Below are 113,571 nucleotides of genomic sequence, written 5' to 3' on the forward strand. Positions count from 1 at the left end.
CCGCTGTGCCCCAGCCGATGAGGCAGGCCGCGGCGGCACTGCGCCGGGAGACGGGCCGGTCGGCGCCGGCGCGCAGATCGGCGAGAGCCGGTACGTACCAGACACATCCGGAGGCGGTGGTGACTGCGACTCCCATGGCGAGGACGGCTTGTGGCATGGCCTACCTCGCCGCCTCGAAAGCGGCGATCTCCGGGTGGTTCAAGTCGAACGCCGGGGACTCGCTGCGAATCTGCGGAAGCCGGACGAAGTTGTGGCGCGGCGGCGGGCAGGAGGTCGCCCACTCAAGGGAACGGCCGTAGCCCCACGGGTCGTCGACGTCGACCTTCTTGCCGTACTTGGCGGTCTTCCAGACGTTGTAGAAGAACGGCAGGATCGACAGGCCCAGCACGAACGAGCTGATCGTGGAGATGGTGTTCAGGGCGGTGAACCCGTCGGCCGCGAGGTAGTCCGCGTAACGGCGCGGCATGCCCTCGGCCCCCAGCCAGTGCTGGACCAGGAACGTGCCGTGGAATCCTACGGTGAGCGTCCAGAAGGTGATCTTGCCGAGGCGTTCGTCGAGCATCTTGCCCGTCATCTTCGGCCACCAGAAGTGGAAGCCGGCGAACATCGCGTACACGACCGTACCGAAGACCGTGTAGTGGAAGTGGGCGACGACGAAGTACGAGTCGGAGAGGTGGAAGTCCAGCGGCGGTGACGCCAGGATCACGCCCGTCAGACCACCGAAGAGGAAGGTGATCAGGAAGCCCGTGGTCCACAGCATCGGTGTCTCGAAGGACAGCGAGCCCTTCCACATGGTGCCGATCCAGTTGAAGAACTTCACCCCGGTCGGCACCGCGATCAGGAACGTCATGAAGGAGAAGAACGGCAGCAGCACCCCGCCCGTGACATACATGTGGTGGGCCCACACCGTCACCGAGAGACCCGCGATCGCGATCGTCGCGGCGATCAGTCCCAGGTAGCCGAACATCGGCTTGCGGGAGAAGACCGGGATGACCTCGGAGACGATGCCGAAGAACGGCAACGCCAGGATGTACACCTCTGGATGGCCGAAGAACCAGAAGAGGTGTTGCCACAGCAGTGCCCCGCCATTGGCCGCGTCGAAGATGTGACTGCCGAACTTGCGGTCGCACTCCAGCGCGAACAGCGCCGCGGCCAGCACCGGGAACACGATCAGGATCAGCAGCGCGGTCAGCAGCACGTTCCACACGAAGATCGGCATACGGAACATCGTCATGCCGGGTGCGCGCATGCAGATGATCGTGGTGATGAAGTTGACCGCACCGAGGATCGATCCGAACCCGGACAGCGCGACGCCCATGATCCACAGATCCGCGCCGAGGCCCGGCGAGTGCACCGCGTCCGACAGCGGCGCGTACAGGAACCACCCGAAGTCGGCCGCTCCGCCCGGGGTGAGGAAGCCGAACGCCGCGATCGACGAGCCGAACAGGAAGAGCCAGTAGGCGAGCATGTTCAGACGCGGGAAGGCAACGTCCGGGGCGCCGATCTGGAGCGGCATCATCCAGTTCGCGAAGCCGGTGAACAGCGGCATCGCGAACATCAGCAGCATGATCGAGCCGTGCATGGTGAACGCCTGGTTGAACTGCTCGTTCGTCATCACCTGCAGGCCGGGCCGGGCCAGCTCGGCGCGCATCAGCAGTGCCATCACACCGCCGACGATGAAGAACGCGAAGGCGGTCACCAGGTACATCGACCCGATCTTCTTGTGGTCGGTGGTCGTCAGCCACTCCGCCCACGTCGACCGCCGGCCGGCCGTCTGCTCCGTGTCCCCGGATATGACTCCGGCCGTGGAGACCGCAGCGGCCGCGGGCCGCAATGTCTCCAACTGCTGTTCCTGCATCTCGCCCACCGGACGGTGCCCTCCTCGTGTCATGTGAAGGCGACCGGGAAGTGCCACAGTGCGGGTGGGTACCGGGCCTTCCCGGCCGCCGCCTCATGATCGTCGGAGGGGTGCCGGGGCCGGATAGGGCCGAACAGTCCCAGAACCGCCGGCGACTAGGGCCAGGTGGCCCACTTCTGGAGAACGGAGAGGCGACCTACCAACTTTTACGACGTTTTCGGTTCGCTGCCCGATTCGCGGGACTCCGTCCTGAGTTGTCGACCGCCGGTTGAGCGGAGCCCGCTCCTGCTCTCGCACAGATGACCGCCGGTGCCGGACGACACCGGCGGCCATGGTGTGCCGGTCAGTGCACCTGGCCGACCTGGTAGTCACCGGCGGGCTGCTGGGTGATGACGTTGCCGCGGTTGAAGGCGTTGATGAGGGCGATCTGGGTCACCAGGGCGGCGAGCTGCTCCTCGTCGTAATGCTTGGCGGCGTTCTCCCAGGCCTCGTCGGTGACGCCACCGGCCGCGTCGGCGATGCGGGTGCCCTGCTCGGCCAGCTCCAGGGCGGCGCGTTCGGCCTCGGTGAACACCGTGGCCTCCCGCCAGGCCGCGACCAGGTGGAGACGCACTGCCGTCTCCCCCGCGTGCGCGGCTTCCTTGGTGTGCATGTCGATGCATCCGGCGCAGCCGTTGATCTGGCTCGCGCGGAGCGAGACCAGTTCACGCGTCGAGGCGGGCAGCGTCGACTCCGCGAGGGCCTTGCTCGCGGCGATGATGTGCTTGAAGGCCTTGGCCGCGGCGGGGCTGGCCATGACGTTCAGACGAGCTTCCATGGTTCACTCCTGTGTCGTCGTTGGTGGCTACACCCCTTTGACCGAACAGCTCCCCCAGTTGTGACACACACAGATGTGACCTGCGTCTCCCCTCGGCGCCGGGCCGGCAATGCGCCTCCGTGCGCCGCTCCTACCGGGTGACTGTGGCCCAAACACCCCTGGTCCTACCGGAATCCGGTCACCGCGCTGGTCATGATGCCGGGGTGACCCCTCCAACGCCCCCCACCATGCACCGGCACCGGGCCCTTCTCCCCGTCGGGCTGGGCACGGTCGCCCTGGCCGCGCTCCTTGCCCCGCTGTCGGCCGCTCCCGCCGCCGCCCGGCCCACCACCGCACGCGTCGACCTTCCGCCTCCGCCGCGGCCGGTGACGGTCGGCGAGTTCCGCACCGACGCCTATCTGCGCTCCATCGACGGCAACCCCGGCCTGCAGCGGGACTTCTTCCGGCACCTGCCCAAGGGCGCGGACCTGCACAACCACCTCTCCGGCGCGGTGGCGACCGAGTACCTCCTCCAGCTCGCCGCCGAGGACGGCCTGTGCATCGACACGGCCACGACGACCGCCGTCCAGCCGCCCTGCGGACCGGGCACCCGGCCTGCCGCGGACACCCGCACCGACCCCGCCTTCCGTCAGACAGTGATCAGGGCGTGGTCCATGCAGGACTTCCCGCCCGACCAGAGCGGCCACGACCACTTCTTCGCCACGTTCGGCAAGTTCGGCGCGGTCACCGCGAACCATCGGGGCAAGCAGCTCGCCCAGGTCGCCGAGGGCATCGTGGGTCAGAACCAGTTCTATCTGGAGACCATGGTCACCCCCGCCTCGGACGGCGCCCGCCGGCTCGCCGCCGAGGTCGGCTGGGACAGCGACCTCGCCCGCCTGCACGGCAAGCTCGTCGCGGGCGGCAAGCTCGACAAGGTGGTCGCCGACGCGCGCAAGGAGGCCGACGACGCCGACGCCGAGTTCCGCGCCGAGGAGCGGTGCGGCACCGATCACCCGCGGCCCGGCTGCCGTCTGACGGTGCGGTGGATCTCGCAGGTCTCGCGCGGCACCGCGCCCGAGCGCGTCTTCACCCAGATCGCCCTGGGTATGCGCCTGGCCGAGCGCGACGGACGGTTCGTCGCCATCAACCTGGTCCAGCCCGAGGACGGGGAGATCGCGCTGCGCGACTACAGCCTCCAGATGCGCATGATCGCCTATCTCCGCACCCAGTACCCGCACGCCCATGTCACCCTGCACGCCGGTGAGTTGCGGCCCGGCCTGGTCAAACCGGAAGACCTCACCTTCCATATCAACGAGGCCGTGAACGTCGCCCACGCCGAGCGCATCGGGCACGGCGTCGACTTCGTCCACGAGAACGACTGGCAGGCGCTCGCCCGCACCATGGCCGCTCGCCAGGTGGCCGTCGAGGTGCCCTTCTCCAGCAACGCCCAGATCCTCGGCATCAAGGGCGCCGAGCACCCCTTCCAGACGTATCGCGCCTACGGTGTCCCCCTCGTCCTGGCCACCGACGACCCCGGCGTCTCCCGCATCGACATCAGCCACGAGTACCAGTACGCCCACGACACCTACGCGCTGTCCTACCCCCAGCTCAAGGACCTGGCCCGCGCCTCCATCCAGTACGCCTTCCTGCGCGGCGCCGGCCTGTGGCGGGGCAACCCGACGGCCATCGGCTACCACCCCGTCGCCGCCTGCGAGGGGGACGTGCTCGGCACGCCCGTGCCCAGCCGGCGCTGCCGTGACCTGCTCGCGTCCAGCCCCAAGGCGGCAGTGGAGTGGCGCCAGGAGGCGGCCTTCGGGTCCTTCGAACGCGCATTCCGCCGCAGCGGCGCCTGACGCCCACCCACACGGGTGCAGGCCCACCCCACACGGGTGCACGCCGACGGGCGTGCACCCGGCCCACCCCTACCCTGTCACCAGCACCGCTTCACTAGCACTGCGGACGGCGCCCGTGGTTCGCGGCGTGCTTACGGCGGGACTTTTTCTTCCGGCGTCGCTTCGAGGACATGGCCACCTCCGACGGATACGGCGCAGCAGAAAGCATCCTGCGTTCCGACCACCCACGATTCCACAGAGCCCAAGGTGACGCGATTCGGCGCAGGTCACCCGACCACCTCCGCGGGTTCCGTGACGGGAGCCGCGGGAAGGTCGTCGAGGAAGGTGACCGTGGGCACGTGGAACAGGCATCCGGTGACCGCGGTCGAGTAGTCGAGGATGCGGTCGTACTTGGCTCCGCCGTCGCCGAGGAACATGTGCCTGAGCATCTCTTCGGTCACGTCGGGCGTACGGGCATAGCCGATGAAGTACGTGCCGAACTCACCCTCTGCGATGCTGCCGAACGGCATGTTCTCGCGAATGATCTTGCGCTCGTTGCCGTCCTCGTCGGTGATGGTGTTGAGCGCCACGTGCGAGTCGGCGGGCTTGATGTCGTCGGGCAGTTCGACGTTGGTCAGCTTGGTCCGTCCGATGACCTTGTCCTGCGCCTCCGTCGACAGGGCGTTCCACGCGGTCATGTCGTGCAGGTACTTCTGCACGATCACATAGCTGCCACCCCTGAAGTCGGGGTCCTCGTCGCCGATGAGCGCGGCATCGGCCGCGACCCGGCCGCCGGGGTTCTCGCTGCCGTCGACGAAGCCGAGCAGGTCGCGCTCGTCGAAGTACTTGAAGCCATGCACTTCGTCGACCACCGTGACCGCACCGCTCAGCCGCTCCGCGATCAGCCGGGCCAGTTCGAAACAGAGGTCCGTACGGCGGCCGCGCACATGGAACAGCAGGTCTCCCGGCGTTGCCGGGGCCCGGTGGCGCTCACCGGCCAGTTCCACGAACGGGTGCAGCTCCCGTGGGCGCGGCCCGCTGAACAGCCGGTCCCAGGCCCCCGATCCGATGCCGACGACGCAGCTGAGTTCGTCGTCGGGCGCGCGGAAGGCGACCGAGCGGCACAGGCCCGAGACATCCTCCAGCAGGTCCCGGACGGTCTCCTCGCGGCCGGGCGTGATGGTGGCCACGAGGAACAGGGCGGCTTGGGCAGGCGGAACGATCACGGGCTGCAACTCAAGCACGAGCCCGCCTCCTCACGGGGTGCGAAGGAAACCTGTCGTCGTCGGAACGAAATGTCCCGCACTTCATGCTGTTCGTTTTCCATCCTGCTGCGACTCGGGTGAGTCGGCGCGCGTACGCCCTCACCCACTGACGATTCCCACCACGAGGTTGATGGCGGTGGCGAGGATGCTGGTGCCGAAGACGTACGAGATCAGGGTGTGCCGCAGCACGATCGCACGGATGGCCGAACTCGACACGTTGTTGTCGGACACCTGGTACGTCATGCCGAGGTTGTAGCTGAAGTAGAAGAAGTCCCGGTACGCGGGTGGGCGGTCCGAGTTGAAGTCGATCCCGCCGGCCGTCTCGTAGTACACGGCGGCATAACGCGTGGCGTACATCAGATGCAGCGCGGCCCATGCCATGAAGACGCCGCCGAGCGCGGTCGCGGCTGCGGCGTGGCCGGTCTCGGACCGGCTGCGCACGAGCATCAGCACGATGGCGATCAGTCCGCACAGGGCCACCGCGACGATCACGGATTCCTCGGCGAGGGGCCGGAAGTCCTCGCGCCGGGCATTGCGGTGGGTGTCGGTCGCGTCCATCGGCCACAGCACCAGCCAGCCTGCCAGGACGAAGATCAGCCCTGTTGCGGCGATGCCCGCGAGGACCCCCAGCACCGGATCGATCGGCAGTCCGACGGCCGCGCCCACGACGGCTCCGAAGACGACCGCGCCGACGAGGCGGGGTACGGCGTCCAGGGGCAACCAGGTCCTCACGGACCACCACGGTAGTCCCAGCGGCTGGATGCCGCCGCCGCCATGGCGAGTTAGCGTGAGGCGGTGCGCCATGAGGTGACCGAGGCCGACACCGCGGTGGCCATGGGCAGTGGGGACGTGCCCGTACTGGCCACTCCGCGGCTGATCGCGTGGATGGAGGCGGCGACGATGCGGGCCGCCGCGCCGTTCGTCGGGACGGGTCGGACAACGGTGGGTACGGCGCTGCGTGTCGAGCATGTGCGGGCCACACGGGTCGGCGAGTGCGTGGATGTCTTCGCCGAACCTCCGGCCGCCGCGGGCCGGCGCCTCACGTTCCGGGTGCGGGCCGTCGACGGTTCGGGGAGGTTGGTCGCGGAGGGCGAGATCGACAGGGCGGTCGTCGACCGGGAGCGGTTCTTGTCGAACGGCCGCTGAGCGCCGCCGCACCTCGGGCGCCGGGCGACCGGCGTTCCGGCACACCGACGGCGCGGTCACCGGCCCCAGATCCGTCGGTAGCCCTCCTGGTAGCCCGCCGGGTCCCAGGTCGTGGCGCCGCTGCTGTTGGCGGCCGTGGCCAGGTGGACGGGGGCGACATAGCCGCTGGCGGGCCGGCCGGAGTAGGCGCGGTTGAACTCGTCGATGATCTGCCAGCCCTGCAGGGACAGCGGCTCGGGGACGGTGGCGGTCTGGTACTGCCCGCTTTCGATGCGCTGGAAGGCGGACGGGTCGCCGTCGCCCGCGCCGATGTTGAAGGGCGGGCCGGAGCCCTGCTTCCCGGCGGCGCGGAAGGCGGGGGCGGCGTCCGCGAAGTACAGGTCGTTGATGGCGACGGAGTGGGTCCACTTGCCCGGGAAGCGGGACAGGAGCGAGGAGACCTCCCGGGGTGTGCGGCTGCTCGCGTCCGCGATCGGGATGTTCTCGTACGCGAGGAGCTTCACCCCCGGACAGGTGGCGAGGTGGGTCGGCCGTGGCCCAGCGCCCCCACGTACGGAGCGCCTCGAACAGTGCGTCGAACTCCTGCCGGGAGACGGCGGGCCCGTTGCCGGGAGCAGCCGGCGCGGGCCGCGGACCGTCGGCGAAGCCGGAGCTCATCTGTACCCACCACTCCCGGTCACGGAGTCGCTGTGATGACTGTGATGATCAGAACTCCAGCGTCGCACACACCCGCCTCACAGGTCTCGGGGCAGGTGGCGCCTCACCCGGAGGCCCACTGCCGCAACCAGCACGACGGCACACCCCGCGAACACCAGACCGGCGTTGCGCACCCCCAGCGCCTCCGTCAGGGCACCCACCCCGACGACCGGCAGGGAGATCCCCACGTACGCGACGACGAAGAACGCGGAGATGGTGGCGCCCCGCTGCGCCTCGGGCGCCGCGGAACTCACCGCCGTCAGGCCAGCGCGGAATGCCATGCCCTGCCCCACGCCGCCGGTCACCGCGCCCAGCAGCAACACCGGGAAGGACGTCACGAGCAACGAGACCGCGATGACGAGAAGACCCGTGACGAGCACCAGGCACCCCCAGGGCAGAGCCCTGCGCGCCCCGACGCGACCCATGAGCACCTGGCCACAGGTAGAGGCACCGAACACGCAGAAGACGACGGCACCGACCACCGCCAGGTTGTGTTCGCCGAGCGTCTGGGCGAGGAAGGCCGGGGCCACCGCCGTGAACAGGCCGAGCAGGGAAAAGCCCGCGAACGCCGCCAGGGCGCAGGGCGCGAACACGCCGCGCACCTCGGGTGGGACGGTCATTCCCTGCGGCCGCACCGGGGGCCGGGGCCCGGCGTGGTGCACGGTCTCGGGCAGGAGGCAGGTGACCGCGACGGCGACCGCCACGAGCACCAGATGCACGACGAAGGGCAGCTTGAGCGGCCAGGGCGCGTACTCGGCCAGGAACCCGGACACGAGAGGTCCAAGTCCCAGGCCCCCCATGTTGGCCGCGGTCGCCGCCAGCGCGGCACGTGCACGCCGCCCGGCCGGTGCCAGATCGAGGACGGTCGCGGTGCCCGTTCCGCTGAGCAGCCCCGCCGAGAAGCCCGACAGCACCCGGCCCACGTACAGCAGCGGCAGTCCGCCCTCGGACAGGAAGCACAGCGCGCTGAGCGCGGCCAGGGCGAGCGCGCCCAGCAGCACCGGACGCCGCCCCAGCACGTCGGAGAAGCCACCGGCGATCAGCAGAGCGGTGATGACACCCACCGCGTAGACGGCGAACACCACGGTGACGGTGAGCTCGGAGAACCCGATCTGCTGCCGGTACAACCCGTACAGCGGCGTCGGCAGGGTGGTCCCGATCATGCCGACGGCGAAGACCCCGGCCGCGGCCTTGTACCCGGGCCGGTGGCCCTGCCGACGGCGGACGGTGTCACTGGTGATCACACCCCACCATAGGCATCCGTATGGGACAAGGTGGCCATCGTGACGGCGGCCGCATCGATGTGACGGCCAAGGCGCCGCCGTACGACCGGACCGGCCCCGTCAACGAGGGTCCGGTGCCTCGGACGCGGTCCGGCGGTGGCCGGTGACCTTGGAGGCGGGGAGGCGGCCGGCCTTCGAGGTCCCCGTCAGGGTGTCACCGACGACGGTCACGGTGAACGTCAGGTTCAGGCGCATCGGCCGGGTGACGGACTGTTTCCAGGTCAGCGTCCGGCCCTCGACGCCGATGTCCACGAGGGGGACCTGCTCGCCGGCCCCGTGAGCTGTCCCGGTCAGCCGCCCGGCTTCACGGCGCAGTTCGATGACGGGCTTGATCCGCCCGATGGCGGTGGCGATGGTCAGGTCCCAGGTGCCTTCGACGGTCATGCGGTGGTGGTTCCTCACGGTCTCGGTGCGGGTGGCGGACATCGGACATCAGAAGGCGGTGGGGACGGGGCCGTGGGTGCGCCAGACGGTGCCGCGGCGCTCATGGGCGAACAGCTCCTCGACCGCGTGGGCGATCCGCGGGCCGACCTCGCGCTCCAGCAGGTACAGGCCCAGGTCCAGGCCCGAGGTGACGCCGGCTCCGGTGACCAGGTCACCGTCGTCGACCACCCGGGCGCGCACGGCATGGACGCCGGTGGCATCCAGCATGTCCATGCCCATGTGGTGGGTCGTGGCGTTGCGTCCCTCGATCAGACCGGCCATCGCCAGCACCAGGGAGCCGCCGCAGACCGCCGTCATGGTGATCCGCGGGTTGTCGATGGCCGCCTTGAGCAGTCGGGGCAGTTCGGTGGTCAGCGTGCGGCCCAGCAGCACGGGGATGAACTCGTCCTGCTGCCCGTGTGACTCCGCGCCGGCGTCCTGGTCGGGCGTCTCACCCGGCTCGCCGACCCGGCCCGAGGCGCCGGGGACCAGGACCAGACCGGGGCGGTCCGGATCCAGGGCGGAGGTGGCGCGCAGCGCCAGACCTCCGGTACCGCTGACCACCTCCCGGGGGCCCTCGGCGGAGACCAGTTCCACCGTCACCGCGCCGCCCGAGGCGCTCCCGCCGGCGTGGAGGACTTCGTAGGGGGCGATCACGTCGAGCGGGTCGAACCCGTCGAACAGAACGATCTGCACGTGCATGTGTATGTCTTTCGACTCGGTGTGAGTTGTCTCTGAGGGGCGTGGTCATGGTCGTGGTCATGGTCGTGCTCGTGGTCGAGCCAAGGCCGGCCGGCCGCGCTCGCCACGCTAGGCCCGGGGACTGCTCGCCCCCAGGGGCGTTCGTGACACCCTTCGACGGGATCTCGCCGACCCTTGTGCAGGTGACCTTCGGGAGCGGGCCCCTGTAGCGTGTCCGGGTGGTGACGAGCGACGCGTACCAGGAGCTGGGAGAGGCTGCCTGGTCATGGGTGTTGAAGCAGGTCCTCGATGACAAGGGCCCTTGGCTGCCGGAGACGGTGTCCGATTCGGCACCGGAGGAAGGCCAGGAGCCGGCACCGCCGAAGGACCGGGACTCGCTGTACGCGGGGATTGCCGGTCTCGCCCCGGTGCTGGCGGAGATCGAGCAGTACAGGGCATGGAGCGACGGCGAGCGGACACTGGCGGCGGGGATCGTGACCAGGCTGTCGCAGGAGGCCGCGGGCAGAACCGAACCATCGCTGTACGACGGCCTGGCAGGCGAAACCATGGCGCTGAAGCTGCTCGCCCCGGGCAGGGAGTCGATCCCGCTGCGGCGCCTGGCCGACCTGGCCACCCCCGAAGGCTGGAAGACCACCCTCGAATTCGAACCGGGTTCCGACGCACCCCTCAACGACATCATCATGGGGTCCGCCGGTGTGGTGATGACCGCCGTCTGGGCGGGCGGTGAGTTCGCGGAGGCCATCGCGACAACAGGCGGTGAGGCGCTGCTGCGCACGGCGGACCGGACGGAAGCGGGACTGGACTGGGGGATGGCGCCGGGCACGGTGTCGCGGGCACCGAACTACTCGCACGGCACCTCCGGAGTGGCCGCCGCGCTGGCCGTGGCCGGTGCGGCGCTGCATCGGGAGGACTTCATCGAGGCCGCGGTGCGAGGAGCCCAACACGTGCTGTCCGTAGGCTCGTTGGAGGACGGCGGCTTCATCGTGCCGCACACGATCCCGCCGTCGAAACGGGAGGTGGAGCCGGTGACGTACACCTGGTGCCACGGTCCGGCGGGCACCTCCCATCTGTTCTCGGCGCTGTCGCACGCGGGCGTGGCCGAGGTGGCGGGCCTCGACGTCGGCGAACTCCGGCAGCGCTGCCTGACCTCGATCCTCGCCTCGGGAGTCCCGGAACGCCTGCGGCCGGGCTTCTGGGACAACGACGGCCGCTGCTGCGGAACGGCGGGCGTGGGGGACGTACTGCTGGACGCGGCACAGGACGGCGCGGGCACGCCACGAGCCGAAACCCTCCTTCAGGCGGCGCGCACGATGGGCGACGCGTTGGTGGAGCGGGCGATCAGGGACGAGGCGGGCGCCCGCTGGCGCTTCCTGGAACACCGCAAGGACCCACCGCTCCTGCCGCCGGGCACGACGTGGATGCAGGGCGCGGCGGGCATCGCGGCGTACCTTCTCCGCCTTGCCCGGTTCCTCGAAACCGGCCCGGAGGCGGTGGTGGTGGACCGCCCGGACCAGTGGTGGGCAGTGCCGCCACGGCTGCGCGCTACGGCCTTGTGAGAGGAGCGGCGGCTCGTCCCGTGCCGGCGGGGGCAGGACTCCGCGCCGACGCGCCGGTGCGGTGATCCGATCGCCTGCCCGCCCGCTGCTGCCACCATGAGCCCATGGCGGTGATTCCGGGCTGGGTGTGGGAGAGGAAGCCGGTCGGCAGGGCGCTCAGCGTCGGAGTCCCCACCGGCCTCTTCGCCGGTGCGTTCGCACTCATCGAGTCGGGCGCCTGGCCGATCGCCGCGGTGGTGTTCCTCGTACTGGCCGTGTTCTACGGCCCCATGACGGCCCGTCGCATAAGCCGGGCCTGGCCCGGCGCAGAGGAACTGAGCCGGGCCGAGCGAGCGGCGGTCGTACGCTCCACCCGGCGCGGTGAGGACATCGGCGACGCCCGTCTGGCTCCCGCCGTCGTCGCCTATGCGGACGGGCTGCGCCAGACCCGGGAACGCGGTGGATGGGTGCGGTGGGTGGTGCTGTTCGCTGCCGTGGTGTCGCTGTTCGTCGCGCTGAACGACACCTTCCATGGCTCGACCGGGGAGGCCGTGTCCTCCTGGGTGGTGGTGGCGCTGTTCATCGCCGACCTGACATGGCGTCCGCGGAGAGAGGCCCGGCTGCTGGCGCAGGCCGATCAGGCGGAGAGGTGGGCGCGCCGACGGATGCCGGGCCGGCAGCCCGGCGACGGCTGAGGCACTGACGGGCCCCAGGCGCCCTCCCCATCACCGGCTCAGTGGTGACCGGCACGACTCACGCCTGCTCGAAGGCGAGGTCGCTGGCCAGCACCGCGGCGCCGGTCACACCGGCGCGCGGCCCCAGCTCGGACAGCACAACGGGCAGGTTCCTGGTCGCGAGCGGCAGCGACCGGTGGTACACAACGCTGCGGATCTCGGCGAGCAGGATGTGTCCGAGCTGGGCGAGCCCGCCACCGATCACGATCATCGAGGGGTTGGCGAAGCTGACCAAGCCGGCAAGTACGCTGCCGACGTGGTGCCCACCGTCGCGGATGAGCCGGATGCACGTCACGTCGCCCTCGGACGCGCCTTCGGCCACATCCTTCGCGCTGACCGCGTCGGAGGCGGCGAGCCGCTCGGCCAGTGCCGGGGACCTGTGCGAGCGCGCCGCCGCGGTCGCCTCGCGGGCGAGTGCGGCGCCGCTGAACAGAGCTTCGAGGCAGCCGACGTTGCCGCAGGAACAGACCGGCCCGTGCGCGTCGACCTGGATGTGCCCGATGTCGCCGGCGCAGCCGTCGGTCCCGCGGTAGACGTTTCCGTCCTGGAAGATGCCGCACCCGACTCCGGTTCCGATCTTGATGAACAGGAAGTCGTCGACCGAGTGCGCGGCGCCGCCATAGCGCTCGCCGATCGCCATGATGTTCACGTCGTTGTCGACGACCGCGGGGCAGCTGTGCTTACGGGTGAGGTACTCGCGCACGGGGAACCGGTCCCAGCCCGGCATGATCGGCGGCGACACCGGCACACCGTCGCGGAAGCTCACCGGGCCGGGCACTCCGATGCCGACCGCGGTCAGCCGCTCGTACGCCCCCTCCGTGCGGGCTTTTGCGAGCAACTCGTCGGCCCGGTGGAGGATCGCCTTCGGCCCCGAGCGGAGGTCGGCGGACTCCTGGTACGCCGCGACCTGTTCCAGCCGGCCGTTGGTCACCTCGACGTCGATCGAGGTGGCGCCCAGGTCGATGGAGGCGAAGCGCAGATCCGGGTTCAGTTCGACGAGCGTCGACCGACGACCGCCTCTGGACGTGGCGGGCCCGGCCTCGGCGGCGTAGCCCGCCGCGATCAGACGCTCCAGTTCGACGAGCAGCCGCCGCCGGGGTACCTCAAGGCGGTCGGCCAGCTCGGCACGCGACAACGCGCCTTCATCGCGTAGCAGCCGGAGCAGCTCGGCATGCAGCGGTTGTGGGCTTCGCACCGGGGTCACCTCTGACGCGTTCATATCAGCGCAACATGCTGTGCCATGGCTTCCACGATAATGACTTTCGCCGAGAGTGGTCCATACCTTTGAGAGTTACTCATGGAACTTTTGTTCTTTCTTGCAAAAGTCCGGGGCGGCGCGGCGGCCAGCGCCCCGCCCGTGCCGCGGCGGCCACCGCGGCACGGGACGGGAAGCGGCCGGGTGTCAGCCGCGCAGTGCCGCCATACCCGCCGCACTGATCCTGGAGAACCGCAGGGACTGGCCCGGGTCCGAGTTGCCGCCCGGGGCGTTGTCCTGCTCGTAGTTCGCGTTGTAGTGCCCCTTGGCGCCGATGCCCCCGTAGAAGGTGGTGTAGTCGATGTCGCTGCGGGGGTCGCCGAACGGGATGAAGTTGTAGCCGTTGCCGACGCCGGGCGCCTCGCCGGTGGCGTCGCCGTCCTTGGCGTGGAACAGCTGGTAGCGCTGCGGCTGCTGGGCGACCTGCGCGGCCGGGTCGAAGATGTCCTCGACGCGGTTGCCCTCCCAGTCGTAGCGCCAGCGCCACTGGTGCTGGGCGACGTGCGCCCAGTACACGTCCATCTCGATGACGCACAGGGCCGGGTCGGTGACGTCGAGGTAGTGCTGCATGAGGCGCTTGCCCGACTCTCCCCGCACCTGGGTGGGCGCGATCGGCTTGCCGGTCACGCGGTCCTGGGTCACGGTGACCATGGGGCCGTCCTGCAGGAAGTTGTACGCCGGCGAGTGGTTGTGGGTGTAGAGATGGATGCCCCACTGCTGGCTGATCGTGTTCAGTGCCTCCCATTTCTCGCCGGCGACGGTCCACGGCTCGATGTTGCGGTTGCCCGCGTTCGTCGGGTCGCTGCCGGTGCCCATGAACGGTGTGCCCAGGATCGCCGCGAACTCGAGTTCGGTCTGCAGCCGCTCGTAGTCCTGTGCGGCCATGGTGCCGCCGGCGCTGTTCGGGCCGTTCCACGTGTTGGGGATGAACCCGTGGTTGCCGATCGCCTCCAGGCCGTAGGCGTCGAGGAAGCCGCGCAGGGTGCGTGCGTACGCCAGGTACGCCGCCCGCGACTGCGGTGTGGTGACGCCGCCGGGCGCGGGGTTGGGCACGTCGCCGCCGGGGTTCGCGGCGTTCTGGCCGTAGCCGGCGAACTCGATCTGCTTGAAGCCGCAGTTCGCCAGGAACTCGAACAGCTCCACCCAGCCGCCGGGCAGCGGCACCAGCGGGCCGAGGTCGGTGGGGTCCTGCGGGAAGTTGGGGCCGCCCAGGTAGCCCATGGTGGGTGAGACGCCGCTCGCTCTGCTCGCCGCGATGCCGACCCGGGTGGGCACGTCGCGCTGGCTGTAGGTGATCGTGCCCAGCTTGCCGGCGGGGATGAGCCGCCCGTTGGCCGCACTCGCCTGGGCCGGGGTGAACACGGATGCGGGGCCTATCGGGCTGAACGCCGCGGCTACCGCCGCGCCCGTGCCGGCCATGAACCGGCGTCGGCTGAACTTGCTGTTGAAGGCCATCGTGGTCCCTCTTTTCGAAGTGGCTGTACCGGATCAGGGCCGGGGGCACCGCAGTGAGCGTGCGGCGCCCCCGGCCGCGGGGTGGTGCTAGGAAGCGCTCACTCCTTGTCCGCCGAACTCGGCCCAGTTGAGGTTGAACAGGTTGGCGCCGGTCTGGCCGCCCGTGACCGACCGGAACACGAGGTAGATCTTGTGCTTGCCGCCCGGGTCGGTGATCGGGAACTTCTGGCTCTCCCAGGCCGACGTGGCACCGGTCGACGTGAGGTTGGCCGTGGTGAGAACCGGCCCGCTCACCGAGTCGAGGCGGACTTCGACGGCGGCCATCGGGCTACCCGCCGGCACCGCGGTCGACGTACTCGCCACCCGGAAGGTCAGCGAGTCGATGCTGTGCAGGTCGAACGGTCCGTTCAGGCCGATCCAGTCGCCGCTGCCGAGGCTGCCGCGGTGCTGGCTGCCGCCGGCCGGGTCGTTCGTCGTGGCGACGTTGGTACCGGACTCCTCCAGGGCGACCTCGGCCTCCTGGCGCTTCTGCCGGATCTGGTTCTGAGCGACTGTCGTCAGCGCCGGAACGCCGCCGGCTCCGCCCTTGTCGGTGTACGAGGCGCTGATGACACCGAACACGTTGCCCCCGTGGGACACATCGTCGGCATCGGTCGCCAGCACACCCGTGCAGCCGTGGGCGCTCTGCTCGGCGTGGCCGTGGGTGTCGTGGCCGAGGACGAACGTCACCTCGACCTTGCTGCAGTCGATCGTCCCGTCCTCGGGATCGGTGACCGTCACCGAGAACGGGATGCTCTCGCCGAAGGAGAACAGGCCGCCGTCGACCGGCGTGTTGACGGTCACGGTGGGCGCGGTGTTGCCGACCGTGATGGTCGTGTTCGCCGAGGCGGACTTGCCGCTGGAGTCGAGCACCGTCAGCTTCGCGGTGTACTGTCCCGGCGTCGTGTAGGTGTGGTTCGGGTCGGGGTCGATCGAGTCGACGGTTCCGTCACCGTTGAAGTCCCACTCGAACCGGATCGAGTCGCCCGCGTCGGGATCCCGTGAACCAGCGCTGGAGAACTGCACGTTCAGCGGTGCGGAGCCGTTCGTCGGCGTCGCCGCGAGCACCGGGATCGGTGCGCGCTTGCCCTTGACGTAGTCCCACCGGTACAGGCCGGCGTCGGGGTTGCTGTTGAAGAAGCCGTCGCCGTAGCCGAGCAGGTAGAAGTGACCCTTCCCGTCGAACTGCATGTCCATCGGGTTGTCACACTCGAACGGCTTGTTCGTGTCCGGGACCCGCTTGGTGTTCAGACCGGCGCAGTCGAGCAGGTCGTTGATCTTGAACACCCTGCCCTTCGAGTCCAGGCGGACCTCCTTGAGGGTGTCCCGGGTGAACTCGCCCAGGAAGACCGCGTTGTCGTAGTACGGCGGCAGCTTCGTCTGATCCGGGTTGTCCGGGTCGAAGTGGTACTTGGCCGCGCCCTGCGGGCCGACACCGCCGGTGCCCAGCTCGGGGAACAGCCGCGGGCAGCTGGTGGCACCCGAGCCGTTGTAGTAGGCGAGGCACGGCGTACCGATCGGGTTGTCCGCCCGGTTCTCGGGTGTGTACGAGTACCAGATGTCCGGGTTGGTGATCGGCGGAACGTACTCGAGGCCGGGCTCGACGGTGGGTCCGCCGATGAGGTTCCACCGGGAGTTGTTCTGCGGGCCGTGCTCGGGGTTGTCGCACTCGAACGGCTGCGCAGGACTGTCCAGCGGCGTGGAGGTGTTGAAGTTCCAGCGGTAGTACGGCAGATCCTGCTTCACGCACAGCGGCCAGCCGTAGTTCGCCGGCTTGCGCACGATCTCCACTCGGCCGGTACCGGCCGGCCCGCGGAAGTTCTGCGGGGTCTGCGAGTCGGGCGAGTAGTCGGTGATGTAGGCGACGTCGTTCTCGTCGACCTGGACCCGGAACGGGTTGCGGAAGCCCATCGCGTAGATCTCCGGACGGGTCTTGTCCTTGCCGACCGGGAAGAGGTTGCCCGAGGGGGCCGTGTAGGCGCCACCGAACTTGTTCTGGTCGCCGGCGGCGATGTCGCCGTCCTTGACCGTGATGCGCAGGAGCTTGCCGCGCAGGTCATTGGTGTTCAGCGCCGAGCGGCGGGCGTCGACGAACGGGGCGTTGTACTGCCCGCTCGTGGTCATCATGTCGTTGAAGGGAGCGAAGCCCCCGGAGTTGCCACTGCCGGCCGGGGTGTCGTCGCCGGTGACCATCCACAGGTTGTTGTGCTTGTCGAAGTCGATGTCGCCCGCGACGTGGCAGCAGGCGCCGCGGTTGACCGGAACCCGCATGATCTCCTGCTCGGACCCGACATCCAGGTGCGCCGGTGTGTCCCCGGCGGCGTCGACGAACTTGAAGCGGGAGAGCTGGAAGTACCCGACCCAGGGATCCCAGACCGACGGTGAGGCCCCGGTGGTCGGTGCGTCCGCCGTCGGAGTCGTCTGGGTGACGACCTCACCCGTCGACAGCTTCACGTCCTTCACGGTGGGAGGCGCGTAGTAGAGGTAGACCCAGTGGTTGGTCTTGAAGTCGTTGTCGATTCCCGGCCCGTACATGCCGTCTTCGCTGTTCTGGTAGACCGGGATCTGGGCCAGCACGGTGGTCTTGTTCGACTCGGGGTCGTGCAGCCGGACGCTGCCGCGGCGGTCGGTCTGAAGGGTCCGGCCGTCGGGAAGGACGTCGAAGCCGATCGGCTCGCCCAGGTTCGGCGGGGCTGCTACGGCCGTCTGCTGGTAGTTGGACAGCACCGTCGCGCCGCAGTCGGAGTAGACCGGGTCGGCCTGCCCGGCCGCCCACTTGATCGCGCCACCGAGGTGCGAGCGCATGTCGCCCTCGCGGAAGCTGTCTGCGGTGTTGCCGAGCGCGGTGTAGAAGGAGCGGCCGCCCTCGAAGTCCTTGCACCAGGTGACCGGGTGGTCGGCCCCCATCGTGCCGCCCTTGATGCCGGTGAGCGTCTCACCCGACGGCTGCTGCTTGAAGGTGTCCTCGACGACGGTGGCAAGGACATGGCTCTTGCCGCGCACATTGGACTTGAAGTTGTACCAGGCGTCGGAACGGGTCCAGTACTCCGGCAGGTTCTTGGACGCCTCGTGGACGCGGTCCGCGACCTTGATGGTGCCGGGCTGCACGTCGGTCCGGCCGGATGCCCGGGTGCCGAGGACGTCGGACAGGAATTTCCAGTCGGGCTGGGCTTCGATCGCCGAGCCGATGGCGACGAGGCCGCCGCCCGCGCGGTAGTACGCCTCGAAGGCGTCCTGCTGGGCGGTGGTGAGCACGTCGCCGTTGGTGTTGAGGAAGACGACGGCGCGGTACTGCTTGAGGTGCTCCACGTCGAACTTGCGGGCGTCGTCGGTCACTTGAACCGCGAACCGGAGCTGATCGCCCAGCTGTCTTATGGCGTCCACACCGGCGTTGGTCACCGACGGGTGTGCCTCCGTGGATTTCGTGAAGACCAGGACTCTGTACTCATTGCCGGAGCTCTCCGGCGCCGCAGCGTCCGGTGGGGACGCCGCGGCCGGGACGGACGCCGATGCCAAACCGATCAGCATGCTGCCCAGGAGTGCGAGCAGCGCGCCGAACACGGTGAGGCGGCGGCGGAAGGCAATGCGCATGGAACCTCCTCAGGGGTACGCCAGACCAACGGGCCGTCGTGCGAAGACGGCCCGGCCGGGAAGGGGTGCGGGGGGTATGCGCCGGAATGTTCAGAAAGAGGCGGACAGGTGACCGATCGCAGCGGTGCGAGCGGGACGGGGACGGCTTGGCGGCAGGTGCGTGTACTACGTCGAGCTGCGCATCAGTGCCCACCGGGATCGCTGGTGAGCGACTGGCTCGGTCTCCGAGTTCTAGCGCGGATCGTATAGCCGCTAATGCGCCAAAGATAGACTCTGTTACGCGAAAGTTTCAGGCACAGGGTCTGAACTTTTGCTCAGACAACTCAAAGTCCGCTGACGAAGAGAAGAACGCCAAATCCAGCACTAGTGAGCGAGCTCGATGAGGTGAGGTACCACTCGGGTGAGCCGGACGACGCCCCACACGATCAGCAGGGCGCCCGCTGCCTCCGGCAGAATCCACCAGCCCGTGCGGATGTGCTCATTGAAGAGGATCACGCCCAGGACGAGGCTCATCGTCGCGTCTCCGATGGTCAGCGCGGGCTGCGAGGCGGCCAGTGAACCGGCTTGCAGGGAGTTCTCCAGGAGCAGGACCGCACAGATGCCGACGAGGGCGAAGCCGTACGTCTGCCAGGTGGCGAGGAACGCGGGGAGACCGGCGTCGGCAAGCCGCCCCGTGGCCGACTTCATGAGTGCGGCGGTCAGGGCGTTGCCGATCGCGGCGGCCGTGGCGAGGGAGGCCGCGCGAAAGAGCGGCGAGCGTGCCGGTCGGGCCAGGACGACGGCCGCCGCCATCGCTCCCAGCAGCAGCGCCAGCACCGGCACCCAGCGCACCATGGCCGCCTGGTTCCGCGTGCCCGCCGGCGCAGCCGCGGCCAGGACCAGGGCCAGTCCGGTCACCACTGCCCCGACCGCCCACCAGCCTTTCGCGGGCAGCCTGCGGTGCATCAGCGGAGCGGCCACCAGCAGGGCGAACGGCAGCTCCAGGATGAAGAGCGGCTGGACCAGGGCCATGGGCCCGTTCACCAGGGCCAGGGCCTGGAACAGGGCGGCGCCCATGACGCCGGCGATACCGATCACCCAGGCAGGGCGCCGTACGAGGGCGGCCAGCAGACGAAAGCCGCCGCCCCGGGACACCGATGAGGCGGCCTTCCGCTGGAACGCCGTTCCCACCGCATTGCTGGCGGCCCCCATCACAGCGCAGACGACAGCGAGCACGATCACACACCCACCATGCCGCGCGCGCCACGCTTCCTCCCACCACCGACCGGCACGCATCGCCTGTGTCGCCCCGCATACCCTGTCCCCGTGCCAGTCTCCCGGCTTCGTCGCGTCGCCGTCCTCGTGCTCGAAGGGGCGAAGCCGCTCGACGTCGGCATTCCCGCGCAGGTGTTCACGACCCGGGCGAGCATGCCGTACGAGGTGCGGGTGTGCGGCGCCGCACCCGGCCTGGTGACCGGCGGTGACGGCCTGTCGTACCACGTCGCCCACGGCCTCGACGCGCTCGCGTGGGCGGACATCGTCTTCATTCCCGGCTACCGGTTTCCGGACCGGGACGATCCGCCACAGGCCGTGGTCGACGCACTGATCGCCGCCCACGACCGGGGCGCGCGGCTCGCCGCCATCTCGACGGGTGCCTTCGCGCTGGCCGCCACGGGTCTGCTCGACGGCAAGCGGGCCACCACGCACTGGCACTACGCGCGGGCACTCGCGGCGAAGCATCCGCTGGTCCGGGTGGACGAGAACGTGCTGTTCGTCGACGAGGGCAGCGTGCTGACGTCGGCCGGCGCCGCCTCGGGCATCGACCTGTGCCTGCACATTCTGCGCGGCGACCGCGGGGTGGCCGCGTCGAACCACGCGGCCCGGCGGCTGGTCGCGGCCCCCTACCGCAGCGGCGGTCAGGCGCAGTATGTGCCGCGCAGCGTGCCCGAGCCGCTGGGCGAGCGGTTCGCCGCCACCCGCGAGTGGGCACTGCACCGGCTGGACGAGCCCCTCACCCTCACGGTGCTCGCCCGGCACGCGGCCGTCTCGCCCCGTACCTTCTCGCGCCGCTTCGCCGAGGACACCGGATACACGCCGATGCAGTGGGTCATGCGCGCCCGCATCGACATGGCCCGTGAGCTGCTGGAGCGCTCTGAGCGCGGCGTCGAGCAGATCGCCACCGATGTCGGACTGGGCACCGGTGCGAATCTGCGGCTGCACTTCCAGCGCATCCTCGGCACCACCCCGAGCGAGTACCGGCGCACCTTCACCCGCGGCGAGTAGCACGGCGAGTGCCGCGGCGAACAGCACGCCGCCGCGTGGCGCCGCGTGGCGCGATCCTTTTGAACCATGGCGATCGCGCCGCTGTCACCGGCAACTGGCGCACACGACGCTGGTGTCGAACCGAAGGGACGCCACTTATGACTCGCATCGCCATCAATGGATTCGGCCGCATCGGACGCAATGTGCTGCGCGCGCTGCTGGAGCGCGACAGCGGCCTGGAGATCGTCGCCGTCAACGACCTCACGGAGCCCGCCACCCTCGCGCGGCTGCTCGCCTACGACACGACGGCCGGCCGGCTCGGCCGCCCGGTGTCCGTCGACGGCAACGTCCTCGTCGTGGACGGCCGTCGTATCACGGTGCTCGCCGAGCGCGAACCGGCGCAGCTGCCGTGGGCCGAACTCGGCGTGGACATCGTGCTGGAGGCGACCGGCCGCTTCACGTCGGCCAAGGCCGCCCGCGCCCACCTCGACGCGGGCGCGAAGAAGGTGCTCGTCAGTGCGCCGTCGGACGGCGCCGATGTCACGCTCGCGTACGGGGTCAACACCGACGCGTACGACCCGGACCTGCACACGATCGTCTCCAACGCCTCGTGCACGACCAACGCGCTCGCGCCGCTGGCCGCGGTGCTCGACGAACTCGCGGGCATCGAGCACGGCTTCATGACGACGGTGCACGCCTACACGCAGGAGCAGAACCTGCAGGACGGTCCGCACCGCGACGCCCGCCGCGCCCGCGCCGCCGCCGTGAACATCGTGCCGACCACGACGGGCGCCGCCAAGGCGATCGGCCTCGTGCTGCCGAACCTCGACGGCAAGCTGTCGGGCGACTCGATCCGTGTGCCGGTTCCGGTGGGCTCGATCGTCGAGCTCAACACGACCGTCGCCCGCGACGTGACGCGCGACGACGTGCTGGCGGCGTACCGCGCCGCGGCGGAGGGGCCGCTCGCCGGCGTCCTGGAGTACTCGGACGACGCCCTCGTCTCCTCCGACATCACGGGCAACCCGGCCTCGTCGATCTTCGACTCGGCCCTCACCCGCGTCGACGGCCGCCATGTCAAGGTGGTCGCCTGGTACGACAACGAGTGGGGTTTCTCGAACCGCGTGATCGACACGCTGGAACTGCTCGCCGCTCGCTGACTGGTCAGGTGCCGGGAGGCGCGTCGGTGACCGCCTCCTCGTCATCTTGTCCTTCTCCTTCGGCAGTGTTGTCCGCGTCGGCCTCAGGAACCGCCTCTGGAGCTTTCGGAGCCTCCTGGGCATCGGCCCGTGGCCGACACGGGCGCCGACGGTAGGAGGAATAGTCCGTCCCGTCGGCCCAATCGGCGATGTCGGCGGAGACCAGGACATCGGCGCGGGCGGGAAGATCCTCGCCGGCCTCAGGCTTGTCGGTCACTGTGGATCAGCCCCTCCATGAGTCGCTTCCTGCTGTTGCGGCAGTACACGGTTTCCGTGACGTCGAATCGGCCGGTCTCGAAGTATTTGTTCGACGGCTGGCCGCCGAGGCAGTAGGCGAAGTGATCGCAGGCACGGCGGCATTCGGCGAAGCCGCGTAGCGCCTCCGCCACCCACGTCGCCTCCGAGGCTCGCCGTACCAGTTCCGCGAGTTCGGTCTCGCCGACGTTCCCCACGCTCAGCGCCCCGAGGCGTGGGGAGTCACACCCTGTCAGGTCCGGACCCAGTACCGTCACCTCGCCGTCCCACCCGATCATCGGCATGGGGTCGTAGGCTGCCGCGGTTCGTTGCGCCAGCTGATCCGTGCGCACCGCGGCCAGATAGCGGACGGCGTGGTCGAACTCCCTTATGCGCAGCCGCCGGTCGTCGTCTCTCCACCCGGCTGCCAGGGCGGCCCAGAAGGCGGTGACACGGTCGTCGTCGACCGTGGCCGCGGTGCGTGTGCCCTTGCGTTCCACGATGTTGATGCCGAGCACCTGGCACCCCAGCTGCGCGAACCAGTCGTACACCTCGATGGCGAGCTGCGGATCCGGCTCCTCGACCACCGCGATGGCCCCGAACGGGATCCGATGTCCGCGCAGCAGGGCGATGCCGCGAAGAGCGGCGTCGAAGCTCTCCCCTCCGCCCCGCGTGAGGCGGGCACGGTTAAGGCGTCGTGGGCCGTCCAGGCTGACCGTCACATTGATCCGGTGCCGGAGGAACAGCTCGCACCAGGCCTCGTCGATGAGCGTGGCGTTGGTCTGCACGGCATGTCCGCCGCGGTGCCGGCGCTCGGTGAAGCGGCCGAGCAGTTCCGTGAATCCCCCGAGACCGAGTGCGAGTGGTTCTCCCCCGTGCCACACCACGCGCACGGGGTGCAGGTCGGACCATGACTCCACCGTTCGCGCCACGGCATCGGCCACGTCCACGGACATGCGTCTGTGCACCGCGCGTTGGGGGAGGTAGCAGTACGAGCAGTCGAGGTTGCACAGTGTCACGGGTTGGAGGTACACGACGGTTGCCGTCCGGGCCAGCTCAACCATGTGCGGCTTCCTGGCTCCGGGGGCCGCGCGCGTCGCGGCCGGCGCCCTCGATGCGTCGCAGCGCGGCCTGCGCCGCGTCCTCCGCGTCGGCCTCCCGGTACAGCCGGACCGCATCCCCCCAGGCACGCAGCGCGTCGTCGGACCGGCCCAGGGCCAGTGCCGCGACGGCATACAGGTCGAGTGACCGGGCTTGCCCATGGGGATCCGAGAAGACATCGCGGTGCAGCGTCAAGGCGCTCCGATGGCACTCGGCGGCTTCCTCGTGGCGCCCCGCCCGGCGGAGGGTCACCCCGAGGTCGTTGAGGATGATCGCCTCACGGTACTGCGCTCGTTGCTCGCGCACGGCCCGCAGTGCCTCGGCATGCTCCACAAGGGCCTGCTGCAGCCTGCCCATGGCGCGGAGGGTCAGTGCGTGGTCGTTCCGGGCGATGGCCGCGCGTTGGTCGTGGCCCACGGCCTGGAAGAGTTCCATGGCGCGGGCATGGTCCAGACGTGACTCGTCCAGGTGCCCGAGTCCCCTCCTCGCACGCCCGAGGTTGTTGGTGGTGACGGCTTCGAGGTACATGTCCCCGATGGACCTGAACAGATCGCGGGCAGGGTTCAGACAGTCAAGTGCCTTGTGGAAATGCCCGGTCTTGAGGTGGACGGTGGCCCGTCCGTTCTGGGCCAGGGCCGCGGTGTACTGCGCTCCCGACTCGTTCAAGAGCCCGTCGGCTTCCTCGAACGCCTCCAGCGCCTGGTCATGGTGGTGGGCTTCTTGGAGCGCGCTGCCCAGGTTGTACCAGGCCCTGCCCTGACCGAGAGGGGAGTCCAGTTCCGCGAACAGCTCCAGGGCGCGCCGGTGCGCCGCCATGGCCTCGTCGAGGAGCCGCAGGTGACGCAGGGCGATGCCGAGGTTGTCGTGGGCCATTCCCTCGTAGTACGGATCCTGCAGCAGGCGTGCGCCGTCCAGCACGTGCCGGTACACGACTGCGGCGTCGGCGAAGTGATTTCGCCAGCCCAGGTAGTGGCACAGGCTCAGGGCGAAGCGCACTCCGGGCTCGGCAAGTGCGGGATCGGCGGCCCACTGGGCGGCGGCGACGAGTCCGACGCGTTCCGTGTCGAGCCACCGCAGTGCCTGTTCCCGGTCGCGGAAGCCTCCGTCCCGAGTGTGCCCGGACATCGGTTTGAGGTAGACGTGGCTGTCGAGGACGCGCTCGTGGTACTGGTCGAGCAGCCGCGCACGTGCTGCCTGCCCCTCGTCTGTGAACTCGGCGTTCTCCCGTGTCTTCGCCATGCCGTAGACGCGTACGAGGTCGTGCATGCGCCAGCGGCCGCGGCTGAGGCCAGGTTCGATCAAGTGGGCCCTGACCAGGGTGTCGAGGGCACGCGGTGCGGGTGTGGAACCGCCGAGTGCCGTGAGGGCTTCCATGCCGACCTCGGGGCCCGGGGCCAGGGCGAGCAGCCGGAACAGGCGCGCGGATCCGTCGTCCAGTCGCCGGTACGACATGTCGAAGGCCGCCCTGATGGCCCGTTCTCCGTCGTCGAGTTGGTCGATGCGGGTCGCCGCGTCGGCGAGTTCGTCCGCGAGTTCGGCCACCGGTTTGCCCGGGTCGTTGACGAGGAGGGCGGCGGCGATGTGCAGCGCGAGGGGCAGGTGTCCGCACAGGGCGCTCAACCGCTGTGCCTCGTTCTCCTCCCGGTCGACACGGGAGTCACGGGGATCCGCCGTGCGCAGAGCCGTGTTCAGGGCCTCCACCGCGACCTGTGCGGGCAGTACGCCGAGATGGAGCAGCTGGGCGCCGAGCTGGGAGAGGGTGTCGCGGGAGGTGACCAGGACCCGGTGCCGCGGATGCCCGGGCAGCAGGGGCCGTACCTGCGACGGGCGCGAGGCGTTGTCCGCGACGATCAGCAGGGCGCCCCGGTCCTCGGCGATCTCCGTCAGGACGGAACGGTACAGACCGGCACGTGCGTCGGCGCTTGCGGGCATGTGCTCGCCCGGGACGCCGAAGGCCGTGAGCAGTTGCTCCAACGCCTCTCCCGGCGTGACGGGAGTCTCGTCGTATCCATGGAGGTCGAGGAAGACGACTCCGGCCGGGAACAGTCCCCGGTCCTTCGCGATGTGCGCGGCCCGTACGGCCAGTGCCGTCTTGCCGACGCCACCGAGTCCGGCGACCGCGGAGATGACCACGGTGCCGTGGCTCGAAGCCGCGGGGTCCAGGCTCTGGAGCAACGCGTGCAATTCGTCGTGGCGCCCGACGAACCCCCGGGCGGCCGCGGGAAGCGACTGCAGAGCGTCGGTGGCCGGTGCCGTGTAGTGGTGGTGCTCCACCTTCTTCGCGACGACGTCTCCGTGGAAGCGGCCGCCGCGGAAGTCGACCAGGTCCGCTCCGACGGTCACGGCGCCGGCGCGTCGGCTCCCCGGATCGGCTCGTTCGCCCACGACCGGTTCCACATCGTCCCGCATGGCTCCATCATGGAGTCCATTGTCCTGCGGGTGTACCCGATGTCTCCAAGTGACCAACGCGCGTTGCCGGTTGACGCCTCAATCCGGCAGCGTACGCGTCTGGAGGGGCACGGCATTTCCGGCGCCGTGAGCGGACCTGCCCATGTGGGTGCCCCGTCGGTGGCGGTGGGTCTCGGGCGTGCGGCAGAGCGCGATGATCGCGGCGTCGTCCTCCAGGCGTCCGCCGACGTGGTCGAGGAGGTCACGGCGGACATGGTGCAGGAGCTCTTCGGGAGCGCTGCCGGCCCACTGCGCGGCCCGTTCCGCGAGCGGGTAGAAGACGCCGTCGGGATCGCGGGCCTCGATGACACCGTCGGTGTACAGCAGGAGGGTGTCCTCGGGCTCGAAGGAGAACACGTCGAGGGTGTACTCGGTGGGTGTCGGCGCGCCGATGCCCAGCGGGGGCGCCGGGTGCACCGGAACGGTGACGGTTCCGGCGGGGCTCAGCAGCAGGGGCGGGGGGTGGCCGCAGCTGAGGATCCGCGTGAGACGGTCCTCGTCCGGCATCTCCACCAGCAGCACGGTGGCGAACCGCTCCCCCGTCTCCTCCTCGGGCACGAGGTCGGGCAGGTTCCGGGCCACGCTGCGTTCCAGCGCGGCGGCCAGTTCGGGCAGCGAGGTGTGCTCGTGGGCGGCCTCACGGAAGGCCCCGATGATGAGGGCGGCCTCGCCGATGGCGGACAGGCCCTTGCCCCGTACGTCGCCGATCACGACCCGTACGCCGGTGTCGGTCGCGGTCGCGGCGTACAGATCACCGCCGATCTGGGCCTCGTCCTCGGCGGCCAGGTACAGGCAGGCGATCGTCAGCGGACCGATCCGCTCGGGCAGCGGCCACAGCAGGACGTGCTGCGCGGCCTCGGCGACGGCGCGCACCTGTGCCAGTTGGCGCAGTCGTCGCTCACGTACGACGCAGTAGAACACCGTCAGCGCCGACAGCACCGCCAGGGCGAGGATCTGCACCAGGACGTTGCGTGAGAACAGCACGCCGAAGTGCCAGCCGATGTACGCCTGCGCCGTCACGGCCAGGAACCCGATGAGCCCGGTCACCCAGGGACCCGCGAAGGAAACGGTGATCGCGGGGGCGATGACCAGGAGCGGGCCGAGATGGATGTCGGCCGGGACCAGCTGGTCCACCATCGTGATCACCAGGATGAGGGCGATCGGGATCAGCAGCAGCGCATGACTCGACTGCCACGGCTGCCGCAGGCCGGCCATGCCTTGCCGGACATCCACATCTTCCAGATTGCACCGTCCCGGGCAGGGCCGCCCGCGGGGTGCTGTCGGCCGGCATCGCGCGGCTCGGCGCAGGTCAGTGGCCAGCTGTGTGCCAGGGGGCGTCGGGGCGGGTGAGGCGTGCGCCGGCGGCCAGCCGGAGGGCGTACACCGGGTGGTCGCCCGGGACGGGGCCGAGGTAGTCGTGGCCGGTCATATGGCACCAGGCGGGCAGGTCGAGGGGGGCGGCCGGGTCGGTGGCGATGACGTGTACGACGGTGCCGGGCGGTGCGCCGTCGATGGCGGCGCGGAGCTTGAGCAGCAGGGTGACGCAGAGCAGGCCGGTGCCGTCGACGGTGAGGTCGGGTGCGGGGGCGGGGTGGAGGGTCATCGGCTGCTCGCGGAGGCGGCGATGGCGGGCAGGACGGCCAGGGCGAGGATGCCGCCGGTGAGGGCGAGGACCGGGTAGCTCGCGGCGTCGACGACGATGCCGGAGGCGAGGCCGCCGGTGGTGCCGGCGATGGCGATCGAGACATCGACCAGGCCCTGCGTCCTGGCGCGGGCGGCGAGGGGCACGGCGTCGGTGATGATCGCGGTGCCGGAGATCAGTCCGAGGTTCCAGCCGATTCCGAGCAGGGCAAGCGCGAGGGCCAGCAGCGCGACGGAGTCCCCGGGCGCGGCGGCGGCAAGGATGCCGGCGGCGAGGAGCGTGATGCCGGATCCGGCGGCGACCGGGATGCGGCCATGGCGGTCGACGAGCCGTCCGGTGAGCGGTGAGGGGAGGTACATCGCACCGACGTGGATGGCGATGACGAGTCCGGAGGCGGCGGTGCCGTGTCCGTGGTCGTGCATATGGACGGGCGTCATCGTCATGATCGCGACCATCACCACCTGGCTCAGGACCATGATCAGTGCGCCCAGTACGACTCCGGGGCGGCGCCGTTCGGCCGTCGACGCGGCTCGCTGTGTCCTGTCGGTCGCCGTGGCCCGTTGCCGGTCGAGGGTGCGGGCGAGCAGGAGGGGGTCGGGGCGCAGCCAAACGGCCAGGACGAGGGCTGCCAGCGCATAGGCGGCGCCTGCCAGCAGGAAGGGTCCGGCCAGGCGGGGAATGCCGAGGACGTGTGCGAGGTCGCCGGTGGGTGAGGCGAGGTTGGGGCCGACGACGCCCCCGAGCGTGGTCGCGACCAGGACGGTGGAGACGGCACGGGCGCGGTGGGCGGGGTCGGCGAGGTCCGCTCCGGCGTAGCGGGCCTGGAGGTTGGTGGCGGTGCCGGCGCCGTAGACGAACAGGGCGAGGAACAGCAGAGCGGAGTTGTCGAGGACGGCGGCGGTGATGACGCCGGCGCTGCCGATGGCTCCGGTGAGGTATCCGGTGGCCAGGCCGGGGCGGCGGCCGCGGGCCTGGGAGATACGGCCGACGGCGACGGCGGCGAGCGCGGACCCGGCGGTGAACAGGGCACTGGGCAGCCCGGCAAGGCTGGTGGTCCCGAGCATGTCCTGCGCCAGCAGGGCACCGACGGTGACACCGGCGGCGAGCCCGGCACCGCTGAGCATCTGAGTGGCGACCAGCACGCGCAGGATGCGCCGCTGGGCTGGAACGACATCCGATATGGAGGAGGGGCCGGCCGATTGCGTACTCGTCATGCCAAGTCCGTCGCCTCGACGGGCAGTTCGGCCAGACGCCACTCCAGCATGCCGTCGTTCAGGCGGATCGCCCGCCGTCCGTGGTCGGTCAGCAGCCGTACCGCGTCGTAGGCGAGTACGCAGTACTCGCCCCGGCAGTACACGACGATGTCGGTGTCCTCGGGCAGCTCGTTGATCCGGTCGGCCAGTTCGTCGACCGGGATGGAGCGTGCGCCGGGGATGTGTCCGGCCCGGTACTCCTCCATCGGCCGCACGTCGAGCACCAGTACGTCTCCGGCGGCCGCGCGGGCGCGCAGCTCTTCGTGGGTGACCTCGGCCGCGCCGTCCTCGCCGAGGTAGGCGTCCCGGGCGCCGGACACGGTGGCCTGGTGGCGTTCGGCGACCTTGCGCAGCAGCGCGAACAGCTGGGCGACGTCGTCGCCCGCGAGCCGGTAGTGGATGCGGACGCCCTCGCGGCGGGTGGCGACGAACCCGGCCTGCTTGAGCGTCTGCAGATGTGCCGAGGCCGTCGTCAGATTAAGTCCCGCCGCCTTGGCGAGAGCGTCGACCGTGCGCTCGCCCTGGGCGAGCAGGTCTAGCAGTTCCAGGCGCTTTCCGCTGGCCAGCGCCTTGCCGCTGGCTGCGAACGCGTCGTACAGCTGCGCCTTCGTACCGGTCGGGTTGCTTCCCGCCATGGCATCCTCCATAAATCCATGGAATAGTGTAGATGAAAGAGGGTGCTGTGACCACACGCCGCCTCGCATCCGAACCGTGGAGGACCTGATGGGGTTTGCCGACGACCACCTCATACCCCTGGTCGACGCCGGACTCGGCAACAGCGCCTACCTCGTCGACCTCGGAGACGGGCGCGCCCTGGCCGTGGACGCCGCCCGTGACCTGCGCGCCCTGCGGAGGGCCGCGGACCGGCGCGGCCTGACCGTCGCGTTCGCGGCCGACACGCATCTGCACGCGGACTTCCTCTCCGGCGCGGTCCAGCTGGCCCACGACGACGGCGCGCGCGTGCTGGCGTCCGCCGCCGGCCGGCGGGTCTTCCCCCACACGCCGCTGGGCGACGGCGACGAGACGGACCTCGGCGGCCTGACCCTGCGCGCCCTGGCCACGCCCGGCCACACCGACGAGCACCTGTCGTTCCTGCTGCTGGACGGTGACCACGAACTGGGGGTGTTCACCGGCGGCTCGATGATCGTGGACTCCGCCGCCCGCACCGACCTCCTCGGAGCCGACCGCACCGAGGAACTGGCCCGCGCCCAGTACCGCTCACTGCGGCGGCTGGCCGCACTGCCGGACGCGACCCGGGTGTGGCCCACCCACGGAGCCGGCTCCTTCTGCTCGGCGCCGCCGGGCAACGAGCGCACCTCCACCATCGGCGCGCAGAAGCGGAGCAACCCGCTCCTGACCGCCCCGGACGAGGACACCTTCGTACGACGGCTGCTGAGCGGTCTGGGCAGCTACCCGGCGTACTTCGACCGGCTCGCCGAGGCCAACCGCAAGGGCCCGGGCATCCTGACCGGCACTCCGGCGCTGCCCGACCTGACCGCCGGGCAGGTGGCCGACCTGCTCGCGCAGGGCGGTCAGGTGGTCGACGTCCGGCCGGCCGCGGACTTCGCCGCCGGACACATCCCCGGTGCGCTCTCGATCCCGCTGCGCGACCAGTTCGCCACCTGGCTGGGCTGGCTGCTGCCCGAGGCCGTCCCGCTCGCGTTCGTCACCGCCGAGGAACAGGAGCCGGCCGAGGTCGTCTGGCAGGCGTACAAGATCGGCTACGAGAGGTTGTCCGGACGCCTTGCCGGGGGCATGCGGGCCTGGCTCGCGGCCGGCAACCCGCAGGCCACCACCGCGTTCATCACGGCCGACCGCACCGCGGACCGGCCCTATGTCGATGTCCGTCAGAGCTCCGAGTTCTCGGCCGGGCATGTCCCGGGCGCCGTGCACATCGAGCTCGCGAGCCTCTGCGCCCGCGCCGTCGACGCCCCCGAGGGCGCGGTCGTGGCCTGCGGCCACGGCGAGCGGGCCATGACCGCCGCAAGTCTGCTGGAACGCGCGGGCCACTTTGACGTGGCGGTCCTCGACGGCGGGCCCGCCGACTACGCCGCCGCCCATGGTCAGCGGCTCACCGAGGGCAAGGAGGGCGTTCAGTCGTGAGCACCTCCCACCACCCGGCCCCCACGACCACTCCCGACCCGCCGATCCGGCTGGGCCTGCGGGAGAACTGGCCGCAGTTCACCCTGCTCGTCGTCGTCAACGTCTGCGTCGGCGGCCTGGTCGGCCTGGAACGCACCACGGTCCCGCTGATCGGCGCCGAAGTCTTCCATCTGACCAGCGACCTGGCCGTCTTCTCCTTCATCATCGCCTTCGGTGTCACCAAGGCGCTGACCAACCTCGCCGCCGGGGCGCTGACCGCCCGCTTCCGCCGCAAACAGCTCCTGGTTACCGGCTGGCTGATCGGTGTGCCCGTGCCCTTCGCGCTCGCCTGGGCGCCGTCCTGGGGCTGGATCGTCGCCGCGAACGTCCTGCTCGGCATCAACCAGGGTCTGACCTGGTCGATGACCGTCAACATGAAGATCGACCTCGTCGGTCCCGCACGGCGCGGACTGGCCACCGGCGCCAACGAGGCCGCCGGCTACACCGCCGTCGGGGTCACCGCACTGCTCACCGGCTACCTCGCCACCGCCTATGGCCTGCGCCCCGCCCCCGAACTCATCGGCGTCGTCTTCGTCGCCGCCGGGCTCGGTCTGTCCGTGATCGTCCGTGACACCGCCGCGCACGTCGCCCTCGAACTCGCCCAGCACGCCAAGCCCCTGCCGACCGGTGAGGACACCACACTGGCCGCCGTCTTCGCCCGCACCTCCTGGCGCAACCGCTCCCTGCGCGGCGCCAGCCAGGCCGGCCTGGTCAACAATCTGAACGACGGTCTGACCTGGGGCGTCTTCCCGCTGCTCTTCACCGAACACGGCCTCGGCTTCGCCGCCATCGGTCTGATCAAGGGCCTCTACCCCATCCTGTGGGGCATCGGCCAGATCCCCACCGGCCACCTCGCCGACCGCATCGGCCGCAAGCCCCTCATCGTCACGGGCATGCTCGTCCAGGCCGGCGGATTCGTCCTCGCCCTGGCACTGCTCGACCGGCCACTGCTGGCCGGTGTCCTGTCCGCCGCCGCCCTCGGTCTGGGCACCGCCATGGTCTACCCGGCCCTGATCGCCGCGGTCTCCGACCATGCCCACCCCGCCTGGCGTGCCAACGCACTCGGGACCTACCGCTTCTGGCGCGACATCGGCTACGCCGTCGGCGCCCTGGTGGCCGGCCTCCTCGCGGACGCCTTCGGGCTCAACGCGACCGTCATCGCCGCCGCTGTCCTCACCGCGGGTTCCGGGCTGCTCGCCGCCCGCTGGATCAGCGAACACCGGCCCGGCACGCACTGATCCGGCCCCCGGCGGGCGCAGGGGTGCCGAGTGGTCCGGGGCGGGGCCGAACGGCCCTTGGCAGTGTCCCCGGGGTGGCCGCACAGTAGAACTCAGAAGAAGCCTCCCGAAGGAGGTGACCTGCAGTGATGTACTGGGACGGCGGTAGTGGCTGGGCCTGGATGGCCTTCATGCCGCTGCTGTGGATCGCACTGATCGGGCTGGTGGTGTGGGCGGTTGCCCGCCTCACCCAGCACCCCACGTCCCGCCGGGACGACACGGACCGGTGGCCGGCACCGAGGGAGACACCGGAGGATGTCCTCGACCACCGCTTCGCCGCCGGCGAGATCGACCCCGAAACCTACGCCGAGATGCGCAAGCAACTGGCGGCTCACCGGCCGCGGCCCAGGTGACCGGGGGCCGCGTGTCCGACGGCTGCCGCTGACCGGTAGTCCATTCGACTGAGTCACCGGCGCCCCAGGGTGAACGGGGCGTCGCGGTGCCTCGCGCCGACAGCGGCCCGCCGCCCGTGGCCGTTAGCGTCCACCCTTGTGTTGTTCAGCTATGCCTTTGTGAACCTGAAACCGGGTGTGGGAAAGACGACCAGCGCGGTCTGGCTGGCCCACGCACTGCACGAGTCGGGCATGCCACCACTGCTGGTGGACAGTGACCCGGCCTCGTCCGCGCTGCGCTGGAGCGAATTGGCGGGCGGGTTTCCGTTTCCGGTGATCGCCCTTCCGGTGGGTGATGTGCACCGGCGCGTGAACGACTTCCTCGGCAACCGGCAGGCCGTGGTGTTCGACGCCCCGCAGATGGAGGACCACGCCCACATCACCCGGAGCATCATGAGGTACGCGAGTGAGTGGATCGTGCCGGTGACCCCGGCCCCCATCGAGCTGGATCGCATGGCACCCATCGGCGGCGAGATGGGCGACATGCAGTCCTTGCGCGCCCAGCCGGCCCGCGCCGCCGTCCTGCTGAACCGCACCAACCGTCCGGACGCCACCCGCACCGGTCCCGACGCCGACGCCCGCGAGGCACTCACCGAGCGTGGCTTCGACGTGTTGTCCACCCACATTCCGCGGCTCGACCTGTACGCCCAGTCGTTCGGCAGCCCGATCCAGGTCAAGGGCTCGGCCTACATGGAACTCGCGGACGAGCTCATCAAGCGTCAGGACAAGGCGTGAACCAGCGCAAGGACACCTACCGAGCCGCGCTGCAGCGCGGACCCTACCCAGCCGCATCCCGACCCGCCAAAGTCACCCACCTGCACACCCGTTACGTCAGGGTGACCATCGAACTCGACCCCAAGTTGCCGGGCGATCTGAGCCGTTGGGTGGGGACACCGGTGTCCGCGCTCGCGCACGCCGGCGAGTCCGTGCTGCGGCCCGTGACGAGTTGGTGCGTGGCAGCCGGTACGACGGCGACCGTGGAGGCGTCGTCATTGGTGGCCGGGATCGCCCGGCTCTGGCGATCCCGCTGAACCCGGGCTCGAAGGCCGCACGCCCTAAGGCTCGAAGGCCGCACGCCCTAAGGGGTGTCGCCGGCCTCCGCGGCAGGCACCGGGAGCAGCATGCAGCTGCTGGTGGCGTGGGCCAGCAGGCGGTCCTTCGCGTCGACCAGCCTGGCCTCGGCGAGCGCGGTCTGACGGCCCCGGTTCACCACCGTGCCGATGGCCCGCACCCGGCCCGTGTCCACCGTGATCCGCCTCAGGAACTTCACCGTCAGGTCGAGCGAGGTGTAGCCCATGCCCGGCGGAAGCGTCGAGTGGACGGCGCAGCCCGCCGCCGAGTCGAGGAGGGTGGCGTAGACGCCGCCGTGCACGCTGCCGATCGGGTTGTAGTGCTCCTCGCCCGGCAGCAGGGAGAAGACCACCCGGCCCTCGTCCGCCTCGTCCAGCGTGAAGTCCACGGTGGCCAGGATGGGCGGCCCGGGAAGCCGGCCGGTCTGCATCTCACGCAGGAAGTCCAGGCCGGAGGTACGTCCGACGGCGGCCGCCGTGACCGCGGGGTCTTCCCATTCGTACGTCCGTGTACGTCCCATGTCTTCGGCGCCTCCCAGCTGACTTCGTCGATCGAAGCTAGCTGTCCGGTCAGCTGACTGTCAATGCCGAAGTCAGACCTCTACCATGGCTGGATGGAGTGGCTTGAGGTCAGTACCGAGAACTGCACCGTCCAGCGGACGCTCGACGTGGTCGGGGAGAAGTGGACACTGCTGATCGTGCGCGACGCCGCCAACGGCGTACGACGGTTCGACGACTTCCGGCGCCACATCGGTCTGTCGGAAGCGGTCCTGAGCGACCGGCTCAGGAAGCTGACCGCGGCCGGCATCCTCAGCGCCGTTCCCTACCGGGAGCCGGGCAGCCGCTCCCGCAACGAGTACCGGCTGACCCGCAAGGGGTGGGACCTCTGGCCCGTCCTCGTCGCCCTGCGCCAGTGGGGCGAGACATACGCCCCCGATCCCCAGGGTCCCGTGCTGGACCTGCGGCACACCGAGTGCGGGGCACCGGTGCGGGTGGTCGTCGAGTGCACCGACGACCATGCCGCCCTGACTCCGAAGGACGTCACCGCACGCCCGGGACCCGGCGCCCGGCGCCTGGCCTGACGACGTACGCCATCCGCACGGGCCCGGACGGGCACGGCTCAAGTCTCGGCGCGGACGCCCACGCGATATTCTGGGGTACGCCACCCGTCCGGAGCAGGTGACCCGGATCGCACTGCTCATGACCAGGTCCAGGCCGTGATCGTCGCCCACGACACCGGACTCGTACGACCCGCATGAGGCACCCCCCACCCCTCGCATACGAGCCGTACGAGCCGTACGCGCCATGCGTGGGGGCCGGTCGACGGAGACAGGACACCACCATGGGACCGTTGGCACGAACCGGTCTGGCCCGGGCCCTGGCATGCGGCGTACTGGTCACGGCCGTCGGCATCGGACCGAACCTGACCGACGGGGGCGGCGAGGGCGGGCGTCCGACCAAGGCGTCCTACGTCGCGCTCGGTGACTCCTTCACCTCCGGCCCCCGGATTCCCGACCAGACGGGAAAGCCGGCCGGCTGCGAACGCTCCTCCCACAACTACCCCGCACTCGTGGCGAAGCAACTGGGCATCGGGGCGGCCGACTACCGCGACGTCAGCTGTAGCGCCGCCACGATCGGCAACCTCAGCACGCCCCAGTCCACGAACGACGGCACCAACCCCGCGCAGTTCTCGGCGCTGACGGCCGCGACCGCCCTGGTCACCCTAGGGATCGGCGCAAACGACATCGGCTTCAGCATCATGGTGGCCAAGTGCGTCACCACCGGCGCGCTCTACAAAGCGGCGGCCGAAGTCACTGACATCAACGGCCAGGCACCCTGCAAGGAGCGATACGCCCCCGGCGACGCCGCCGAAGTCGCCCGGAAGATCCGCACCGCGGGTGACCATCTCGCCCGCGCCCTGGACGACGTCAAGCACCGGGCGCCCAAGGCCCGCGTCTACCTCGTCGGTTACCCTGCGATCCTGCCCGCAAAGGGCACCGGCTGCGGTTCGGACATGCCCCTCGCGCCCGGCGACCTGACCTTCCTTCGCGAGACGGAACGGCAGCTCAACACCATGCTCAGGGAACGCGCCGAAGCCGCCAGGGCGACCTATGTCGACACGTTCACCCCGTCCGTCGGCCACGACACCTGCTCCACGGCGGCCACCCGCTGGATCGAACCCCTCAGACCGAGCAGCCCGGCAGCCGCCGTCCACCCCAACGCACGCGGCGAGCGCGGCATGGCAGCCGCCGTTCTCCGTGCGGTCGGCCCTTGACCGAGTCCGCGCCGGCGCTCGCGCCGGGTACGGGTCGCGCGGCGCGACGACTCCGTTCAGCCCCACGCGTACTGTCTAGCCGCGCAGGGCCGCGAGATTGCGGTAGCCGATCGCCGCGTGTTCCAGTGACTGGGCGGGGTTGGTGGTGCTCGGCGCGTTGTCCTGCTCGACCATCGGGTTGTGCTGGTTGCGGTGGCCGACGCGTGAGAAGAACGTCGTGTAGTCGATGACGCCCGTGCCGAACGGGACCATGTCGTAGCCCATCCCGTTGGTGGTGTTGACGACGCCGTCCTTGGCGTGGAACAGCGGGTATCGCTTGTTGTGGCGGCTCACCAGGCCGGCCGGGTCGAAGACGTTCGTCTGTGTGGAGCCGTCGTGAGCGGTGTAGGTACGGAACTTGTACTGGGCCACGTGCGCCCAGAAGATGTCCATCTCCAGCCACACCAGCTCGGGGTCGGTGATCGACAGGAAGTACTCCAGCTTGCGGATGCCGGAGCTGCGGGTCGGCTGGCCCTGTGCGTCGAGCGGGCCACCGTCGAGCAGGAAGCCGTACGCCGCGTCGTGGTTGTGGGTGTACACCTTGAGGCCGGCGCCGCGCGCGATCCGGCCGAGGGCGTGCCATTTGTCGGCGGCCACGTCCCAGTCGGCCTTGTAGGAGCTGCTGGTGGGGTCGCCACCGGTGCCCATGTGGGCCATGCCGAGGATGTTCGCGATCTCCAGGTGCTTCTTGAAGGTGTCCAGGTCCGTGCTGGTCAGGGGCCAGGAGCCGGGGATGAAGCCGTGGTTGCCCTGGGCGCGCAGCCCATTGTCGTCCAGCCAGCCGCGCAGCAGCTTGGCGCCCTCGACGGACTCCAGGCTCGCGCCGCCGGGGGCGTTGGCGTGCTGGCCGTAGCCGGCGAACTCGACCTGGCGGTAGCCGAAGCGCGCGAGCTGCTCGAAGACGGCGCGGAAGCCGGACGGGAGGGTGGTGGAGAGCGGGTCGCGGCCGATGGCGTCGCGGACCGTGTAGAGGATGATGCCGCGCCTGTCCTCGGGGACGAGGACCTGACCTCGGCCGGTGCTCCCGGTCTGCGCCGCTGACTGCGGTGCTGCCTGGACGGGGCCCGCGCCGAGGACGGGCGCGGCGATCGCGCCGGCCGCGACGGCGGTGCACGTGCTCAGGAAGCCGCGGCGACCGATGCCGAGGCTACGGCGGAGCTGGTCGTCGTTGCCATGCGTGGCGTTCACGGGTGCCTTCCTTCGGACGGGTTGTCGGTGTCGAGCCCGGCGAGGTGGAGCAGGAGTGCCTTCACGTCGGTGGCCGCGATGCGGTCGCCGACGGCGCGGGAAGTGGAGCACAGCAGCAGCGGACCGTCCTCGTCGCTCGTGGGCAGGCGGCCGTGGCTGCCGCGGATCGGGGTGGGGTCGAGGGGGACGACCGCCATGCGGTAGCGCAGCCCGAGCTTCTTGCGGGCGAGCGCGGTGGCGGCCTTGACCTTCACGTAGGGGTCGAGTGGGTCCATGAAGAGTTCGACCGGGTCGTAGCCGGGTTTGCGGTGGATCTCGACCAGCTGCGCGAAGTCGGGCGCGCGGGCGTCGTCGAGCCAGTAGTAGTACGTGAACCAGGCGTCCGATTCCGCGACCGCGACGAGTTCGCCGGAGCGCGGATGGTCCAGATGCTGGGCCTTCTTGCCCTCGTCGTCGAGGAGTTGCTCGATGCCGGGCAGTCCGTCGAGTGCCGCCCGGGTGGCGGCGAGGTCCTCGGGGCGGCGGACATAGACGTGGGCGATCTGGTGGTCGGCGACGGCGAAGGCGCGCGAGGCCATCGGATCCAGGTACTCCATGCCGTCCTGCGTGTGCACCTCCAGCAGACCGGCGCGGCGCAGGGCGCGGTTGATGTCGACGGGCCGGCTCACGCGGGTGATGCCGTACTCGGACAGCGCGACGACCGTACGGCCCTCCGCGCGGGCTTCGTCCAGCAGCGGGGCCATGGCCGCGTCGAGGTCGGCTGCCGCCTGCAGCGAGCGGGGGTCGTCGGGGCCGTAACGCTGCAAGTCGTAGTCGAGGTGCGGGAGATAACAGAGGGCCAGGTCAGGTTGGCGGGTGCGGAGGATGTGGCGGGTGGCGTCGATGATCCACTGGCTGGAGACGAGGTCGGCGCCCGGGCCCCAGAAACGGAACAGCGGGAACGTGCCGAATTTCTCGGTGAGTTCGTCGTGCAGGGCGGGCGGCCGGGTGTAGCAGTCGGGTTCCTTGCGGCCGTCGGCGTAGTAGACGGGGCGCGGGGTGACGGTGATGTCGGTGTCGGCGCCCATGGCGTACCACCAGCAGATGTTGGCGACCGTGTACCCGGGGTGGGCGCGGCGGGCGGCGTCCCACAGCTTGTCCCCGGCGACCAGGCCGTTGTGCTGGCGCCACAGCAGGACGTCGCCGAGTTCGCGGAAGTACCAGCCGTTCCCGACGATGCCGTGCTCGGCGGGCAGGGTGCCGGTGAGGAAGGTGGACTGGGCGGCGCAGGTGACGGCGGGCAGGACGGTGCCGAGGTGGGCCTGGGATCCTGCTGCGGCAAGGGACTTCAGGTGGGGCATGTGGTCCAGGAGCCGTGGGGTGAGGCCGACCACGTCGAGGACGAGCAGCGGGGTGGGTCGTACGCGCCCGGTCATGGCAGCTCCTTCAGTCCGAGGTCGGTCAACAGGTCGCGGGCCAGGGCGAGTTCGGCGGCGATGCCGTCGGCGAGCCGGTCCCGGCCGCGCGGCCGCAGGTCGGGGGGCAGGGCCTGCCAGGTGTAGGTCTCGACCTCCAGGTGGCGGGTGAGCGGGGTCCGGCCGCCGACGAGCCGGGTGAGGGCCGTGCGCAGAACCGGGAGTGTGGAGGTGAGGGGCGCGGCGGGGGCCGCGTGCAGCGGGACGTGGAAGTGGGCGCGCCACGGGGCGGCGGTGGGCAGTGCGTCCGTGTCGAGGGCCTCGGGCAGGTCGTCGATGCCATGCAGGCCGGTCGCGGTGAGCGTGCGGGTCTGGTGCAGGAAGCGGGGTTCGGCGAAGGCGGCGAGGGCCGCCCGGACCTCCGGCCGGCCGGGGTGTGCGGCGTGCACGGCGGCCGAAAGCTGGGACTTGACGATGGGGATCCTGGCGTCGGCGAGCGCGGCCAGGGCCGCCCGCGGTTCCTCGAAGGAGGTGGCGAGGTGGCAGGTGTCGACGCAGACGCCGATGCGCGGGTGGCGCAGGGCCCCGAGCGGGGCGAGGGCATCGGCGGTGGTCTCCACCGTGCAGCCGGGCTCCGGCTCCAGACCGACCCGGATGGAGCGGCCGGTCAGCTCCGCCAGCGCGTCCAGGCGCTCGGCGAGGGTCAGCAGGGCCCGCTGCCCGGCACGGCCGCGCTCGGCGTCCCAGGCGGTGCGCCAGCCGAGCGGCAGGGTGGACACGCTGCCCTCGGTGACGTCGTCGGGCAGCAGCGCGGCCAGGATCCGGGCCAGGGCGGTGGTGTACTCCAGCCGCTCCTTGTCGGCCCAATCAGGCTTGTACACACGGTACTTGACCTCGTCGGCGCCGAAGCCCTCGTACGGGAACCCGTTGAGTGTGACGACCTCCAGGCCTCGCCGGTCCAGTTCGCGGCGGAGGGTGCGCAGCGTGGCGGGGTCGGTGTCCAGGGTGCGGGCGGCGTCGCGGGCGAGCCACAGGCCGATGCCCAGGCGGTCCCGGCCGAGGCGGCGGCGCACGGGCTCGCAGTGGTCGCGCAGCTGCGCGAGGACGCCGTCGAGCGCTTCGGCGGGGTGGACGTTGGTGCAGTAGGCGAGGTGGACGGTCGTACCGTCCCGGTGCCGGAAGCGCATCGCTCACTCCCCGCCGCGCAGCAGGGAGTTGCCCTCGTGCGTGGCCTGCGGTGGGACGACGTCGAGGTCGAGGCGGCCGCTGAGCCCGTAGAAGGCGACGGGGTTGCGCCACAGCACCAGGTCGACGTCGTCCTCGGTGAAGCCCTCGGCCAGCATCAGGTCGGCCACCCGGCGGGTCTTCAGCGGGTCGCTGCGACCCCAGTCGGCGGCGGAGTTCACCAGCACCCGCTCGGGGCCGTAGGCGCGCAGGATCTCCACCATGCGGCGCTCGTCCATCTTGGTGTCGGGGTACACGGAGAAGCCCAGCCAGCAGCCGCTGTCCTTGGCCTCCTGCACAGTCGTCTCGTTGAGGTGGTCCACCAGGACCCGCTCGGTGGGCAGGGCGGACTCGCGGACGACGTCCAGGGTGCGGCGCAGTCCGGCGAGCTTGTCGCGGTGCGGGGTGTGCACGAGGGCGGGCAGGCCGTGGGCGGCGGCGAGCTGGAGCTGTGCGGCCAGGGCCGTGTCCTCGGCCGGGGTCATGGAGTCGTAGCCGATCTCCCCCACGGCGACGACCTGGTCCTTGACCAGGTAGCGGGGCAGTTCGTCGAGGACGGGCAGGCAGCGGGGGTCGTTCGCCTCCTTGGGGTTGAGGGCGAGCGTGCAGTGGTGGGCGATGTCGTACTGGGCGGCACGGAAGGGCTCCCAGCCGAGGAGCGAGTCGAAGTAGTCCAGGAAGGAGGCCGGCGAGGTGCGCGGCTGGCCGAGCCAGAACGACGGCTCCACGACGGCGCGGATGCCGGCGGCGCGCATGGCCTCGTAGTCGTCGGTGGTACGGGAAGTCATGTGGATGTGCGGGTCGAACAGGCGCATCAGGACTCCTTGCGGGTCTCCGCGGCGGCCAGGGCCAGGACGCGGTTCAGGTCGCCGGGTACGGGGCGGCCGGCGGCGGTGCGTTCGGCGGCGTGGGCGGCGAGCATGCGGGCGAGTTCGGCATCGCCGTGCGCCCGCTCGTCCAGGTCCGCGACCGCGTCGACGGGTACGCCGGTGAACAGGCACTTCAGTACGGCGTGCCGCCAGGCGTGGGCGTCGAGGTGGCGTGCGGCATAGGGGCCGAGGGCGGCGGCGACCAGCCGGGTGTCGTTGGTGCGCAGGGCGTCCTCGACCAGGGGGACGGCCTCGGGGCCGGGGACGAGGTGGGGCAGGGCGTGCAGGACGGCGCGGCGTTCGGCGGCGGTGCCCTGCCGGTAGACGCGGCTGAGGGCGGCCGTGTCGGCGCCGGCCGCGCACAGGATCAGCACGCGGACGGCGTCGGCGTGCCCGCTGCCGCAGCGGCGGCCGGCCTCCGCCAGGCGCAGCTCCCACGTGGAGATCGGCGCGTTCCCGCCGGTGCGGGCGGCGGCCTCGTCCAGGGCCTGGTGGAACCAGGCGCGGGCGGCCGCGTCGAGGTGGCGGTCCAGATGCTCGCGGAGGGCGTGCGGTCCGCTCCCCGTGACGGGTTCGTGCGTCATGAAGTGCTCCCTTCTGCCACCGGCGCCGGCATGCCGGCAGCCGCACGGCGCAGGAACGGCAGGGAGGTCTCGGCGTGGTGGGGGCCGGCATGGGAGTGGCGGGGCAGTTCGACGACGGTCAGGCCGCGGTAGCCGCTCGCGGCGAGGGCCGCGAGGACGGGCGGGAAGTCGATCTCCCCGTCCCCGAACGGGAGATGGTCGTGGACGCCGCGCCGCATGTCCTCGATCTGGACGTGCCGCAGCCAGGGTGCGGCGGCGCGCACGCAGTCGGCGGGCGGGAGCGGTTCGAGGCACTGGCAGTGGCCGATGTCGAGGGTGAGGCCGAGGGCGGGCGGGTCGCCGAGGAGGCGGCTCAGGTGGTGGAAGTCGGCGAGGGTGGCGAGGAGGTGCCCGGGTTCGGGCTCGATCGCGAGGGGAACGCCTGCGGTGGCGGCAGCCTCCAGGACCGGGGTGAGGGTCTCGGCGAGCCGCTGCCAGGCTGTCGCGGGGTCGCAGCCGGGCGGCACGGTCCCGCTGAAGCAGTGCGCCGCGTGGGCACCGAGGTCGGCGGCCACCCGGACCGCACGCAGCAGCAGGTCCACGCGGCGGGCGCGAGCCTCCGGGTCCGGGTCGAGCAGTGAGGGGCCGTGCTTGCGGCGCGGGTCCAGGACATAGCGGGCGCCGGTCTCCACGGTGACCTCCAGCCCGAGCGCGGCCAGACGACCGGAGAGTTGCCGGGTGCGGGCGGCGAGGTCGGGGGCGAGCGGGTCGAGGTGCATGTGGTCGAGGGTCAGACCGACGCCGTCGTAGCCGAGGTCGGCGAGGAGGGCGAGGGCGTCGTCGAGGCGGAGGTCGGCCAGGCCGTTGGTGCCGTAGCCGAAGCGGAGGGCTGTTGCCTGCGCCGTCATGTGACGCTCACCCGCCTCGAGAAACGTCGGGCCAGCGCGGTGAGGGCGACCGTGCCCAGCGCGGTGCCGGTGGCTCCGGCCCGGGCGGAAAGGGCTGCCTGCAGCGGGATGGTGGCGCCGATGCCCGCGGCGACGGCGCGTTGGGTGAGCGGGGGTGAGGGATTGAGGGCGGCGTGGAGGTAGGGGCGGGCCGTGGTCGTGGCGTAGGTGAGCGCGAGGGCGGTGGTGAGGACGCCGGCCGTCCGGCCCGGCAGCAGCCGGGTCAGGACGGCCGTGGCGGTCAGCGCGGCGAGCGGGGCGAGCGGGGATCCGTCGCGGGTCTCCTGCCGGGAGACGGCGGTGACCGCGAGGGTGTGGCTGCCGAGCAGCGCGGCCGGGCGCAGGGCCGGCCGCACGCGTCCCGCGGTGGCCGCGGCGCCGAGGAGCAGGTCGAGGCCGCGGGCGGCGGCCATCGCGCCCGGGCCGGCGGCCGTGCGCTTCAGGACCAGGTCGTACGACCAGACGGTGGCCGCCAGCGGCACCGCGACCGCCAGCGCCGGGCGCCCCGCGCGTGCGGCCAGGGCGAGGCCGGCCCCCGTGAGGACGCAGGCCGCGGCGAGGGCGGCGGGAGGGCGGATCCTGCCGGACGGGAGCGGTCGGTGCGGGCGCTCGACGGCGTCCTCGGCGCGGTCCGCCCAGTCGTTGAGGGCCATCCCGGCCTCGTACAGGCACAGCGAGCAGCCGACGGCCAGCAGGGTGCCTCGGTCCGGGCGGGCGGAGACGGCGGCAGCTCCGGCCAGGGCGTCGCCGGGGACGCTGAACAGGGCGGGCAAGCGCAGGAGTTCGGCCCAGGCACGCAGGCGACTCACCGCTTCTCCCCCAACCGGTGTGCGAAGCCTACGAGTTCGGCGTACTGCGCGCCGAGTGCCGCCGGGGCCTCGCCCACCGGGTCCTTGAAGTAGAAGGCCAGTTCGGCGAGCGGGCCGGTGCGGCCGGTTTCGTGGGCGCGCGCGGTGAGGCGGGCCAGGTCGAGGACGAGGGGTGCGGCGAGGGCCGAGTCGCAGCCCTGCCAGGTGGTCTGCAGGATCATGCGGGTGCCGAGGAAGCCGTCGAAGGCGATGTGGTCCCAGGCGGTCTTCCAGTCGCCGAGCGCGGGCACGTCGTCGATGTGGACCTCGCCCTCGGGGGTGGTGCCGAGGGTGTCGATGAGGACGCGTTCCTTGCCGGCGTTCTTGGCCGCGGCGGCGGCCGGGTCGGCGAGGGCGGCGCCGTCTCCGCCGCCGAGGAGGTTGGTGCCGGACCAGGCGCGGACGTCCAGGGCGCGCTGGGCGAACATCGGGCCGAGGACGGAGCGGAGCAGGGTCTGGCCGGTCTTGCCGTCGCGGCCCGCGTACGGCACTGCGCTGGTCGCGGCGAGCGGGGCGAGGGCCGGATGGTGCAGGCCCGTGGAGGGGGTGAAGTTGACGTAGGGGCAGCCGGCGCGCAGGGCTGCGGCCGCGTAGAGCGAGCTGGGCGGGAGCGCGGAGCCGGTGGGAGCCGGTTCCGTGGAGGCGACGTTCACCACGACCGCGCGCGCCAGTCCCAGCCGGCGCACGAAGTCCTCGATGTCCGCGGCGAACGCGGCGATCAGTTCGTCCTCGTCCCGGGTGTCGCCGGGGAGTGGGCCGCCGGGCCTGATCTCCTGGTCGGCGGTGGTGAGTTCGGCCGTGACGGCGGCCGGGAGGCCGGGCGGGAGGACTCCGCCCGCAGCGAGGTGTTCGGCACGTTTGGGCAGTGGGCAGTCCGTGGTGTCGTGGCCGCCGAAGACCAGGGCCGACAGGGCGGGCAGGCCGCTGTGGGCAAAGGCCGGCGTCTCGGTGACCAGGCCGGTCGGCGGGCGCAGGCCCGCGGTGACGGCGGCGCACCCGGCGACGACGGTGGTGGCGACGGACCCGCGGGCCCCGATCAGCCAGACGCCGACCCGCGGTGGGCGGGAGAGGGACGCGGACATGAGCGGCCTCCTTGTCCCGGGCACGAACTCCCGGAAGGAATGGGGGTGGTGACGGCGAGCGGGAGTCCGGCGTCTCCCGCCCGCCGCCGTTCAGTTGCCCTTGACGGGCAGTTCCTTGATCCGGACGTCACGGAAGGACACCTGGTCGTCGGCTCCGTGGTTCTGGAGGCCGATGTGTCCGTCGGTGAGGCTCCGGGCCGGGTCGGTGTTGGTGAAATCGTTGATCTTCACGCCGTTGAGCCAGACCCGCAGGCGTTCGCCCTGGACCCGGATCTCGTACGTGTTCCACTCCCCCGGCGGGTTCAGCGCACGGTCACGCTTCTTCAGGTGGGCGGACTGGAAGCCGTAGACGGCCCCGGTGGTCTTCTCGGGCACGTCGGTTGCGTCGATCTGGATCTCGTAACCCTTGTCGACGGCCGACCACGGGTCGTCCGAGGGCGGGAAGCCCACGAACACACCGGAGTTGTCGTCGCCGGCCGTCTTCCAGTCGAGCTTCAGGGAGTACGACCCGAAGTTCTGCCGCGCGTACCAGAGCAGGCCCAGCCCGCCGGACGAGGTGAGCGTCCCGTCCGGGGACAGGGTGAAGGAGCCCGGGCCCGCCTGCTGCCAGCCGTCCAGCGATGCGGCGGTGCCGTCGAAGAGCGGCCGGTAGCCGTTCTCCGGACGGCAGTCGGCCTGGGCGTCGCCGATGGCCCAGCGGATTCCGCCCAGCAGGTGCCGGCGGAAGGCGGGTTCGGTGTACGACTCCTTGGTGTGGCCGCCCCCGGTGTAGAAGGCGCGCCCGCCCTGGTAGTTCTGGCACCAGGCGATCGGATGGTCGCCGTTCATGGTGCCGCCGGTGTACGACGACTCGTCGAGCGAGGCGAGGACGTGGGCCCGCTCACGCGGGTTGGAGCGGTAGTTGTACCACTCGTCCGTGCGGTCCCAGGTCCGCGCCAGGCCCTCGGTCGCCGGGTGGGCGCGGTCCTCCACATCGACCGTCGCCTGCTGGATCGCCGGGTGGTTGCGGAAGTAGGCGCCGGCCAGGCCGCCGTAGAACGCCCAGTCGTACTCGGTGTCGGCGGCCGCGTGGATGCCCACGTAGGCGCCGCCGTCGTGGATGTATCCCTCGAAGGCTCGCTGCTGGGCGTCGTCGAGGACGTCTCCCGTCGTCGACAGGAACACGACCGCGTCGTAGCGCCGCAGGTTCTCCCCGGTGAAGGCGCCGGGGTCCTCCGTGGTGTCGACCGCGAAGCCGCCGCTTTCGCCGAGCTGCTTCACGGCCGCGATGCCCTCCGGGATGGAGTCGTGCCGGAAGGCGGCCGTCCTGGAGAAGACGAGGACCCGTTTGCCGTCGTCCTTGGACTGCGAGACGGCGGGTGCCGAGACGCAGCCGAGGAACAGCGCCGCTCCCGCACAGGCCATGGTGACACGGCTGATCGCGCGCATTCCGGTCTCCTCTCAGTCCGTCGTGAAGGTGAAGTCGTCGATGTCGAACAGGGCGCCCGAGCCACCCTTGAAGACCAGGTAGAGGGTGGTGGTGCCGCGCGGGGCATGGGACAGGTCGGCGCTGACGTCCTGGAAGGTCTCCCAGCCGCCGGTCACCGGCACGGTCGCCTTGCCCAGCAGCGTGCCCGTGGCCGAACCCGCCCGGACCTCCAGGGTGCCGCCGGCGCCGCCGGACGCGATGCGCGCCGTGATCTTCTTGGCGTTGCTCAGGGCGTACGGGGTGAAGGAGATCCAGTCGCCGTTGTCGATGTCACCGACCGTCTTGCCGCCGTGGGCGCTCGCCTTGCTGACGACCGTGACGCCGGAGGCGTTGCCGAAGTGCTCGGCCTGGCGGTGCTTGGGCTGGACCACGTGCTGGGCGTGCGAGGTGAGCGGGGCCTGCCCGCCGCCTCCGCCGTCCGTGTACTGGGCGTCGAAGACACCGAAGATGTTCGCGTCGTCGTCGTGGCCGCCGTCGGCGGTGGTCTGGATGGTACCGGAGCAGCCGTTGGCCGAGGTGATGGGGTGGCCGTGGGTGTCGTGGCCGAGGATGAAGTTGACCTCGACCTTCGAGCAGTCGACGGCCGTTCCGTCCTCGGGGTCGGTGACCTTGACCTTGAACGGGATGGCGTCACCGAAGCTGAACAGCTGCCCGTTCTGGGGGAGTTCGAGCGTCACCTTCGGCGCGGTGTTGCCAACGACGATCTGCACGCCGGCGCTGCCGGTGCGGCCGGTGGGGTCCTTGGCGGTGAGCGTCGCCGTGTAGGTGCCGTTCTTCTTGTACTTGTAGGTCGGGTTCGCGGCGGTCGACGTGCCGCCGTCGCCGAAGTCCCAACTGTAGGTGAGCGCGTCGCCGTCCTGGTCGGTCGTTCCCTCGGAGGAGAACTGCACCTTCAGGGGCGCCTGCCCTGACGTCTTGTTCGCCGCCGCCTGCGCCGCCGGCGAGTGGCCGTCGGTCGCGTTCTCGATGCGGTACAGCCCCGAGTTGTCGTCGCCGCCGAACCAGGCGGTGCCGTAGTCCAGGACGTACAGGGCGCCGTCGGGCCCGAAGGCCATGTCCATCACCTGGGTGCCGGTCCACGGCAACGGGTTGATCGACTGCACGCTGCCGTTGCCGTCGCTGACGATCCGCTTGATCCAGCGGCGGCCGAACTCCCCGGCGAAGAAGTTCCCGTCGTACGAGGCGGGGAACTTCACCGGCGAGTCGAGCGAGGCGTCGTAGTGGTAGACCGGGCCGCCCATCGGGGACTCGGAGCCGCTGCCGAACTCGGGCACGGACCCGTCGTCGTACGGGATCCAGGCGGGCTGGGCCGGCGGCAGGTCGGTCAGGCCGGTGTTGTGCGGCGAGGTGTTCTTCGGGGCGTCGCAGTCGAAGGTCGCGCCGGAGGTCTTCGTCGCGAAGTCGTAGTCCACGTAGGCGTCGTTCTTGCCGGTGCAGTACGGCCAGCCGTAGTTGCCGGGGCCGGTGACGCGGTCGAACTCGACCTGTCCCGCGGGCCCGCGCTGCGGGTCGGCGCGGCCGGCGTCGGGGCCGTAGTCGCCGACGTAGAGGATGCCGGTCTTCTTGTCGACGCTGAAGCGGAACGGGTTGCGGAAGCCCATGGCGTAGATCTCGGGCCGCGTCTTCGCCGTGCCGGGCGGGAAGAGATTGCCGTCCGGGACGGAGTACGAGCCGTCGGCGTTCACCTTGATGCGCAGGATCTTGCCGCGCAGGTCGTTGGTGTTGCCGGAGGTGCGCTGGGCGTCGAAGCCGGGGTTGCGGTCAGAACGCTCGTCGATCGGGTTGTAGCCGTCCGACTGGAAGGGGTTGGTGTCGTCACCGGTCGACAGGTACAGGTTGCCGGCCGCGTCGAAGTCGATGTCGCCGCCGACGTGGCAGCACAGGCCGCGGGTGGTGGGGACCTCGAGGATCTTCTTCTCGCTGGCGGTGTCCAGTGTGCCGTCCGACTTCAGGACGAACCGGGAGAGGCGGTTCACGCCGTCGAAAGGCGCGAAGTCGGCGGCGGTGCCGGTCTCGGGGGCGTCGCCCGCCGGGGTGTTCATCGGAGGTGCGTAGTAGAGGTAGATGAAGCGGTTGGTGGCGAAGTCCGGGTCGACGCCGACGCCTTGGAGGCCTTCCTCGTCGTGCGAGTACACGTCGAGCTTGCCGACGAGCCTCGTGTTGCCGGCCGCGTCGGTGAGGCGGAGTTCGCCGTCACGTGAAGTGTGCAGGACGGATCGGTTCGGCAGGACGGCGAGCGACATGGGCTCGCCGACCTCCGCCTCGCCCTTGGCGAGGGTGACCTGCTGGAAGTCCTCGGCGGCCGCTGCGGCCGAGGCCGCGTCCTGGCCGGCGACGGCTGCGCCGGCCTGGGGGGACGCGAGCGTCAGGGTCGCGCCCGCGAGGAGTGCGCCGCTGAGCAGTGCGAGCGACTTACGCAGACGTGATCTTGAGGTTCCTGTCCTGGTGGTGCGGTCGTTCCCGTGCACGAAAGGCCTCCAGAAAGGGGCTGGTTGTACGGGCGGGTGCGAACGCCGGGATGCGCCGTCATCCCGGAGCGATGGCAACTGACCTTGTGGGAGCGTCAGTTGGAGAATGCCGCGTCGAAGGAGGTCGACGGCGGCTCGAAGTCGTAGGCCTTGAGGCGGGTGAGCGCCTCGGGAGCGCCCTGGAGCCGGTCCATACCGGCGTCCTCCCACTCGACCGAGATGGGGCCCCGGTAGTCGATGGAGCGGAGCATCCGGAAGACGTCCTCCCAGGGGACGTCGCCGTGTCCGGCGGAGACGAAGTCCCAGCCGCGCCGCGGGTCGCCCCAGGGCAGGTGGGAGCCGAGCCGGCCGTTGCGGCCGTCGAGGCGCTTGCGGGCATCCTTGCAGTCCACGTGGTAGATCCGGTCGCGGAAGTCCCACAGGAAGCCGACCGGGTCGAGGTCCTGCCACACGAAGTGGGAGGGGTCGAAGTTCAGGCCGAAGGCCGGGCGGTGGCCGATCGCCTCGAGGGCGCGGTGGGTGGTCCAGTAGTCGTAGGCGATCTCGCTGGGGTGGACCTCGTGGGCGAACCGTACGCCCTCCGTGTCGAAGACGTCGAGGATGGGGTTCCAGCGCTCGGCGAAGTCCTCGTAGCCGCGCTCGATCATCGACTCGGGGGCGGGCGGGAACATCGCGACCAGGTGCCAGATCGCGGAGCCGGTGAAGCCGATGACGGTGTCGACGCCGAAGGCTGCGGCGGCGCGGGCGGTGTCCTTGATGCGCTCGGCCGCTCGCTGCCGCACCCCCTCCGGGTCGCCGTCGGCCCACACCTGGCCCGGCAGGATGGCCTGGTGGCGCTCGTCGATGATGGCGTCGCAGACGGCCTGGCCGACGAGGTGGTTGGAGATCGCCCAGCACTTCAGGCCGTACCGGTCGAGGAGCTGGTGGCGGGACTTGATGTATCCCGGATCGGAGAGGGCCTTGTCGACCTCGAAGTGGTCGCCCCAGCAGGCGAGTTCGAGGCCGTCGTACCCGAAGTCGCGGGCGAGGCGGCAGACCTCCTCCAGGGGCAGGTCGGCCCACTGGCCGGTGAAGAGGGTGAACGGGCGCGGCATGGGCGGGCCTCCTCAGGCCGGGACGGACGTGTAGACGGAGTTCTTCTCGGCGCTCTCCTCGACGGCGGCCAGGACGCGCTGCACCTGGAGTCCGTCGGCGAAGGAGGGCTCGGGGCGGCGGCGTGCGGCGATGGCGTGGACGAGGTCGCGGGCCTGATGGACGAAGGTGTGCTCGTAGCCGAGTCCGTGGCCCGGCGGCCACCAGGCTTCGAGGTAGGGGTGGTCGGGCTCGGTGACGAGGATCCGGCGGAAGCCGGCCTCGGCGCCGGGTTCGGTGGCGTCGTGGAACCACAACTCGTTGAGGCGTTCCAGGTCGAAGGCCAACGAGCCGCGCTCGCCGTTGAGTTCGATGCGCAGGGCGTTCTTGCGACCGGTGGCGTAGCGGGTGGCCTCGAAGGAGGCGAGAGCGCCGGAGGCGAAGCGGCCGGTGAACAGGGCCGCGTCGTCCACGGTGACCGCGCCGGTGGCGCCCTGCGCGGACACCGTGCCCAGTCCGCTGCTCGCGCCGGTGGGCAGCGGCCGTTCCCGTACGAAGGTCTCGGTCAGGGCGGACACCCCGGCCAGCCGCTCCCCCGCCAGGTACTGGGCGAGGTCGACGATGTGCGCGCCGAGGTCGCCGAGCGAGCCGGAGCCGGCCGATTCCTTGCGCAGCCGCCAGGTCAGCGGGAAGCTCGGATCCACGAGCCAGTCCTGCAGGTAGCTCACCCGGACATGACGCAGGGCGCCGAGCCGGCCGTCGACGACCATCCGCCGGGCGAGCGCGGTGGCGGGTACCCGGCGGTAGTTGAAGCCGACCATCGCCAACTGGCCACGCGCGTGGGCCTCTTCGGCCGCCTGGGTCATGGTCTCGGCCTCGGCGACAGTGTTCGCGAGGGGCTTCTCGCACAGGACGTGCTTGCCGGCGGCCAGGGCGGCGAGCGCGATCTCGGCGTGGCTGTCGCCGGGGGTGCAGATGTCGACGAGATCGACGTCGTCCCGCTCGACCAGCACCCGCCAGTCGGTCTCCACGGCCGCCCAGCCGTGCCGGTCCGCCGCCGCCCGTACGGCACGCTCGTCACGGCCGCATATCACGCCCAGGACCGGCTGCCGGGGCAGGTCGAAGACCCGGCCCGCGGTACGCCAGCCCTGGGAGTGGGCGGCGCCCATGAAGGCGTATCCGACCATGCCGACGCGCAGCGGGGGTTTCCCGGCGTGCGGTGCGGCCCCGGCCGGCGTCTCCGGCCCCGCTGACTGCTGCGGCTGTTCCATGCGCTCGTCCTCCTGTTCGTCGTGGCGCGGTGGGGGGTGCGGGCGATACCAGGGGGTGTCTTCTGGATCACGTCGGTGTCGCGGGGGCCGGCACGCACTCCCCCGAGCTCTTCGAGCAGGGGGGACCCCCAGCCGCGTTGTCGTCACACGCCGGCTCCCCCACGCTCGGCTTCTCCCCCACTCTCGGCTGATCCGGAAGACACCCGCTGCTCATCGGAAGCCGGTGGACATGTACTGGTCGACGTTGTCCTTGTCGACGACGGCCGAGTAGAGCGTGATCGACGCGGGGATCTCGAACTCGGCCAGGCCGCCGATGCCCTTGCTCTGGCCGAGGGCGCGGGCGAGGTCGATGGCGGAGGCGGCCATGGTCGGCGGGTACAGGACGGTCGCCTTCAGCACACCGTTGTCCTGTTTGATCGCCTGGAAGGCGGAGAGCGCGCCGGCCCCGCCGACCATCAGGAAGTCGTCCCGCCCGGCTTGCTGGATGGCTCGCAGCGCGCCCACGCCCTGGTCGTCGTCGTGGTTCCACAGGGCGTCGAACTTGGGCTGGGCCTGGAGGAGTTGGGCCATCTTGGCCTGCCCGGACTCGACCGTGAACTCGGCGGCCTGGCGCGCCACCTTCTTGATGTTGGGATAGCTCTTCAGGGCGTCGTCGAAGCCCTGGGTGCGCTGCTTGGTCAGTTCCAGGTTGTCCAGGCCGGCCAGCTCGATCACGCGGGCGTTCGACTTGCCCTTGAGCTTCTCGCCGATGTAGCGGCCCGCGTTGAGGCCCATGCCGTAGTTGTCGCCGCCGATCCAGCAGCGGTACGCCTGGGCCGAGTTGAAGATCCGGTCGAGGTTGACGACCGGGATGCCGGCGCGCATCGCCTTCAGGCCGACCTGGGTGAGGGCCTTGCCGTCGGCGGGCAGGATGACCAGGACGTCGACCTTCTTGTTGATGAGGGTCTCGATCTGGCCGATCTGCTGGGCGGTGTCGTTGGAGCCCTCGGTGATCTCCAGGGAGACGTCGGAGTACTTCTTCGCCCGGCTCTTGGCGTTGTCGTTGATGGCGTTGAGCCAGCCGTGGTCGGCCTGGGGTCCGGCGAAGCCGATGGTGACGTGCTTGCCGGGCTTGTCGTCGGCGGCCGGCCGGGAGTCCGCGGCGGGGCTGTCGTTCTTGGAGTCGTTGCTGGTGCACGCCGTCAGGAAGGCGCCGGCGGACACTGCGGCGGTCCCGAAGAGGAGTCCTCTGCGGCTGGCGAGGCCGTTGGTGGCTCTGCTCGTGTTCTCTGGCATGGCGGTAACCCTTTCCTCAGGTCGTGCTCGCGGTGCGGCGCTGGACCAGGACGGCGGCGACGATGATCGCGCCCTTGGCGATCTGCTGGACGTCGCTCTGGAGGTTGTTCAGGGCGAAGATGTCGGTGATCGTGGTGAAGATCAGGACGCCGAGCACGGAGCCGGTGATGGTGCCCCGTCCCCCGCTGAGCAGGGTGCCGCCGATGATCGCGGCGGCGATGGCGTCGAGTTCGTAGAGGTTGCCGTTGGTGTTCTGGCCGGAGCCGGAGAGCACGATCAGCAGGAACGCGGCGATGCCGCAGCACAGCCCGGACAGCAGGTACAGGTAGAGCCGCTGACGGCGGACGTCGATGCCGGCCAGCCGGGCGGCCTCGGCGTTGCCGCCGACGGCGACCGTGCGGCGGCCGAAGGTGGTGCGGTTGAGCAGCAGCCAGCCGACGATCGTGACGAGCGCGAACACCAGGACGAGGGGCGGGATGCCCAGCACGTAGGAGTCACGCTCGCCGAGCTTGAGGATGCCGTCGACGGTGACGATCTGGGTGCGGCCGTCGGTGATCTGCAGGGCGAGGCCGCGCGCCGAGGCCAGCATGGCGAGGGTGGCGATGAACGGGACCATCCCGCCGTAGGCGATCAGCAGCCCGTTGACCAGGCCGCAGCCGAGACCGACGAGCACCGCGGTGAAGAGGATGCCCGCGAAGCCGTACTCCTGCGTGGCGACGGTGGTCGCCCACACGGAGGCGAGGGCGACGATGGCGCCGACGGACAGGTCGATGCCGCCGGACGTGATGACGAAGGTCATGCCGACGGTGACGACGCCGATCACCGATGCCTGGGTGAGCACGAGTTGCAGGTTGCGGGTGTCGAGGAACTCGTCGGGCTTGGTGACGCCGCCGATGACGACGAGTACCGCGAGCACGCCGAGCAGCGAGAGCGTACGGAGGTCGGCGCGGGCCAGCAGGCCGCGCCAGGAGGGGAGTTGGCCGGTGGACGGGATCTTGTCGGCGGCGTCCCGGGGCGGGGAGACGGGCTGCGTCATGACGCCGGGCTTCCTTCCATGACGAGGTCGAGGACACGGTGTTCGTCGAGCTCCCGGGCGGGCGCCGTGTGTACGACGTGGCCCTCGCGGAGCACCAGGACGCGGTCGGCGAGGCCGAGGACCTCGGGCACCTCGCTGGAGACGAGGAGCACGGCGAGGCCTTCGTCCGCCAGCCGGCGGATCACCGCGTACAGCTCGGCGCGGGCGCCGACGTCGACGCCGCGGGTGGGTTCGTCGAGCAGCAGCACGCGGCAGCCGCGCAGCAGCCAGCGGGCGAGGACGGCCTTCTGCTGGTTGCCGCCGGAGAGGGTGCGCACGGGTGTGTCCGGGTTGTCGGGCCGCAGGGACAGCTCGCGGGTCGCGGCCCGTGCGGCGCGCCGCTCGGCGCCCCGGTCGATCCAGCCGGCCCGGGAGAAACGGGAGAGGGTGGAGACCGAGACGTTGCGGGTGACGGACTCCAGCATCAGCAGGGCCTGCGCCTTGCGCTCCTCGGGGGCGAGCCCGAGCCCGGCGCGTACGGCGGACCGGACGCTGCCGGGTCTCAACACCCTTCCGTCGACCTGGACTTGGCCTTGCGTCGGTTTGCGTGCCCCGTAGATCGCCTCCAGGATCTCGGAGCGCCCCGATCCGACCAGCCCCGCGAGGCCGACGATCTCCCCGGGCCGCACGTCGAGGTCGAGCGGCGCGAACTCGCCGTCGCGGGCCAGCCCGCGGACCCGCAGCACAGGGTCGGCTGCGGGCGGCACGGCAGGCCGCCCGGGGAAGACGTACTCGACGTTCCGGCCGGTCATCAGGGCGACCACATCCTTGGTCGGAGTGGTCTTGGCGGGCAGTCCCCCCGCGACTGCCCGCCCGTCCTTGAGCACGGTCACCCGGTCGCCAATGCGGCGGATCTCCTCCAGGCGGTGTGAGATGTAGACGACGGCGACGCCGTCGCCGGTCAGGTCGGCGACGATACGGAAGAGGTTGTCGACCTCGTCGGGGTCGAGCGCGGCGGACGGCTCGTCCATCACGATGAGGCGTACGTCATGGGACAGGGCCCGGGCCATGGACACGATCTGCTGCTGGGCCGCCGACAACTCCCCCACCAGGCGGCCCGGCTCGATCTCCGGGTGCCCAAGTCGCCTGAGCAGCCGGCGTGTCGAGGCCCTGGCCACCTTCCCCCGGACCACGAATCCGGCGGCCGTCGGCTCATGACCGAGATGGACGTTCTCCGCCACGGTCAGGTGCTCGACCAGGTCGAGTTCCTGGTAGATGGTGGCGATGCCGAGGCGCATCGCGGCGATCGGCGAGCGCAGCGTGACGGCCTCACCGCGCCAGCGGATGGTGCCGCCGTCCGGCTGGTGGGCACCGGCCAGGACCTTGATCAGCGTGGACTTGCCGGCGCCGTTCTGGCCGAGCAGACAGTGCACTTCACCGGCCTGGACATCGAGGTCGACGCCGTCCAGGGCGCGGACGCCGGGGAACGACTTGGTGATTCCGGACATGCTGAGCAGGGGTGGTTCTGGTGCCATGTGGGTTCCCCTCGGCGAACACGGGGCCGGTCTCAGGGCGTGGTGGGCCTGCACCCCGGCTGATGCGATCTACACGAATCAGCGGGCGCGATGAGGTGGGCGCGATGAGGTAGAAGCGGATGAGGTGGGCGCGGACGAGTGGACGGTGGTCGCTTACGCGGGTGAGAACAGGTGGTCGCTGATCAGCCGGGCCGCGCCGATCACACCGGCGGTGGGGCCCAACTCCCCCAGGACGATGGGCAGGTTGCCGGTCGCCAGGGGTAGCGACTGACGGTAGACCTGGGTGCGGATCGCGGCGAGCAGGTTGTGCCCGAGGCCGGTCACCCCACCTCCGATCACCACGAGACCGGGGTTGAAGAAGGAGACGAGTCCGGCGATGACCTGGCCGACGCGGGTGCCGCCGTCACGGATCAGGTCGAGCGCGGTGGCGTCGCCCGCGGCGGCCGCGGCCGCGACGTCGAGGGCGGTGAGGGTGCCGTTCGCCTCCAGCCGGGCCGCTAGTTCGGCGGACAGGCCCTGTCGGGCCGACTCCACCGCGTCGCGGGCCAGGGCGGCGCCGCTGAAGTGGGCTTCCAGGCAGCCCCGGTTGCCACAGGCGCACGGGCGGCCGTCGGGCACGGCCTGGATGTGGCCGATGTCGCCCGCGCTGCCGGTCGTACCGCGGTAGACATGCCCGCCGACGACGATGCCGCAGCCGATGCCGGTACCGATCTTGACGCAGAGGAAGTCGGCGACGGTACGGGCGACCCCGGCGTGCTGCTCCCCCATGGCAATGAGGTTCACGTCGTTGTCGACCATGACCGGACAGCCGAGTTCCTGGCTGAGCGCCTCCCGCACGGGAAAGCCGTCCCAGCCCGGCATGATCGGCGGGGCGACCGGCACGCCCTCGGGGAAGCGGACTGGGCCGGGGACGCCGATGCCGGCGCCGTCGAAGCCGCCGGCGATTCCGGTGGCCTTCAACTTTCCTGCCATGTCCAGCACTTGCTCGAAGACCGCGACGGGCCCCTCACGGACGTCCATCGCCTGGTTCAGATGTCCGAGGATCTCCAGTTCGGCATTGGTGACGGCGACGTCGACCGATGTCGCACCGATGTCGACACCGAGGAACCTGAGGTCTGGGTTGAGCCGGACGTTGTGGGAGCGGCGGCCGCCGCGCGAAGCGGCCAGCCCGTCCGCCACCACCAGGCCCGTCTCCAACAGCCGGTCCACCTCCACGGCCAGCTTGGACCGGGACAGCTCGACCCGATCGCCCAGCTGGGCACGGGAGTTGGGGCCGCCGTCACGCAGCAGCCTCAGCAGACGGGACTGGTGCGCGTTCGCCGGTCGTGCCGTCATACGTCTCACGAGCCCCTCCCCGCCAGGATTCGGCCACCAGTATCGGGCTTTCGTAGGGAACGTAGCAGTGGCTGCCGAACCTGGAAAGAACTTGTGCACGGATTCCTATCAACTTCTTCCACTCACAGGACAAAGCGCGCCGACGATGCGGCCTTCGTCGCGCTCCACGTCAACACCGCGGCATCGCCATTGACTTCACCCCCTCAGATTGGTTGAGTGGCTCATCCACTGAGCCACTTGGGAGGACGGCGTGGAGGCACTGCCCCGCGAAACCATCGTCGATGTCCTGGAGAACCGGCTGCGCGAGGAGATCCTCAACGGGCAGCATCCAGCCGGAAGTTATCTGCCGCCGGAACGGACGCTCGCGGACGGGTACGGCGTCACCCGCACCACCCTCAAGCACGCCTTCGGCCGCCTCGTGCAGGCAGGACTGCTGGAGACCCGGCACGGCGTCGGCACCCGCGTGCGGGACTATCTGCGCCTCGGCGGAGCGGATCTGCTTCCGATGCTCGTGCGGCACAGCCCCGACTGGATCGGCGAGATCTTCGAAGTGCGCCGCAGCATCGGAGCGTTGATCGCCGAACGCGCGGCCGCCCGAGCGACCCTCCGCCAACGCACCGAACTGCGCTCCTTGTTGGCGAACGTCCGGGAGGCGAAGGACGCCGATGCCGTACAGCTCGCGGACATCGAGGTGCACCGGGCCCTGGCCCGCGCCACCGGCAACCGGGTCTACGTCCTGCTGACGAACACCCTCTTCAACGCCTATCTGCCGGTACGCGCCGCACTCATAGGCCCGTTCACGGACGCCGCGGTCGCCCACGCGCGTCTGGAGCCGGTGGTCGTCGCGATCGACGCCGGTGACGAGGCGGGCGCACGGCGGGCGGCCGAGGAGTACCTGACCACGACCGAGCGCATCATGCTGGAGGGCCTCGCATGAGCAAGGACGTCCCCTCGGACACGGGCACAGGCACAGGCACAGGCACAGGCACGAGTGGCGACACCCCCGCGCGCGGCACCGTCTTCGCCGAGACGATGCTCGGCACGCTGCGACTCGACGACGAGGACCGCACCCGCCGCGTCCGCCTGGACCTGAAGGTCTCGGCGGGTCGTGTCCTGCGGCTGACGGGGACGACCGAGGCCCGCGCCACCGGCCGCGTACGGATCGCCGGCTGGGCCGACGACGCGGGCGCCGAGGGTGAGTTGGAGATATCACCGCTGGCTCGGCGCCGTATCCGCTACCGCATCGCGTTCACCGCCGAAGGCCGCCGACTGACACTCGACGGCTGGAAGTCCGTGACACCGCGCAGGCCCGTGGCCTCGATGACCGTACTGCCGTACACGCTGTACGAGGACGGCACGCGGGTCGGCACGGGGACGCTCCGTTTTCCCCTGGCCACGCAGCTCGTTCCGTTCCTCGCCAGTTTCCGCTTCCCGCGGCGGGAGGATCCCGGCGCGTTCCTCGCACCCCGCTGGAAGGGCGAGCCGGGCCGTACCGAGGTCTGGTACACCACCGTCACCGACCCGTCGTCCGGCAGCGGGCTGTGGCTCCACCACGAACTCACCGCGCCCGCCGACGGGTCCGAGCCGTACGCGCACGGCTGGGCCGCGGTGTTCCCCAAGGACGGGCCCGTGCGGCACGCCCGCTTCGGCCCCGCCCCGTGGACCGCCGACGATGCGGGATTCAGCACGGACGGGGTTGCGGCGGAGCCCGGACGTCTGACCGGCTCGGCGGAGGACGGCGCCCTGCGCTGGGACCTCGCCGAACACCCCATGTGCGCACCGCTGTTCACCTTCCCTCGGTGGTCCTGGCGCCGACAGCTGCTGCCCGCCGCCCAGATCCTCCCCGCCGCCCGGGCCTCGTACGACGGCACGTTCACCCATGACGACATGACACTGAACCTCTCCTCGGCCCCGGGCGCCTCCGCTCGGATCTACGGTCACGGCAATGCCCGGCACTGGGCCTGGCTGCACGCGGACCTCGGTGGCGGGGACGTCCTGGAGATCGTGGCCGCCGTCTCCATGCGCCCCGGCCTGCGCCGGCTGCCGCCCTTGGTCTTCCTCCGTCTGCGCCGAGGCGACCGCACCTGGCCGCGCCGCCCGGAGCGCCCCGCGCTCGGCTGGGCGGGTCTTGGACGGTTCCGTACCGCCATCGGCCTGCCCACCTGGACGACCACCGGCCGCGCAGGGCTGCGCCGCATCCGCGTCGACGTCACCCAGCCCGAGGACCGTACGCTCGCGCTGGAGTACACCGACCCGGACGGCACCCACGCGGTCTGCCGCAACAGCGAGCGCGCCGACGCGCGGATCCTGTGGGAGCGGTGGTGGCTCGGCGGCTGGCGCACCGAGGCCGAGTGGACGCTCGACGGCACGGCCCACGCGGAGGTGGGCACCCGATGAGCCTCGACGGCCTGGTGGCCGCGCTGATCGCCGACGAGGGCACTACGGACTGGACCGCACGTGTCCCCGCGAGGCTGGAGACCGTCCTCGCCTCGATGCCGCTTCCTGCCCGGGCCGGTCTGCGGGCGGCTGTGCGCGGCCTGGACGCCTACGCCCTGGCACGGACCGGGCGCGGACTGGCCGGGCTCACGCCTCACGAGCGCGAGTCCGTACTCCGGGGGCTTGACGCACGGCCCTCGCTCCGCCCGCTCCTCGATGTGCTCAAGGTGCCAGTCCTCCTGGCGACCGGCACGGAGCGGATGCTCCACGACGGCCGCACCACCCCCAGCTCCACCACCCACGGCCTCACCACCCCTGGCCTCACCACCCCTGGCCCCACCACCCCTGGCCTCACCCGCCGGGACCCCCCGCTCGACTGCACATCCGCACACGCATGGCCCACGCGCTCCACCGCCGACGCCGTCGTCATCGGTTCGGGCGCGGGCGGAGCCATGGCCGCGCGGACCCTGGCCCGGGCCGGGCTCGATGTCGTCGTCCTGGAAGAGGGCGAGCACTACTCCACCGAGTGGTTCGGACAGCGCACGCCTCTGGAGCGGTTCACGAAGCTCTACCGGGACGGCGGAGCGACCATCGCTGTCGGCCGCCCTCCGTTACTCCTGCCGGTCGGCCGAGCGGTCGGTGGTACGACCGTTGTCAACTCCGGTACCTGCTACCGCACTCCGGACCATGTCCTCGCCCGCTGGAGCAAGGGCTTCGGCTTCGCTCTCGCCGACGACTTCGGCGGCCACCTCGACGAGGTCGAGCGCTCCCTGCGCGTGGCCACTCAACCCGTGGACGTCCTCGGCAACAACGGCCGCATCGCACTCACCGGGGCGCATACGCTCGGCTGGCGTGCCGCGCCCCTGCGCCGCAACGCGCCCGGGTGCAAAGGGTCTTGCCAGTGTGTCGTGGGCTGTCCGACCGGTGCCAAGCAGAGCGTGCAGCTGTCCGTGCTGCCCGACGCCTGCGCCGCCGGTGCCCGCATCGTGACCGGTGCGCGGGTGGAACGCATCCTCGTCGACCGGGACCGGCCCGGGGGGCCGCGTGCGGCAGGCGTGCGCGTACGCCGCGACGACGGCACCTTCGAGATCCTCGCCCCGTTGGTCGTCGTCGCCGCGGGCGCGCTGCAGTCGCCGCCGCTCCTGCGCCGTTCGGGTCTCGGCGGACACCCCCGACTCGGCCGCAACCTGAGCGTGCACCCGGCCACGAGCGTCGCCGGGCGCTTCGCCGAGCCGGTCACCGCCTGGGAGGGCGTGCTGCAGAGCGTCGGCGTTGAGGAGCATCACGGCGCGGGGGTCCTCATCGAGGCCACCGCCACCCCGCCCGGCATGGGCTCGTTCGTGCTGCCCGGACTGGGCGCCGAACTGCGCCGCGAACTGGAGAGCGCCGACCGGCTCGCCACCCTGGGCGCGATGATCGCCGACCGGCCGTCGGGCCGTGTCCTCGGCCGCGACCGCACACTGCTGCGCTACGACCTCGACGAGCGCGACGCCGGCCGTCTGCTGCGAGCGGTACGCGCCATGGGCGAGCTACTGTTCGCCGCGGGCGCCGAGGAGGTACTGACCGGCATCCCCACGACGCCCCGGGTACGCACCCTCACGGAACTGGACACCGTCCTCGCCAACACGAGCGCCCGCCGGCTCCATCTCTCGGCGTACCACCCCACAGGCACGGTGGCAGCGGGAGCGGACCCACAGCGTTTCCCGGCGGACGCGAACGGACAACTGCGGGGCATCCAAGGGGTGTTGATCACGGACGCGGCCGTACTCCCCGGCTGCCCCGAGGTGAATCCGCAACTGAGCATCATGGCGGCGGCCCTGGCGATCACGGGGGCGTATCTGGAGCGGGGGCGGACCGAATCCCGGCGACGAGACGTCTGAGAAGTGCACCGAGGGGTGTGGACGGCGATGCGGGTGTCTAGTCCCGGCAGCCGGGGCACAGGCCCCAGAACGTCACCGCTGCCTCTTGTGTGTCGTACTCCTCCGGCAGTTGCGGGTCCATGCAAGGGGCCGCGCCTTTGGCGCACTCCACGTCGCGGATGTGGCCGCAGTGGCGGCACACGAAGTGGTGGTGATTGTCGTGGCGTTCCGTCTCGTAACGCGCGGGCTGACCGGCGATCTGGGTGCAGCGGACCAGACCGGCGTCCGTAAGGGCGCGCAGCACGTTGTACGTGGCTTGCAGGGACAACCGGCCCGTGATCCGCTGGGCACGCTCGCGCAGGGTGTCGGCGTCGAGGTGGTCGGACGACTCGTCGACGGCCATGAGCATCGCCATGCGCGAAGCGGTCACCCGCATCCCCGCCGCTCGCAGTCGTGCCGCGGCCAGTGCCATCGGCTCCTCGGTCTCCGCCGCGGCCGTCATGTCAGCTCGCCCTTCCGGCCCCAGCCGTCTGTGGGCAGTCCAGGGCGTCGCTTCCGCCCACCCGAGGTGGGTCCGCGTCCGCGGCGAGCTCGAACCACACGCTCTTGCCCACCGGCCCCGGCTCGCAGCCCCAGCGTGCGGCCAGGGTATCCACGAGCGCGAGTCCGCGGCCGCTCTCGTCCTCGGCGTCAGCTTCGGTCGGGCGGGGAAGCGTCGAAGAACCGTCGGTGACCACGCAGCGCACCGCTGACACGCGCTCGAGCGTGAGGCTCAGCGGGCCGACCGCATGCCGCAGCGCATTGCACACCAGCTCGCTGACCAGCAGCTCGGTGGTGGGGACGAGTCCGGCGAGGCCCCATCGAGGGAGCACCTCACGTACGGCCGACCGCGCCCGGGCGCAAGCCGTCGGCGACCAGGGCAGCGCCCAGGGGCCGGCCACGAACGATTCCACCCCCGCCGCCGCCAGGGGGTCGGGGGAAACTGCGCGGTACATGGGGGGCGCCTTTGAGAAACGGACATAAGCAGTACTTAGAACGTATCTCTTTTCTGGAGTCGGTCAAGTGTTTGGATAACATCATTAATCCTGACTCATTCAATCGATCTCCCGGCCGACCTCGCCCAGCCGTGGGTCACGCCGCCGCGCAGCCGCTCCCGGAGCGGTTGCCCGTGTGCGGAGCGGCCTGGCGCGCTATCGAGAAGTCCAGGACCAGGCCGTCGTCCCCGGCGTGCGCCGATGTCAGGGCGACACCCCGGGGCAGTCCGGTGACGGCGACGGTGCGTGGCTTCAGCTCGTCCTTGAGGTGGGCGGCGGCCGGCAGGGCAGTCAGATCGTCGACCGGGACGCTGCGCCCGAGGACCGTCACGGTCGTGGGGGTGATGGTGACCGCGTTCATCCGTGTCGACAGCTTCGCCACGACGGTGACGGGCAGGCCCAGGCTGCCGACGCTGCCACTGAGCGTGAGGTCGCCGTCCCGGCCGCCCGGTGTCAACCCGTCACCCAACGCGCCCATGTTCCGGCCGAGTTGGTCGTATCCGATGGTGGCGTTGGCGGTGCCGCCGTCGCTGGCGCCGTCCGTCGTGACGTCCTTCAGGGAGACGGCGACGTCCATCACGACGTCCCGGCGCCGGACCCCTTCGGCGTGGACGTCGACGTCACCGACGTCACCGCCGAGGGTGCGAAGCCCGGCGAGCGGGGTGGTGAGGTCGGCGTGCACCGGCCCCCGGGCCTTCAGACGGCACGACGCCACCTCGGCGACCTGTTGTTCGGCCCGGTGCTCGACGACCAGATCCGTGGCGCAGACGGCTACGGCCACGGCCAGGGCGCCCGCGACAGCGGTGATGGTCTTCCTACGACGGTTCAAGGTCACGTACTCCGGATCGGTCGGGGGCGGGACGGAACAGGTCGGGACGGGTCAGGCTTGCAGGTGCGGGAGGACGCGGTCGAGGCGGCGGGGCATCCACCAATTGGCCCGCCCCATCAGGAACATGGCGGACGGCACCAGGATCAGGCGGACCAGGGTCGCATCGAGGATGACGCTGATCGCCAGCCCCAGGGCGAGCATCTTCACAACCACGGTCGGCGAGGCGGTGAAGGACAGGAACACCGCCGTCATGATGAAGGCCGCGCTGGAGATCACACGCGCCGTAGCGGACAGCCCTTCGCCGACCGCGAGCCGGTTGTCCTGCGTGCGCTGCCAGGTCTCGGCGATCCGGGAGAGCAGGAAGATCTCGTAGTCCATGGAGAGCCCGAAGACGATGGCGAACATCATCATCGGCACGTACGACTCGATGGGCACCGGCTCGGACAGGCCCAGCAGACGGTCGCCCCAGCCCCACTGGAAGACGGCGACCAGGACGCCGTAGGACGCTGCGGTCGTGAACAGGTTCAGGACGACGGCCTTGAGCGGGATCACCACGCTGCGGAAGACCGCCATGAGCAGCAGGAAGGCGAGGACCAGGACGATGCCGATGACGATCGGCAGCCGCTTGCCGACGGTGCCGCGGAAGTCGGCCTGGCCCGCCACGGTGCCGGTCAGATAGGCCCGGGCGCCGGTACCGTCGAGGGCTTTCGGCAGTGTCTGTCCGGACAGGGTGCCGAGCAGGGCGCCGGTGGCGGCGTCCTGGGGACCCGTGGTCGGGGTGAGGGTGGTGACGAGGATCCTGCCGTCGCTGCTCGGCTGGACGGAGGTGAACGACGCCACTCCCGACGTGTCCTTCAGGGCCCGCGTGACGTCGTCGGCGACGCGGTCGGCCGACGTACCGGCGTGGCGGAGGTCGACGACGGTGACGACCTGGCCGTTCGCACCCGGCCCGAAGCCCCGACCGGGCGCGTGCGCGATCCAGTCGTACGCGGTACGGGTGCTGCTGCCCGGCCGGTCCGCGCCGGCGTCGACGTGTCCGAGGCGCATCGACATCAGCGGTGCCGCGCAAACGGTGAGCACGGCGAGGCCGACGGCCAGGAACGTCCAGGGTCGCCGGGCGACCAGTTCCGCGTAGCGGTGCCAGCCGTCGCGCTCGCCCGCGCTCTCGGCGACCGGGCGGCGGCGCAGGCGCACCCGGTCGATGTGCCCGCCGACCAGGCCCAATGCCGCCGGCACCAGGGTGAGGGCGGCGGCAGCGGTGACGAGTACGGCGATGGTGGCCGCCAGGCCGAGTTTGCCGATGAAGCTCAGCCCGCACGCGTAGAGGCTGAGCATCGCGACGGCGACGGTCACGGCCGCCACGAGGACAGCTCGTCCGCTGGTGCGTGCGGTGCGGGCGGCGGCCTCGACCGGGCCGTGGCCGTCGATGAGGTCCTGTCGGAAGCGGGTGGTCAGGAACAGGGCGTAGTCGATGCCCACACCCAGTCCGATCATGGTGGCCAGTGTGGTGGCGGACGTCGCGAAGGACATGGTGGCGGCGACGATGCCGACGACGCCCAGGCCCACACCGACGCTGATCAGCGCGGTCACCAGTGGCAACAGCGCGGCGAGGACGCTGCCGAAGGCGAGCAGCAGGATCGCGAGAGCGGTGACCACGCCGACGATCTCGCTCAGCTTGTCGTTGGCGGGGGTTCGGACGACCTGTTCGAGGTCTCCGCCGTACGCGACACCGAGCCCCGCCGCACGGGCCGGCTCGGTGGCGGTGTCCAGTTGGGCTGTGTACGCGTGGCCGAGGTCCTTGAGCTGCCGGTCGAAGGAGACCGTGGTGTAGGCGGTGCGTCCGTCGCTGCTGGTCACCGCTGCGGAGACCGAGGTGACGTGCGGGAGGTCGCGCAGGTCTGCCAGCGTCCGGTCCAGTGCGGACTGCTGCCCGGCCACGGCGCCGGAGTCGGTGTGGAAGACCACTTTGCCGTTGGGCCGGCCGGCTCCGGGCATCGAGGTGGCGAGCAGGTCGGCGCCGGTGTGGGAGGCGGTGCCGGGCAGGCTGACCTGGTCGCTGAAGGTGGGCGAGGCAATGTGGCGTCCGGCGAGGGCGGCGGCCAGGACGAGCAGCCAGAGGGCGATCACCGTCACCGGGCGCCGGGCACAGAGTGCCCCGAGACGACCGAGCCCGGATCGGGCAGCGGGAACCGCGGTGCTGTGCCGGTGCCGGTCGGCGTCCGGTTCAGCCGCTTCCAGGGACGGTTGCTGGGGTCGGGCCACGGTGGTCTCCCAATGAAAGTGTCACGAGTGACACGAACTCTAGAGACAAAGTGGCATGCATGACAATTGGCATCACGGACACTTCTGGGTCGACGACCCCGTGCGCACTCCACTCCTCCCGACCGTTCATGACACGAGTGTCAATTGACAGCCGGGACACCATGTCGGAGGCTTCCTGACATGCCGAGTGAGAACGCCCCCGCGGGACTGCGCGAACGCAAGAAGGAGGAGACGCGGCGCCTGCTGCTCGAAGGCGGTGCGCGCCTGTTCAGGGAGCGCGGCTTCGAAGGCACCACCGTCGCGGACATCGCCGCGTACGCGAACGTCTCCGTGCGGACGTTCTTCCGCTACTTCGACAGCAAGGAAGCGCTGCTGCTGCCGGACGGCGTCGAACTGTTCGCCTACGTCGAGAACGCGCTGGCCGAGCGGCCCGCCGACGAGGATCCACTGGACGCGGTGTGCAACGCCCTGCTGGCGGCCGCGAAGCCGTTCGCCGCGTCCACGCTGACGGCCCTCAGCCACCCGCTGGAGGACATCGAGGGCGTCGTCACGACACGGCTCGTACAGGCCTTCTCGGACTTCGAGGAACGCCTGACCGCGCTGGTGCTGCGCCGCCTGCCGCCGGACACGCCCGACGCCGACCTCAGGGCAGCCGTGATCGCGTGCGGGGCCCTGTCGGCGGTGCGGGCGGTACTGCGGACCCGCCGTGCACGCCGCGCGTCGGGCATCGAGGACTCGGGCCCGGCACCACTGCTGCGCGCCTTCGACATCCTGCGCGAACTGGGCACCCCCGCCCCGTAGGTCAAAGGGCGCCCCGGGCCGGTGGGAGGGGCCCGGGGCGGGTACGCCTCGTTGTCCGAGTTGTCCGAGCTATCCGGACTGGCCTTGTCCGAGTTATCCGAACTGGCCGGGCTGGTAGTCCCCGGCGGGCTGCCGGACGATGACGTTCACACGGTTGTAGGTGTTGATGACGGCGATGAGGGACACCAGGGCGGCGAGCTGGTCCTCGTCGTAGTGCTTGGCGGCGTTGGCCCAGGCCTCGGCCGTGACGCCACCGGCCGCGTCCGCGATGCGGGTGCCCTGCTCCGTCAGCTCCAGGGCGGCACGCTCTGCCTCGGTGAACACTTTCGCCTCGCGCCAGGCGGCGATCAGGTTCAGGCGCGTCGAGGTCTCCCCGGCGTTGGCGGCGTCCTTGGTGTGCATGTCGGTGCAGAAGCCGCAGCCGTTGATCTGGCTGGCGCGGATCTTCACCAACTCCTGGGTCGCGGCCGGCAGTGCCGAGTCGTCGACCACCTTTCCGGCCGCATTGATGTGTCGCAGGAACTTGGCCGCGACCGGGTTGCCGAACACATTCAGGCGAGCGTCCATCGTGATCTCCTATGCCGTTGCCGGTGGGTACACCTCCTTGACGGATCTGCTCGGCACGATGTGACAGGAGCGTCTGTGACGTGTGTTCAGTGCAGGTCGGCCCGTGCCGGACTGTCGTCGAGGAAGCCCCCCGACTGGTGCTGCCACAGCTTCGCGTAGGTGCCGTCCGTCGCGAGCAGTTCCTGGTGTGTGCCCTGCTCGACGATCCGTCCGCGGTCCAGGACGATCAGCCGGTCCATGGTGGCGACCGTGCTCAGGCGGTGTGCCACCACGAGCGCCGTCCGCCCGTCCATGAGCCTCCACAGCGCCTCCTGGATCAGGATCTCGCTCTCGGAGTCCAGGGCGCTGGTCGCCTCGTCGAGCAGCAGGATCGGCGCGTCCCGCAGGATCGCCCTGGCAAGGGCGACCCGTTGGCGCTGCCCGCCGGACAGTTTGACGCCGCGCTCCCCCACCATGGTCTCGAAGCCGTCGGGCAGGGCATCGGCGAACTCCGTGACGTGCGCCGCCTCCGCCGCGCGCCGGATCTCGGCGTCGGTGGCGTCCGGCCGGGCGAACGCGATGTTGTCCCGCAGGGTCCGGTGGAACATCGCCGGATCCTGCGGCACATACGCGATCAGGCTGCGCAGGTCGGCCTGGCGCAGTCTGCCGATGTCCTGTCCGCCGATCAGGATGCGGCCGCCGTCGATGTCGGTCATCCGCAGCAACAGCCGGGTGAGCGTGGTCTTGCCCCCACCCGACCGGCCGACGAGTCCGATCTTCGCCCCGCTCGGCACGTCCAGGTCGAGACCCTCGAAGAGGGGCCGCGCGCCGCCATGGGCGAAGGTCACCTTCTCGAAGCGGACGTCGGCGGCCTCGCGCAGCAGCGGCTCCGGCGTCGCCGAGTCGAGCACGGTCGGCGGCACCATCAGCAGTTCGGTGAACTGCGCGGCCTCCGTCATCGAGCTCTCCAGTCGGCGGTAGATCTGGTTGAACTCGAACATGATGCGTGTCGCGTTGGTGTAGTACGTGAAGGCGACGACGACCGCCTCCACACCGTGGCTGCCTCCGCCGAACGCGATCGCGAGCAGCAGACCCAGCGCATTGGTCAGCACGGACATCGGTGCGACCAGCGTGTCGATGCGCAGGTTGCCGTAGTCCCATGACCGCAGTGTGAGCCGCCTCGACTCGGCGACACGGGAGCGGTGTTCGGCGGCCTCGCGTTCTTCCGCGGCGAAGGCCCGGACCGTGTCCATGTTCATCAGGCTGTCGGCGACATGGCCCGACACCCGGGCGATCGCCGCCTCGCGCTGGTCGACGAGCGCCTGGCGGCGCCGGATCAGGGGCACGACGCACGCCGCCGTCAGCGCGATCATCACCAGGAGGCCGACGACCAGCATCGGCTCGTAACGCCACAGCACCACCGAGCCGAACAGCAGTGGCACCAGGCTGCCCACGATCTGGAACGTCAGCGTGTCGACGAACTCCTCGAAGCGGGAGGCGAAACTCAGGACCCGCTTGGTCAGCGAGCCGGCGAAGTTGTCATGGAAGAACGCGGCGTCCTTGGCGAACAGCTCGTCCATGCCGATGACGTACATGTGCTCGATGCCCAGCGCGTCACAGCGGTTGAGGCAGTGCAGGCCGATACGCCACAGCGTCTCCGAGAGCAGCAGCACTCCGGCGAAGACGAGGACGTAGGTCAGTGTCGAGCCCATCGCGATGTCGCTGTCGTCGGCGATGCGTCCGACGAGCTTGGCGACGACCAGTGGCGCCAGGTAGTTGATACCGATGTTGCCCAGCGCGGGCAGCAGCATGGCGGGCACCGTCCATCGCCGGAGCCGGGCCAACTCCCTTCCGTAGTAACGAAGTGCGAGCAGCACCGAGCCCTTGCGCGGCGGAGCCTCACGTGATTCGGGCGATCCCATTCCAACCCTGTAGGTGTCGTAGGGCGGCCTGCCACGTGCTGCTTCCATGAGCTGCCTTGCCTCGGCAGCCGTGCGGAGCGGTGGTTCGGGAAGTGCCCTCGGTCGGGCGTCCTCCGACTTGTGGGCACGACGAGGGCGCCCCCACGCAAATTCGTGGAAACGCCGAAGTATCAGTACGGGGCGGGCCAGGAATCGAAGTGTCCCGCAACGGGGCCCGCACAGTCCAAGCGTTTTCCACGCAGATCGGACACGGTCCGTCGCGGGCGTGCCCGGTCTGCCTGTCCGCAGTGGGCAGGCAGACCGGGCACGCGGCGGTCAGGAGCTGTAGACGCCGACCTCGTGGAGCGAGTAGCCCCAGCCGGTCCCGCGTTCCACGCCCTGGACGCGGACGTAGCGGGCGGGTGTGCCGGTGAACAGCGCGGTGTCCAGGCCGCCGTCGCCGGAGGTGGTGGACCAGACGGTCTGCCAGTGCGCGCCGTCGGTGGAGAGCTCGATCCGGTACGACTTCCCGTACGCGCGCTCCCAGTCGAGCGTGACGCGGCCGACCCGGTTGGTGGAGCCCAGGTCGATACGCAGCCACTGGTCGTTGCTCCAGTCGCTGGCCCAGCGGGTGTCCCGGGATCCGTCCACGGCCCGGCTCGGCGCATAGCTCGTGAACGGGTTCCACTCCGTCGAACTGGCCGTGGCCTCGGCCCCCTTGGCCAGGTTGACCCCGGCCTGGTGACGCTCGGTGGCTCCCCAGGTGTCGAGGTAGGACTGGGCACCGCGGAAGAGGTCCTTCACCACGTCCTGGCCGCCGACGAGCCGGATGTCCTCGATCCAGTCCGGGACGAGCCCGTAGTGCGCGGCTCCGTCGGTGTTCAGGTCCCAGGTGCGCCGGCCGGTCGTCTGCCGGTCGATGACGGAGCCGCCGTCGACACTGCGGAAGGGGTACACGACCTTGTTGGGCGCATCCGCGCCGCGGGGTCCCGGCCAGCCGCCGACGCCGTTCATGTCGGTGCCGTAGCCGTAGCCGACGTCGTACTTGTCCCGCAGCGCCTTCGTACGGTTCGCCTCGGCCACGAAGCCCTCCGAGCCGTGCATGTACTGGGCGATGAATCCGCCGAGGCCGTAGACCCGTTCGGTCCAGTTCAGGTCCATCCAGCTGTGCGAGGAGATGACGCCGGGGTACGCCTCCGACTCGAAGATGTCGAGCGCGCGGCCGACGGCCTTGACGCTCATGTGGTCGATCTCCAGCATCATCTTGCGTTTCATCATGCCGCGTACGGCGTACTCACCGAGGTCGGTGAGCCCGCGGACGTTGCACTGCGCGTCCGAGGCGTACGAGGGGACGCTCACGCCCGCCGGGAGTTTGGCCTCGGCCCCGGGCGCCGCGGCCGAGCCGATGGGGTTGTCGTGCTGGGGGCCGGTGCACTTCTCGGTCTTCCAGAAGGTGCCGGTGGACAGGAACTGCCCGACGTTGATGGCCGTTCCGAGGCTGCCGGAGTCGAAGCGGACGCCGCACAGCGCGTTGTCGAACTTGTGGCACAGGAACATGCTGCGCACGCCCAGCGAGTAGAGCTCGTCCAGGCCGGCGTCGATGTCCGCCTTGCTGCACTGCGCGATGTCCAGGATCTGCTTGCAGCCGAAGGGTTCGGAGGTCTCCACTCCCAGGATGACCGCCAGCTTGCCCTGCTCGATGACGTCGCGGGCCTGCGCGCTGTCGGTGACGATCCTGAACCAGCCCTTGCCCGGACCGCCGTACATCTTGTCGATGTACGCCTGGAGGTCGTACGTCATCCTCGCCTGCAGTCGGATCGACGTCATCTCGTCGCAGCTGCGGTCCTTGAAGAAGTAGACCGAGCAGATGACACCGTTGGTGACGAGGTCGTTGACGAGGACCCGCTGGCCGCCGCGCCAGGCCCGTTCCACCCAGGCGTAGTAGTTCTGCTGGTGGGTCAGGGAGTCGTGGGCCGGCCAGTCCTTGAACGTGGGCCAGCCGACCGGGTCGTGTCTGCCGTCACCGCCCTTGGTGATGAAGTCGAAGATCGCGAGGGAGCCGTCTGGGTAGTGCTCGGGACAGTCCTTGAGCGCGTCGGCGATCCCGGCCTCGGAGAACGTCTTGCCGCAGATGAGCCGCCCGCCGAAGGCCTCGTTGGCGAACAGGTGGTCGTGGGCGTCGACGAACCCGCGTACGTCGCCCTTGGCGTCGGTGCCGGTGAACGGCTCACCGGTGACATTGATCTGAGAGTCCGGCGTGGGTCGTGCCGTCGGATCCCACCAGTCGTTGCCGGCCGCCGAACTCGGGGTGGGGCCAAGGACTGCGGCCAGTACGAGGAGGAGCAGCGAGACCACGGTGACGTCTTTGCGTCTGCGGTACGGGCGTCCGGTCACGGTCACACACCACGTCCCTCGGTCGGGGGAAGCGCGGCCGACGAGCCGGGACGTGGCCAGCAGCAGACCCACCCGACTTGACATGACCCGCGCAAGATATGCCGACGAGGATCGCCACTGTTGCACGTGGAGTCAATAGCCGTGAAGGGTCGACCTGCCGACGGCGTCAGAACACGCACCACGAGCCTGATCGGAAGTCACGCCTCAACAACCCAGTGGGCCACCAGTACCTCACCGTCTGTTGAAGAAGAGGTCAGGCAGGCTGCCACAGTTCGATGCGGTTGCCCTCGGGGTCGGTGACCCAGCCGAATCGGCCGATGCCGTCCATGTCCTGCGTCTCCGCGGCCACGTCCGCTCCCTTGGCACGCAGTTGCGCGAGCATCGCGTCCAGGTCGCGGACCCGGAAGTTGAGCATGGTCTGCTGGGCTCGGGACCCGAAGTAGTCGGTCTCGGACTCGAACGGCGCGAACACCGTCGGCCCGGCTCCCTGACTCCACAGGCCGTTCTCGTCGGCGTCCAGGCCCAGGCAATCGCGGTACCACGCGCTCAGCGCCGCCGGGTCGGCGGCCCGCATGAAGTAACCACCGATTCCAAGCACACGTTCCATGCCGCCATCTTGCCAGGACTGCGGGCTGTCGGTGTGGATGCCGGTCGGCATCCTCATGGTCCTCGCCGTGACGGCCCTGCACGGCACGATGACCAAGGATTCAGCGTGGGCATGGGCACCGCCGTCTACGTCGTTATGCTCAACGCCCTGTGATCGTCCCGAGGAGAAGCAACCGTTGAAGCCCGGCAGCTACTACGAGCGGATGGACGACCACCGCTACAAGCCCACCCCGCACGTCGGCGGCGCCTGGGCCTCGGACGAACAGCACTTCAGCCCGCTCGGCGGCCTCGTCGTGCACGCGATCGACCGCCATCTGGCCGCGCGCCCCGGCTCCGGGCTGCTGCTGTCGCGCATCAGCTACGACATCCTCGGGCGGCTCGCCCTCGACGAGTGCGAGGTCCGGGTGGAGACCGTGCGCCCCGGCCGCACCATCGAACTCCTCGAAGCGGTCGTACGGATCGCCGACCGCCCGGTGGTCCGCGCCCGCGCCTGGCTGCTCGCGGCGCTTGACACCACCGCAGTGGCAGGAGGCCCGGGCGAGCGGCTCGCCCCGCCGGAGAGCCTCGCCGCGTGGCCGATGGCCGACGTGTGGCCGGGCGGCTACATCGCCTCCCTGGACGTCCGCCCGGTCGGCCCACCCCGGCCGGGCCGCACCACGGCCTGGGTCTCCACCCCGCTCGCCCTCGTCGCCGAAGAGCCGAGCAGTCCGCTCGCGTCCTACCTCGCTCTCGTCGACACGGCCAATGGCATCGCCGTACGACAGCCGCCCAGCGAGTGGATGTTCCCCAACGTCGACCTGACCGTCCACCTGCACCGCCGGCCCCGGGGCAACTGGACGGGCTTGGACACCACCGTCACCTTCGGCCCCACCGGCCAGGGCCTGACCAGCACCGTCCTGCACGACGTCGACGGCCCCGTCGGCCACGCCCAGCAGATCCTGACCGTCCGCCCCCAGCCGGATCGCTGAGCCGCCGCGGGCAGGCGGGATCCGCTTCTGCCGGCACCGTGCCGCAGGACGTCGCGAGAGGGCCCCCGGATGGTTCCGAAGGGCCCTCTTGAGTCCCGAAGGGATCAGTGCGCGGCTGGAACCGTCCGCGGGGACGAGGCTGTCGCGGGCTTGGGATTGAGCATCCGCTCGGCCAACTCGCCGAAGACGAGACCGAATCCGACCCACAGCACCGTCTGGATGGCCAGCGCGGAGAGCCGGAACCGCCACAGCAGGGTCGCCGGGAAGTCCTTCGGTACCTCGTTGATGACGGGCAGGAACGCGAACGCGAGCCCGATGGCGACGGCGAAGGCCGCCACCGCGGCGACGCTCGCGTACCAGGTGCCCAGCGAGGGCGCGAGCCGCTTGCCCAGGATGGTGGCGGCGATCGCGAGGAGGACGCTGAGCGCCATCATCAGGAAGTACAGGGTGGTGCGCTTGCTGATGGTGTCGGGGTCGCCCACGGAGGGCGGATTGGCGGGGTACTTGAGGAACGGCACGACGTACACGGCGAGCAGTGCGCAGCCGGACAGCAGCAGCGCGGTCGCCCGGGGGCTGAACCGGCCGACGCGGCCGAGTGCGAAGCAGAACGCGAGCGCCGCGATGCCGCCGAAGGCGACCCCGTAGACCAGGACGCCGGTGGCGAGTCCGGCGGTGGACTGCAGGGAGCGGGAGACGACCTCCATCTCGTGCTCGTGCGAGTGCGCCTCCTCGAAGCCGATCGCGTTGTCGACACTCGGCTCACCGAGGAAGTAGGCGACGACGAGGGCGAGCACGCCGGCGGCCAGGCCGGCGAGCATGCCCCGTACGAGGAGGTTTCTTACGGTTGTGGAGTTCATGGTTGTGCGGCGCCCCTCGCGTCAGTGGCAGGGGAAACCGAGCAGATGGCGGGCGTCGTGCACCCACTCGTGGACGTCCGTGCCGTTGATCACGGAGGTGGCGCCCTGCTCGGCGCCGACGAAGTACAGCAGGACCAGCATCAGGATGCCGAAGAAGACCGCCCAGGGTGCTATCGCCTTCAGCGGCAGCGTGGCGGGAACGACGGGGGTGGTGGCTGTCGGCTGGGCGACGGTCTGCGCCATGGCAGGGCCTCCTCTGGGAGTTCGCGTCCCATCTCGGTGGTGCATGGGACGACGGCCACGGGTCTGACTCACGAAACGCCCCAGGGGCCCTTCGAATACAGTGGCGCGACCGTGCCGGACTCCCACCGGCTTCCGTCTCGCCGTCGTCGATATCGCACCGACGGTACCGCGTGTCGGGGACACGGCCAAGACCGCACCCACCAGGCGTGATCTTCCTCTCCCGACGGGCGGTCCGGTGCGGGGCGTGGGGTCAACTCCCCGTCAGGTGTGGCAGGTGGGGGATCGGGGTCACGGGGAGCGTGGCCGGGATGCGCTCCAGGACGCCGCCCGCGAAGACGTCGTACAGGGGCAGTGTCTCCAGGTGCACATAGCCGATGTGGCAGTCGCAGGCGGCGAGTGGGCAGGGGCGGGGGCGCAGGGCGGTGCGGTAGGAGCCGTCGTAGAGGTTGCCGAGCGGGGTGGGCACGAAGTGGCAGCGGCGGACGGTGCCTTCGCCGTCGACGGAGATCACGGAGTCGCCGGTGCGGCAGGGCAGTCCCGCGCTCGTGTGCGGGTGCCTGCTGTACGGGAAGAGCGGGTCCAGGGCCGTCCACCGGTCGGCCTCCACGTCGGTGTACCGGTGTCCCTCGGCGGCGTTGACCCACAGGTAGACGTGCTCGGGCAGGTCGGCGCGCAGGCGCCGGGCCGCGTCGAGGTGGTCGGGCAGACCGACGATGCCGACGCTGAAGCGGATGCCGCGCTCGGTCAGTTCGCGGCATTTGGTGAGGAAGCGGTCGTACGGGGTCTGTCCGGGGTGGTAGGTGCACCACAGGGCCAGCGTGTCGCGGTCGGCCTCGGCGAGCCAGTCGGTACGGCAGCTGAGGTTGGTCTGGATCGCCACGCGCCGGATGTGCGGCAGGTGGGACAGGTCGGCGAGGGTGCGCCGGTACCAGGAGCGGACCAGGCCCTCTCCCCAGGGGGTGAACAGGATGGACAGGCGGTCGCCGGTCTGCTGCCGGGCCCAGGCGGCGAAGCGCTCCAGACAGGCGCGGTCCGCGCGCAGTTGGGCGCCGGTGTCGCGCCGCTTGGCGAACGGGCAGTAGGGGCAGTCGTAGTCGCAGGAGGCGAGGGGGCCCCGGTAGAGGAGGGTGAGGTCCATGGCGGGCCGCTCACTTCCTCTCGTAGGCGGCCATGGCGGCCCGGACCGCCGGGGAGAACAGGTCGGGGCCGATCGCATCGGAATGAGCGACTCCCTCGGGGGTGAGCCTGAGGGTGCCGGGGTCGTCGGTCAGCCAGCCCCGGTCGGCGAAGCGGGCGAGTTCGGGGCCGAAGTGGTCGGCGGGGGTGGTGCCGAAGCGGGCACGGTAGTCGTCGAGGCGCAGGCCCTCCGCCTGGAGCAGGGACTGCAGGAGGTGCCGGCGGCGGGCCTCGTCGGTGTCGATGGGGCGGCCGTACTCGGCGTGGGCGAAGTCGCCGGCCGGGCGGGACACGTAGTCGTCGATGATCGCGCGTATCTCGTGCATGCCCACGGCGTAGTCGAAGGAGTAGTGCAGACCCGCCGTGTAGGAGCGGGCGCCGCAGCCGAGGCCGATCATCCCGTCGGTCTGGCAGGCGTAGTCGTCGGCGCCCTGGGGCGGGGCGTCGGTGCGGCGGAACATGCGCATGGACTGCTGGGTGTAGCCGTGCGCGAGGAGGTGGTCGCGGCCGACGCGGTACAGGCGCAGCCGCTGTTCGTCCCAGGCGGGGTCGGGGCCGCTGCCGCGTCGGCCCAGGCCGGTCAGGGGGCGGACGTAGAGGGGGTAGAGGTAGAGCTCCTCGGGGCGCCAGGCGAGGGCCGCGTCCAGGGAGTGCAGCCAGGTCCGTTCCGTCTGGCCGTCGATGCCGTAGATGAGGTCGATGTTGAGGACGGGAATGCCGGCGTCACGGATGCGGGCGAGGGCCGACTCCACGTCGGCGCGGCGCTGCGGGCGTACGGCGGCGCGGGCCTCGGAGTCGACGAAGCTCTGCACGCCCAGGCTCAGCCGGGTGGTGCCGCGGTCGGCGAGGACCGTGAGCCGGTCGGCGGTGGCGGTGGCCGGGGAGGCCTCGACCGACAGCGGGACGGCGTTGAGGTCGGCGCCCATGCGGTGTTCGGCGATGTCACACAGCCGTTCGAGCTCGGTGGCGGTGAGGAAGGTCGGGGTGCCGCCGCCGAAGGCCGCCGTGGCGAAGCGGACCTCGTCCGTGTCCCCGAGCGCTTCGCGTACGGCCCCCGCCTGGCGCTCCAGGGCGTCCAGGTAGGCGCCGGTCAGGCCGTCGGGGGCGCCGATGCGGGTGAAGAGGTTGCAGAAACCGCAGCGGACTTCGCAGAAGGGGATGTGGAGGTAGAGGGAGAGGGTGTCCTTGGGTTCGGCCGCCCAGAGGGTGTTCAGCAGGGGGCGGTCGTGGAGCCGGCGGTAGGCGGTCTTGTGGGGGTAGGCGTACACGTAGCTCTGGTAGGGGCTGGTCGCCGTCGTCTGCTCGGCGGTGGTCATCGGGCGGCCTCCGTCGGGCGGGACGCGGGGTCCAGGACGAAGTGCGCGTAGGGCACGGTCCAGACGGACTCGTGGCCGAGGCGGTGTCCGGTGTATCCGTCGTCGCCGTAGGCGGTGCCGTGGTCGGAACAGACGACGGCGAAGCAGCGGCGTCTGCTGCTCGCGGCGGCGAAGAGCCGTCCGATGTGCCGGTCCACGTACTCCAGGGCGGCGGCGTGCGTGGCGCGGGTGTCCCCGGCCTCGCGGGTCGCGCCGGGCAGGTGGAACCAGTTCGGCTGGTGCAGGGCGGACACGTTGACGAAGAGGAACAGCCGTTGTTCCGTGGGCAGTTCGCGTACGACGTGTTCGGCGCACGCCACCTGGTTCTCGAAGGAGCGGGGGTCGGTCACGCCGAACTCCGGGGCCCAGTGGGACTCGTGGAATAGGCCGGGCAGCACCGAGCCCAGCGGGCCGAGCTTGTTGAAGAAGCCCACGCCTCCGATGCACACGGTGCGATAGCCCACCTCGGCGAGGCCGGAGACGAGATCCGGGGTGTCGTAGACGAAGGTCCCCGCGGCGGTGGTCTCGCTGCCCGCGAAGCCCGCCGCGAACAGGCGCGGATGCGGGCCGGGGGCGGCCGGGGTGGGCAGGAAGCCCGCGAAGATCGCCTGGTGGGAGGCGTAGGTGAAGCTGCCCGGGGCGTGGCGCTTCTCCCAGCGGCCGCCGGGGAGGTGACGGGCCAGGTTCGGTAGGCGGCCCGCCGCGGCCAGTTCGGCCGCGACGTCGTGGCGGAGGGTGTCGAGGGTGACGAGGAGGATGTCGTGGCTGCCGACGATCTCGTTCATGTCTGGCGTATGCGGAACATACGACTCATACGACTCATGCGGCTCACCAGGCGCTTGAGGCGCGGTGGGGGTGCTCCGGGGCGGGAGCGGCTCAGGCGTCGGGGCGGGCGAGGGCATGCGGGTTTCCTTCTCTGTACTGGTGGTGCGAAGAGGAGGCCGGCCGGTCCGGGGCGAAGCGGCGCAGCGCGGCGGCCACCTGGGTGGCGTAGGTGTCGAGGCCCTCGGCGCCGCTGCCGGGCAGGCCGGTGAGGCCCGGCAGCAGGTCGCCGAACGCGTTCACCTCGCCCACCGCGGCTCGGCGCCAGCCCACGGCGGGCAGCAGATCGACGCCGACGCAGAGTGTGCGCGGGAAGCAGGCCGCGGCCCGCTCGCACACGTCGAGCAGATCGGTCCAGCGCGCGCCCGCCGCCTCGACGGCCTGCCGGGCCGCGTCGAGATCGCCCCGGCGGCCGCCGAGGTGGAGATTGGTCAGGGGTGAGCGGCTGGTGCGGACGACCGCGTGGGTGGCACGGCCGGCCACGACGACGACCCGCAGGTCGGCCGCGCGCCCCTCCTGGGAGGCCTTCGGCAGCCAGCGCTCCAGATGCAGCCCGTCCGGGGCGAGCGCGTCGACGACGGCCGCGATGTCCGCCTCGCGTTCGTAGCGGCGCACCTTGAGGGAGTTGTAGAGGCGGCCGTCCGGCGCGCGTTCCACGGATGTGGTCGCCCTGATCCGGCCGCCGCCGCCCGACTCCACGGCGAGCACGCCCGAAGCGGACGAACCATGCGCGGGTTTGACGAACAGCCGGGGCATGCGGTGTTCCCGCATCAGCGCCCGTACGTCGTCCCAGCCGCGCACCGGTGCGGCTTCCGGCCCCGAGGTGGGCGAGTCGGGCACCGACACGCCGGCCGCGTCGAGCACGGCGTGGCAGCGCCGCTTGTCGAAGAGGACGGGGAGGTCGGCCGGGTCGTCGAGCCGGATGCCGCCGCGCAGTCCGCGCAGCGCGGTCATGAACCCGGCGTACCAGCGTGCCGAACCCTCGACCCGGGTGGGGTCCTCGGCACCGCGCAGCAGCCTGTCGACCTCGGCGTTCTCACCGGGCGAGTCGATCCGGACGATCTCCTCTGCCCCGAACTCGGTCCCGAACTCGGTCCCGAACTCGGCCCCGAACTCGGCCCCGGCCCCGGCTCCGCCCGCGCGCAGCACGTCGGTCCAGGCGACGACGCGCGGAGCGGCGAGTCCGGCCGCGCGCACCGCGTCCCCGAAGAGGGTGACACGGCGGTTCTCGGGGTTGCCCACGACCACGAAGCGCGGTCCCGGGTCATTCGCCGACGGCGACATACCGTGCCTCGGGGTTGTACGAGCTGCGGGGCGCCGGAGTGAGTACGAGGTCGACTCCGTGCGGCTCCAGCGTTTCGCGCAGGCGCTGGGCCAGTTCGTCGCTCAGGAAGTTGTACCGCAGGTCGAGAGCGCGCAGATGGGTCAGGGGCTGACCCGACAGGAGCGCGCCCGCGCCCTCGTCCCCGAGGGTGCCCATGCTGAGGTCGAGAGACGTGAGGCCCGCGACGACAGGTGCCTGGGCCACCGCGGCGGCCACGGCGTCCTGGATGTCGCTGTTCTTCACCCCCAGGTGCCGCAGTTCGGTGCAGTGGCCCAGCGCGGTGAGGAGCGCGGTGACGTCCTCGGCCTCGCAGTCGCCGCCGAAATCGGGCGTGCCCAGCCACAACTCCAGGTGGCGCAGGGCCGGGAACGTGCAGGCGGCCAGGGCCCGAACGGGCTGCGCGGGCATCCCCCCGGACTCGATGCGCAGGGTGCGCAGCCGGTCGTGGCGCACGGGCTCGATGACCAGCCCCTCCCCTCCGCGTACCCCGATCTCCTCCAGTTCGGGCCAGGCGCGCAGGACGCGGGACAGGTGACCCTGGCGGATCCAGGAGATCTCGGTCTCCTCGGACTCGACGTCCGCGAGGAACAGGGCGCGCAGCCGCGGGAACCGATGTGCCTCGGCCGTGAGCAGGTCGAGGACGGGGTCGATGCCGTGTTCGTCCCACGACTGCCACCAGGCGCCGATGACGAGCGCGGTGACCTCCTCGGCGCGGACCTGGTCGAGGAACCGCTGCCACAGCGGTTCGAAGGCATGCTCACGGTCGGTGCTCAGCTTCCATGCGACCGAGGCGGGTTCGGGACGGGGCCGGCCACGGCCGTCACCGTCCGCGTCGAAGAGGTGTACGGGCAGACCGTGGAACTGCTTGAGGTACGAGGGGTAGTGGCTCATGGGGCTCGGGCTCACTCGCCCACGGCCACGTACCGCCACACCGTGCCGTCGTCGTCCTGGTCCTCGTCGGCGTCGTCGCGGTCGAGGTCCACATCGACGCCTGCGGGCACCAGGGTCTGACGTATCCGCTCCAGCAGCGGCTCGCTGAGGTAGTGGTGGTGGAGGTCGAGCCGCTTGAGGTGGGTGAGCGGCTGACCGGCGAGCAGGGCGGCGCCGCCCTCGTCCGACAGGACGCCCATGGACAGGTCCAGCACCTCCAGCCGGGCGACGACCGGTGCGGCGGCGACCGCGGCGGCGACGGCGTCCTGCATCTCGCTGTTGCGCAGCGCCAGATGGCGCAGGCGCGGCAGCCGGGCGCCGGCCAGGATCGGCTCCAGATCGGTGGCCTCGCTGTCACCGCCGTAGTCGGGGGTGCCCAGCCACAGGTCGAGCTGCTCCAGCGCGGGCAGGTCGCTGGCGCCCACGCCCCGGACGACCTCGGCGGGCAGGCCGCCGCTCTCCATGGTGAGCCGGCGCAGCCCGGTGTGGCGCAGGGCGGGGAAGCGCAGCCCCGATCCGCCGCGGACACCGAACTCCTCCAGGTCCGGGAAGCCGGCCAGGAGCGGGGTGACATCCGTCTGGTTGATCCAGGAGATCTCGCACTCCTCCATGACCATGTCGCCCAGGAACAGCGCCCGCAGGGCGGGGAATCGGTCCCGCGCGGCCAGCAGCGCCTCGATCACCTCGGCCGGGTCGGTGTCGTAGGCCTCTTGCCAGGCACCGACTATCAGGGCCCGCACGCGGGTGGTGTCGACGGCGGCGCAGAAGCGGGCGAAGGCCTCCGTCCAGTCCTCGTCCGCGTCGTACACGTCGCTGGTGATCCGCCAGGCGACGGACTCCGCCTCGGGCAGGTCGTCCGTGCGGGCGTCCGGGCCGGGGAAGGTGTGGGCAGGCAGCCGGTACAGCGCGTCGAGGTGGTCACCGATGGTCATGCGGCTGCTCCTGTGGAGAAGTGGTCGTCCGTTCCGTGATGCCGCAGTTCTACCAAGAGGAACTGACAACGGGGTGCGGGGGGCCTTGCTGCGGCCCGTTGTCAGTGGCGGGTACGGCCCGTTGTCAGTGGCGGCTTCTACTGTCTGTGGCATGAGGCCGGTGCGCGGTGCCCCGGCCGGAGGGGAGGCATGCCGTGTACCGGCAGGGAGACGTGCTGATCGTGCCCGTGGCGAAGGAGGCGGTGCCGTCGCATGTCGCCGCGGCACCGAGGGAGCCGCGCGACGGGCGGGGCCGGCTCGTGCTGGCGCTCGGCGAGGTCACCGGTCATGCGCACGCGGTCGTCGGTCCGGGTGAACTGGTGCGGGAGACGGGGCCGTTCGGGCCGATGCTGCTGCACCTGCCGCAGGGCGGCCGGGTGGTCCACGAGGAGCACGCGGCGATCGCCCTGCCCAAGGGGTGGTACCGGGTGATCCGGCAGCGGGAGTACGTGCCGGGGTCCGTGCGGATCGTGGCGGACTGAGCGAGGTACGGGCGAGGTACGGCGGAAGGTGACGGAGCAGACGATGAGCAACGTGGACAGTGCGACGGAACTCGGCACGCGGGCCGGGGTGTTCGAGGAGACCGCGCTCTGGCGCGCGTGTGCCGCGGAGACGACTCCCGCCGACCGGGAGCGCGCCGAGCGGGGTGTCCGCCTGGCCTATCGACGGGCCGGGCTCCCGGAGCCGGAGCGCGTGGTGTGGGCCGGCTCGCCCCGCGAGGCGATCACCCTGATACGCGGCCTGGAGGACACCGGCCCGAGCGTCCGTGAGGCGGTGCGCACGGCTCCCTGGGCGGCCGAACGCGGCCGACTCCACGCGGAGTTGGGGCCGGTGGGCTGGTCGGCGCATTGGTCGGTCACCGGCGGTCTGCTGTGGGAGAACACACAGGCTCTTGTGGAGCGCATCCGCCAAGGCGTGCTGGAAGACCTCACCGGCACAGCCCAGGGTGGCGTCGGCGGGGCTGCGGGTCCCGGCGCGTCCGAGGGAGCCGGAACGCCGGACCGGGCGACACGGGCGGCCCGCTCCCGCCAGGAGGCGGAGATCCGGCTGCTCCTGCTGGACGCCGTACTGGGCCAGCACGACGCGCCCTGGCTCGCCGCCTTCCCCACCGACCGGGCTCCGCTCGACGGGCTGGGCGAAGTGTGCCGGAGCGCCGGCTGGTGGTGGCCGTTCGCCAAGGTGGCGGTCGTGTGCGAACGCCCCACCGCCCTGCACCGCGACGAAGCGGGCCGCCTGGACCGTGGGGACGGCCCGGCACTCGCCTATCCCGACGGTTTCGCCCTGTACGCCTGGCGCGGCATGCCCGTTCCGGCCGCCTTCCTCGCGGAGCTCCGTACCCTGACGCCGGAGCGGATCCGCGCCGAGGAGAACGCCGAGCTGCGCCGGGTGATGCTGGAGTACTACGGCTACGACCGCTACCTGGAGGACTCCGGAGCACGCCCCGTGCACCAGGACGAGACGGGCACGCTCTGGCGGATCGACCTGGACGGCGACGAGGCGGTCGTGATGGTGGAGGTCATCAACTCCACGCCGGAGCCGGACGGAACCCGGCGCACCTACTGGCTGCGCGTCCCGCCGACGACCCGGACGGCCCGGGAGGGCGTCGCCTGGACGTTCGGGGTGGCGGCGGAGACGTATGCGCCGCTGCGGCAGACGTGAGGCGGGATGCATGAGATGAGCGACTCGCTGTGTGCCCGTGTCGAGCGGTACTACGCCACCGTGCCTCTGCTGTTCGCCGACGCCGAAGAGTTCGGCCCGCTACGCCTGTTCGTACGAAAGGACCCGGGAGCCCCCTATTACGGCGGTCCGAACCACGCTCAACCCACCGCGGAGGGATCCGGGAGCGTCACCGCGGCCGACATCGCCCGGGTGCGCGCCCGGCAGCGCGAACTCGGCGTACCGGAGGCCTTCGAGTGGCTGGCCGAGGCGGCCCCCACGCTCCGCGCCCGCATCGAGGCCGCCGGACTCCCCGTTGCGGAACGCCCGTTGATGGCCCTCGACCCACACCACCGGCTGCCCGCACAGCCCCTGCCGTCCGGCGTCACCATCCGTGCGCTGACGGCGGACGATCCGGCCCTGCCCGCAGTCCTCGCCCTGCCCCGCCTGGCCTTCGCCAAGAACACGGCGGCGGGCGCGGCAGGGCCGACGGAACTGCGAGCGGAGGCCGGGAAGTTGATCGCGGACGGCACCGTCGAGACCATCCGCCCCGGCATCCGCGCCGGCCACAAGCGCCTCGTCGCCGCCTTCGCGCCGGACGGCACCCCGCTCGCCGCCGGCCACTACCACCCGGCAGGCGGCACCACCGAGATCGGCGGCGTCGGGACCCTCCCCACCGCGCGCCGCCGGGGCTTGGCCGCAGCCGTCACGACGGCTCTGGCCACCCACGCCCGCGACCACGGGGTGCACACCGTCTTCCTCGCGTACGCGGAGGACGCCGTCGCCCGTATCTACGCGCGCCTGGGCTTCCGCCCCGCGGACATCACGCTGCTGATCGCCGACCAGCCCGCGAGGTCGTGAGCGCGCGGCACCGCATCCGCAGCCGACGGAAGGATCGGCCGGCCGCACCGTCCCGTGATCAGGCAGGTCGCCCCGGTTGCGGCCGCGGCCTTCCCGACCTCCTCAGCGAAGTGTGCGCCGGACGCAGCGGCCGGGGGCGAATGACGTCGCGCGGCGGGATGCCGGCGCGTGTGTGCGGGGCGCCGTGGCGTTCGGCGGGTCCGTCGGGCGCCGGGGGTGCCTCCTGCCGGGCCAGCCACAGGCGCAGCAGGTGGCGTTCGCGCCCGGGCTCGGGGTGGTCCTCGAAGGGGGTGCGGCCGTGGAGGACGACGTGGTTGTCCACCAGCAGCAGGTCACCCGCCCGCAGGTCCAGGTCCAGCCGGACGGCCGGGGAGGCGGCCGTGGCGTCCACGAGGTCGAACAGCTCCCGGTCCGCGTCGGGCGGGCCCGTCCTGCGCCCGTCCTGGAGGAGGGCCTCTCCCGCCTCCAGGCGGTCCCGGTCGTACCGCATGCTGGGCCGGGTGCCGTGCCGGGTGATGAGCGGGGCGCCCAGATAGGACCGTTCGCCCGGGACGTCCTTCTCCTCGAACTGGGCGAAGAAGTAGGTGTCGTACAGGCGCCGGGTGCAGTCGGGCCGGGCGGCGAGCAGCGTGTTGTGCACGGCTGCCGCACTGGCCAGGACGGTGCGTCCGCCGGAGCGGGCCGGCCGCAGGCACAGCAGGCCGAGCAGGTCCGACTCGTCCGTGTGGAGCGGCAACCCTGGCCAGGTCCGGTAGGGGGGCGGGCGGAGGGAGTCCTCCCTGGGCTCCGCCGCCCGGATGTGGCACAGCGTGCGTCCGTCGGCGGTCTGCGGCACCGGCCGCCCCAGGTACTGGCCGACGCCGCGCAGCACGGTGCTGGCGTCCGTGTCGCCGAGCCCGTCCACCGGCAGGCCGCGGATCAGGGCGAAGCCGCGGCCTGCCCGCAGCTGCGCGGCCGCGTGCTCCAGCTCGGCACTGAGGTCGGGCAGGGGGAAGTCGTCCCTGGTCATCCTGAGCAGGGTGGCGCCCCGGGCACGCGCGGTGCGCAGGGCGGTGCGCAGCTCGTCGCGGTGGTGCGCGGTGAGCCGTACGACCCAGTCCTCGCGGCCCGCGAGGTCGGGGCCGTACCACAGAGCGGGGCCGGTGAAGGGCTGGACCGGGCCGATCCGCGAGTGTGCCAGGGCCATGTGTCGCCTCCCTGTCTGACGCGCCGGTACGGCCGTCGGGCGTGTGGGCGATGGACGTGCGGCCCGTGTGCCGACCGGGCTCGCGTTGCAGGGATGGTATGGATCGGTTGCACGCGATGCTTGACCCGAGGGGACGGAAAACTTAACTTCTGGGGACCCGTCCCTGGAGCGTACGTATGAGGCCCCTGTCCCGCACCGCCGCGCTGAACGGCTATGTGGAGCTGAGCCGGTCCTTCGGTCTCGATCCCCGCGCGCTCATGCGGAGCGTCGGTCTGGACACGGCCGACCTGGCCGTGCAGGACCGGTGGATCTCCGGCGCGGCCGTGGCCCGGCTGCTCGAACTCACGGCCGAGGCCTGCGGCCGCGACGACTTCGGCCTCCTGCTGGCGGAGCGGCGCCGCTTCTCCAATCTGGGCCCCATCAGTCTGCTCGTACGGGAGGAGCCGGACGTCCGCAGCGCCCTGGACCTGCTCATCCGCCACCAGCACACCTACAACGAGGCCCTCAGCACCCGGCTGTCCGAGGCGAACGGGGTCGCCACGCTCAAGGTGGACATCCGGCTGGGTGAGACGGCACCGGTCCGGCAGGCGGCGGAACTCGCCGTGGGCGCCTTCCACCGCATCCTGTGCGGATTCCTGGGCAGCCAGTGGCGGCCGGCGTCGGTGTGCTTCGCGCACCCGGCGCCGAAGGACACCGGGACACACCGCCGTCTGTTCGGGCCGCTGACGCAGTTCGACCGGTGCTCCAACGGCATCGTCCTGTACACCGAGGACCTCGATGCCCCCAATGCCATGGCGGATGCGCAACTGCGCAGCTACACCCGGCAGCTCTTCGAGCCCATCGCGGCTCCCTCGGAGGGCGGCGAGGCGGATCGGGTGCGCGAGCTGATCGAGGCGCTCCTGCCGACCGGTCGGTGCTCCATCGAACAGATCGCGCGCAGCCTCGGCGTGGACCGGCGCACCGTGCACCGGCATCTTGCCCGATCGGGCCAGACGTTCTCGTCGCTGCTGAACTCCACGCGTATGGCGCTCGCCGAACGGTTCGTGGCAAATCCCAACCGGTCGCTGACCGAGGTCTCGACCCTGCTGGGCTTCTCCTCGCTGAGCGCGTTCTCGCGGTGGTTCCGTGAGCAGTTCGGGACCGGCCCGCGGGAGTGGCGCAAGGCGCGAGCCGCATCCCGGGGCTGACGGGGCAGCCGACGCCCACCGGCCCTCGGGCCCCGGCCGGCCGCGGGTGACGCGTGCGGGCCTCGTGTCCCCAAATGACAAGTCACCTGTCCCTCCAGGGCAAGCGGGCCGGTAGTGACCGCCCTACGGTGACACCACCGCACAGCCGGTCGGTCCGGAGGGCACGCTCCGTCACTCCCCTTGGGGGTGCTTCTCCGAGCCGACCGCACTTCCCACCCGGGTGCGTCGCGCCCGTCCCTCTCACGACCGGCGCCGGCAGCTGCCGCCCGCGTCCCGGTCGTCGCATCCGCCGATGCCCTCGGCACGCGATCACCCCACTCGACTTATCGACAAGGAGATGCATCGTGCACTTCCACGACGACTCGCTGTTCCCCGAGAACCAGGAAAAGCTGGTGATCCAGGCCGCCCCGTACGGCCCGGAGTGGCTGCCCGGGGACGCGGACGACATTCCGGTCACCATGGACGAGCACGTACAGGCCGCTGTCGACTGCTACAACGCCGGGGCGACGGTGCTGCACATCCATGTGCGCGAGCTCGACGGCCGGGGCTCCAAGCGGATGTCGATGTTCAACGAGCTGCTGGGCCGGCTGCGCGAGGCGGTGCCGGACATGGTCCTGCAGATCGGCGGCTCCATTTCCTTCGCTCCGGAGGGCGAGGGCGGCGACGCGAAGTGGCTCGCCTACGACACCCGCCATCTGCTGGCCGAGCTCGACCCGGCCCCGGACCAGGTCACCATCGCCATCAACACCAGCCAGATGAACATCGTCGAGATCATGAACGACGACGATCTGGAGGGCACCTCGATCGCGAAGCCGGACTACTACCGGGCCTACCGGGACATGGTCGTCGAGGCCGGTCCGGAGTTCTATCTCGAACACCTCAAGCGGCTGCACGCAAACGGCATCCAGCCGCACTTCCAGCTGGCCCACCTGGCACAGCTGGAGACCGTGGAACGACTGATCCGCGCCGGCCTCTACACCGGGCCGCTGATCCTCAACTACGTCGCCATCGGCGGCGGTTTCGCCGGACGGCACCCCGCCGACCTGGTGGAGTTCATCCGCCGTGTCCCGGACGGCGCCGTCCTCACCATCGAGAGCTCCATGCGCGCCGTGGCCCCCATGAACGCCGTCGCCATCGCCCTCGGCCAGCACGTCCGCGTCGGCAACGAGGACAACCTGTGGCGCGGCAAGGGCGAGCGCATGTCGTCGGTGGAGCAGGTCGAGCAGATGGTCAAGATCTCCGAGGCGCTCGGCCGCGAGATCGCCACCGGGGCCGACGCCAAGCGGATCTACAAGCTCGGCGAGTACTACGCGGACGCCGACGAGACCCTCGCCCGGCTCGGCATGGTGCCCAACCGCCGTCCCGGCCGGCGCGGCTTCATGCTGCGCGACGTCTCCGCCTGACCGGCCCGCCGTCCCCCACCCGTACGACCCTTCGGAGCTCTTCGTGGCCAACGCCGTCCGCTTCTATGAAACCGGTGGACCCGACGTCCTGACCTGGGAGGAGGTGAGCGTCGGCGATCCCGGGCCGGGCCAGGTGCGCATCCGGCACGAGGCGGTGGGGCTCAATTTCGCCGACACCTACTTCCGTACCGGGCTCTACCCGGTACGCCTGCCCGACGGCATCGGTGTCGAGGCCGCGGGCGTGGTGGAGGCGGTCGGCGAGGGCGTCACCCATGTCGCCGCGGGAGACCGGGTGACGTACACCGGGAGCCCGCTCGGCGCCTACAGCACCGAGCGGGTCATGGACGCCTCGCACCTGATCAAGCTGCCCCCGGGGATCGGCTGCGAGACGGCGGCCGCGATGACCATGCGCGGCCTGACGGCGGCCTATCTGCTGCGCAGGATCCACCCGCTGCGGCCCGGGGACACCGTGCTGCTGCATGCCGCGGCCGGCGGTGTGGGGCTGATCGTGTCGCAGTGGGCCGCGCTGCTCGGCATCCGTGTGATCGGGACGGTCTCCAGCGAGGAGAAGGCGGAGATCGCCCTGGCGCACGGATGCGAGCACGTCATCCGCTACCGGCACGAGGACGTGCCCGCCCGGGTCCGCGAGCTGACCGACGGCGCGGGCGTCCCGGTCGTCCTCGACAGCATCGGCAAGGACACCTTCGCCGGCTCGCTGGCGTCGCTGGCCCGCCGTGGCCTGCTGGTGTGCTTCGGCACCGCGTCCGGACCCGTGCCACCGATCGACGCCATGCAACTCGCCGTCCACGGCTCGCTGTTCGTCACACGCCCCGCCCTTGCCGACTACATCGCCGACCCGGCCGAGCGTGACGCCCTGGCCGGGGAGCTGTTCGGCCACGTCGCCGCGGGCCGCATCGCCATCGAGATCAACCAGCGCTACGGCCTCTCGGACGCCGTACAGGCCCATCGCGATCTGGAGGCCGGCCGGACCACGGGCTCGTCCGTCTTCGTCCTGTGAAACCCAGGGAGTGATCACCCATGCCAGACACCCTCTCACCGTCGCAAGGGCGGGCCCCGGCGCTCGTCCGCCCGGCCGCACTGCGCACCTCGATCGAGGTCGAGCCGCTCACCTGCACCATCGGAGCCGAGCTCAGCGGCGTGAACCTGGCCGACGCCGCCCGCGACGACGACCTGTTCGCACAGCTCAAGAGCCTGCTGCTGCAGTACAAGGTCCTGTTCCTGCGGGACCAGGACATCACGCGCGCCGACCATGTCGCCTTCGCCGAGCGGTTCGGTCCGCTGGAGGACCACCCCGTCGCGGGCAGCGACCCCGACCACCCCGGGCTGGTGCGCATCTACAAGGACCTGGACAGCCCGGCCGAGCACTACGAGAACGCCCTGCACACCGACGGCACCTGGCGCACCGACCCGTCCATGGGCGCCGTGCTCCGCTGCATCGAGTCTCCCCCGGTGGGCGGCGACACGATCTGGGTCAACATGGCCGAGGCCTACCGGCGGCTGCCCGAGCACATCAAGACGCAGATCGAGGGGTTGCGCGCCCGGCACAGCATCGAGGCCTCCTTCGGCGCCGTACTGCCCGAGGAGCAGCGCCACGCGCTCAAGGAGCGGTTCCCCGACGCCGAGCACCCCGTCGTCCGCACCCACCCGGAGACCGCCGAGAAGATCCTCTTCGTCAACGCGTTCGCCACCCATTTCGTCAACTACCACACGCCACGCAACGTCCGCTTCGGGCAGGACTACGCGCCGGGCGCGAGTCAACTGCTCACGTATCTGATCAGCCAGGCGGCGATCCCCGAGTACCAGGTGCGCTTCCGCTGGCGTCCGAACAGCGTCGCCATCTGGGACAACCGCTCCACCCAGCACTACGCCGTACAGGACTACTGGCCCGCCGTCCGCAAGATGGAGCGCGCCGGGATCGTCGGCGACAGACCGTTCTGACCTGCCCCTCAATCAAGCAGTCGAGGTGATGACAATGGAGTTTCACACCACTGCGCCCGCCACGGGCCCGTCCGTACCGGTCTGGCCCGTGTCCCGGGGTTATGCGTGGACCGTCTTCGCGCTCGGTTTCGGCCTGCTCCTGTCCGACTACATGTCCCGACAGGTGCTCAACGCCGTCTTCCCGATGCTGAAGGCGCAATGGCTGCTGTCGGACGCCGCGCTGGGATCGCTCAGCGGTGTGGTGGCGCTGACGGTCGGGGTGCTCACCTTCCCCATGTCCCTGGTGGCCGACCGGTGGGGGCGGGTGCGCAGCCTGCTCATCGCCGCCGTGCTGTGGAGCCTGGCCACCCTGGGCTGCGCGATCTCCGCGAACTACGGCGAGATGTTCGTCGGCCGCCTCTTCGTCGGCATCGGTGAGGCCGCGTACGGCAGCGTGGGCATCGCCGTGGTCCTCAGCATCTTCCCGCTCACCATGCGGGCCACCCTCTCCGGCGCATTCATCGCCGGCGGCGCCTTCGGCTCCGTACTCGGCGTCGCCCTCGGCGGGGCCGTGGCCCAAGTCGCCGGATGGCGCTGGGCGTTCGCGGTGATGGGCCTGTTCGGACTGGTGCTCGCCGCGGTGTACGGAACAGTCGTCAAGGAGAGCAGACTCAAGCCGCGAGGACGGTCGGCGAACGACGCCGACGGCACGACCGCCCATGAACCCCTGCGCGGTCATCTGCCCCGGCTGTTCTCCTCCGTCTCCGTCATCAGCGCCTACATCGGCAGCGGCCTCCAACTGTTCGTGGCCGCCACGCTCCTGGCCTGGCTGCCCAGTTTCTTCGACCGCTACTACCACCTGGCCCCCGCCCGGGCGGGCGCGGTCGCGGGCGTCTTCGCGCTGGTCATCGGCATCGGGATGATCGCCGGTGGCCTCGCCTCCGACCGCATCAGCGCCACCGCCCCCATCCGCAAGTGGGGCGTGGCCGTCGCCTGCAGCCTCAGCTCACTCGTGATGCTGTCGCTCGCCTTCCGGCTGCCCACCGGCCCGGCCCAGTTGGCCGCTCTGGCCGCCGGGTGCCTGCTGTCGGCCGGCACGGCCGGACCGGCGGCGGCCATGGTCGCCAATCTGACCCCGGCATCCGTGGCCGCGACCGCCTTCGCCACCCTCACGCTCGCCAACAGCCTGCTCGGACTGGCGCCCGGACCCGCCGTCACCGGCGCCCTCGCGGACCGCATCGGACTCCTCGGCGCCCTGCGCGTCGTGCCGCTCACCGCGGTCGCGGCCACCGTCGCCTTCCTCATCGGGCGCCACTGGTACGAACGCGATCTGCTCCGTATCGACCGTCTCGACGCACGTGCCGAGACGCGGACACCGTCGGAGGTCTCCTCATGACCCGCTCCACGGCACCCACCGTGGTGATCGTCCCCGGCCTGCGCGACCACGTCCCCGAACACTGGCAGACGCTGCTGGCCACCCGGCTCGCCCGAGCCGGCCGGAGCGTCCGTGTCACTCCCCCGGTGGCGCAGGACCGCCTCAGCCGCGACGCCCAGGTCGCCAACCTGGCCGCCACGCTCGCCTCTGTGGCGGGGCCCGTCGTCCTGGTCGCCCACAGCGCGGGCGTGATGACCACGGTGCACTGGGCGCAACGGCATCACGCGGACATCCGCGGCGCCCTGCTCGCGACGCCGCCGGACTTCGACACCCCCCTCCCGGACGGCTACCCCAGCCTCGGCGAACTGGCGGAGAACGGCTGGACGCCCGTACCCCGCCGGCCGCTGCCGTTCCCCAGCGTGGTGGCGGCCAGCGCGAACGACCCGCTCGCATCCGCCGAGCGCGTCGCTGAACTCGCGCGCGACTGGGGCAGCCGACTCGTGTCCCTCGGCCCCGTCGGGCACCTCAACCCGGCATCCGGACACGGCGACTGGTCCCTGGCGGAGGACCTCCTGCGCGAGCTGGAGTCCGGCCGTACGACACCTCGGACGCCGGCCGGCACCGCGCTCCCCGTGCCGGCCACGGGACGGCACGCATGAGCACGGAGACCGAACCGCTCTGGTCGCCCGGGCGCCGTGAACTGGAGGACTCCAACGTCGCGGTGTTCATGGAATGGCTGGCGGAGACCCGGGGGCTCGACTTCCCCGACTACGCCGCGCTGTGGCGGTGGAGCGCCACCGACCTGACGGGATTCTGGTCGGCCGTCTGGGAGTTCTACGGGCTCGACTCGGTTTCCGGGTACGACGAGGTACTGGCCGACGCCACCATGCCGGGCGCCCGCTGGTTCACCGGCGCACGACTGAACTTCGCGGAACGCTGCCTCGCCCAGGCCACCGACGCGCGTCCGGCGCTGGTGAGCGTGACCGAGGACGGCGCCCCGGTCGAGACGTCGTGGGAGCGACTGCGCCGTGATGTCGCCGATGTCACGGCGGCACTGCGCGACATGGGCGTCGGGCCCGGCGACCGCGTCGCCGGATATCTCACCAACCTGCCGCAGGCGGTGGTCGCCCTGCTGGCCACCGCCGCCGTGGGGGCCGTATGGACGGCGTGCTCCCCCGACTTCGGCACGCCCAGCGTGCTCGCCCGCCTCGGCCAGGCCCGGCCGACCGTCCTCGTCGCCGCGGACGGATACCGCTACGGGGGCAAGGAGTACGACAGGCGGACCACGGTCGCCGAGTTGCTGGACGGTCTGCCGACGGTCCGTCACCTGCTGCTCGTCGACCACCTGTTCCCCGGCACGACCCTGGAGCGGCCGATGCGCTCCGACGTCGCCGTCCGTGTGTGGTCGGCGCTGCCGGCGACCGAGGCGGCGCCGGTCTTCGCCGACGTACCCTTCGACCATCCTCTGTGGATCCTGTGGTCGTCGGGCACCACCGGCATCCCCAAGGGCATCGTGCAGGGGCACGGCGGCATCGTCGTGGAACTACTGAAGGCGCTGGGGCTGGGCGTCGACCTGCGCCCTGAGGACCGCTATCTGTTCGTCACCTCCACGAGCTGGATGGTGTGGAACTTCCTCGTCGGCGGGCTGCTCCACGGCAGCACGGTCGTCCTGTACGACGGCAGCCCCACCCACCCCGACGCGGCCGGCGTATGGCGGGTCGCGGAGCGCACCCGGGCCACCGTGGTCGGCGTCGGCGCGGCCTACCTCGCGGCCGTGGAACGTTCGGGTCTGCACCCGGCAGCCGACCTCGACCTCGGAGCGCTGCGTTCCGTCGTACAGACCGGGTCCGCGATGGCGCGGAGCACCTGGCACTGGGTGTACGACCGGCTCGCCCCGGGCGCGCAGCTCCAGTCGATCTGCGGCGGAACCGACGTCTGTTCGGCACTCGCGGGCGGCTCACCCCTGCTCCCGGTCCGTGCGGGACGCATTTCTGGTCCCTCCCTGGGCGTGGCCCTGGCCTCGTGGGACGACGCGGGCCGGCCCCTGACCGGTGAGCAGGGTGAACTGGTGGTGACGGCCCCGCTGCCGTCCATGCCGCTGCGGTTCGTGGACGACCCCGACGACGTCCGCTACCGGGCGAGTTACTTCGACACCTATCCCGGCGTCTGGCGTCACGGCGACTGGATCACCATCGACGAGGATCTGTCGCTCGTGGTGTCGGGGCGCTCGGACTCCACGCTCAACCGCATGGGAGTGCGGATGGGGTCGGCCGACGTCTACTCCGTGGTGGAACAGGTGCCGGGCGTCGTGGACAGTCTGGTCGTCGGCGTCGAACTGGACGACGGCGACTACTACATGCCGCTGTTCGTGGTGACGGCCGACGGCGCGGCACTCGACGACGGCCTGCGGCAGCGGATCACGACGGCGATCAGGCGGGAACTGTCCCCGCGGCACGTGCCCGACGCGATCGTGCCGGTGCCCGCCGTGCCGCGTACGGTGACCGGGAAGAAGCTGGAGGTGCCGGTCAAGCGGATCCTGCAGGGCGCTCGCGTCGCCGACGTCGGCAGCGAAGGGGCGGTGACGCACTTCGGGATGCTGTCGTGGTTCGCCGACTTCGCGGCACGCCGGGCCGCGCATGCGGATGCGGATGCGCGGCAGCGATGAGCTGACAGTCAGTGCAGCACGTGCAGCGCGCCGGGCAGCACCTTCACCGTGACGGGGAGCACCGCCTCCACCTCCCCGTCGGCGCCGTACGGCACCGGGCGGTCGGCCTCGATGCGGATTTCGCGGCCCCTCAGGATGCTGACCTCCGGGCGCGCGACGTGTGCGCCGGACTTGAGCTCGTTCATCAGGGTGAAGAAGAGGTGGCGCGGGGCCTCGCGGATCATCACGATCTCCAGCAGGCCGTCGTCCACGCGGGCTCCGGGCGCGATCATGCGGCCGGAGCCGTAGTAGGCGGAGTTGGCGGCCACGACGGTGTAGCCGCGCAGGGCGTGCTCCTCTCCGTCCACGGTGATCCGGTAGTCCGCCGGGCGCCACGTGGTCACGGCCCGCAGGCCCCCCGCGTAGTACGACGCGGCGCCCTTGAGCAGTCGCGCGTGGTTGGCGTGGCGGTTGGCCAGCGCGTCGACGCCCGCGTACACGCTGCCGAGGACGACCGTCCCGTCATGGACGGCCGAGCGCACCTCGATGGTGTCGACCGGGCGCGGCTCCCGGTCGAGCAGGATCCGGGCCAGGGCGTGGGGGTCGGAGGGCAGCTCCAGCGCCCGCGCGAAGTCGTTGCCCCGTCCGGCCGGGACGATGCCGAACACGGTGTCGGTGCCGCTGAGCGCGCCGCCGATGCCACCGGTGATGCCGTCACCGCCGACGGCGAGCACCACCCGGCCCCGCTCCCCCGCGCCGCGGGCGATGTCCTGGGCGTGGGCCAGGCTGCGGCTGTACTCCGTCTCCAGTTCCGCCCCGGCCTCGCGCAGCACGCGTGCCACCTGGATCAGCGCGGCCGCCGCGCTGGATCCGCCCGCGGTGGGGTTGACGACGGCGGTGAACTGTCGCATGGGTGAGCCTCCGGAGGCGGTGATTGGGGAGCCGGTGTGCTGGGGCTGTACGGACGAGGGGCGGGGTCGGTCGGCGGGTCGGGTCAGTCGGTGGGCAGGAGGACGCCCGGGTTGAGCAGTTGGTCGGGGTCCAGTCTGCGCTTGACGGACCGCAGGGCTTCGATGCCCAGGGTGCCGACCTCCCGGACGTACCAGTCGCGGTGGTCGGTGCCCACGCCGTGGTGGTGGCTGATCGTGCCGCCGGCGGCGAGGATCGCCTCGTTGGCCGCCTCCTTGGCCGGGGCCCAGTGGGCGACGGGGTCGTCGCCCTGTGCGCTGACGACGGTGAAGTACAGCGAGGCGCCGTTCTCGTAGACGTGCGAGATGTGGCACATGACCAGGGGTGGTGTGCCGGCCTCGGTGAGGGCGGTGGTCAGTGCCGTGCGGACCGCGTCGTACAGCTCGGGGATCCGCGACCAGAAGGCGGCCGTCTCCAGCGTCTCGGCGAACGCGCCCGCGTCCAGCAGCGCGTCCCGCAGGTACGGCGCCGAGTACCGGCCGTGGGCCCAGCGCTCTCCCGGCTCCGTTCCCACATAAGTGCCGCCGCACTCGCGCAGGACGGCGGCGGCCGACTCCTTGCGGTGGGCGGTGTCCTCCTCGGTGCCCTCGAACCCGACGATCGCGAGGCAGCCGGCGTTCTGCTGCGGACCGTCCGCGCCGATCGCGTCGGGCTGGGCGAGACCGATCAGTGTCTCGGTCTCGTCGGACAGGCGCAGCACCGTGGGGCGCGGTCCGTCCTGGGCGAGCCGGCGCAGTGCGGCGCCGCCCTCCTCGAAGGAGGCGAAGCGCCAGCCTTCGTAGTGGCGGGCGCGCGGCTGCGGCCGTACGCGCACGGTGACCGAGGTGATCACGCCGAACGCGCCCTCGGAGCCGAGGATCAGCTGGCGCAGGTCGGGGCCCGCGGCGGAGCGCGGAGCGCGGCCGACGTCGAGGGTGCCCTCGGGAGTGGCGAGGGTGAGGCCCAGCACCATCTCGTCGAAGCGGCCGTATCCGGCGGAGGCCTGACCGCTGGAGCGGGCCGCGGCGAATCCGCCGATGGTGGCCCACTCGTAGGACTGCGGGAAGTGGCCGAGCGTGAAGCCGTGTTCGGCCAGCAGGCGTTCGGCCTCGGGGGCGCGCAGGCCCGGTTGCAGGGTCGCCGTGCGCGAGACCGGGTCGACGTCGACCAGTCGGTCCATGCGGCGCAGGTCCAGGGCGACGAACGGTCCTCGCCGCTCGGGGGCAAGGCCGCCGACGACGGACGTGCCGCCGCCGAACGGGACGGCGCCGAGGCCGTATCGGGCGCACACGCGCAGGACGGCCAGCACCTCGTCGTGTGCGGCCGGGAGGAGCACGGCCGCGGGGGTGTCGGTGACGTCTCCGAGGCGGATCCGCAGGAGGTCGGGCGTGGACTTGCCGCGGGTGTGCCGGACCCGGGTCTCGGCGTCCGTGCGGACGTGTGCCTCGCCGCCGACGGCCGCGGACAGTCCTTCGAGTACGGCGGAGTCGAGAGGGGTGCCGGGGACGGCGATCTCCTCCAGCCGCAGCGGGGGTGCGCTACGGGGCTTGACGCCCAGCAGATCGCGCAGCAGCCCGATCACCGTCTCGGGCAGCGGTGCCGCCTTGGCCGGGTCACCCCAGCCACTCCACAGCATGTCCATGGCGGTTTGTCCTCATCGGTCGTTTCCGCGTCGTGCCCGTCTGCCGGGCGCCGCCGCAAGGGCGTTACACTGTTACACATGACGCCTATTCGTCACAACCATGCGGACAGCGATCCGGTGCTCGACGCGGTGCGCGACTGCGTCCTGGCCGTCGGCGTCCGCCGCACCACCCTGACCGACGTGGCCCGCCGCGCGGGCGTCTCGCGCATGACGCTGTACCGGCGCTGGCCGGACGTACGCACACTCGTCGGCGACCTGATGACACGCGAGTGGGTCGACGTGGCCACCCGCGCCATGCCCGAGCCCAGCCCGGAGCGATCGGCACGCGATCTGATCGTCGAGGGACTCGTGGGCGGGGTGCGGGCGTTCCGCGAGCACCCGCTCTTCCGCAAGATCGTCGACGTCGACCCCGAACTGCTCCTGCCCTACGTACTGGACCGCCGCGGCGCGAGCCAGAACGCCCTCCTGGAGCTTCTGACCACCGGCCTTCGCGATGGACACGCCGACGGATCGGTGCGCGCCTGCCACCTCGGCAGACAGGCACGGTCCCTGCTTCTGATCGTCCAGTCCTTCACCCTGTCGCTGCGGACCATGACCGACGAGGACGACCCGGACCTGACCACCGCCGCCTTCCTCACGGAGCTGCGGACCATCCTGGAGAGGACCCTCACCCCATGAGCCCCACCAGCAGCCCCTCCCACCTCGCCGCGCCCCTCCCCGGTTCGTCGCTGTCCGCTGCACGCCGCACCCGCGACCTGGCCCGGACCGTGGGCGGACCGACCGTGGACGTCCTGGTCGTCGGGCTCGGCGCCACCGGCGCCGGAGCCGCCCTCGACGCCGCCGCCCGCGGACTGACGGTCGCCGCCGTGGACGCCCACGACCTGGCCTTCGGCACCTCGCGCTGGAGCTCGAAGCTGATCCACGGAGGCCTGCGCTATCTGGCCTCGGGACAGCTCGACGTGGCCCACGAGAGTGCCGTCGAGCGGGGCGTGCTGATGGAGCGGACCGCACCCCACCTGGTCTGTGCCCAGCCGTTCGTCCTCCCCCTGACCCCGCTGGTCCCACGCGGTCAGGCGGCCCTGGCCTGGGCCGGTTTCCGGGCCGGCGACGGCCTGCGCCTGGCGGCCCGCACCGCCCGCGCCACCCTGCCGGGCCCGCGCCGGCTGTCCGCGGTGGAGACCCGCAACCTGGCCCCCGCGCTGCGCACCGACGGCCTGCGCGGAGGCCTGCTGTCCTGGGACGGCAGGCTCACCGACGACGCCCGCCTGGTGACCGCCCTCGCCCGCACCGCGGCCGCCAAGGGTGCCCGGATCCTCACCCGGGTCAGGGCACTGGAGCTGACCGGAACGGGGGCCCGCATCCGCGACGAACTCACCGGCGAGGAGGGCGAGATCCGCGCCCGCGCCGTGATCAACGCATCGGGTGTGTGGGCGGGCGAACTGGTCGACGGCATCCGGATCCGGCCCTCACGGGGCACCCACCTGGTGCTGCGCGCCGAGCGCCTGGGCCCGCTGCCGGCCGGGATGCACATACCGATCCCCGGCGAGACCAACCGTTTCGTCCTCGTCCTGCCGCAGGGCGACGGCCGGGTGTACGTCGGCCTCACCGACGAACCCGTCGACGGCCCCGTCCCCGATGTGCCGGAGGTCCCGGAGACCGACATCGGCTTCCTGCTCGACGTCCTCGGCTCCGTCCTGGACGTCCCGGTCCACCGTGCCGACGTCGTGGGCGCCTTCGCCGGACTACGGCCCCTGCTGGACACCACGCCGACGGGCTCGGGCGAGGAGTCCCGTACCGCCGACATCTCCCGGCGGCACGCGGTACTGACGTCACCGGACGGCGTCGTCACCGTGGTCGGCGGGAAACTCACCACCTACCGGCGCATGGCCGAGGACGCCGTCGACGCCGCCGCCCGCTCCGGCCGTCTGCACGCCGGGCCCTCCCCCACCGCCTCGCTCCCGCTCGTCGGCGCCGCCGCTCCGGCCCGGCTCGCCACCCCGCCCGCACCGCGGCGGCTGGTCCGGCGCTACGGCACCGAGGCGGCGGCCGTCCAGGCCCTGGCCGTACAGCACCCGCACCTGCGGGACCTCGTGCTGCCCAACCACCCCGTCACCCGCGCGGAGTTGCTCTGGGCCGTACGGCACGAAGGCGCACTCGACGCCGCCGACCTGCTCGATCGACGCACGCGCATCGGCCTGGTCACCGAGGACCGCGCGGCGGCCCTGAAGACCACGGAGGAAATCCTCGGCGAAGCCCTGGCAGGGCAGGGCTGAGACCGGCACAGGGCGGCCGCCGTGCCCGAGCGCGGCAGCCGCCACGTCACCCGGCAGCCCGCACCACCCGGTCGCTCACGGCGCCGCGCCGAGGCGTCGCACAGACCCCTTTGCATGTTCATGCGTTTCCATGCATACTCTTCCCATGTCCAAGGTCCTCACCTCCCTTCCCGTCGGCGAGCGCGTCGGCATCGCCTTCTCGGGCGGCCTCGACACCTCGGTCGCCGTCGCATGGATGCGCGACAAGGGCGCCGTCCCGTGCACCTACACCGCCGACATCGGCCAGTACGACGAGCCGGACATCGCCTCGGTGCCCGGCCGCGCGAAGACCTACGGCGCCGAGATCGCACGCCTGGTCGACTGCCGCGCCGCACTGGTCGAGGAGGGCCTGGCCGCGCTCACCTGCGGGGCGTTCCACATCCGCACGGGCGGGCGCGCCTACTTCAACACCACCCCGCTCGGCCGTGCCGTCACGGGCACGCTCCTGGTCCGGGCGATGCTCGAGGACGACGTACAGATCTGGGGCGACGGGTCGACCTTCAAGGGCAACGACATCGAGCGGTTCTACCGTTACGGCCTGCTCGCCAACCCGCATCTGCGGATCTACAAGCCCTGGCTGGACGCGGCCTTCGTGACCGAACTGGGCGGCCGCAAGGAAATGTCGGAGTGGCTGCTCGCCCATGGGCTGCCCTACCGCGACAGCACGGAGAAGGCGTACTCCACGGACGCCAACATCTGGGGCGCCACGCACGAGGCCAAGACCCTGGAGCACCTGGACAACGGCGTGGAGACCGTGGAGCCGATCATGGGCGTACGGTTCTGGGACCCCGCGGTCGAGATCCTCCCCGAGGACGTGACGATCGGCTTCGAACAGGGCCGCCCGGTGACGATCAACGGCAAGGAGTTCGGCTCCCCTGTCGACCTGGTGATGGAGGCGAACGCCATCGGCGGCCGCCACGGCCTGGGCATGTCGGACCAGATCGAGAACCGGATCATCGAGGCCAAGAGCCGCGGCATCTACGAGGCGCCCGGCATGGCCCTGCTGCACGCCGCGTACGAGCGTCTGGTCAACGCGATCCACAACGAGGACACCCTCGCCCAGTACCACAGCGAGGGGCGGCGCCTCGGCCGGCTGATGTACGAGGGCCGCTGGCTGGACCCGCAGGCGCTCATGATCCGCGAGTCGCTGCAGCGCTGGGTCGGCGCGGCCGTCACCGGTGAGGTGACGCTGCGGCTGCGGCGCGGCGAGGACTACTCGATCCTCGACACCACGGGCCCGGCGTTCAGCTACCACCCGGACAAGCTGTCCATGGAGCGCACCGAGGACTCGGCGTTCGGCCCCGTGGACCGCATCGGCCAGCTCACCATGCGCAACCTCGACATCGCCGACTCGCGCGCCAAGCTGGAGCAGTACGCCGGGCTCGGCCTGATCGGCACCGCCAATCCCGCCATCGGTGCCGCCCAGGCGGCCGCGACCGGACTGATCGGCAGCATGCCGGAGGGCGGCGCCGAGGCCATCGCCTCCCGCGGCGAGGCCGACGACGACGAACTCCTGGACCGTGCCGCGATGGAGTCGGGCACGGACTGACCAGCCGAGCACAGCAGAGGCCGGCTCGACGCCCAGGGCGTGGAGCCGGCCTTTCCCTTGCAGTGGTCCGGCAGTCGAGCAGGGCGACGTCCCCTCGTCGCACATCAACCGTTCCGCGTCACACCATGACCCGGTTCTCCGTCGTTCATGCGGCCTTCGCAGAATCTGCACGTCCCAAGCGTGTACGTCCCTGCCGCCCGCGGGAGTTGAGCATGAGCCACGGCCACAGACACGACGACGGTCACCACCATCACCACCACGGGAGCGGCGACGCCTCCTCCCTTCCGCCCGCCCTCGACATGTCGGTCCCCGACGAGGAACTGACTCCGAGTCAGCTCTCGCGGCGCTCGATGCTGCGCCGCACCGGGCTGCTGGGCGCGGGCCTCGCCGCCGGCAGCGTTCTCGGTGGCGCGGGTCAGGCCGCGGCGGCGGTGTCCGCGTCCGCGGCGCACCACGACGAGCGCTCCGGTGGGTATCTGTGGCTGGCCGGTGACCACCACATCCACACGCAGTACAGCTCCGACGCCAAGTACCGGGTCGTCGACCAGGTGCGACAGGCGAACGCGCACGGGCTGGACTGGATGGTGATCACCGACCACGGCAGCGACACGCACGCCAAGATCGGTGTGGAGAAGGTCAATCCGGACATCGTCGAGGCCCGCGACCGGATCGACGACACGCTGGTCTTCCAGGGCCTGGAGTGGAACATCCCGGCCGCCGAGCACGGCACGGTCTTCGTCCACCCCGGCAAGAACGAGGTGGCGGTGCTGAAGGAGTTCGAGAACTCCTTCGACGGCTCGGTGAAGAAGGCCTCTGCCGGCACCCCGGCCAACGAGGCGCTCGCCATCGCGGGCGTCAACTTCCTCGCCGAGCAGGTGCAGCGCCGCCGGGTGAAGGACGTACTGTTCCTGGCCAACCACCCCGCCCGCAAGGGCATCGACTCCCCGCACGAGATCCGCGCCTGGCGCGACGCCCAGCCGACCATCGCCGTCGGCATGGAGGGCGCCCCCGGCCACCAGGCGGGCGGCTTTCCCGCTCCCAACGGCGCGGGGTCCGCGCGCGGCATCTACGACAACAGCCCGAGCGCCGACTCCTTCGCCGGCTATCCGCTGGAGAGCTACCGCACCTGGGGCGGCTTCGACTGGATGACCGCCACCGTCGGCGGTCTGTGGGACAGCCTGCTGGCCGAGGGCAAGCCGTGGTGGATCACCGCCAACTCGGACTCCCACAATGTGTACGCCGACAGCGCGGTGCGCGGCCCGAACAGCGACTTCGCCGGCAACGGCCGCTACAACGACCCGGTCTACGGCGGCGGCCTCAACCTCGGCGACACGGACTTCTGGCCGGGCCAGTACTCCCGCACCCACGTCGGCGCCGCGTCCTTCTCGTACAAGGCGGTCATGGACGGCATCCGTGCCGGCCGTGTCTGGGTCGACCACGGCGGCCTCATCAGCGGCCTGGACGCCCAGCTGCGCTCCGGCGCCCGTGGGGTCACCCTCGGCGGCGCGCTGACCGTGCGCCGGGGCAGCCGGGTCGACCTGGTCGTCGAGATCAGCCTCGCCAACGGTCCGAACTGGGCCCAGTTCGTGCCGGCCCTGGCCCGTGTCGACGTCATCCAGGGTGACGTCACGGGTCCGGTCTCCGACCGGGACGCCCTGGCGACGCCGGACACCAAGGTCGTGAAGTCGTTCGAGGTCAACGAGTCCAGCGGCCGGGTCCGGCTGACCTACTCCCTGGGTCAGGTCGACAAGCCGTGCTACGTCCGGCTGCGCGGCACCGACGGCAACCGTACGGCCGTCGGCCTGCGCGGTGCCTCCGTGGACCCGGCGGGACCGGCCATGGACGTGGTCGGGGACGCCGACCCATGGAAGGACCTGTGGTTCTACTCCAACCCCATGTGGGTCCTGCCCGCATGAGCGCACCACACGGCGCGCCCGGCGTCCACTCCGTCATCGGGGTGGACGCCGGGACGGCGAGCCTGCGCGAGGCCGACCACCTGATCCACGACCTGGCGGCACGGCTCGGCCTCCCGCGGGGCACCATCGCCTGCACGCACCTGATCCGCACCGACGAGCGTCGGGGTACGGCCGTCTCCTTCGCGCTCCCGGACGCCCGGACCGCCGCCATCACGTGGTCACATGTCGTCGCGCTGGACCACCCCGGCCTGGGCGCGGCCCTGGCCGGCCGCTCGTACGGCGCCGAACCCGCCGCCCACGCGGCCGTGCTGGCAGCAGAGGAACACGCCCACCGCCGAGGCGGGCGAGCGGTGCTCTTCCCGGGAGTCGATCATCTCACCGGCACGGTCACCGTGGCCGACCTGCTCGCCCTGACCGCCATCGACCGGCTTGTCGTGGTCGGCGCTCCGACGGCGGACGGACCCGAGCCCACCACACCCGTCCTCACCCGCGACCACGTACGCCCCGAGTGGCGCGACGGCCACCTGACCCTCGCCCTCGTCCCGGCGGCAGGCGGCACACTGGCCCCCTTCGAGGTACCCAACCCCACCCCGTGCTGCGCCGACCACGCGTGAGGGCAGGCGTGCGGCTCAGCGGCTGGCCCGTTGCGCCTCCACGATCACCTTCATCGTCCGGTCCGGTGCCGCCAGCCGCTGTATCCGCTCCGCGAACCCCGGGAACTGCGAAGCGATCTTGGTGAGGAACTTCAGCTCCAGCGGCGCGACGTTGATCTCGGCGACATCACGCTCGATCGCGCGCAGCACGCCCCTGACGACCCGCTCCGGCGCAACGGTGCGTACACCGCCCGGCGTCGCGGAGCCCGTGTTCGCGAACATGCCCAGTTCGCGTACGAAGCCGGGCTGGACGATCGAGACACCCACGCCCGTGCCGTGCAGATCCTGGCGGAAGGACAGGGAGAAGCCGCGCAGCCCGAACTTCGTCGCCGTGTACATCGACGACGACTTGGTGGCCGCCATTCCCGACAGCGATCCGACGAAGCAGATGTGCCCGCGCCCCGCCGCCACCATGTCCTCGGCGAGCAGGCGCGCGAGCATCGCGGGCGCGCGCAGGTTGACGGCGATCGACCGGTCGATCTGCTCGGGCGTGTAGTCCAGTACGTCGCCGCTGGAGGGCAGGGCCGCGTTGGCGATGAGGATCCGCGTGCCCGCGGCCTCCGCGGCGAGGCGCTGCACATCGTCCGGATCGGCGAGGTCGGCAAGGATCGTCCGGGCACCGAAGCGCTCGGCCAGCGGGTCCAGCGCCTCGCGGCGGCGGCCGGTGAGAACGAGATCCGCGCCCCGGGCCGACAGCTCGGCGGCCAGCGCCCCTCCGATGCCGCCCGTCACTCCGGTCAGCAAAACGGTTGTCCCAGCGATGTGCACGACTACCCTCCGGTCCTGTTCGTTCGAACGAACAATAGGGAGGACCGGGGTTCCTGTCCACCGGCGGCCCCCGCCAACGCCCTGCGGCAGTCGCGGAGCTGAGGTGCCGTCAGCCCGCCCGCACCACTGTGACCTCGTACGTCATCCGGCGCACACCACGGGTGGAACAATGGGCGGCATGCCCAAGGCCGCCCTCACCACCCCGACACGTCAGCGCATCATCACCGCCGTCCTGCAGATCATCGGCGACGGTGGGGTGGCGGCGGTCACCAACAGAAGGATCGCCAAGGAGGCCGGCGTCTCGCTCGGCTCCGTCACGTACCACTTCGAGACGCAGCACGATCTGCTGCGCGAGAGCCTGCTGTACTTCGTGCGCGAGGAGGCCCGGCACTTCACCGAGCTGGCCGACCAGTGCCAGACCGAGAACCTCGACATAGAGGACGCGGCGTCCCTGGCCGGCCAGGTGGCCTGCGGTACGGCCCTGGACACCGCGCACCTCGCACCCTTCGAGCTGTACATCCACGCCGGGCGCGACGAACGGCTGCGCGAGGCGGCGTCGGAGGCGTTCCGGGCCTACGACCGGCTCGCCGCCCAGATCCTCACCGCCCTGGGCGTCCCGGACGCGGAACGCCTAGCGGCCACCACCGTCGCCGTGGTGATGGGCCTGCAGCTGCGGCGCCTGGCCACCGGCAGCCCGGCGGACGACCTCGTCGACGCCCTTCTGCTGGTGGCACGGGGAGCCGCCGACGAGTCCGCCGGCCAAGGGCTCGTCGCACAGGGCTGAGCGTGGTGGGAAATTCTGGTGCCGAGCAGATAGTCGAACGTTACCGGGGGTACCCGAAGTCGGAGACACCTCAGTAGTCAGCAGAGGAGGCGGTCATGCTCATCCTCGGTCTCGTCCTGCTCGTTGTCGGCTTCGTCACCGGAATCTCGATTCTGTGGACCATCGGAGTCATTCTCGTGGTGCTCGGTGCCATTTTCTGGATCCTGGGCTCCATGGGGCACGCGGTGGCCGGCCGACGTCATTACTGGTAGTCACGGAAGGCAAATCCCGTGTTCAGGGTGCCCAGGGGTCCTCGACGGCCCAGGTGGTGTCCTCGGTGAAGCTGCCCGGGTCGTCCCAGGCTTGCGAGCCGCCCCGCTGTGCCAGCCACAGCTCGGCGTTCGTGTGCCGCAGATACTGGCCCGGGTAGTTGGACGCCGAGAACCGGATGCCTCCGCTGCCCTGGACGGGGCACCATGTCGCGTCGGCCTTGTAGAGCGCGGAGTCGTCGCCCGCCTCGCGCCGGACGCTGAAGTCGCGGTGGCGGAGGTATTCACCCGGGTAATTGCGGGACTCGAAGGAGTAGCAGAGCTTGTTCGCGAGGCCCGGCCTCACCTTCCAGGTGGCGTCCTGCTTCAGCAGGGCGCCGCTTTCCGCCGTCACCACCTCGGTGTAGCCGAGCCCGTCGTAGTGACGGATGTAGCGGTCGGTGTAGCCGGGTGTGGTGACTCGGATCGACACATACTGCTCCAGCGGCAGCTTCACCGTCGGCCCGAGCGTACGGGACGCGGCGATCAGCGCCTGGTTGGCCGCCCGGACGCGGGCCTCGTCGACCTTGACGACCTGGCGGTCGTAGGTCATCAGCCCGTTCGCCTCGTTCTCCACATCGGTGATCTGCGTGTAGACGGAGGCCGACAGACCACCCGCGGGCATGGAGTTCTCCCGAATGCCGTCCAGCAGGCCGACGAGCCGGTCGTCGAGCGCGGCCGGGCTGGGCTGGTCCTCATAGCTGAAGCCGCCGCCCGGGTACCACTCGTGGCCGGGGACCCGGTAGCCGAGGCCGCCGTACTCGCCCAGCACCGAGGCACGTACCGGCTCCGTCGGGGTGTTGCCGGGTCCGACGTAGTTGTGGTTGTCGATCACGTCGCCGTTGCCGCCGTCCTGGGCACCGCAGCAGTTGACCCCGCTCATGTTGTCGACGAGGCGCGAGGGGTCGTACGCCTTGACCATGTCCGCGATGCGTGCCTGGTCGTACTGGCCCCAGCCCTCGTTCTGGTCGACCCACTGGATCAGCGCGGGCGAGCTGCGGTGCTGGTCGATGACGGCCCGGTACTCGCTCTCCCACTGGGTGCGGGCCGCGCCGTCCGGAGTCCTGGCGCTGTCCATGGACGGCATGTCCTGCCACACCAGCAGCCCGAGCCGGTCCGCCCAGTAGAACCAGCGCTGCGGCTCCACCTTGATGTGTTTGCGCACCATGTTGAAGCCGAGGTCCTTGTGCTTCTGGAGGTCGAACCTGAGGGCGTCGTCGGTGGGCGCGGTGTAGATGCCGTCCGGCCAGTAGCCCTGGTCCAGGGTGCCCGTCTGGAAGACGAACCGGCCGTTGAGCACGGGCCGGCGCACCCCGTTCACGTCCTTCACCGCGATCGAGCGCATGCCGGCGTAACCGCCGACCCGGTCGGCGCCGGCGCTCCCGGTCAGCTGCGCGGTGATGTCGTAGAGGAAGGGGTCGTCGGGCGTCCAGAGGTGGGTGTTCGGGACGGGTACGGAGAATTCGGTGCCGACCGTGCCCGTGGCGCTGCCGACGGGGGTGCCCCCGCTGGAGACCGTGACCTTGACGGGCGCGCCCTGGGCCGCGGCGCCGCGCACCGTCACGTGCAGTGTGCCGTCCTCCAGGTGCGGGACCATGTCGAGCCGCGTGATGTGCGCCGCGGCGGTCGGTTCCAGCCAGACCGTCTGCCAGATGCCCGACGAGGCGGTGTAGACGATGCTGTGGCCGGGGTGCGGGGTGACGTCCTGGACACGCTGCTTGCCGATGGCCTGGCCGCGGGTCTCCGTCGGGTCGTACACGGACACGACGACGGTGTTGGTGCCCTCGTTCAGCAGGGGCGTGATGTCGTACGAGAAGGAGTCGTAGCCGCCGCGGTGTGCGGCGCCCGCCTGCCGGCCGTTGATCCGGACGGTCGTCTCCCAGTCGGAGGCACCAAAGTTGAGCTGGACGCGACGCCCGCGCCAGTCGGAGGGCACGGTGAAGGTGCGCTTGTACCAGAGCTTGTCGTTCCCGGTGATCTTGCGCTGGATGCCGGAGAGCGCGGACTCCGGCACGAAGGGCACACGGATCCGCTCGCCGAACGTCGCGGGCTGAGCGGCGTCGCGGGAGGTGACCGCGAAGTCCCAGATGCCGTTCAGATCGGCCCAGTCGGGGCGGGTGAGCTGCGGGCGCGGATAGTCCGGCAGGGGATGGTCCACGGAGACCCGGTCCGTCCACGGGGTGGACATCGGCGCGGGTTTGGGGGTCCAGGCGGCCTCGGCGGCCCGGGAGGGGTGAGCGCCGGAGGCCAGCAGGGCGGTGACGGTCAGCATCAACACCGCGGCGGTGGCCGGCAGTCGGCTCCAGGCCCGGCGCGGCCCGGGGGCCGAGGACGATCGGGGGGACAGGAGTGATCGGGGGGACAGGAGTGATCGGGGGGACCGGAGTCTCGCCATGATGTCTGCTCCCTGGTGTGTACGGCACGGCGGCCGGTGGGGTTCCGCCGGACCTCGCGCGGAACCCCGGGGACGCGACCGCGGGCGGGCGGTCAGTAGGTGTGCAGGGTCAGCCCGTAGCGGTTGAGGATCTCGTTGACCGGCTGGAACCAGGTCTCACCGCCGCCGGTGCAGTTGCCCCAGCCGCCGGAGGTGACGCCCTGCGCCTGGTCCCCGCCGATGAACGACCCCCCGGAGTCGCCGGGTTCGGCGCAGACGCTCGTCTTCGTCAGCTGATTCACCGTGCCCTGGCTGTAGTTGACGGTCTCGTTCCTGGCCAGCACCGTCCCGCAGTGCCAGTGCGACGTCGATCCCGAACGGCAGATCGAGGAGCCGACGGGAGCTTCGGCCGAGCCGCGCACGAGCTGGTCGGGCACGGTGCCCCAGCCCAGCACGACCGGCACCGTCCACCACCCGCTGCCCACGCTGACCCAGGCGTAGTCGTCGCCCGGGAACGAGGAGCCCTGGAAGGTACCGATGTACGAGCCGTCCCAGCCGCTCACCCCGGCGCCCGGCCGGCCGCAGTGACCGGCGGTGACGAAGCCGCCGTACACCGAGAACCCGATGGAGCAGCGGACGTTGCCCGTGTAGTAGGGGTCGCCGCCGACCGTGCCCGCGGCGAAGGTCCGCGGCGCCGCGGAGACGGTCTCGACGGTCACGGGGCCCGACTCGCGAGCCCGGGACACAAAGCGTCGGACATCGTTGTCAGCGCGGCGGTCGCGGACGACGTCGACCACGACGGTGTTGGCCATCGGATCGACGCGCCAGCTGCTCACCCCGGAAGGGGCGGACAGCCGGTCGATGCGCGCCTTCGCCGCGTCCAGCTGCCGCAGGCTGTGCGCGACCGTGCGGATGCCGGCCCCGGCGGTCCGGATCGTGCGGCGGGTGGCGGCCGACGCGTCCGGTGTGAGCGCCACCGTCAGACGACCGTGGGAGTCGTCGAACCAGGAGCCCGCATAGGCGGCCCCGGCCGCGCGGCGTGCCTTGGGAGCGAGCGCCGCGGCGGAGCGCTCGGCCGCGAGCCGCGCCTCGACCTGGTCGCGGGACAGGCCGAAAGCACGCTGCATGGCGGACAGCACGCCGTCGGAAGCGGGTGCGACGGACGCTGCGGACGCTGCGGGCGCGGCCTCGGAGCCGCTCGCCGAGGCGGGGAACGTACCTGCCGCGCCCAGGCCGCCGAGCAGCAGCAGGACAGCCAGGCCGACGTGCGCGATTCTCGTGCGTCTCATGGGAGTTGCCCTTCGTCGTTCCAGGAGTGGGGGATGGAACAGCCGATTCCCGAGAGCGCTCTCATTCGTGGCGCAGCAGAGCCTAGCCACCCCCGACCGCCAGGTCCATGCCAATGCGGCGGCGAATCGGAATCGCTTCCCGGGCCGAGGAACTTCACGGCACCATGGGTGGGCGCAACGAGGGGGTGCCGTGGGCAACAGGGAGACGGAACAGGCTGCCATCACGCATGTGATGGCCTTGGAGCGGGCCGCCGGGCGTGATCCCAAGGACGTGCGTACCTCGGGCCTCCCGTACGACGTCGAGAGTCCGCCGCGGATGATCGAGGTGAAGGCCTTCAGCCGCTCGGCGCGCAGCGAGGCGCTGCCGCTGGAGCAGCGGCAGGTGACAGCCGCGAAGGCCGACCCCGAGCACTACTACCTCTACGTGGTCGACAACCTCGCGGGCCGCGACGGCGCGGAGGTCGCGGTGCGCGTCCTGCACGGACCGGCGCTGCTGGCGATGATCGAGCGGTCCAAGCCGCAGATCACGTACTGGCCGACGTTCAAGGCGGCCGAGTACGACGAGGCCGAGCGGCTGCACTGAGGTCCGCGGTGCGGCGCCGGGGCCTGTCGCCGCGGGAACTCACCTCATGTCTGTGGTGTGCAGCAGCCGTCGCCCGGGGCGTCGTGCGACCCCACGTCCAGGCGGCAGAAGCAGGACGCCGTGATCGGCACGTCCGCCGTCGCTGCCGCGAACTTCAGCTGCTGGGCCACGATCTGTGCCTCACCGGTCCGGCCGAGCCGTTGGAGACACTCGTGGTACCCGTGCAACGACCAGACGTTGTCGGGGTGTTGCTGCGGCCGGGGAAGCGTGTCGTCCAGACCCAGGTCCGCGCGGTAGACCGCCTCGGCCTCCGCGATCAGGCCCCGCTCCAGCAGCAGCGCGCCGTAGGCGTGCCGGGTCGGCTGCATCCACCCCCACGGTTCGTCGTAGGGGAGGTTGTCGTCCAGCTCGATCGAGCGGCGCAGCGCGGCGAAGGCGGCGTCGTAGTCGCCCTTGCGGTAGTCCAGTTCGCCGTCGAGCATCTCCGAGGCGATGGCCAGGATGTCCGCGCACGTGTTGTTGAACAGCATGCGTGTCTGCGGGACCCGGGTCACCGCCTCCCGGAAGAGCGCACGCTCCTCCTCGGCTTCGGCGATCCTGCCGGTGGCGGAGAGCGCGATGCCGCGCGCGTAGTGCAGCATCGCGGTGCTGACGCAGTACAACCGCGGGTCGGCGGGCACGGGCAGGCGCAGCACGTCGTCCCACCGCCCGAAGCGGATCAGGACGTGCACCCGCATCGCGAGGAAGCCCTCCAGCCAGTCGGCCATGGGCGGGCTCTCCACACGCAGCAGTTCCTCCGGCACGGCGGCTTCGAGCCGCTCCGCCGTGTCGAGCGCGTCCTGGAGGCGGCCGAGGAACATCGCGCCGTAGATCCGGAAGTGGTAGTTGTGGCAGCGATACAGGGTGTAGAAGTTCAAGGCACCTTCGCGCGCGTGGTACTTCTCGTCGGCGGCGATCGCCGCGGCGTTGTCGGAAACCACCCTCCGGTAGTCGCCGCACAGCACTTCCAGATGGGACGGCATGTGCTGCAGGTGTCCGGCGTCGGGCACCAGGCCCCGCAGCCGGTCGGCGGCCGTCAGGGCCGCCTCGGGCGTCGGGGACATCTCCATCAGGTGGATGTACATGTGCAGCAGGCCGGGATGCGACGTGCCTGCCTCCGTCGCCATCGCCCGCTGGAGCACGTCCCTGGCCTCCGGCGTGCGTGCCCCGGTGGCCGGGAGGCCGGTGCGGACGTCCCACAGTTGCCAGGGGGTGAGGTTCATCAAGGCGTCGGCGTACAGGGTCGCCACGTCGCGGTCGTCGGGCGCAAGTTGGTAGACGGCCCGCATGCTGTCGGCGTAGGCCGCGCTCCACACCGACAGACCCTCAAGCTCCTCGGCGTCCGCCCATGGGTAGCGGGCGCGCAGCGCCTCGATCAGGGCGCGCTCCACCGGGGTGGCGGACGCCGCCGTGGCGTGCGCGCGCTCGACGGCGGCGTGGGTGCGCTCGACGGTCCGCGCCAGGTCGTACTCGTCGAAGAACTCCCAGGGTTTGTTGTAGTTGGGGCCCAGGGCGTAGGCCATGCCCCAGTGGGCCATGGCGCAGTCGGGATCGGCCTCGGCGGCGCGCTCGAAGCAGCGGACGGCCTCCTCGTGGTTGAAGGCGTACGTCCACACCAGCCCGCGGTCGAACCAGGTCTGGGCCTCGGGCGACGATGTCGTCACGCGTCGGCGGTGGCTGCCCAGCTCGTAGTAGTTCACAGTGTTCCGACCCTATCCGGGCCGACGGAGAACTCCCTGTTCATCCGGAATGTTGCGATGTACGCGCGGCGGTCTCAGCGGCCTGGCCTAAGGTCGGCTCACGCACGTACCGTCGACAGGTCGATGGCCCGGTCGACGTCCTGCGGCTTCAGGACGCGGAGGATGCCCTCCAGCAGGTAGTAGTCGGCGTAGGGGAGCGATATCTCGATCCCGTCCTCGGCCGGCCGGTTGCGCGTGCAGCGGGCCACGACCGCTTCGGCACGGGACGACTTCCTGGTCAGGCAGGTCTGCGAGAGCGCGACGAGCAGGCCCAGTGCCGCCTCGCGGTAGTGGTGTCTGCCGGTCGCGGCGGACAGGTCGAGCAGCCCGCAGGCCATGATCGCGCCGGCCGACGCGTCCTTGATGTCATGGGGTTGCTGGGGCGCCCGGTAGTCCCAGACCGGAATCCCGTCACTGCTCAATACGCCCAGTGCGAAGTCCGCCAGTCGGCCGGCGGTGGCCAGGAACTGCCGGTCACCGGTCCGGCGGTAGATCGTCGTGAACCCGTAGATCCCCCACGCCTGTCCGCGTGACCAGCAGGACGAGGAGCTGTAGCCCTGCACGGTGGCGGGACCGACGGGCGCGCCGGTGTCCGGGTCGAGGTCGAAGGCGTGCGGGGTCGACCCGTCCGCGCGGGGGAACACCCGCTGAGCGGTGTTGGCGTGGTCCACCGCGGCCCGAAGGTACTTCTCGTCGCCGGTCTGCCGGCTCGCGAAGGCCAGCAGGTCGAGGTTCATCATCGTGTCGATGATGATCCGGCCGGCGTTGTGCGGATCGTTCAGCGCGCCCCACGCCCGGATGAAGTGCCCGCGCGGGTTGTAGCGCTGCAACAGGGAGTCGGCCGCCTGTACGGCGCCCGTCCGCCACTTGTCGTCACCCGTGAGACGCCACGCCGTGACCCAGGAAGGAGAGAAGAGGAAGCCGAGGTCGTGGGTGCTGGTGTCGTACCGACGGGGAGCGAGCCGCCCCGCCGAATCGAGGGCCAGCGCGCGGAACGCGTCGTCCCCGGTGTGGAGGTACGCCATCCAGAGCGTCCCCGGCCAGAAACCGCCGACCCAGTCCCCGTTCTGGGAGTACACCCATTTCTCGAACTTCGTCCCGACGGGGAAGGCACTCACTCCGGGCCCGACCGCCGCGAGTTTCCCGACGGCGTAGTCGGCCGCGTCCCGCAGGACGCGCACGGCGGTCACCGATGCCGGACGATCGGCTGCCTGCGCGGTCTGCTCGGTAGCGGCACACACGGTCGCGACTCCGGCGGCCGAGGCCAGCACAGTACGCCGGGAAACACTCATGGGCGCCTTCCCTCAACGAGGTTACGGTGCAAGGACGTTGGCTTGAGCCTTGCACAGCGGCTCCAAGGGTGTACACCCACATGAGCAATGTTCATGTATGAGAACGCCACTCGCGCCACGCCTCGCCTCGCGGGCGACGTTCCGCGGCTATCGGACGGCCACGGCCGGTGGGCGCTCACGCAGCGCGCCGTACCCGATGAAGTACGCGGGCAGTCGGCGTACGAACCGTGACCCGGTGAGCAGACCGGCCATGCGCTGGGCGCGTTCCACGCTGCCGAGGGGCGGCTGCCCCTGCAGCACGGGAGCGATGACACGGGCGTGGGCGATCCGTTGGAGCCCCTGTGTGACGACCGTGGTGAGCAGACGGCGGCGCTGCAGACCGCGTACGTCGTGCAGGCCCACGCCCCCGCGGCGCAGCGGCTCGACGAGGTACCGGGCGGCAGCCACCGCGTCCTCCACGGCGAGGTTGATCCCGATGCCGAAGACCGGGGACATCGCGTGCGCGGCGTCACCGATGCACAGCAGCCCCGGGCGATGCCAGCGGCGCAGCCGGTCCAGACGTACGTCGAGGAGCTTGACCTCGTCCCATGAGCGCAGGTGGTCCGTACGGTCCGCGACCCAGGGGACCGCGGCGGCGAAGTCGGCCCGGAATCGGTCGAGACCGGCGGCCCGGCGCTCCGTGTCGGTGCCCTTGGGAATGAGCGCGGCGCACTGCCAGTAGTCCCCGCGGTCGATCATCGCGGTCAGGAAGCGGTCGCCGGCGCCGCCGACGAGCCCGCTCGGATCCCCCTCGTGCCGTGGCAGCCGGAACCACCAGGCGTCCATCGGGCAGCCGAACCGGCGCAGCCCCAGTTCCGGCCGGGAGCGGGCCAGCGATCCACGGCCGTCGCAGGCGACCGTGAGCACGGCACGCAGCTCACCGGTGGCGCCGTCGGGGGTGCGGTAGCGCACTCCGGTCACCCGTCCGCCCTCGACCAGGAAGGAGGTCGCCTCGGTGTTCATCCGCAGGTCGAAGGACGGCTCGCGCCGGGCCTCGTCCGCGAGGAGTTCCAGCAGGTCCCACTGGGGCACCATCGCGACGTAGTTGTACGGGCCGCGCAGCACCGCGAGGTCCGCGACGGTGACCGCCGACCGGCCGGCCCCGATGGGCAGTTGGACGGTGCGCACCCTGCGCTGCGGCAGTTGCGCGAAGCGCTCGGCCAGCCCCAGGTCGTCGAGCAGCGCCAGCGTCGAGGGGTGCACGGTGTCGCCGCGGAAGTCACGCAGGAAGTCGCCGTGCTTCTCCAGCACCGTCACCGCGACGCCGGCCCGCGCCAGCAGCAGCGCGAGCACCATGCCGGCGGGGCCACCTCCCACCACACAACACGTGGTCCGCTCCATCACGGCCCTGCCTTTCCGGAGAGCAGTAATTCATCGCGCGATGAATATCATACTCCTGCCCGTCCGGATCGCCTTGTCGACGCTCCCTGATCCACGTACCGCCGACACATACCGCCGACACGTACCGCCGCGCGGAATCGAGCGACAGCCGAGTCGGTCTCCATCCGCTCCGTTGATCGTAAGAAGGTGAACTCAGGGCCGCGCAGACGGGCTCGGGGAGTGTGTGTCCCACGTCACGCGCCGACGACGGCTCTCCGGGCGGGATCCGGAAATACCGGCGCGGGCTTCCTCGGTTGTCGTGTGCATCCGCGATTTTCGCTGGAGGCGGACATGGACCACACCCCAGAGCGCCGGGAGAGGTGACGGCGATGAGCGTCCTCACACCGGGCCTGCCGCACGCCCGTCCCGGCCGTCGACGGGCGACCGGGAATCCACGGGCGGCACGGCGCCGTGCCGTACTGGTTCTGCTGGTCGTGGGCCTGGACGCGGCGGCCCTCGTGATGCTGCTGAGCCGGCAGCTCCCGAACGCTCTGGCCGGAGTGCTGCTGGCCACTCTCGGCTGGCTGACCGCCGGCCGCACGGCGACCCGGTACCCCGCGGCACGGACGCGCGGGTCGGTCGAGGAACCGGTCCGGCGATGAGCCAGGCAACCAGCAATCCGCCGGCGGCCGCCGCCCCACGCCCGCGGATGGAGACCGCCCCGCCGGTACGCTCCGCCGCCGCGCACCACCCCGTCCGGGACGAACAGTTCGAGCGGCGCCGTCGGCACACCATAAAGCTGCTGGCCGCGTCCGCGCTGGGGCTGATTCCGTGGACGGTGATCCTCGGCCTGACGCTCCCCTCCGACTATCAGGTCCACTCCTGGCGGGTGACCTGGGTCGGCTTCGACCTGCTGCTGCTCACCGCCTTCGCGGCCACGGCCGTCCTCGGTTTTCGCCGGCACCGTGCCGTGGTGATCCCGGCTCTGGCGTCCGCGGTGCTGCTGGTGTGCGACGCGTGGTTCGATGCGTCACTCGCCGTCGGTACGCCCGACGTCTGGGCGTCCGCCGGGCTGGCCCTCTTCGTCGAACTGCCCACGGCGGCCTACATCTTCCGCCGCGCCTACAAACTCCTGCACCTCCAATGGTCGTCACGCGAGCTGACGGGCTGTCCCGACGCGGACCCGCCCCGCTGACGCTGAGCGTCCCCCCACGGTGACCCGGTCCGCGACAGCCCGCGCGCCGGTCAATTTTCCCGCTCACGGCCACGGCCGAGTGCCTCGCACGGTGGCACGATGGAGGGGGGCATCACCCTTGTGAGGGGGTGTGGCACATGGCCGTATCGGAAAAGTCGCCGGCCGCGGGAACCCATCGGCCGGGACTGAAGCGCGAGATCGGCTTCATCGGCCTCATCTGGGCCTCGGAGGGGTCGATCATCGGGTCCGGGTGGCTGTTCGGCGCGCAGGGAGCCCTGGCGGCGGCCGGGCCCGCGGCGATCATCTCCTGGGGCATCGGCGGCCTCGCGATCCTGATCCTGGCACTGGTGCACGCCGAGCTCGGCGGGATGTATCCGGTCTCCGGCGGGACCGCCCGCTTCCCCCACTACGCCTACGGCGGAGCCGCGGGCGCCTCCTTCGGCTGGTTCTCCTGGCTGCAGGCGGCCACGGTGGCACCCATCGAGGTGCTGGCGATGATCACCTACGCCCAGCACTACTCCTGGGCCAGCGGCTGGGAGAAGATCAAGGGCGGCGAGCACGTCCTGACCCCGCCCGGCATCGCCGTCGCGGTGGGACTGATGGCGGTCGTCACGGCCATCAACTTCCTCAGCATCCGTCTGCTCGCCCGCACCAACAGCGCGGCGACCTGGTGGAAGGTCGGCGTCCCGCTGCTGACGATCTTCGTGTTGGCCGTTGCCCAGTTCCACACGAGCAACTTCACCGCGGCCGACGGATTCGACCCCTACGGAGCCAAGGGCATCCTGTCCGCCGTCTCCACCAGCGGCATCATCTTCGCGCTGCTGGGCTTCGAGCAGGCCGACCAGCTCGCCGGTGAGAGCGCCCATCCCAAGCGGGACATCCCGCGGGCGGTGATCGGGTCGATCGTCATCGGCATCGTGATCTACATCCTCCTCCAGGTCACGTTCCTCGCCGCGCTGCCCGCCTCGCAGATCGGCAGCCACTGGGCCACCTCCGCGTTCACCGCCCTGAGCGGTCCGTTCGCCCAGGTCGCCACGCTCATCGGTCTTGGCTGGCTGGCCACGATCCTCTACCTCGACGCGGTCGTCTCCCCCGCCGGGACCGGTCTGATCTACATCACCGGATCCTCCCGGGTCTCCTACGGCCTCAGCCGCAACGGCTATGTGCCCACCGCGTTCGAGGCCACCAACCGGCGCGGAGTCCCCTGGATCGGCCTGATCACCGCGTTCGTCATCGGGTGCATCTGCTTCCTGCCGTTCCCCAGCTGGCGCTCCCTCGTCGGACTGATCACCAGCGCCAGTGTGCTCATGTACGCCGGTGCTCCGCTGTCCTTCGGTGTGTTCCGCAGGCGGCTGCCCGACGCGCACCGTCCCTACCGGCTGCCCGGCGGCAGCTGGATGTCGCCACTGGCCTTCATCGTCGCCAACCTGCTGATCCTGTGGTCCGGTTGGGCCACCGACTGGAAGCTCGGCGTCGCGATCCTGATCGGCTACGTCATCCTGATCGCCAACCGGGTGTTCAAGATGAACCCCATCACGCCCCAGCTCGACCTGCGCGCGGCCCAGTGGCTGCCCGCCTACCTCATAGGCATGGGGCTGATCGTCTACCTCAGCGACTTCGGGCCCCTCAGGCACCCGTGGTTCCCGTTGTGGTGGGACATCGCCGTCACGGCCGTCTTCAGTCTCGGCATCTACTACTGGGCCATGGCGGTCGCGCTGCCGACGGAAAAGATCCAGCACATGGTCGACCAGGTCGTCGTGCCGGAGGAGGAGGGCGTCGTCTGAGGGTCAGGGCACCAGCTCGGC

General features: G+C 71.0%; 101 protein-coding genes, 1 pseudogene and 1 riboswitch (2 of these 103 running past the window's edge). Of the genes and pseudogenes, 39 read left to right on the top strand and 63 right to left on the bottom strand.

Translation table 11 applies throughout. From position 1 onward, the window contains the following. The 3 genes from AB0I54_RS22080 to AB0I54_RS22090 form a co-directional block, all read right to left on the bottom strand. Positions 1-157, bottom strand: the 5' portion of a protein-coding gene (locus tag AB0I54_RS22080) for a hypothetical protein (protein WP_363297781.1). 425 nt of this gene lie to the left of the window's left edge; only the first 157 of its 582 coding nucleotides appear in the window; its start codon is at positions 155-157; the stop codon falls past the left edge of the window. A gap of 3 nt (positions 158-160) precedes the next feature. Further along, entirely contained in the window at positions 161-1,858 is a 1,698-nt protein-coding gene (gene ctaD / locus AB0I54_RS22085; RefSeq protein WP_363297968.1) for a cytochrome c oxidase subunit I, read from the bottom strand. A 343-nt stretch (positions 1,859-2,201) separates the two neighbouring features. Continuing rightward, positions 2,202-2,675, bottom strand: coding sequence for a carboxymuconolactone decarboxylase family protein (locus AB0I54_RS22090; protein WP_363297782.1), 474 nt, complete (start codon positions 2,673-2,675; stop codon positions 2,202-2,204). A 227-nt stretch (positions 2,676-2,902) separates the two neighbouring features. Here AB0I54_RS22090 and AB0I54_RS22095 point away from each other — a divergent pair, with 227 nt between their 5' ends. Then, positions 2,903-4,507, top strand: coding sequence for an adenosine deaminase (locus AB0I54_RS22095; RefSeq protein WP_363297969.1), 1,605 nt, complete (start codon positions 2,903-2,905; stop codon positions 4,505-4,507). Positions 4,508-4,773: 266 nt separating this feature from the next. On the opposite strand, the gene AB0I54_RS22100 is transcribed toward AB0I54_RS22095, so the two are convergent. After that, the gene (locus AB0I54_RS22100; protein ID WP_363297783.1) at positions 4,774-5,730 is read right to left on the bottom strand and encodes a Dyp-type peroxidase; all 957 of its coding nucleotides are present in this window, start codon (positions 5,728-5,730) and stop codon (positions 4,774-4,776) included. A 120-nt stretch (positions 5,731-5,850) separates the two neighbouring features. Then, positions 5,851-6,483 (bottom strand): DUF1345 domain-containing protein, encoded by a 633-nt coding sequence (locus AB0I54_RS22105; protein WP_363297784.1) that lies wholly within the window; start codon positions 6,481-6,483, stop codon positions 5,851-5,853. A 63-nt stretch (positions 6,484-6,546) separates the two neighbouring features. Here AB0I54_RS22105 and AB0I54_RS22110 point away from each other — a divergent pair, with 63 nt between their 5' ends. Then, a complete protein-coding gene (locus AB0I54_RS22110) occupies positions 6,547-6,897 on the top strand; it encodes a hotdog domain-containing protein (protein ID WP_363297786.1) in 351 nt (116 codons plus the stop codon). A gap of 56 nt (positions 6,898-6,953) precedes the next feature. Here AB0I54_RS22110 and AB0I54_RS22115 read toward each other — a convergent pair. From AB0I54_RS22115 to AB0I54_RS22130, 4 genes and pseudogenes are all read right to left on the bottom strand, one after another. Next, positions 6,954-7,418: pseudogene (locus AB0I54_RS22115) on the bottom strand (sugar ABC transporter substrate-binding protein); the annotation flags it as partial. Between the two features lie 213 nt (positions 7,419-7,631). Next, positions 7,632-8,837, bottom strand: a complete 1,206-nt coding sequence (locus tag AB0I54_RS22120; protein ID WP_363297787.1) for an MFS transporter — start codon at positions 8,835-8,837, stop codon at positions 7,632-7,634. A gap of 99 nt (positions 8,838-8,936) precedes the next feature. Next, a complete protein-coding gene (locus tag AB0I54_RS22125; RefSeq protein ID WP_363297788.1) occupies positions 8,937-9,260 on the bottom strand; it encodes a hypothetical protein in 324 nt (107 codons plus the stop codon). A 48-nt stretch (positions 9,261-9,308) separates the two neighbouring features. Next, positions 9,309-10,001 (bottom strand): DJ-1/PfpI family protein, encoded by a 693-nt coding sequence (locus AB0I54_RS22130; protein WP_363297789.1) that lies wholly within the window; start codon positions 9,999-10,001, stop codon positions 9,309-9,311. Positions 10,002-10,219: 218 nt separating this feature from the next. Between AB0I54_RS22130 and AB0I54_RS22135 the strand changes: the two genes are divergently transcribed. Next, the gene (locus AB0I54_RS22135) at positions 10,220-11,557 is read left to right on the top strand and encodes a lanthionine synthetase LanC family protein (RefSeq protein WP_363297790.1); all 1,338 of its coding nucleotides are present in this window, start codon (positions 10,220-10,222) and stop codon (positions 11,555-11,557) included. A gap of 104 nt (positions 11,558-11,661) precedes the next feature. Next, the gene (locus AB0I54_RS22140; RefSeq protein WP_363297791.1) at positions 11,662-12,231 is read left to right on the top strand and encodes a hypothetical protein; all 570 of its coding nucleotides are present in this window, start codon (positions 11,662-11,664) and stop codon (positions 12,229-12,231) included. Between the two features lie 58 nt (positions 12,232-12,289). Here the strand turns inward: AB0I54_RS22140 and AB0I54_RS22145 are convergent, their stop codons facing one another. From AB0I54_RS22145 to AB0I54_RS22160, 4 genes are all read right to left on the bottom strand, one after another. Next, positions 12,290-13,465 carry an ROK family transcriptional regulator gene (locus tag AB0I54_RS22145; RefSeq protein WP_363297792.1) on the bottom strand — a complete coding sequence of 392 codons (1,176 nt, stop codon included), beginning with the start codon at positions 13,463-13,465 and terminating at the stop codon, positions 12,290-12,292. Between the two features lie 207 nt (positions 13,466-13,672). Further along, complete coding sequence (locus tag AB0I54_RS22150) at positions 13,673-14,980, bottom strand: hypothetical protein (protein ID WP_363297793.1); 1,308 nt, start codon at positions 14,978-14,980, stop codon at positions 13,673-13,675. Positions 14,981-15,067: 87 nt separating this feature from the next. Then, on the bottom strand, positions 15,068-18,610 hold the full coding sequence (locus AB0I54_RS22155) for a ThuA domain-containing protein (protein WP_363297794.1): 3,543 nt from the start codon (positions 18,608-18,610) through the stop codon (positions 15,068-15,070). A gap of 363 nt (positions 18,611-18,973) precedes the next feature. Beyond that, positions 18,974-19,831 (bottom strand): DMT family transporter, encoded by an 858-nt coding sequence (locus tag AB0I54_RS22160; RefSeq protein WP_363297795.1) that lies wholly within the window; start codon positions 19,829-19,831, stop codon positions 18,974-18,976. A gap of 84 nt (positions 19,832-19,915) precedes the next feature. Between AB0I54_RS22160 and AB0I54_RS22165 the strand changes: the two genes are divergently transcribed. Both AB0I54_RS22165 and gap read left to right on the top strand, forming a co-directional pair. Continuing rightward, a complete protein-coding gene (locus tag AB0I54_RS22165) occupies positions 19,916-20,872 on the top strand; it encodes a helix-turn-helix domain-containing protein (protein ID WP_363297796.1) in 957 nt (318 codons plus the stop codon). Positions 20,873-21,009: 137 nt separating this feature from the next. Next, positions 21,010-22,008: a type I glyceraldehyde-3-phosphate dehydrogenase gene (gap, locus tag AB0I54_RS22170; protein WP_363297797.1), complete on the top strand. Its 999-nt coding sequence runs from the start codon at positions 21,010-21,012 to the stop codon at positions 22,006-22,008. 4 nt (positions 22,009-22,012) lie between these two features. On the opposite strand, the gene AB0I54_RS22175 is transcribed toward gap, so the two are convergent. The 7 genes from AB0I54_RS22175 to AB0I54_RS22205 form a co-directional block, all read right to left on the bottom strand. Next, the gene (locus tag AB0I54_RS22175) at positions 22,013-22,264 is read right to left on the bottom strand and encodes a hypothetical protein (RefSeq protein WP_363297798.1); all 252 of its coding nucleotides are present in this window, start codon (positions 22,262-22,264) and stop codon (positions 22,013-22,015) included. After that, positions 22,248-23,345 (bottom strand): cyclophane-forming radical SAM peptide maturase AmcB, encoded by a 1,098-nt coding sequence (amcB, locus tag AB0I54_RS22180; protein ID WP_363297799.1) that lies wholly within the window; start codon positions 23,343-23,345, stop codon positions 22,248-22,250. The genes AB0I54_RS22175 and amcB overlap by 17 nt, the downstream gene beginning before the upstream one ends. After that, positions 23,338-25,791, bottom strand: a complete 2,454-nt coding sequence (locus tag AB0I54_RS22185; RefSeq protein ID WP_363297800.1) for a tetratricopeptide repeat protein — start codon at positions 25,789-25,791, stop codon at positions 23,338-23,340. Before AB0I54_RS22185 ends, amcB begins: the two co-directional genes overlap by 8 nt. A 78-nt stretch (positions 25,792-25,869) precedes the next feature. Then, positions 25,870-27,045, bottom strand: a complete 1,176-nt coding sequence (locus AB0I54_RS22190) for a PP2C family protein-serine/threonine phosphatase (protein ID WP_363297970.1) — start codon at positions 27,043-27,045, stop codon at positions 25,870-25,872. A gap of 94 nt (positions 27,046-27,139) precedes the next feature. Beyond that, positions 27,140-27,433, bottom strand: coding sequence for a sulfurtransferase TusA family protein (locus AB0I54_RS22195; protein WP_363297801.1), 294 nt, complete (start codon positions 27,431-27,433; stop codon positions 27,140-27,142). Further along, positions 27,430-28,686, bottom strand: coding sequence for an MFS transporter (locus tag AB0I54_RS22200; RefSeq protein WP_363297802.1), 1,257 nt, complete (start codon positions 28,684-28,686; stop codon positions 27,430-27,432). The genes AB0I54_RS22195 and AB0I54_RS22200 overlap by 4 nt, the downstream gene beginning before the upstream one ends. Beyond that, positions 28,683-29,360, bottom strand: a complete 678-nt coding sequence (locus AB0I54_RS22205) for a metalloregulator ArsR/SmtB family transcription factor (RefSeq protein ID WP_363297803.1) — start codon at positions 29,358-29,360, stop codon at positions 28,683-28,685. The genes AB0I54_RS22200 and AB0I54_RS22205 overlap by 4 nt, the downstream gene beginning before the upstream one ends. 88 nt (positions 29,361-29,448) lie before the next feature. Here AB0I54_RS22205 and AB0I54_RS22210 point away from each other — a divergent pair, with 88 nt between their 5' ends. The 5 genes from AB0I54_RS22210 to AB0I54_RS22230 all read left to right on the top strand — a co-directional run bounded on the left by AB0I54_RS22210 (position 29,449) and on the right by AB0I54_RS22230 (position 33,567). Then, entirely contained in the window at positions 29,449-30,828 is a 1,380-nt protein-coding gene (locus tag AB0I54_RS22210; RefSeq protein WP_363297804.1) for an MBL fold metallo-hydrolase, read from the top strand. Then, a complete protein-coding gene (locus AB0I54_RS22215) occupies positions 30,825-32,105 on the top strand; it encodes an MFS transporter (protein WP_363297805.1) in 1,281 nt (426 codons plus the stop codon). Before AB0I54_RS22210 ends, AB0I54_RS22215 begins: the two co-directional genes overlap by 4 nt. 128 nt (positions 32,106-32,233) lie before the next feature. Beyond that, positions 32,234-32,497, top strand: coding sequence for a hypothetical protein (locus tag AB0I54_RS22220; protein WP_363297971.1), 264 nt, complete (start codon positions 32,234-32,236; stop codon positions 32,495-32,497). Positions 32,498-32,656: 159 nt separating this feature from the next. Then, a complete protein-coding gene (locus AB0I54_RS22225; protein ID WP_363297806.1) occupies positions 32,657-33,271 on the top strand; it encodes a ParA family protein in 615 nt (204 codons plus the stop codon). Continuing rightward, entirely contained in the window at positions 33,268-33,567 is a 300-nt protein-coding gene (locus AB0I54_RS22230; protein WP_363297807.1) for a hypothetical protein, read from the top strand. Before AB0I54_RS22225 ends, AB0I54_RS22230 begins: the two co-directional genes overlap by 4 nt. A 47-nt stretch (positions 33,568-33,614) precedes the next feature. Here AB0I54_RS22230 and AB0I54_RS22235 read toward each other — a convergent pair whose 3' ends face one another. Next, entirely contained in the window at positions 33,615-34,127 is a 513-nt protein-coding gene (locus AB0I54_RS22235; protein WP_363297808.1) for a PaaI family thioesterase, read from the bottom strand. A gap of 93 nt (positions 34,128-34,220) precedes the next feature. On the opposite strand from AB0I54_RS22235, the gene AB0I54_RS22240 reads away from it, so the two are divergent. Further along, a complete protein-coding gene (locus AB0I54_RS22240; RefSeq protein ID WP_363297809.1) occupies positions 34,221-34,688 on the top strand; it encodes a helix-turn-helix domain-containing protein in 468 nt (155 codons plus the stop codon). Between the two features lie 260 nt (positions 34,689-34,948). Continuing rightward, the gene (locus AB0I54_RS22245) at positions 34,949-35,881 is read left to right on the top strand and encodes an SGNH/GDSL hydrolase family protein (protein WP_363297810.1); all 933 of its coding nucleotides are present in this window, start codon (positions 34,949-34,951) and stop codon (positions 35,879-35,881) included. A gap of 75 nt (positions 35,882-35,956) precedes the next feature. Here the strand turns inward: AB0I54_RS22245 and AB0I54_RS22250 are convergent, their stop codons facing one another. The 16 genes from AB0I54_RS22250 to AB0I54_RS22325 all read right to left on the bottom strand — a co-directional run bounded on the left by AB0I54_RS22250 (position 35,957) and on the right by AB0I54_RS22325 (position 55,473). Beyond that, entirely contained in the window at positions 35,957-37,108 is a 1,152-nt protein-coding gene (locus AB0I54_RS22250) for a TIM barrel protein (RefSeq protein WP_363297811.1), read from the bottom strand. After that, a complete protein-coding gene (locus AB0I54_RS22255; protein ID WP_363297812.1) occupies positions 37,105-38,523 on the bottom strand; it encodes a nucleotide pyrophosphatase/phosphodiesterase family protein in 1,419 nt (472 codons plus the stop codon). Before AB0I54_RS22255 ends, AB0I54_RS22250 begins: the two co-directional genes overlap by 4 nt. Then, positions 38,520-39,689: a metabolite traffic protein EboE gene (eboE, locus tag AB0I54_RS22260; RefSeq protein ID WP_363297813.1), complete on the bottom strand. Its 1,170-nt coding sequence runs from the start codon at positions 39,687-39,689 to the stop codon at positions 38,520-38,522. Before eboE ends, AB0I54_RS22255 begins: the two co-directional genes overlap by 4 nt. A 3-nt stretch (positions 39,690-39,692) precedes the next feature. After that, positions 39,693-40,541, bottom strand: a complete 849-nt coding sequence (locus AB0I54_RS22265; RefSeq protein WP_363297814.1) for a TatD family hydrolase — start codon at positions 40,539-40,541, stop codon at positions 39,693-39,695. Next, positions 40,541-41,179 carry an EboA domain-containing protein gene (locus AB0I54_RS22270; protein ID WP_363297815.1) on the bottom strand — a complete coding sequence of 213 codons (639 nt, stop codon included), beginning with the start codon at positions 41,177-41,179 and terminating at the stop codon, positions 40,541-40,543. Before AB0I54_RS22270 ends, AB0I54_RS22265 begins: the two co-directional genes overlap by 1 nt. Next, on the bottom strand, positions 41,176-42,066 hold the full coding sequence (locus tag AB0I54_RS22275; RefSeq protein WP_363297816.1) for a sugar phosphate isomerase/epimerase family protein: 891 nt from the start codon (positions 42,064-42,066) through the stop codon (positions 41,176-41,178). The genes AB0I54_RS22270 and AB0I54_RS22275 overlap by 4 nt, the downstream gene beginning before the upstream one ends. After that, positions 42,063-42,914 carry an SCO3242 family prenyltransferase gene (locus tag AB0I54_RS22280; protein WP_363297817.1) on the bottom strand — a complete coding sequence of 284 codons (852 nt, stop codon included), beginning with the start codon at positions 42,912-42,914 and terminating at the stop codon, positions 42,063-42,065. Before AB0I54_RS22280 ends, AB0I54_RS22275 begins: the two co-directional genes overlap by 4 nt. Further along, positions 42,911-44,035 (bottom strand): inositol-3-phosphate synthase, encoded by a 1,125-nt coding sequence (locus AB0I54_RS22285; protein ID WP_363297818.1) that lies wholly within the window; start codon positions 44,033-44,035, stop codon positions 42,911-42,913. The genes AB0I54_RS22280 and AB0I54_RS22285 overlap by 4 nt, the downstream gene beginning before the upstream one ends. Positions 44,036-44,125: 90 nt before the next feature. Continuing rightward, positions 44,126-45,463, bottom strand: coding sequence for a ThuA domain-containing protein (locus AB0I54_RS22290; protein WP_363297819.1), 1,338 nt, complete (start codon positions 45,461-45,463; stop codon positions 44,126-44,128). A 12-nt stretch (positions 45,464-45,475) separates the two neighbouring features. Beyond that, positions 45,476-47,971, bottom strand: coding sequence for a PQQ-dependent sugar dehydrogenase (locus AB0I54_RS22295; RefSeq protein WP_363297820.1), 2,496 nt, complete (start codon positions 47,969-47,971; stop codon positions 45,476-45,478). A gap of 95 nt (positions 47,972-48,066) precedes the next feature. Further along, positions 48,067-49,065 carry a sugar phosphate isomerase/epimerase family protein gene (locus AB0I54_RS22300; protein WP_363297821.1) on the bottom strand — a complete coding sequence of 333 codons (999 nt, stop codon included), beginning with the start codon at positions 49,063-49,065 and terminating at the stop codon, positions 48,067-48,069. A 12-nt stretch (positions 49,066-49,077) separates the two neighbouring features. Continuing rightward, a complete protein-coding gene (locus AB0I54_RS22305; RefSeq protein WP_363297822.1) occupies positions 49,078-50,313 on the bottom strand; it encodes a Gfo/Idh/MocA family oxidoreductase in 1,236 nt (411 codons plus the stop codon). A gap of 210 nt (positions 50,314-50,523) precedes the next feature. Further along, positions 50,524-51,588 (bottom strand): substrate-binding domain-containing protein, encoded by a 1,065-nt coding sequence (locus AB0I54_RS22310; RefSeq protein WP_363297823.1) that lies wholly within the window; start codon positions 51,586-51,588, stop codon positions 50,524-50,526. Positions 51,589-51,604: 16 nt separating this feature from the next. Beyond that, positions 51,605-52,624, bottom strand: a complete 1,020-nt coding sequence (locus AB0I54_RS22315; RefSeq protein ID WP_363297824.1) for an ABC transporter permease — start codon at positions 52,622-52,624, stop codon at positions 51,605-51,607. Next, positions 52,621-54,138 (bottom strand): sugar ABC transporter ATP-binding protein, encoded by a 1,518-nt coding sequence (locus AB0I54_RS22320; RefSeq protein WP_363297825.1) that lies wholly within the window; start codon positions 54,136-54,138, stop codon positions 52,621-52,623. The genes AB0I54_RS22315 and AB0I54_RS22320 overlap by 4 nt, the downstream gene beginning before the upstream one ends. A gap of 153 nt (positions 54,139-54,291) precedes the next feature. Next, a complete protein-coding gene (locus tag AB0I54_RS22325; RefSeq protein WP_363297972.1) occupies positions 54,292-55,473 on the bottom strand; it encodes an ROK family transcriptional regulator in 1,182 nt (393 codons plus the stop codon). Between the two features lie 250 nt (positions 55,474-55,723). Here AB0I54_RS22325 and AB0I54_RS22330 point away from each other — a divergent pair, with 250 nt between their 5' ends. Genes AB0I54_RS22330 through AB0I54_RS22340 form a run of 3 tightly spaced genes read left to right on the top strand, consistent with a single transcriptional unit; the run spans position 55,724 to position 59,789 of the window. Then, positions 55,724-56,410 carry an FCD domain-containing protein gene (locus AB0I54_RS22330; RefSeq protein ID WP_363297827.1) on the top strand — a complete coding sequence of 229 codons (687 nt, stop codon included), beginning with the start codon at positions 55,724-55,726 and terminating at the stop codon, positions 56,408-56,410. Next, the gene (locus AB0I54_RS22335) at positions 56,407-57,870 is read left to right on the top strand and encodes a hypothetical protein (RefSeq protein WP_363297828.1); all 1,464 of its coding nucleotides are present in this window, start codon (positions 56,407-56,409) and stop codon (positions 57,868-57,870) included. Before AB0I54_RS22330 ends, AB0I54_RS22335 begins: the two co-directional genes overlap by 4 nt. Further along, a complete protein-coding gene (locus AB0I54_RS22340) occupies positions 57,867-59,789 on the top strand; it encodes a GMC family oxidoreductase N-terminal domain-containing protein (RefSeq protein WP_363297829.1) in 1,923 nt (640 codons plus the stop codon). Before AB0I54_RS22335 ends, AB0I54_RS22340 begins: the two co-directional genes overlap by 4 nt. Before the next feature lie 37 nt (positions 59,790-59,826). Here the strand turns inward: AB0I54_RS22340 and AB0I54_RS22345 are convergent, their stop codons facing one another. From AB0I54_RS22345 to AB0I54_RS22360, 4 genes are all read right to left on the bottom strand, one after another. Further along, a complete protein-coding gene (locus AB0I54_RS22345; RefSeq protein WP_363297830.1) occupies positions 59,827-60,270 on the bottom strand; it encodes a Fur family transcriptional regulator in 444 nt (147 codons plus the stop codon). 1 nt (position 60,271) lies between these two features. Then, the gene (locus AB0I54_RS22350) at positions 60,272-60,763 is read right to left on the bottom strand and encodes an ATP-binding protein (protein WP_363297831.1); all 492 of its coding nucleotides are present in this window, start codon (positions 60,761-60,763) and stop codon (positions 60,272-60,274) included. A 136-nt stretch (positions 60,764-60,899) separates the two neighbouring features. Next, positions 60,900-61,631 (bottom strand): hypothetical protein, encoded by a 732-nt coding sequence (locus AB0I54_RS22355; protein ID WP_363297832.1) that lies wholly within the window; start codon positions 61,629-61,631, stop codon positions 60,900-60,902. 51 nt (positions 61,632-61,682) lie between these two features. Beyond that, the gene (locus AB0I54_RS22360) at positions 61,683-63,893 is read right to left on the bottom strand and encodes an MMPL family transporter (protein WP_363297833.1); all 2,211 of its coding nucleotides are present in this window, start codon (positions 63,891-63,893) and stop codon (positions 61,683-61,685) included. Between the two features lie 180 nt (positions 63,894-64,073). On the opposite strand from AB0I54_RS22360, the gene AB0I54_RS22365 reads away from it, so the two are divergent. Beyond that, a complete protein-coding gene (locus tag AB0I54_RS22365) occupies positions 64,074-64,694 on the top strand; it encodes a TetR family transcriptional regulator (RefSeq protein WP_363297834.1) in 621 nt (206 codons plus the stop codon). A gap of 93 nt (positions 64,695-64,787) precedes the next feature. On the opposite strand, the gene AB0I54_RS22370 is transcribed toward AB0I54_RS22365, so the two are convergent. The 4 genes from AB0I54_RS22370 to AB0I54_RS22385 all read right to left on the bottom strand — a co-directional run bounded on the left by AB0I54_RS22370 (position 64,788) and on the right by AB0I54_RS22385 (position 70,142). Then, positions 64,788-65,261 carry a carboxymuconolactone decarboxylase family protein gene (locus tag AB0I54_RS22370; protein ID WP_363297835.1) on the bottom strand — a complete coding sequence of 158 codons (474 nt, stop codon included), beginning with the start codon at positions 65,259-65,261 and terminating at the stop codon, positions 64,788-64,790. Between the two features lie 86 nt (positions 65,262-65,347). Continuing rightward, a complete protein-coding gene (locus AB0I54_RS22375) occupies positions 65,348-67,162 on the bottom strand; it encodes an ABC transporter ATP-binding protein (protein ID WP_363297836.1) in 1,815 nt (604 codons plus the stop codon). A gap of 315 nt (positions 67,163-67,477) precedes the next feature. Then, a complete protein-coding gene (locus tag AB0I54_RS22380) occupies positions 67,478-69,541 on the bottom strand; it encodes a discoidin domain-containing protein (RefSeq protein ID WP_363297973.1) in 2,064 nt (687 codons plus the stop codon). Between the two features lie 247 nt (positions 69,542-69,788). Then, positions 69,789-70,142: a VOC family protein gene (locus tag AB0I54_RS22385; RefSeq protein ID WP_363297837.1), complete on the bottom strand. Its 354-nt coding sequence runs from the start codon at positions 70,140-70,142 to the stop codon at positions 69,789-69,791. Between the two features lie 202 nt (positions 70,143-70,344). Here AB0I54_RS22385 and AB0I54_RS22390 point away from each other — a divergent pair, with 202 nt between their 5' ends. Then, a complete protein-coding gene (locus tag AB0I54_RS22390) occupies positions 70,345-71,109 on the top strand; it encodes a thioesterase family protein (protein ID WP_363297974.1) in 765 nt (254 codons plus the stop codon). A gap of 104 nt (positions 71,110-71,213) precedes the next feature. On the opposite strand, the gene AB0I54_RS22395 is transcribed toward AB0I54_RS22390, so the two are convergent. From AB0I54_RS22395 to AB0I54_RS22430, 8 genes are all read right to left on the bottom strand, one after another. Next, positions 71,214-71,966, bottom strand: coding sequence for a CbtA family protein (locus AB0I54_RS22395; protein WP_363297838.1), 753 nt, complete (start codon positions 71,964-71,966; stop codon positions 71,214-71,216). Between the two features lie 21 nt (positions 71,967-71,987). Further along, complete coding sequence (locus AB0I54_RS22400) at positions 71,988-72,209, bottom strand: CbtB-domain containing protein (protein ID WP_363297839.1); 222 nt, start codon at positions 72,207-72,209, stop codon at positions 71,988-71,990. A 35-nt stretch (positions 72,210-72,244) separates the two neighbouring features. After that, a riboswitch (cobalamin riboswitch) is annotated at positions 72,245-72,386 on the bottom strand. 73 nt (positions 72,387-72,459) lie between these two features. Further along, a complete protein-coding gene (locus tag AB0I54_RS22405) occupies positions 72,460-73,347 on the bottom strand; it encodes an STM4011 family radical SAM protein (RefSeq protein ID WP_363297840.1) in 888 nt (295 codons plus the stop codon). 10 nt (positions 73,348-73,357) lie between these two features. Then, entirely contained in the window at positions 73,358-74,701 is a 1,344-nt protein-coding gene (locus AB0I54_RS22410) for an STM4012 family radical SAM protein (protein ID WP_363297841.1), read from the bottom strand. Then, positions 74,698-75,525, bottom strand: a complete 828-nt coding sequence (locus AB0I54_RS22415; protein WP_363297842.1) for an STM4013/SEN3800 family hydrolase — start codon at positions 75,523-75,525, stop codon at positions 74,698-74,700. Before AB0I54_RS22415 ends, AB0I54_RS22410 begins: the two co-directional genes overlap by 4 nt. 91 nt (positions 75,526-75,616) lie before the next feature. After that, a complete protein-coding gene (locus AB0I54_RS22420; RefSeq protein WP_363297844.1) occupies positions 75,617-76,846 on the bottom strand; it encodes an STM4014 family protein in 1,230 nt (409 codons plus the stop codon). After that, positions 76,827-77,777: an STM4015 family protein gene (locus tag AB0I54_RS22425; protein WP_363297845.1), complete on the bottom strand. Its 951-nt coding sequence runs from the start codon at positions 77,775-77,777 to the stop codon at positions 76,827-76,829. Before AB0I54_RS22425 ends, AB0I54_RS22420 begins: the two co-directional genes overlap by 20 nt. A gap of 11 nt (positions 77,778-77,788) precedes the next feature. Then, complete coding sequence (locus tag AB0I54_RS22430; RefSeq protein WP_363297846.1) at positions 77,789-78,748, bottom strand: STM4015 family protein; 960 nt, start codon at positions 78,746-78,748, stop codon at positions 77,789-77,791. A 194-nt stretch (positions 78,749-78,942) separates the two neighbouring features. On the opposite strand from AB0I54_RS22430, the gene AB0I54_RS22435 reads away from it, so the two are divergent. Genes AB0I54_RS22435 through AB0I54_RS22445 form a run of 3 tightly spaced genes read left to right on the top strand, consistent with a single transcriptional unit; the run spans position 78,943 to position 81,304 of the window. Next, positions 78,943-79,269, top strand: a complete 327-nt coding sequence (locus AB0I54_RS22435; protein ID WP_363297847.1) for a hypothetical protein — start codon at positions 78,943-78,945, stop codon at positions 79,267-79,269. A gap of 43 nt (positions 79,270-79,312) precedes the next feature. After that, complete coding sequence (locus tag AB0I54_RS22440) at positions 79,313-80,446, top strand: DUF6745 domain-containing protein (RefSeq protein ID WP_363297848.1); 1,134 nt, start codon at positions 79,313-79,315, stop codon at positions 80,444-80,446. A 6-nt stretch (positions 80,447-80,452) separates the two neighbouring features. Continuing rightward, the gene (locus AB0I54_RS22445) at positions 80,453-81,304 is read left to right on the top strand and encodes a GNAT family N-acetyltransferase (RefSeq protein WP_363297849.1); all 852 of its coding nucleotides are present in this window, start codon (positions 80,453-80,455) and stop codon (positions 81,302-81,304) included. A gap of 58 nt (positions 81,305-81,362) precedes the next feature. Here the strand turns inward: AB0I54_RS22445 and AB0I54_RS22450 are convergent, their stop codons facing one another. Then, positions 81,363-82,490, bottom strand: coding sequence for a TauD/TfdA family dioxygenase (locus AB0I54_RS22450; RefSeq protein ID WP_363297850.1), 1,128 nt, complete (start codon positions 82,488-82,490; stop codon positions 81,363-81,365). A 176-nt stretch (positions 82,491-82,666) separates the two neighbouring features. Between AB0I54_RS22450 and AB0I54_RS22455 the strand changes: the two genes are divergently transcribed. From AB0I54_RS22455 to AB0I54_RS22485, 7 genes are all read left to right on the top strand, one after another. Then, the gene (locus AB0I54_RS22455; RefSeq protein ID WP_363297851.1) at positions 82,667-83,677 is read left to right on the top strand and encodes an AraC family transcriptional regulator ligand-binding domain-containing protein; all 1,011 of its coding nucleotides are present in this window, start codon (positions 82,667-82,669) and stop codon (positions 83,675-83,677) included. A gap of 344 nt (positions 83,678-84,021) precedes the next feature. Beyond that, positions 84,022-85,080 carry a 3-keto-5-aminohexanoate cleavage protein gene (locus AB0I54_RS22460; RefSeq protein WP_363297852.1) on the top strand — a complete coding sequence of 353 codons (1,059 nt, stop codon included), beginning with the start codon at positions 84,022-84,024 and terminating at the stop codon, positions 85,078-85,080. Between the two features lie 43 nt (positions 85,081-85,123). Then, a complete protein-coding gene (locus tag AB0I54_RS22465) occupies positions 85,124-86,098 on the top strand; it encodes a quinone oxidoreductase (protein ID WP_363297853.1) in 975 nt (324 codons plus the stop codon). A 20-nt stretch (positions 86,099-86,118) separates the two neighbouring features. Then, a complete protein-coding gene (locus AB0I54_RS22470) occupies positions 86,119-87,039 on the top strand; it encodes a TauD/TfdA family dioxygenase (RefSeq protein WP_363297854.1) in 921 nt (306 codons plus the stop codon). A gap of 34 nt (positions 87,040-87,073) precedes the next feature. Continuing rightward, positions 87,074-88,414 carry an MFS transporter gene (locus tag AB0I54_RS22475; RefSeq protein ID WP_363297855.1) on the top strand — a complete coding sequence of 447 codons (1,341 nt, stop codon included), beginning with the start codon at positions 87,074-87,076 and terminating at the stop codon, positions 88,412-88,414. Beyond that, a complete protein-coding gene (locus AB0I54_RS22480; RefSeq protein ID WP_363297856.1) occupies positions 88,411-89,052 on the top strand; it encodes an alpha/beta hydrolase in 642 nt (213 codons plus the stop codon). Before AB0I54_RS22475 ends, AB0I54_RS22480 begins: the two co-directional genes overlap by 4 nt. After that, positions 89,049-91,058 (top strand): acetoacetate--CoA ligase, encoded by a 2,010-nt coding sequence (locus AB0I54_RS22485; RefSeq protein WP_363297857.1) that lies wholly within the window; start codon positions 89,049-89,051, stop codon positions 91,056-91,058. Before AB0I54_RS22480 ends, AB0I54_RS22485 begins: the two co-directional genes overlap by 4 nt. Positions 91,059-91,066: 8 nt before the next feature. Here AB0I54_RS22485 and AB0I54_RS22490 read toward each other — a convergent pair whose 3' ends face one another. Both AB0I54_RS22490 and AB0I54_RS22495 read right to left on the bottom strand, forming a co-directional pair. After that, complete coding sequence (locus AB0I54_RS22490) at positions 91,067-91,948, bottom strand: YegS/Rv2252/BmrU family lipid kinase (protein ID WP_363297858.1); 882 nt, start codon at positions 91,946-91,948, stop codon at positions 91,067-91,069. Positions 91,949-92,031: 83 nt separating this feature from the next. After that, positions 92,032-93,627 (bottom strand): FAD-binding oxidoreductase, encoded by a 1,596-nt coding sequence (locus AB0I54_RS22495; protein ID WP_363297859.1) that lies wholly within the window; start codon positions 93,625-93,627, stop codon positions 92,032-92,034. A gap of 78 nt (positions 93,628-93,705) precedes the next feature. Between AB0I54_RS22495 and AB0I54_RS22500 the strand changes: the two genes are divergently transcribed. From AB0I54_RS22500 to AB0I54_RS22520, 5 genes are all read left to right on the top strand, one after another. Continuing rightward, positions 93,706-94,305, top strand: coding sequence for a TetR/AcrR family transcriptional regulator (locus AB0I54_RS22500; protein ID WP_363297860.1), 600 nt, complete (start codon positions 93,706-93,708; stop codon positions 94,303-94,305). Then, positions 94,302-95,900 carry a glycerol-3-phosphate dehydrogenase/oxidase gene (locus AB0I54_RS22505; RefSeq protein ID WP_363297861.1) on the top strand — a complete coding sequence of 533 codons (1,599 nt, stop codon included), beginning with the start codon at positions 94,302-94,304 and terminating at the stop codon, positions 95,898-95,900. The genes AB0I54_RS22500 and AB0I54_RS22505 overlap by 4 nt, the downstream gene beginning before the upstream one ends. Positions 95,901-96,045: 145 nt before the next feature. After that, positions 96,046-97,488, top strand: a complete 1,443-nt coding sequence (argG, locus tag AB0I54_RS22510; RefSeq protein WP_363297862.1) for an argininosuccinate synthase — start codon at positions 96,046-96,048, stop codon at positions 97,486-97,488. Between the two features lie 212 nt (positions 97,489-97,700). After that, the gene (locus AB0I54_RS22515; protein ID WP_363297864.1) at positions 97,701-99,404 is read left to right on the top strand and encodes a PHP domain-containing protein; all 1,704 of its coding nucleotides are present in this window, start codon (positions 97,701-97,703) and stop codon (positions 99,402-99,404) included. Beyond that, complete coding sequence (locus tag AB0I54_RS22520; protein ID WP_363297865.1) at positions 99,401-100,018, top strand: hypothetical protein; 618 nt, start codon at positions 99,401-99,403, stop codon at positions 100,016-100,018. Before AB0I54_RS22515 ends, AB0I54_RS22520 begins: the two co-directional genes overlap by 4 nt. Positions 100,019-100,033: 15 nt before the next feature. On the opposite strand, the gene AB0I54_RS22525 is transcribed toward AB0I54_RS22520, so the two are convergent. Continuing rightward, the gene (locus AB0I54_RS22525; protein WP_363297866.1) at positions 100,034-100,825 is read right to left on the bottom strand and encodes an SDR family NAD(P)-dependent oxidoreductase; all 792 of its coding nucleotides are present in this window, start codon (positions 100,823-100,825) and stop codon (positions 100,034-100,036) included. A 178-nt stretch (positions 100,826-101,003) separates the two neighbouring features. Between AB0I54_RS22525 and AB0I54_RS22530 the strand changes: the two genes are divergently transcribed. Both AB0I54_RS22530 and AB0I54_RS22535 read left to right on the top strand, forming a co-directional pair. Further along, complete coding sequence (locus AB0I54_RS22530; RefSeq protein ID WP_363297868.1) at positions 101,004-101,609, top strand: TetR family transcriptional regulator; 606 nt, start codon at positions 101,004-101,006, stop codon at positions 101,607-101,609. Positions 101,610-101,704: 95 nt separating this feature from the next. After that, positions 101,705-101,860 (top strand): DUF6131 family protein, encoded by a 156-nt coding sequence (locus AB0I54_RS22535; RefSeq protein WP_363297869.1) that lies wholly within the window; start codon positions 101,705-101,707, stop codon positions 101,858-101,860. Between the two features lie 22 nt (positions 101,861-101,882). On the opposite strand, the gene AB0I54_RS22540 is transcribed toward AB0I54_RS22535, so the two are convergent. Continuing rightward, a complete protein-coding gene (locus AB0I54_RS22540) occupies positions 101,883-104,168 on the bottom strand; it encodes an AbfB domain-containing protein (protein ID WP_363297870.1) in 2,286 nt (761 codons plus the stop codon). 215 nt (positions 104,169-104,383) lie between these two features. After that, a complete protein-coding gene (locus tag AB0I54_RS22545; RefSeq protein WP_363297871.1) occupies positions 104,384-105,559 on the bottom strand; it encodes a S1 family peptidase in 1,176 nt (391 codons plus the stop codon). A gap of 190 nt (positions 105,560-105,749) precedes the next feature. Here AB0I54_RS22545 and AB0I54_RS22550 point away from each other — a divergent pair, with 190 nt between their 5' ends. After that, the gene (locus tag AB0I54_RS22550) at positions 105,750-106,142 is read left to right on the top strand and encodes a DUF3883 domain-containing protein (protein WP_363297872.1); all 393 of its coding nucleotides are present in this window, start codon (positions 105,750-105,752) and stop codon (positions 106,140-106,142) included. 44 nt (positions 106,143-106,186) lie between these two features. Here the strand turns inward: AB0I54_RS22550 and AB0I54_RS22555 are convergent, their stop codons facing one another. The 3 genes from AB0I54_RS22555 to AB0I54_RS22565 form a co-directional block, all read right to left on the bottom strand. Beyond that, positions 106,187-107,881: a hypothetical protein gene (locus tag AB0I54_RS22555; protein ID WP_363297873.1), complete on the bottom strand. Its 1,695-nt coding sequence runs from the start codon at positions 107,879-107,881 to the stop codon at positions 106,187-106,189. 98 nt (positions 107,882-107,979) lie between these two features. Then, positions 107,980-109,212: a glycoside hydrolase family 88 protein gene (locus AB0I54_RS22560; RefSeq protein ID WP_363297875.1), complete on the bottom strand. Its 1,233-nt coding sequence runs from the start codon at positions 109,210-109,212 to the stop codon at positions 107,980-107,982. Positions 109,213-109,359: 147 nt separating this feature from the next. Further along, complete coding sequence (locus tag AB0I54_RS22565; protein ID WP_363297876.1) at positions 109,360-110,592, bottom strand: FAD-dependent oxidoreductase; 1,233 nt, start codon at positions 110,590-110,592, stop codon at positions 109,360-109,362. Between the two features lie 368 nt (positions 110,593-110,960). Between AB0I54_RS22565 and AB0I54_RS22570 the strand changes: the two genes are divergently transcribed. The 3 genes from AB0I54_RS22570 (at position 110,961) to AB0I54_RS22580 (ending at position 113,550) form a co-directional block, all read left to right on the top strand. Then, positions 110,961-111,233, top strand: a complete 273-nt coding sequence (locus AB0I54_RS22570; protein WP_363297878.1) for a hypothetical protein — start codon at positions 110,961-110,963, stop codon at positions 111,231-111,233. Next, on the top strand, positions 111,230-111,766 hold the full coding sequence (locus tag AB0I54_RS22575; protein WP_363297879.1) for a hypothetical protein: 537 nt from the start codon (positions 111,230-111,232) through the stop codon (positions 111,764-111,766). The genes AB0I54_RS22570 and AB0I54_RS22575 overlap by 4 nt, the downstream gene beginning before the upstream one ends. Positions 111,767-111,903: 137 nt before the next feature. Then, entirely contained in the window at positions 111,904-113,550 is a 1,647-nt protein-coding gene (locus AB0I54_RS22580) for an APC family permease (protein WP_363297880.1), read from the top strand. Positions 113,551-113,553: 3 nt separating this feature from the next. Here AB0I54_RS22580 and AB0I54_RS22585 read toward each other — a convergent pair whose 3' ends face one another. Further along, on the bottom strand, positions 113,554-113,571 hold the final stretch of the coding sequence (locus tag AB0I54_RS22585; RefSeq protein ID WP_363297881.1) for a hypothetical protein. Its footprint extends 1,494 nt past the window's final position; only the last 18 of its 1,512 coding nucleotides appear in the window; its start codon lies off the right edge, out of view; it ends in the stop codon at positions 113,554-113,556.

Origin of the sequence: Streptomyces sp. NPDC050625, from assembly GCF_040654755.1 — a bacterium.
In the GTDB taxonomy this organism is placed as follows: domain Bacteria; phylum Actinomycetota; class Actinomycetes; order Streptomycetales; family Streptomycetaceae; genus Streptomyces.

Excerpts from the sequence above, each read along its gene's own strand:
- AB0I54_RS22400 (WP_363297839.1), bottom strand. The coding sequence starts at position 72,209 with ATGGCGCAGACCGTCGCCCAGCCGACAGCCACCACCCCCGTCGTTCCC.
- AB0I54_RS22210 (WP_363297804.1), top strand. The coding sequence starts at position 29,449 with ATGGGGTTTGCCGACGACCACCTCATACCCCTGGTCGACGCCGGACTC.
- AB0I54_RS22285 (WP_363297818.1), bottom strand. The coding sequence starts at position 44,035 with ATGTCCGCGTCCCTCTCCCGCCCACCGCGGGTCGGCGTCTGGCTGATC.
- AB0I54_RS22220 (WP_363297971.1), top strand. The coding sequence starts at position 32,234 with ATGTACTGGGACGGCGGTAGTGGCTGGGCCTGGATGGCCTTCATGCCG.
- AB0I54_RS22095 (WP_363297969.1), top strand. The coding sequence starts at position 2,903 with ATGCACCGGCACCGGGCCCTTCTCCCCGTCGGGCTGGGCACGGTCGCC.
- AB0I54_RS22540 (WP_363297870.1), bottom strand. The coding sequence starts at position 104,168 with ATGCTGACCGTCACCGCCCTGCTGGCCTCCGGCGCTCACCCCTCCCGG.
- AB0I54_RS22150 (WP_363297793.1), bottom strand. The coding sequence starts at position 14,980 with ATGGCCTTCAACAGCAAGTTCAGCCGACGCCGGTTCATGGCCGGCACG.
- AB0I54_RS22255 (WP_363297812.1), bottom strand. The coding sequence starts at position 38,523 with ATGACCGGGCGCGTACGACCCACCCCGCTGCTCGTCCTCGACGTGGTC.
- AB0I54_RS22450 (WP_363297850.1), bottom strand. The coding sequence starts at position 82,490 with ATGGCCCTGGCACACTCGCGGATCGGCCCGGTCCAGCCCTTCACCGGC.
- AB0I54_RS22470 (WP_363297854.1), top strand. The coding sequence starts at position 86,119 with ATGCCAGACACCCTCTCACCGTCGCAAGGGCGGGCCCCGGCGCTCGTC.
- AB0I54_RS22265 (WP_363297814.1), bottom strand. The coding sequence starts at position 40,541 with ATGCGCCTGTTCGACCCGCACATCCACATGACTTCCCGTACCACCGAC.
- AB0I54_RS22190 (WP_363297970.1), bottom strand. The coding sequence starts at position 27,045 with ATGGCCGGCCTGCGGCAGCCGTGGCAGTCGAGTCATGCGCTGCTGCTG.
- AB0I54_RS22430 (WP_363297846.1), bottom strand. The coding sequence starts at position 78,748 with ATGACCATCGGTGACCACCTCGACGCGCTGTACCGGCTGCCTGCCCAC.
- AB0I54_RS22570 (WP_363297878.1), top strand. The coding sequence starts at position 110,961 with ATGAGCGTCCTCACACCGGGCCTGCCGCACGCCCGTCCCGGCCGTCGA.
- AB0I54_RS22300 (WP_363297821.1), bottom strand. The coding sequence starts at position 49,065 with ATGCCGCGCCCGTTCACCCTCTTCACCGGCCAGTGGGCCGACCTGCCC.
- AB0I54_RS22520 (WP_363297865.1), top strand. The coding sequence starts at position 99,401 with ATGAGCGCACCACACGGCGCGCCCGGCGTCCACTCCGTCATCGGGGTG.
- AB0I54_RS22390 (WP_363297974.1), top strand. The coding sequence starts at position 70,345 with ATGGACGACCACCGCTACAAGCCCACCCCGCACGTCGGCGGCGCCTGG.
- AB0I54_RS22440 (WP_363297848.1), top strand. The coding sequence starts at position 79,313 with ATGAGCAACGTGGACAGTGCGACGGAACTCGGCACGCGGGCCGGGGTG.
- AB0I54_RS22490 (WP_363297858.1), bottom strand. The coding sequence starts at position 91,948 with ATGCGACAGTTCACCGCCGTCGTCAACCCCACCGCGGGCGGATCCAGC.
- AB0I54_RS22560 (WP_363297875.1), bottom strand. The coding sequence starts at position 109,212 with ATGAGTGTTTCCCGGCGTACTGTGCTGGCCTCGGCCGCCGGAGTCGCG.
- gap (WP_363297797.1), top strand. The coding sequence starts at position 21,010 with ATGACTCGCATCGCCATCAATGGATTCGGCCGCATCGGACGCAATGTG.
- AB0I54_RS22375 (WP_363297836.1), bottom strand. The coding sequence starts at position 67,162 with ATGGGATCGCCCGAATCACGTGAGGCTCCGCCGCGCAAGGGCTCGGTG.
- AB0I54_RS22155 (WP_363297794.1), bottom strand. The coding sequence starts at position 18,610 with ATGCGCATTGCCTTCCGCCGCCGCCTCACCGTGTTCGGCGCGCTGCTC.
- ctaD (WP_363297968.1), bottom strand. The coding sequence starts at position 1,858 with ATGCAGGAACAGCAGTTGGAGACATTGCGGCCCGCGGCCGCTGCGGTC.
- AB0I54_RS22185 (WP_363297800.1), bottom strand. The coding sequence starts at position 25,791 with ATGCGGGACGATGTGGAACCGGTCGTGGGCGAACGAGCCGATCCGGGG.
- AB0I54_RS22455 (WP_363297851.1), top strand. The coding sequence starts at position 82,667 with ATGAGGCCCCTGTCCCGCACCGCCGCGCTGAACGGCTATGTGGAGCTG.
- AB0I54_RS22090 (WP_363297782.1), bottom strand. The coding sequence starts at position 2,675 with ATGGAAGCTCGTCTGAACGTCATGGCCAGCCCCGCCGCGGCCAAGGCC.
- AB0I54_RS22565 (WP_363297876.1), bottom strand. The coding sequence starts at position 110,592 with ATGGAGCGGACCACGTGTTGTGTGGTGGGAGGTGGCCCCGCCGGCATG.
- AB0I54_RS22420 (WP_363297844.1), bottom strand. The coding sequence starts at position 76,846 with ATGTCGCCGTCGGCGAATGACCCGGGACCGCGCTTCGTGGTCGTGGGC.
- AB0I54_RS22495 (WP_363297859.1), bottom strand. The coding sequence starts at position 93,627 with ATGGACATGCTGTGGAGTGGCTGGGGTGACCCGGCCAAGGCGGCACCG.
- AB0I54_RS22395 (WP_363297838.1), bottom strand. The coding sequence starts at position 71,966 with ATGAACTCCACAACCGTAAGAAACCTCCTCGTACGGGGCATGCTCGCC.
- AB0I54_RS22130 (WP_363297789.1), bottom strand. The coding sequence starts at position 10,001 with ATGCACGTGCAGATCGTTCTGTTCGACGGGTTCGACCCGCTCGACGTG.
- AB0I54_RS22545 (WP_363297871.1), bottom strand. The coding sequence starts at position 105,559 with ATGAGACGCACGAGAATCGCGCACGTCGGCCTGGCTGTCCTGCTGCTG.
- AB0I54_RS22370 (WP_363297835.1), bottom strand. The coding sequence starts at position 65,261 with ATGGACGCTCGCCTGAATGTGTTCGGCAACCCGGTCGCGGCCAAGTTC.
- AB0I54_RS22575 (WP_363297879.1), top strand. The coding sequence starts at position 111,230 with ATGAGCCAGGCAACCAGCAATCCGCCGGCGGCCGCCGCCCCACGCCCG.
- AB0I54_RS22580 (WP_363297880.1), top strand. The coding sequence starts at position 111,904 with ATGGCCGTATCGGAAAAGTCGCCGGCCGCGGGAACCCATCGGCCGGGA.
- AB0I54_RS22140 (WP_363297791.1), top strand. The coding sequence starts at position 11,662 with ATGGCGGTGATTCCGGGCTGGGTGTGGGAGAGGAAGCCGGTCGGCAGG.
- AB0I54_RS22425 (WP_363297845.1), bottom strand. The coding sequence starts at position 77,777 with ATGAGCCACTACCCCTCGTACCTCAAGCAGTTCCACGGTCTGCCCGTA.
- AB0I54_RS22530 (WP_363297868.1), top strand. The coding sequence starts at position 101,004 with ATGCCCAAGGCCGCCCTCACCACCCCGACACGTCAGCGCATCATCACC.
- AB0I54_RS22535 (WP_363297869.1), top strand. The coding sequence starts at position 101,705 with ATGCTCATCCTCGGTCTCGTCCTGCTCGTTGTCGGCTTCGTCACCGGA.
- AB0I54_RS22475 (WP_363297855.1), top strand. The coding sequence starts at position 87,074 with ATGGAGTTTCACACCACTGCGCCCGCCACGGGCCCGTCCGTACCGGTC.
- AB0I54_RS22200 (WP_363297802.1), bottom strand. The coding sequence starts at position 28,686 with ATGACGAGTACGCAATCGGCCGGCCCCTCCTCCATATCGGATGTCGTT.
- AB0I54_RS22235 (WP_363297808.1), bottom strand. The coding sequence starts at position 34,127 with ATGGGACGTACACGGACGTACGAATGGGAAGACCCCGCGGTCACGGCG.
- AB0I54_RS22365 (WP_363297834.1), top strand. The coding sequence starts at position 64,074 with ATGCCGAGTGAGAACGCCCCCGCGGGACTGCGCGAACGCAAGAAGGAG.
- AB0I54_RS22485 (WP_363297857.1), top strand. The coding sequence starts at position 89,049 with ATGAGCACGGAGACCGAACCGCTCTGGTCGCCCGGGCGCCGTGAACTG.
- AB0I54_RS22410 (WP_363297841.1), bottom strand. The coding sequence starts at position 74,701 with ATGACCACCGCCGAGCAGACGACGGCGACCAGCCCCTACCAGAGCTAC.
- AB0I54_RS22205 (WP_363297803.1), bottom strand. The coding sequence starts at position 29,360 with ATGGCGGGAAGCAACCCGACCGGTACGAAGGCGCAGCTGTACGACGCG.
- AB0I54_RS22340 (WP_363297829.1), top strand. The coding sequence starts at position 57,867 with ATGAGCCTCGACGGCCTGGTGGCCGCGCTGATCGCCGACGAGGGCACT.
- AB0I54_RS22515 (WP_363297864.1), top strand. The coding sequence starts at position 97,701 with ATGAGCCACGGCCACAGACACGACGACGGTCACCACCATCACCACCAC.
- AB0I54_RS22195 (WP_363297801.1), bottom strand. The coding sequence starts at position 27,433 with ATGACCCTCCACCCCGCCCCCGCACCCGACCTCACCGTCGACGGCACC.
- AB0I54_RS22245 (WP_363297810.1), top strand. The coding sequence starts at position 34,949 with ATGGGACCGTTGGCACGAACCGGTCTGGCCCGGGCCCTGGCATGCGGC.
- AB0I54_RS22325 (WP_363297972.1), bottom strand. The coding sequence starts at position 55,473 with ATGACGGCACGACCGGCGAACGCGCACCAGTCCCGTCTGCTGAGGCTG.
- eboE (WP_363297813.1), bottom strand. The coding sequence starts at position 39,689 with ATGCGCTTCCGGCACCGGGACGGTACGACCGTCCACCTCGCCTACTGC.
- AB0I54_RS22290 (WP_363297819.1), bottom strand. The coding sequence starts at position 45,463 with ATGCGCGCGATCAGCCGTGTCACCATGGCCTGTGCGGGAGCGGCGCTG.
- AB0I54_RS22415 (WP_363297842.1), bottom strand. The coding sequence starts at position 75,525 with ATGAACGAGATCGTCGGCAGCCACGACATCCTCCTCGTCACCCTCGAC.
- AB0I54_RS22335 (WP_363297828.1), top strand. The coding sequence starts at position 56,407 with ATGAGCAAGGACGTCCCCTCGGACACGGGCACAGGCACAGGCACAGGC.
- AB0I54_RS22310 (WP_363297823.1), bottom strand. The coding sequence starts at position 51,588 with ATGCCAGAGAACACGAGCAGAGCCACCAACGGCCTCGCCAGCCGCAGA.
- AB0I54_RS22480 (WP_363297856.1), top strand. The coding sequence starts at position 88,411 with ATGACCCGCTCCACGGCACCCACCGTGGTGATCGTCCCCGGCCTGCGC.
- AB0I54_RS22275 (WP_363297816.1), bottom strand. The coding sequence starts at position 42,066 with ATGACGGCGCAGGCAACAGCCCTCCGCTTCGGCTACGGCACCAACGGC.
- AB0I54_RS22125 (WP_363297788.1), bottom strand. The coding sequence starts at position 9,260 with ATGACCGTCGAAGGCACCTGGGACCTGACCATCGCCACCGCCATCGGG.
- AB0I54_RS22270 (WP_363297815.1), bottom strand. The coding sequence starts at position 41,179 with ATGACGCACGAACCCGTCACGGGGAGCGGACCGCACGCCCTCCGCGAG.
- AB0I54_RS22240 (WP_363297809.1), top strand. The coding sequence starts at position 34,221 with ATGGAGTGGCTTGAGGTCAGTACCGAGAACTGCACCGTCCAGCGGACG.
- amcB (WP_363297799.1), bottom strand. The coding sequence starts at position 23,345 with ATGGTTGAGCTGGCCCGGACGGCAACCGTCGTGTACCTCCAACCCGTG.
- AB0I54_RS22320 (WP_363297825.1), bottom strand. The coding sequence starts at position 54,138 with ATGGCACCAGAACCACCCCTGCTCAGCATGTCCGGAATCACCAAGTCG.
- AB0I54_RS22315 (WP_363297824.1), bottom strand. The coding sequence starts at position 52,624 with ATGACGCAGCCCGTCTCCCCGCCCCGGGACGCCGCCGACAAGATCCCG.
- AB0I54_RS22385 (WP_363297837.1), bottom strand. The coding sequence starts at position 70,142 with ATGGAACGTGTGCTTGGAATCGGTGGTTACTTCATGCGGGCCGCCGAC.
- AB0I54_RS22350 (WP_363297831.1), bottom strand. The coding sequence starts at position 60,763 with ATGTACCGCGCAGTTTCCCCCGACCCCCTGGCGGCGGCGGGGGTGGAA.
- AB0I54_RS22405 (WP_363297840.1), bottom strand. The coding sequence starts at position 73,347 with ATGGACCTCACCCTCCTCTACCGGGGCCCCCTCGCCTCCTGCGACTAC.
- AB0I54_RS22305 (WP_363297822.1), bottom strand. The coding sequence starts at position 50,313 with ATGGAACAGCCGCAGCAGTCAGCGGGGCCGGAGACGCCGGCCGGGGCC.
- AB0I54_RS22500 (WP_363297860.1), top strand. The coding sequence starts at position 93,706 with ATGACGCCTATTCGTCACAACCATGCGGACAGCGATCCGGTGCTCGAC.
- AB0I54_RS22345 (WP_363297830.1), bottom strand. The coding sequence starts at position 60,270 with ATGACGGCCGCGGCGGAGACCGAGGAGCCGATGGCACTGGCCGCGGCA.
- argG (WP_363297862.1), top strand. The coding sequence starts at position 96,046 with ATGTCCAAGGTCCTCACCTCCCTTCCCGTCGGCGAGCGCGTCGGCATC.
- AB0I54_RS22445 (WP_363297849.1), top strand. The coding sequence starts at position 80,453 with ATGCATGAGATGAGCGACTCGCTGTGTGCCCGTGTCGAGCGGTACTAC.
- AB0I54_RS22505 (WP_363297861.1), top strand. The coding sequence starts at position 94,302 with ATGAGCCCCACCAGCAGCCCCTCCCACCTCGCCGCGCCCCTCCCCGGT.